This is a genomic window from Methylophaga thalassica (assembly GCF_030159795.1).
Classification (GTDB): domain Bacteria; phylum Pseudomonadota; class Gammaproteobacteria; order Nitrosococcales; family Methylophagaceae; genus Methylophaga; species Methylophaga thalassica.
On record NZ_BSND01000006.1, the window covers coordinates 57,672 to 173,014 of the forward strand.

Consider the following 115,343-nt stretch of genomic DNA (forward strand, 5'->3'; position numbering starts at 1 on the left):
CATTTAAAAAAACATCATATAACAACACCAAAGACCTTCACAGCAAATGACTGGTTAAGTGAAGATCACTCCACCAAGGCTCAATGGATCATAAAACCAATTGATGGTGCAGGCTGTGAAAACACCTATTGCAGCGATAGTGTTGACACAAGACAACGACTGTCGACATTGCCTAAAGATAAATTTATTGTTCAGACTTATATTTCTGGTGAGAACCTCAGCCTAAGTTTATTTATCAATGAAGGGGAAACTCAACTGCTTTCAGTCAATATTCAGCATATAAAACAAGATCAGCAACAGTTACACTTAGGTTACTGTGAAGCACAGCGTTTTGATATGTTATCTCGTGAGCAGGCATTGAGTTTAGCCAATCAGATTAGTCATTGTATCGATGGGTTAAGTGGGTTTGTTGGTATCGACATTGTAAAAACGACCAATGCCATATATGTCATAGAGGTAAATCCACGACTAACCAGTACCTATGCTGAGCCTGCCATGCGAGAAAAAACAAATCCCTCTGAAACACTTAATAAACAAATACAAGCATTACTAGCAAAATGATAACAAAAACAAATATGGTTTATTGTGGCTGGGATATCGGCGGGGCTCACCTTAAAGTCGCTTATGCAGACAGCAAAGGTAAACTGCTTAATGTTTTTCAGCTCCCCTGTGCGTTGTGGAAAGGCATTGATGCATTAACTGATACGCTACAAAAAGCACTCAAACAATTGCCTGACACGCCCATATCACACTACATCACGATGACAGGGGAACTGGTTGATGCTTTTAATAATCGAGAAGAAGGTGTCAAAGCCATTGTTAATTGTGTTGATACTCACCTAAAAGCTGATGACTTGCATTTTTTTGCGGGCCAATCTGGTTGGCTCAATAAAAAACAAGCCATCCTGCAATGGCAAGATGTTGCCTCAATGAACTGGCAAGCCAGCGCAATTCTGGCTGCTAAGCATATCGAACAGGGCTTATTCATTGATATTGGAAGTACGACTTGCGACATCATCGCCATTGATAACTATCAAATACAACCAGCCGCTACCACCGATTATGGCCGGCAGCGTTCAGGAGAACTGGTGTATACCGGTGCCATAAGAACACCACTTATGGCCATTACTGATGAAGCGCCATTGCATGGCGACCGTATTTCACTCGCTGCAGAATGGTTTGCCAGTAGTGGTGATATCTGGCTGTTATTAGATCAACTTATCTCCACCGATATTCAGGATGAAAGTGCTGATGGCAAGCCATGGAATGCGGTTTATAGCCAACAGCGATTAGCCAGAATGCTAGGCTGTGATGCACACGATGCTTCCATAGCACAATGGCAAAATGTCGCAGCCTGGTTTGCTGAAAAGCAGTTACAACAAGTCATTAAAGGCTGTCATCAAGTATTAAGCCGATTTCCAGACTGGAAACTATCCAGTCCCATTGTGGGTGCAGGTGTGGGGAAATTTATCGTCGAAAAATGTGCAACCCGGCTGAACCGTCCCTATATCGATTATGCTCAGTTTTGCCAACATCATCCCGAAGCCTCTTGTTTCGCACCTGCAGCGGCTTTAGCTCTTCTTGCCGCACATCAGTTGTCGTAGAATACCTTAATGAATGCTGATTACCCTTCTTTAACAACTGAGCTGCCCTATGTCGAAGATAGTGCCGCTCTTTTTAGTCAAATACGTGATTATCCCTGGCCTGTCATACTGGATAGTGCCAATACCTCACCAGAAGTAGGCCGCTATGACATTCTCGCGGCAGCGCCATTTATTACCTTAGAAACAGCGGCCGGCAGCACACAAATAAGCCATCATCACAATAAGCGAACTGTGACGTTGGATCCTTTTCTGCTGCTTAATGACATATTAAAAGACTATAAACAGCGGACAACCGATTTGCCTTTTGCCGGTGGTGCAATAGGTTATTTTGCCTATGATTTAGGTAGGTATTTGGAAGTATTACCTGAACTTGCTGAAGATGCTGAACATATTCCAGATATGGCGATTGGTATCTATGATTGGGCAGTCATCGTTGATCACAAGTTGAAACGCTGCTGGTTAACCAGTCATGGTCTGGATCCACAAACCCATAAAATATGGCCAGAACTGCTTCAGAAATTAAATGTGTCCACGGCGGAGGAAACATCGGAAACATTTACCATTACCAGTCCACTCACCAGTAATTTTGATGAATCTAGCTATAAAGCGGCATTCGCAAAAATCAAAACATATATTACCGAAGGTGACTGTTATCAGGTAAATCTGGCAAAACGCTTTGAGGTAACAGCTGAAGGGAATCCCTGGATAGCTTATCAGGCATTACGTAAACAAAATTCAGCGCCGTTTTCAGTCTATTTTGACACGGGCAATGTAACCATTTTGAGCTCTTCACCAGAGCGCTTATTACAAGTTGATGGGGCCAAAGTTGAAACAAAACCGATTAAAGGTACAAGGCCGCGGGATCTGAACAATCCGGAAAAAGACCGCCAGCTTGCTGAATCATTACAGGCTAGCCTGAAAGACCGTGCCGAAAATTTAATGATCGTTGATTTACTCAGAAATGATATCGGCAAAGTGTGTGAACCTGGAAGTATTCGGGTTCCACAGCCTTTTGCACTGGAAAGCTTCGCTACAGTACATCATTTAGTGAGCACCATTACAGGTACACTTGCCAACACAGAGTCTGCCGTTACCTTGCTCAGGGCCTGCTTTCCTGGTGGTTCTATTACTGGCGCCCCCAAACTACGGGCAATGGAAATTATTGAAGAACTCGAACCACACCGTCGTGGTATTTATTGCGGAAGCATTGGTTATATTGGCTTTGATGGTAATATGGATACCAATATTACTATTCGCACTATGGTCTTCAGCGATAATCGCTTAAGATTCTGGGCTGGTGGTGGCATTGTGGCAGACTCAGATGCAGATGAGGAATACCAGGAAGTGCATGATAAAGCAGCAGCCATGATCAATTTAATCAAGTTTTTACAATAATATGCGGATTATCAAGCTGGGCGGCAGCCTTTTTCATACCCCAGAGCTGAAACAATGGCTGACATTGTTAAGCAGAGCCAGTGAATACGAAACAGTCATTATTGTACCGGGCGGTGGTCCTTTCGCCGATGAAGTCCGACATGCCCAACGTTTACATCGATTTAGTGACTCAACTGCTCATCATATGGCGATATTGGCCATGTCACAGTTTGGCCTACTGATACAAGATCTCGCGCCAAATTGTCGGCCTTTTTATTATCCAACTGAGCAACCAACCACGCCACTGAAAAACGGTCTTTATATCTGGTTACCTGATAAAAAAGTATTATCTGTCCCGGAGTTGAGACACAGCTGGAATATTACATCAGACAGTATGGCTCTTTGGCTAAGTCAATCCCTAAAGGCTGACGAGTTAAGCATTATCAAACGCAGCACAGTCATCTCCAGTCAAATAAAATCATTGATCAGTCATAATGTACTAGATAGTGGTTTTCTGCCTTTATTCCATCAACAACCAGTGATGACCCGTTTATTTCATTTTCAACAACAAGCCTTGTTCCCTGACAAAGGTCTTGTCCTGCAATGACAGCTGATGAAAAATCCTGAATCCCCTGTCGTTCATCGTTCAGAAGACAAACAATATATCATTGATACGCAACGGTTAATGTCGTCAGACATCTCTTACCAAGACTTAGTTAACGAAGCCAGCTATCATCAACGTGCCGACTGGGCTGCTCATATGACACCGTCATTAGCACCTTATAGTCAATTAGGCATGCAGTTAGCACTACACCACCATGGCAATCTCTTATCTCCGGAGCTTTACCCTAAACTTAAACACGCTGAAAGCGAGATAAAGACAACGTTAGCTCACGAGTTTGGCTTTTCTCATGCACGCTTCACGCATGGCGGATCCTACTCAAATTTAGACGCATTATGGCGGGCAAGAAGTCAGTCTGTTAATAAAAAGGTGGTATACGGCAGTGAAGCTTCACATTACTCGATAAGAAAAGCCTGTGACATTCTCGGTATCACCTTTGAAGCGATTCCCTGCAATACGGCTCAGCAAATCGACCTCGTTGCATTAGAGAAAAAATGTGCACAAGATGCCCCCATCGCGATTATTGCTAATATGGGCACCTCCGCGACAGGGGCAATTGATCCCATAGAAGAAATCACCGCTATTTCAACAAAACATAACTGTTGGTTACATATCGATGCGGCATGGGGCGGCAGTAATTTACTCATCGATGAAAACAATCTGTTTAAGCAATTTATGCCCAAAGTGGATAGTCTCAGCTTTGATCCCAATAAGTCACTGTTTCAGCCACGCCCTTGCAGTGTTTTATTCAGCCATTCAAAACCTGAACATACCCATGACATCAACTACCTCTCCGAATCACCTGAGAAGGCCATTAGCGGCTCTTACGGGGCAGAATTATTTATACCTTTATGGCTAAATTGGAAAATATTAGGAAAAGATTGGTTTATCGATAAGATCAACTACCGACTTGAGCAAGCAGAATATTTTGCAAGCCAACTTCAGAAACAAACAAAATGGCCGATTATTAATCATGGCACTGGGATTGTCTGTTTCAAAGCGGATCATGACGCTCTGTTAGCCCCTTTAGTCGAAAAGGGTACCGTTTCTACCATTAACTTGAATCAAACGTGCTATCACCGTGTGATTTTTGCCGGGCTCGATACTAGTGCAGAAAAACTGCTCAAGGCTTTACACCCTTTTCTTTAATTTGTTTCTGTACGCTATCAAAACGGCGTAACCAGGTAGGCAAATTATTCATTGCACCTGACCACTGATTACTCGCTTTTAAAGCTGCCTGCTTAGATGGATAAACACCAAAAATTAAAACATGCCAAGGTTTGTTATCACGCAAGCTGGTAAAGCGGGCCACATCACCGGTCAGCCCATGTTCTTCAATAAAGGCATCGACTTCTTTGTCATCCCATGACCCCATTAACTGGAATGTGTAATGTTTGGCTGGGCGAGAAAGAATCCACTTAGTGTCGTGAACCTTATCAAGGATACTTAGTTCAAGTTTTTTCACTTGTTTTGGAGCAATTGTTTTATTTTCATTGTTAACTATTTGCTCTTCAGGCCCAGGAACGGTAGGGGTTTCTTTTTCTATTTTTTCCTCAGGTTCTGCTTCGACAACTACCTGCTCAGCTTCAGCCGACGGCATCAATTTTTCCTGTTCTTGAGCACTTGAAGTTTCTGACGCTGGCGTTGGGATTTCTGCAAGCAAGGCCTCTAGTTTTTCTCGCTCAGATAGCATTTTGGCTTCTTTTTCTTGCTCATCGCCCACCACTACTGTAGCCAGCTTATTATCCTCTGCGGAAATATCTTCAGGTAATTCCAGTGTGTTCTGTGATGCTGTAGATGCAGATATCCAGTCATTGATTCGATTCTGGAAAATCAGAATAAGCACAATAACAGCAGCAAGTGAAATACCACCGCTCCATCGAAGCCAGTTAATCTGACCCAAGGAAATTTTAGGCGTACGTTTCCAGGTTTTTGCTTTGATACCCAGCAATTGTTGATGAGCCAGAGCATTTAACCGCGCAAGATTACCAGCAGAGGCCTTACTTAAATACTGAATTTCTTTTGCCGGAAAAGGGCTGTCGCCCTGATATCCGGCGCTTTTCAAACGATGTAGTAAATACGCTTCTGTCTCAATAAACTCCAGCGGTGGTAAATCCAACCACTGTGTAGAAACAAGATTAAATTTCGTCTCTGCCGTCATCGAAAGAACAGCTTGCAGAATGGGTTGCTGTTCATCATCCTGCCAGCTCAGGCAACTGTGTAATAGTTGCTGCTCAGGCTCAGATAAAAGTTGTACGTCATCTACTAGCAATACCGGTGTGATATTGAGTTTTTTTAGATGACTCAACCGCTCTTTTAATAGATTCGCCAATGATTTTTCATCATTTGTCGACGCAAGTTCAGTAGCTAATGCCTTTAGCATGCCCTGATATTGTTCAAGTGTGGAAATATTATTACGCCAGCGATAAAAGCGCATATCCGAAGTCGTTTGACGCTGTAATTGTTGCAGTAACGTCGTTTTTCCTAAGCCAGTGTCAGCTTGTAACAATATTGGTGTGGAAGTGGATCTTAATAAATGCAGAATAAGCAAACGGCGTTGCTTAATATATCGGCCATCAAAAAAATCTTCCGCAGATTTGACTTCAGAAAAAGGTAAACGCTGTAAGGCCAGCTTAGTGATATATGCTGGCTCAGGCGATGTTGCCGCAATATCACTCATCTATCACCTACTGTTTTTCCTGAAATGCCACCAGCGTTTCTTGCAGCTTTTCTAAATCATAATCATCACTGATGATGGCCTTACCAATACCTTTTAAGAGTACAAGACGGATAACGCCATCCTGCACTTTTTTATCCACAGACATCAGGGATAAAAATTTCTCAGCAGACATTTCCTGTGGGCTTTGAACAGGAAGTCCAGCAGCGAGAAACAAATCGGCAATTCGGCTCACTTCATCGGCAGACATCCAACCTTGCCGTGCAGAGAGATCTGCCGCCATCAACATACCAGTTGCAATCGCTTCGCCATGTAGCCAATTACCATAGCCCATGCCAGTTTCAATGGCATGGCCAAAGGTATGACCTAAATTCAATAAGGCACGAACATCCTGCTCTGTCTCATCCTTGGCAACAATATCCGCTTTATCCTGACATGAGCGTTCAATGGCGTAAGCCAGGGCTTGGGAATCACGTTGTTTTAATGCTGAGATATTTTTTTCTAACCACTCAAAAAAGTCCAGGTCATTGATCAAACCATATTTAATGACTTCGGCAAGACCCGATGCTAATTGTCGGTCATCCAGCGTATTGAGTGTATTGGTATCAGCGACCACACACTGAGGCTGATAAAAAGCGCCGATCATGTTCTTACCCAAAGCATGATTAACCGCTGTTTTCCCACCCACAGAAGAATCCACTTGTGACAATAATGTGGTGGGTATTTGAATAAATGGTACACCACGCTGATAGCAAGCGGCTGCAAACCCTGTCATATCGCCAATCACACCACCACCTAATGCAATCAAAGTCACTTGTCTGGAAAACTGCTCAGACAGTAACTTGTCAAAGATATGATTCATGACCTCCAGAGTTTTGTATGATTCGCCATCAGGAAGCACCACCGAGTCACATTTAAATTCTGTCAACAGAGCACTTACTTTATCGAGATATAAAGGTGCGATTGTTTCATTGGTCACAATCAATACTTCCTGACGTTTAATATGCTTTGTAAGGAGTTCTTTCTGTGACAATAAGTCAGTACCGATGTATATCGGGTAGCTTCGCTCTGCTAATTCAACCTGTAACGTTTTCATGAGTTCTTCTTTTCTTGTCTAATTCTTTCAGCCTACGGATAACTTCATTTACAGTGTGCTGGACGGATTGTTCACCGGTTTTTATTATGATGTCAGCCACGTCACGATAGAGTGGTTCACGAATAGTGAGCAAATTTTCGATTTGTTTACGTCTATCCGTATTTTGTAACAATGGCCGTTTTTTATCTCTGGCCGTGCGCCGATATAACTGTTCGGCTGAGGCTGATAAATAAATCACCTGGCCACGAGACTTCAGGCATTGTCGATTCTGCTCGGATAAAACGGCACCACCACCTGTAGCCACGACCACATTTTTTAGCTCTGTCAGCTCGTCAATCGCTTTGGATTCACGTTCTCTAAAACCCGACTCGCCTTCCATCTCAAAAATCCAGGAAATCGAGACGCCTGTACGCTTTTCGATGACTTTATCGCTATCATAAAATTTTCTATGCAGAACTTTAGCCAGTTGTCTACCAATCGTAGACTTCCCTGATCCCATCGGCCCAACAAGAAATATATTACCTAAACTCAATGTGGTTTATCCAAATGCTGATGACAAAAAAGCCGGCTCATACAAGACCCGGCTTTTTGATTTTAACTGAAAATGACTGATTTCAGTATTGAAAACCTTCTTTTACAATTTTTGGTGTAATGAAAACAAGTAGTTCGCGCTTTGTATCTGTTTTATTCGTATTTCTGAACATAAAGCCGACATAGGGTAAATCACCAAAAAATGGCACACGTTCTACCGTATCAGATTTTGTTTGTTCATAAATACCACCAAGCACGACGGTTTCACCATTGTCGACCAACACTTGAGTCTGAACTTTTCGAGTATCTATACTCGGAATACCATTAAAAAGGCTACCTACTGCATCTTTACTGACTTCCAAATCCATGACAATACGATCATCAGGGGTAATTTGAGGTGTCACATCAAGCTTAAGAACAGCTTCTTTGAAAGATACATTCGTCGCACCACTTGAAGTTGCTTCCTGATATGGAATTTCTGTGCCCTGCTCAATCGTAGCTTGCTTTTGGTTAGAGGTGATCACTCGTGGAGATGAGATAACCTCACCTTTACCTTCTGTTTCCATGGCTGATAATTCAAGCTCAAGAATCATGCCTAGCGGTAATTTTGTTAATGCAAGACCAATAGTGCCTGCGGCATCACTAACAGGTAGATTAACATTTAAATCCTGTCCAAGTGCTCTGGCTCCTGTTGCTGGAGTAACACTACCGGTGTCGGTGACTGACAAATCACTGAGTGATGACGAAGTAGCAGCACCCAAGGTATTACTTTTTGCAGAGGCTCCAAACCGCACACCTAATTCATTTTCGAAATCATTATTGGCAATAACGATTCGTGATTCAATCAGTACTTGTCTGACAGGTTTATCCAACTGTTCAATCACTTGCCCAATTTCAGTCAGACTCTTCGCTGTGTCACGAATTAACAGGGAGTTTGTTCTGGCATCGATTGTAATATTACCTCTTGGCGATAAGAAACCCGACTCTTTGCCGTCACCTTGCAGCAAGGTTGCCAATTCATCTGCTTTGGCAAATTTAATTTCTTTGATTTCTGTGTAGAGTGGCTCTAATTCAACTAATTGCTTTTGGGCTTCCAGCTCTTGCTTTTCTCTTGCCGCAATTTCTGCTGCCGGTGCCACTAACATCACATTGCCATTTTGTCTCATGGCAAGGCCTTTTGTTTTTAGAATGATATCTAAGGCCTGATCCCAAGGGACATTTTTCAAACGTAGAGTAAGATTGCCCGTTACTGTATCACTGGTGACCAGATTCATTCCTGTGAAATCAGCCAAGAGTTGAAGTACCGCTCTCACTTCAATATTCTGGAAATTCAATGAGAGTTTTTCGCCGGTGTAGCCAAACTCATTTCGGCCACCTTTTTTCGACTCATCTTCTGCTACAGGTTTAACTTCCACCACCAGTGTATTTTCAGATTGATAGGCAAGGTGTTCATATTTACCTTTTGTTGTCAGCGTTAGCTGCGTCCCACCATTTTTACTTTCAGTATCCACAAACTGTACTGGTGTAGCAAAATCCATCACATCCAGACGACGATGAAGTTTTTCCGGCAAAGAAACATTGCTCAAATCAACAACAATATTTCCCCGCTCCTGTTTAACATCCATAGAGGCATTATCATTGGCGAGTTTTAATATCAAACGGGCCTGGCCGTCATCACCTCGACGAAAATCAATATCTGTCACACTATTTGCTGCCGATGTCGTACTTGTTTTATTTTTGGCCACATTGACACTATCGATGGTAACAGTCATCTGATTGTTGTCACGGCTTATTGTATAAGGCACTTTTTGCAGTAGATTAATAACCATTCTGGTGCGATCCCCTGCTTCCACAGCAGCGATACTTTTAGTCACACCAATATTTACCTGTTTGACTCTCTGTGGCAGTGCATTCTTGACACCAGCAAAATCAATCACAATCCTGGCTGGATCATCTGTCGAAAAACTATGTGGTTCAGGAAAATCTCCAGAGAACTGCACCTGTATTTTTGCTTTATCACCAGGCAGTGCAGTGAAATCGACAGCCGTCATTTCTGCTGCATTGACGCTATTTGATGCCATTAGAAAAGCTGTTAACCAGAATAAATGCTGTTTCAATCTAACGCTCCAACTCGGCTTGGTTTGTAATGATTGCTGTGTATCCATGACTTTTCCATCTCTAATCATTTTCATTGACTAATTTACCTCTACCGCCGGAACGGAAGTCTCACGTTCGATATAACCACCACCGCCCTGAGGAACGATTTCCTTGAGAACCAATTTAGAATCACTGATTTCCATGATTTTGCCGTTATTCTGGCCCATATAGTTACCTGTCTGCACTCGGTGTATGACACCATCCGGTGCTCTTACCAAAGCCCAAACCTGCTCTTGCTCCAATGTACCTACATATTGCAACTGTGATAAATCGAAAAATTCTAATACTTCTTTTCGTCTGTTTTCATCGGGACGAATACCATTATCAACAACAGGCTCTGGTGCGGGCTGCGGGACATCAATCACAGTTGGAACAAACGGGTCTCTCAAGTTTGAAGCCGCATACGCAAACTTCTCATAGGGTTTCATAACGGGTATCGGCTCTATATCCGATTTCTGTTGACTTTTCACCTGAGCTATATAGGCATTCAAATCGGCTTTATCCTGATTACAAGCTGCCAGTGAGCATACAAGAAGCAGTGATAAGGCCCATTTAAATATAAGGTTTGATGATGGGTAAATTGTGTTCATGTCATTGTTACTCTATTTATCATCATCAAAATAACGATAGGTTTTTGCTGTAATGTTCATGGTCATTTTGCCTGTCGCCTGACTCATTGGCCCCATGCTGATGTCATGCAAAGTCACAATCCGTGGTAAAGCCGCTACCCCACTCACAAATTCTCCGAACTGGTGGTATGTTCCAGTCACCGTCATCTGTATCGGCAATTCAGCATAAAAATCCACAGGCCTCTCACCTTCGGGTTTGAAAAGCTCAAACTCCAGACCATTTATCAAACCTGTTCGGGTGATATCGACGAGTAAATCGGGTACTTCACTTTTTTTAGGTAGTTGCTCAAGCATAGAGGAAAACATCACTCGCATTTCGGCTAACTGTTCTTTGTAAGCCTCGAGATTTACCGCTTTGGCTTGTTTAATCTCAAAAATTTGCTTGAGTTCGACTTCTTTTTGCTCAAGTTTGGTCAGCTCGGCTTGCTTATCTTTCAGAATAAAATAATAACCACCAGCCCAGACCAACAGACAAATCAACACAGCAGCAACGATTTTTATAGGCGTGGGCCACTCACCACTTTCATTAAAATCAAGTTCCGTAATAGAGGAAAGGTCCATTATTTATCCCCCTTTGTCGCAGCTGCTGATTCATTGACCTCTACAGTAAACTGTCTGATCGCATTATTGCTTGTAGATGTCCGTTTGATAACTTCCAGGCGAGACTCGCCGTATTCAGGATTTTCATCAAGTTGACGCATAAAGACAGATACCCTGGCATTCGATTCTGCCGTTCCGCTGAAGGTAATGGTATTACCTGTACGTACCACTTTTTCTAAATGAATACCCTCAGGAACCACCCGCGCGATAGAGTCGAATACTTTTACCACTTTAGGACGACTTTCCTGTAAATCCTGAATAACTTGCATTCTGGCCAAAAGCCGTTTCTTTTGTGCTTCGAGGTCTTGAATTTCTTTAATTTTGACATCTAACTTAGTGATTTCTGTCTGTAATTGCGTATTGCGCTGGTTTTGATCACTAATCAGGCTATTGGCGTAACCCATCACAAGATAAAAAATAAGGGCTGCAAACAAAAAAGTTGCGCCCATCGCTAAATAAAACTGTTTCTGCCGCTCTTCTCTTCGCTTTTCACGCCATGGCAGTAGATTGATATGTGCCATCAGTCAAAACTCCTCATTGCCAAGCCGCAAGCAATCATCATCGAAGGAGCATCATTACTTAATGCCTGTATTTTCACCCGAGATCCCAGAATCATCTCTGCAAAAGGATTAGCAATAGATGTTGATGTACCGGTTTCTTCTTCTATCATCGTATCGATACCTTCGATAGAAGCACACCCTCCAGCCAGAATAATATGATCGATGGACTGATATTGTGTCGATGCTGAAAAGAAGAATTGCAATGCTCGTGTTACGGTCATTGCCATTGAACGCTTGAAAGGTTCAAGCACTTTCGGACCATAATCATCTGGCAAACTGCCATCTTTCTTCGCTCGCCCCGCCTCCTGATAAGACATCCCGTAATGGCGTTCAATATCTTCAGTTAACATTCTTCCGCCAAATGTTTGCTCACGGGTAAAAACAATTTTGCCGTCAACCAGTACGTGTAAGGTTGTCAGTGTTGCACCGACATCAGCAACAGCGACCGTCAAGCCCTGGCCATGGTGTGGCAATTGTCGAGCGATTAATTCAAACGCATTTTCCATTGTATAGGCTTCGACATCGACCAGTCGGGGTTTTAATCCAGCTTTCTCGACCACCTCAGTACGGACATCCACATTTTCACGGCGTGAAGCAGCAAGCAGAACATCAACAGCTTCAACATCAGCTGCTGAAGGCCCTAATATTTCAAAATCCAGTCGTACTTCATCAAGTGGGTAAGGAATATAGTTTTCTGCTTCCATAAGGACATTTTCTTCAAGCTCACGCTCTGATAATGAAGCAGGAAAAGATACGATTTTACTGATGGCTGAATTAGCAGAAACGGCAACAGCGGCTTCTTTGGCTTTTGTACCTGAACGTTTGACTGCGCGTCTTATTGCACCAGCCACTTCATCTCTATTTTCAATGCGGCTTTCAACCACAGCATTGACAGGTAAAGGCTCAACGGAATATGACTCGACAGTATATTTCTCACCTTTTTTACTCAGTTCTAATACCTTTACTACCGAAGAACTGATATCTATGCCTAGCAAAGGGGATTTTTTTCGTCCGAACATTTATCGCCTCAATTCCCGTTGATTCATTGAATAAGCCCACTTAGCACTATTACTTAAAGTAGTTTATTAAGAATCTTGAGCTTGTCAACCTAAATATATCAATAAAACTAGTGATTTGAACCCTCTCACTGTTATTATTTGTGACTCAATATATACTTTCACATCATTTCTTACATAGCAGCCAAGTCTACATGTATCGATTTATTCGTTTGACCACAAAGCTTATTTTAATTTTAGCGTTGTTGACCCTTATCGCCGCCGGCGTGATTTATTTCTTTTTGGCTCCCAAACTGCCTGACACTAACACCCTTAAAGAAACTCAGTTGCAAATCCCTTTGCGAATTTTTAGCTCTGAAGGTCTATTAATGGCTGAATTTGGCGAGAAAAGACGTATTCCAGTGGAATATAATGATATCCCCAAACCGCTGGTTGAGGCCTTTTTAGCTGCAGAGGATGATCGCTTCTACCAGCATCCTGGGGTTGATTATCAGGGCATTATTCGTGCTGCTTACTCCCTGCTGCTCACAGGTGAAAAATCACAGGGTGGTAGCACAATCACCATGCAAGTTGCGCGCAATTTTTTCTTATCTAATGAAAAAACTTATTTAAGAAAATTAAATGAAATTATTCTCGCACTGGAGATTGAAAAGGTTTTATCGAAAGAAGAAATCTTAGCGCTTTACTTGAATAAAATATATCTAGGCAGTCGTGCCTACGGTGTCGGTGCCGCTGCTAATGTCTATTACGGCAAACCACTGGATCAGTTATCTCTCGCTGAGATGGCGATGATTGCAGGCTTACCCAAAGCCCCTTCCGCTTATAATCCCATAGCTAATCCAGAACGCGCGACAGTAAGACGAAACTATGTTTTACGACGTATGTGGGAAGTCGGCTTTATCCAGAAAGCCGATTACGAGGAAGCTATAAAAGCACCCGTTACTGCCAGCTACCATGGCCCGGAAATCAAAGTTTACGCGCCCTATGTGTCTGAAATGGTTCGTACAGAATTGATTAATAAGTTTGGTGAAGTGGCATACACCAATGGCTTTAACGTCTATACAACGATCCGTGCAAAGCATCAGCAAGCAGCCAATAAGGCATTACAATCGGCTTTGTTAGATTACGATCGCAGACACGGCTATCGTGGTCCCGTTGCAAATGTGGCTTTACCAGAAGATGTTTCTGACCGCGCAGCCCTTGATAAAGTGGTTAAGGACTATGACAACATAGGCCCGTTAAAAACGGCTGTTGTTATTGAGACCACAGATGAAAAAGCAGAGCTCTATATTCGGAACTGGGGTTATGCTCAATTACCACTTAATGCCGTTAAGTGGGCTCAGAAAAAACTCAGTACCAACAGTCGTGGCCCTGTCCCTAAAAAGATCACAGATGCCATCAAAGTAGGTGACATCATCCGTGTCGAACAATTGACCAGCCCTAACTGGGAATTGGCTGAATTACCTGAGGCCCAAGGCGCATTAGTTGCTGTTGCCCCATATGATGGTGCAGTCACAGCATTGAATGGTGGTTTTGACTTCTTTAATAACAAGTTTAACCGTGTGACTCAATCTCGTCGCCAACCCGGCTCTGGCTTCAAACCCTTTATCTACTCTGCTGCCTTGGAAAAAGGGTACACCGCAGCGACGATTATTAATGATGCACCAGTGGTGTTTGATGATCCTGGTCTAGAGAACGTCTGGCGACCACAAAACTACAGCGGTAAATTCTTTGGGCCCACACGTTTACGCGAAGCCCTTATTCATTCCCGTAACCTGGTATCCATCCGTTTGCTGCGCGATATTGGCGCTGACTATGCTGTTCAATATGCAGAACGTTTTGGTTTCAAACCCGGCATGATGCATAAAAATCTGTCGTTAGCGCTGGGCAGTGGCAGTGCCGCCCCATGGGATATGGCACGAGCCTATTCCTCACTGGCTAATGGCGGTTATAAAATTGAGCCTTACATCATCCAGCGTGTAGAAGATGCCTCTGGAAAAATTGTGATGCAGGCAACACCTGATACCGTTTGTGAAACCTGTCTGATGGATGAATCTACTCTTGATGATAGTGATTTCCATGTCGCTAAGCATATCATGACGCCACAAAATAACTACATCATGAATAGTTTATTACGGGATGTGGTTAAACATGGCACCGGTCGGAAAGCAATGAGTCTTGGTCGTGATGATTTAGCCGGAAAAACCGGTACAACCAATGATCAGGTGGATGCCTGGTTTAATGGTTTTCATCCGGAATTAGTGGCTGTGGCCTGGGTAGGATTCGATAATCCACACTCATTAGGCCGCTATGAAACAGGGGGTCGCGCCGCTTTACCAATGTGGATAGATTTCATGAAAGTTGCTCTGGAAGGCATGCCTGAAGCACCATTGCAACCACCTGTTGGAATGGTAACCGTCAGAATCGATCCCGCGACAGGCCTACTGGCGAGACCTGAAGCCACAGATGCGATATATGAGACCTTCAGAGAAGAATATGTACCAAAACAGATGGCACCGCTATCTGGGCAAGGTGATAGCGGTACATCACCGGTCATCGACTTATTCTGATTTATCGAACCTGTTTGGCCAACTGCCCGGACTGTAATTCACCGTTCGGGTAGTCGCCATTCAGTAATCGTAATTGCTGAATTGGGCTGTTGCTGATTCTGCTTTGTTTTGCCCATGAAGCATAATTATCGTTTTTACCCACCCTGAGAATTTGAATTTTTAACTCTTGGGCCAGCTTAATTTCATCTTCCCGTAAGCTATGCAGACTTTGTATTGTTTTAAGGAAGGCTGGATCGTAACTTGTAAACAAGGTACTAGTTTCTGCACCACCAAAGAAAATATAGGCTTTATCTTTTAAGTAAACGACAGCGACCCTGACGGTTTTATCCTGAGCAAGCGCAATCCCGGTATATCCGTCGAGCCCATGACTATTAAAGCTTTGGCCAGAACGAATTGTGGTAATTTTCAAACGTTGCTTAATAAACTGCTCCGGCGTTAACTTACGATTCAGATCCGCAGCGCCCATTTCAACGACAGCCTTGCCATCAGGGGCTACAGCCTGCAGGCTATCCGGGTTATTGTTAATGTGCCATTTTTCAGGAAAATCAACAGCAAACCCCATAGCAAGATGATAAAAATGATTTTCGGAGCGAATGCCCTGCTCCTCACTATCACCAAAGGTCATGCCGGCGATATGGTCTAAATAAGCCGTTCTGTCGATTTTACCGTCAGTCACTTTATATTTATCCGCAGCGGCAACAACGCCTTGCAACCGTGTATCATTATCAGGGTGACTAGCAAATAAACCATGGTAGCCCTGATACTCACGACCTTGTTTCTTCGCCTCAGCAGCAGCAAAAATCTCCTGATTTTTCAATACAGTAATGACATCAATCATGGCATGTGGATCATAGCCTGCTCTGGCCAGATACTCGGCACCTAAGCGATCCGACTCAAGCTCATGTTCACGGCCATAACCGCTTAATAAAGCACCACCTAACATATTGAAGATATTCTGAGAACCTGCGTTACGTAGCTCCGGGATTAATATCGAGCCCAGGGTATATCCAATATTGGCCGCTTGTGCTGCACTTTGTTGTCTGACACCATGCCGGGCAGTGACATGACCAATTTCATGGCCAAGCACCGCAGCAAGTTCAGCTTCAGAATTCAGATAAGCCATTAGGCCACGGGTGATATAAACATAACCACCTGGCAAGGCAAAGGCATTGATGACCGGAGAATCCAGTACAGTAAATCGATAGACTAAGTCTTTACGATGACTAACCGATGCCAGTTTTTCGCCCACAGACTGCACATAAGTTTGCAGTTGCTCATCATCATAACGACCATATTCAGCAATAATTTTGGGATGATTGGTCCTTCCCATCTCCAGCTCAGTATCTTCACCAAACATGACGAAGTTTTGATCACCGGTTACCGGATTCGTTGCACATCCACCAAGCCCCAGAAACAACAAAGCCCCTGCGATTACGCAGAGGCTTCGTATTCCGTCGTGACTTGTACTACCTTGTACGAACACGTCAATCATAGTTCAAACCATTTTTGTTCGACAGATTATTTACCGTATTTTTGACGGAATTTATCAACACGACCCGCTGTGTCTAACATTTTTTGTTTGCCAGTGTAGAACGGGTGGCATTCTGAACACACATCCAGAGTCAAGTCTGAAGTGCGTGTAGAGCGAGTTTTAAAGGTGTTACCGCAGCTACAGGTAACATTGATCTCGGTGTAATCTGGATGGATATCCGCTTTCATATCTGTACTCGTTATGTGTGTTTGCAAAAAATCTTGCTGTAACCATAAGGTTACGAGCTTTAGAACCGCGTTATTTTATAGATCAACCTTGCTTCAGGCAAGTTTATTTACAATAAAATCTGCTTAAGCTTTCTCAGCGACCAGCATGGCTTGATCTCGCCAACCTGACTCAAGCTGCCCCAACACAGATTCTTCACGATAAACCCGAACGTTAAGACCGCTGAACATATGCAGTAGCTCATTATCATCTAACAGAAAGTCAGGGTTATTTGGACCAATCTCATTAACTTTATTCCGACAAAACGTCTGATAAAACAACAGACCACCCGACTTGAGAGTATCAACAATCACTGGCGCCATATCCCGTACTAAAAAATGCGATACGACAATCACATCATAGACTGCTGTTGCAGGAGGATCCGCAATGACATCGCGTTGTTGTGCATGAATATCCAAAGAGACTTTTCCGGCATTTACCTTTAATTGTTCAATCGCGACCGATGAAATATCCCAACTCTCAACTTTTAAGCCTTTCTCTGCTAAAAAAAGACTATTGCCACCCAACCCACAAGCCAGATCTAATGCCAGGCCAGTTTTAGGTAATAAATGCTGGTTTTGCTCTAACACTGTCGAAACACCAGGCTTCTCACTCTGGCGCTTGCTGTAAATCGCATCCCATTTTTGTTGTACATCCATCATTAGCGACGCCAAAAGGCCGGGGTCAGCACCACAAGCAAAGTAAATATTTCTAATCGTCCCAATAGCATAGCCATGGCTAATACCCATTTGGAGGGTGCATTAATTTCACCAAAGTTAGCCCCGACTTCGCCAAGCCCTGGACCGAGATTATTCAGGCAGGCTGTTACTGCAGAGAATGAGGTCACTACATCAAGGCCGGTCGACATTAAAAATAAATGCATGATACTGAAACAGAACACATACATGGCAAAAAAGCCCCAGACCGCGCCAACCACTTTCGCAGGCAGGGCTTTGCCATTCACCTTGATGGCAAAGACCGCATTAGGGTGAATCAGACGTAATACTTCACGATACCCCTGTTTAAACAGCAGCATGATCCGGATGACTTTAATACCGCCACCCGTGGAAAAAGCACAGCCACCGATATAACTTGCCATCAATAATAGGATAGGTAAGAAGCCAGGCCACAGGTAATAATCGGTTGTGGTGTAACCAGCCGTTGTACCGATAGACACTGTCTGGAAAACGCCTTGATGCACTGCGGTCCAAAGGTTATCGAAGGTACCACTGAAATACAGATAACTCGACGTCACTACTGATATCACGCCAAGTATGGCCAGATAAGTCCGTAACTCAGAGTCTTTCCAATAATGTTTGATGCTGCGGTGGCGCCAAGCCAGAAAGTGAAGCGAGAAGTTCATACCGGAGATCAACATAAAGACTACGGTAATCATTTCAATCGTTGCACTGTCAAAAAAACCAATACTGGCATCATGAGTGGAGAAACCACCTATAGCCACTGTTGAGAAACTATGACAAATAGCGTCAAACCAGGTCATCCCACCTAAACGAAAAGCAATCGCACAGGCAATGGTCAACGATAAGTAGATATACCAGAGTGCTTTAGCTGTTTCGGTGATCCGTGGTGTGAGTTTGGCATCTTTCATCGGCCCCGGTGTCTCAGCACGATAGAGCTGCATACCACCAACACCTAATAAGGGCAGGATAGCGACCGCCAATACGACAATACCCATGCCACCTAACCACTGCAGAAATTGACGATAAAACAGAACAGCTTTAGGCAGTGTATCTAAGCCAGTAAGAACGGTTGCACCAGTAGTTGTCAAACCCGACATCGACTCAAACACAGCATCAGTGAATGACATTTTAGGGACTTCAGTCAAAAAGAAAGGTAATGACCCAGACAAACCAAGAGCGATCCAAAACATCACCACCACAATAAAACCATCGCGAATTTTTAACTCTTTACGATGATGCCTGACGGGCAACCAAAACAATAAGCCGATAATCAACAACAAAACAAAGGCGGTGAGGAAGGCGCTACTGGCACCATCTTGGTAGTACCAAGACACCAATACAGGCGGCAGCATCGTGATACTGAACAGCGATAACAAAATACCTAGAATGCGTTGAATCGTCAGTAACTGCATGATGGTTAGATTGAATCCGTTTTACGGTGATAATAAAACCAGCTTAGCAGCATCAAAAGCATCAACATAAACACTGGCCAGCGTTTGGCGATAACATAGGGTGTTGCCCCCTGCCTGGGCTGAATATCAGCCGTCAGCGTTGCCTGCTCGAATTGAGCGGTTTGCGACTGAATACGGCCTTTATAATCGACAAATGCCGATATGCCATTTGTTGTTGCCCGCACCAAAGGCCTTTCTGTTTCTAAAGCACGACTTCGTGAAATTTGTAAATGTTGATGCGGCGCGAATGAATCCCCATACCAGGCATTATTGGTGGCATTAACAAGGATAGAAGCTTGAGGTAATGCATCTAACACTTCCAGTGAAAAAACATCTTCATAACAAATAGAGATGCCAACTTGCTGCCCAGAGGCTTTTAACAGGCTTTGCTGCTCTGGCCCCGGCACAAAGCCTGACATCGGCAAATCAAAAAAAGCAATCAAGCCTCTGAGCCAGGCAAAAGGCACATAATCGCCGAAAGGCACCAGATGGCGTTTATGATAGAAGCCCTCATCCTGCCCGGCGACCATCATACTGTTGTAGTAGTCCTGACCATTTTTATCTTCAACCGGCAGGCCAAGTAAAATATCGGTATTGTGTTGTTGCGCTTCGTTAATCAGCGGGTCGATATAAAAGTCTTTTAACTGATGATAAAAAGCAGGAACGGCATTTTCAGGCCACACCACCAGCTGACTGTCCCAATGTTGTTCCGTTAATTGCTGATACAGGGTAAGCGTGCTGACAAGTTGTTCAGGACTCCACTTCACATCTTGGGGCACATTGCCCTGCACAATCGTAGTTTTCATAGGTTCGCCAGCCGTCCGAGTCCAATCGACAGATTGCAGCCCTTGCCCCCCAGCCCAAATAACCACAACAGGCAGTATGAACAACGGTTGTTTGTATTTAAACAAAAGAAACAAACAACTTGCTGTCAGCGCAACCAGGAAAGACACAGCATTCACACCAATAACAGGTACCCAGCCAGCTAAAGGACCTTCAATTTGACTCACACCCAACTCAAGCCAGGGGAAGCCACTCAAGAACCATGCTTTAAATAACTCAAAACCAAACCAGGCAATGGGTAACAGTAAAGCAATATCAAATAAAGAAAATGTGTAAGAAGAGAGTTTTTTTACCAGCCAGCCAAACAATGCCAGATAGGAAGCCAGGATAGCGACAAACAAAAATGTCAGCATTCCCGCCAAAAACCAGCTGGTATGACCGAAGACATGGATAGCCACATACACCCAGGACACGCCGACACCGAACATGCCAAGCCCAAACAGCCAGCCTCGCCATGCGGCTTGTTTTGCCGTGGTGTTATCCCAACTGGCGAAAAGCAGAATCAGACTTAAAACAGCAATCGGATACGCATTAAAGGGAGAAAATGCCAGCGGTAAAATAGCACCGCCAAATAATGCAACGATATGTCCTTTCCAACCCTGCATAGTCAGCCCATTATTCTTTTGCATTATTCGGTATCTGCTTCTGGCTCTTCTTCCGGTAACACCACCATCTTCATCAGATATAAACGACGGTTATCTGCGCGTAAAATCGTGAACTGGAAACGGTCAATCGTGATTTCTTCACCACGTTCTGGCAAATGCCCGAACTGATTAACAACGTAACCACCCACCGTATCAAAATCTTCATCACTCCAATCGGTTTCGAAAAACTCGTTGAAGTCTTCGACCATCGTTAAAGCTTTGATGGTGTAGGTGTTTTCATTTCTTTGCAGAATAGGTGCATCATCATCAATATCATGCTCGTCTTCAATTTCACCGACGATTTGTTCTAATACATTTTCAATGGTGACAATACCAGCCACACCACCATATTCGTCCACGACGATGGCCATATGATTACGGCGCGCCCGAAACTCGCGTAACAACACATTCAAGCGCTTGCTTTCGGGAATAAATACAGCGGGACGTAATATCTCACGCAGATCAAAATTGAAATCACCGCTGTTCACCACGGCCGTTAATAAGTCCTTGGCGAGCAGGATGCCAATCACATCATCACGGTCATCATCCATCACAGGAAAGCGAGAGTGCGCCGTTTCAGTGACCAGTTTCAATGTTTCTTCAGGAGCAGCATCACGTGACACCATGACCACTTGTGAGCGTGGAATCATAATATCGCGGGCCTGCATTTGCGAAACGCTTAATGCGCCTTCAACGATAGATAGCGCTTCTGAATCCAGAATATGCCGTTCAGAAGCTGAACGAATTAATTCAATCAGTTGTTCCTGATCTTGCGGTTCCAGAAACAAGTTACTGAGCTTTCGCACCCAGGATTGATTTGCTAAGCGACTCGGTCGTCCTTCACTCATGATTCCACTCCCTGCCATTCATAGGGATTAGCTATATTTAACTGATGCAGAATAGCTATTTCTAATGTTTCCATCTGTTCCGCTTCATCCGATTCAATATGATCATAACCTAATAAATGTAAACATCCATGGATCACCATATGTGCCCAGTGATGTAACTCGGCCTTACCTTGCTCTTGTGCTTCTTTTCTTACCACAGGCACACATATCACTAAGTCGCCTAATAATCGGGGTTCTAATTTAATGGGTGCATCAAAAGGAAAAGACAAGACATTGGTTGGCCCACTTTTGCCACGATACTGACCGTTGAGTTCAGCACTTTCTGTTTCGTCAACTAAACGAATACTCAGTTCACAGTCTTCATTGACTTCGTCTAACGCTGCTTCAGCCCACTGAGTAAACAGTGACTCATCCGGTATATCACCATCATAAGCACACTGAAAATCCACTACCACGCTCATGCTTTTCGGTCAGCCTTATCGTATGCCAAGATGACTTTTTGTACCAGCGAATGTCGAACAACATCTTTTGCCTGGAAGAAAGTAAAACCGATACCGTCCACATCCTTCAACACTTCAATGGCATGACGCAAGCCAGAACGGGTTGATCCGGGCAAATCCACCTGAGTGATATCACCGGTAATGACCGCAGTGGAGTTGTAACCCATCCGGGTCAGGAACATCTTCATTTGTTCGACCGTGGTATTTTGCGCTTCATCAAGAATAATGAAAGACTCATTGAGTGTGCGACCACGCATATAGGCTAATGGCGCGACTTCAATCACATTGCGTTCCATTAACTTAGCCACGCGTTCAAACCCTAACATTTCATACAAGGCATCAAACAGCGGTCTAAGATAAGGGTCAACTTTCTGAGCTAGATCCCCGGGCAAGAAACCGAGACGTTCACCGGCTTCTACTGCAGGTCTGACCAATACAATACGGCGACAAAAATCACGTTCGAGGGCTTCCACCGCACAGGCCACGGCAAGATAGGTTTTACCGGTACCAGCAGGCCCCACACCAAAGTTAATATCGTGGGTCATCACCCGACGTAAGTAGGCTTGCTGATTTTCACCACGGGCTTTAATCAAACCACGCTTGGTTTTAATCACCACTTCTTTATCAGGTTCACTGGCCGTGGCGACATCATCACCACCACTTTTGCGAATCGCCATATGAATCTGCTCAGGTGCTAAAACGGTCTGTGCCGTTTCAGCATACAAGTCATGAATCACTGCCTGAATGAGTGTTAATGTATCTGCCGGGCCGATAATCTGAAAGTTCACACCCCGATTATTGATTTCCACACCAAAGCCACGTTCCATCATACGAATATGTTCATCCATATGACCACACAGATTGGCAAGACGAGGGTTATCTGCCGGACTAAGCTCGAAGCTGATGCTATCGAGCGCTTGAGAAGTTTGAGTCACTATAGAATTCCGATGAGCTTAAAGTGCAACGCTATCAGCGAGTAATTCGCCGCGCAAGGAGTTCGAGAAGGCTTCTTCAATACGCACATCCACAAACTGACCGATAAGACTGCGGTCACCGGGGAAGTTCACTACCCGGTTATTTTCTGTGCGACCGGCCATGTCACCACCACCGCGATGTGCTTCGCGCTCAACTAAAATACGTTGTGTAGTACCAATCATGGCTTTGGCATGCTCGTCTTCCAACTCACGCAAACGATCCTGCATGATTTGCAGACGACGTTTCTTTTCTTCTTCCGAAACGGAATCCACAAATGCCGCGGCCGGTGTCCCAGGGCGAGCGCTATAAACGAAGCTGAATGAATGGTCGAATTTAATCTCGTTGATTAAATCCATGGTCGCCTGAAAGTCTTCTTCCGTTTCATTAGGGAAACCGACAATAAAGTCACTCGACATGCTTAAATTCGGTCTGACTTCCAGTAATCGGCGAATCTTACTTTTATATTCCAACGCGGTATGACCACGCTTCATCATCGTCAAAATACGATCAGAACCCGACTGAACCGGTAAGTGCAGATGATTCACCAACTCTGGCACTTCGGCAAAGGCCTCAATCAGGCTGTCAGAAAACTCAACTGGATGAGAGGTAGTAAAGCGAATACGTTCAATGCCATCTATTGCAGCGACGTAATGAATTAACAGCGCCAGATCAGCGGTTTCATCACCTTCAATGACCCCCTGATAAGCATTCACATTTTGGCCTAACAGGTTCACTTCACGCACACCCTGCGCCGCTAACTGACGAATTTCACGCAGAATCGGACCAACCGGGCGGCTGACTTCTTCACCACGGGTATAAGGCACGACGCAGAATGTGCAGTATTTACTGCAACCTTCCATCACCGAAACAAAGGCAGTTGGGCCATCAGCTTTCGGTGCTGGTAAATTGTCAAACTTCTCAATCTCAGGGAATGAGATATCAATGCTGGGTTTGCGGCTGATTTTGACCTCTTCCAACATGGCCGGAAGACGGTGCAAGGTTTGTGGTCCAAAAATCAGATCGACATAGGGCGCACGCTGACGAATCGCTTCACCTTCCTGGCTTGCCACACAGCCACCCACACCAATAACCAAGTCAGGACGTGTATCTTTCCAACGTTTCCAGCGACCAAGCTGGTGAAACACTTTTTCCTGTGCTTTTTCGCGAATCGAGCAGGTATTAAGAAGTAAGACATCTGCTTCTTCTGGAATATCTGTGGGTTCTAATTGATGAGATGCCGCCAGGACTTCTGCCATTTTTGATGAATCGTACTCATTCATCTGACAGCCGAATGTTCTGATATATAGTTTGCCAGCCATAGTTTCTGCTAAAGTCAAAGGGCGCACAGGATACTATTTTTTGCTTGATTAGTACATACAAGTGATTGTTTTTACTAATAACTGCAAATATAGTGTGGGAAGGAACAACAACAAGGAAGTGAATCATGGCAATCAAGGATTGGCCTGCCGATGATCGCCCTCGGGAAAAGCTTTTATTATCAGGTGCTAAGGCACTTTCTGATGCAGAGCTTCTGGCGATTTTTCTGCGCACGGGTGTGAAAGGATTTTCAGCTGTCGACTTAGCACGCAAACTCATTCATGAGTTTGGCTCTTTACGACAATTATTAGAAGCGGACCAGCAGCAGTTTTGTGAAGGTCATGGATTAGGTCAGGCGAAATACGTTCAGCTTCAGGCTGTTCTGGAAATGGGCCGCCGTCACCTGGAATCGAGTTTAAAGCATGGCGATGCCTTTACCGATGCTGACAACACCATGCGCTACATCAAACAACGTTTACGCGCCTATCCCCATGAAGTATTTGCCTGCCTGTATCTGGATAACCAACATCGTTTTTTGTACTTCGATGAATTATTTCGCGGCACCATTGATGGTGCCAGCGTTTATCCACGTGAAGTCGTTAAAGCCGCACTGAAACATAACGCTGCCGCCATTATCCTGGCCCATAATCATCCCTCTGGTGTCGCTGAACCCAGTCAGGCCGATATTCATATTACAAAACGAATTAAGTCTGCCCTCGATCTCGTCGATATAAGAGTACTGGACCACATTATCGTCGGGGATGCAGATGTCACTTCTTTGGCACAACGCGGTTGTATTTAATTGCGGCAATTGCCATAACGATAAGTGAAATGACCTATTTATCAGGTGTTTGATATCTCTACTATTGTCCGGTTTTTGAATTTAAATGGGTGAGAGAATCATGAGAAAGTCACTGGAATTATTCAGTCTGGGCTTTTTATTAACGCAGAGTATGTGTCTGTACGCTGCCGATAATGGGCTAATCGATGATGCCAGCCTGAGCTTGGGCAGCCTGGTGGTGTCATCAGACAGCACAGGACCACTAACCTCACGTAATCTGTCGACATCAGTTGATGTGTTGAACGAAGACCGGATTGAAGATCAGAATGTGAGTTACACATGGCAGCTTTTTGACCAGATGCCGGGCGTGATGCTGACCCAGTTCGGTATGGGTAATGAGTCTGGCAAAATTTCTTTTCGCGGCTTTAATGGCGAAGGTGAAGTCAATGCTGTGAAACTGCTGATTGATGGCATTCCCAGTAACCAGAATTCCGGCAATATGCCTTATCTGGAATTACTGACACCTTTAGAAATCGAGAGTATCGAAGTCGTTCGTGGCACCAATGACCCGCGTTATGGTTTACATAATATTGCCGGTAATGCTGGTATTTTTACTCGCCAAGGCGGTAACTATAATAAAGCCCGTGTCACTTATGGTAGTTATGCGACACGCAATGTGCAGTTTATCAGCGGCATGGAAAGTAATGGTTTTTCCCAGAACTATGCAATTAGCTATTTAAATTCAAATCGCTATCGCCACCACAGTGATATCGAAAAAAGTACCTTCTCTGGTAAGTGGTTTTATACACCGAATGATGGCCGTGCCCAAATCGGCTTTATTGCCAGACATGGCAAAGCTGAAGCTGATGAAGCCGGTTATCTGACCCGGGCTGAGGCACATGATGATCCAGAACAATCACGTCCGCATAACGCCGCAGATGGTGGTGATCGTATGATGAATCAGTTCAGTGCTCACTTGGATATTGATATCACGGATAATCTGTTCTGGAGCAGCAAAGCTTATTTAAATGAGCTAGACGAAGATCGTTATGTCACCTTTGCAGCGGGCGGCAACCATAACGAACGATTAACCGAAGAAGAACATAAAGGCGCTTTAAGCACCTTAACCTGGCGACCGGATGTAAGCTGGGCACATGAGTTCAGCCTGATGGGTGGATTGAGTGCTGAATGGCAAAATAATGAAAGTCGTCGTTATCTGGTGGATCTGGACCGAAATAGAACAGCACAAAAACGTAATCAAAAATTCGATTTTGATATTTATGGTGGATTTATTCAGGCTATTTATAAACCGACTGAGAAACTGAAAATTGTTCCCGCGTTTCGAGTTGATACCGTACGAGGCAGCTTAAATGATAATGGCACGCATCGTGAAATTAACGATTATGGCAATATCAACCAGCCAAAACTCAGTGCGGTCTATTCTTTTAATGAGCAATACGCTGTATATACCAACTGGGGTAAAACCTTCCAGGTAGCCGATGGCGCATCAAGTTATAAAAAAGTAGGTGTGCCTGAACTAAGCCCATCTATTAACGAAGGCTGGGAAGTCGGACTGAAATTTACACCCGCAGATTGGTTAAATGGGCGAATTGCGGTCTGGCAACAAGTGGCATCAGATGAATACAAAAAACGACTGGGTGATCCTGATGGCAACAGTGAGAATATTGGTAAAACCCAGCGTCGAGGCATAGATTTCCAGTTCAATGCACAAGCCTCTAACAAACTTGGTCTTTGGTTCGCGGCTTCATTTCAGGATTCAGAAATTATCAAAGCTGGTGCCACTACACCTTTAAACAAAGGTAATGAAATTGATCACGTACCACACTACTTAGTAGATGCTGGTGTGGATTATCAGGCTACACCAAAACTTAAATTATCTTCCTGGCTCAGCGCCCAAGATGATTATTATCTGAACCAGGAAAACGATACCAATAAATATGGTCAATATGTATTAGTCAATGCCTCAGCCAGTTATGCACTGACTCAAAAAGTAAGATTAGATCTTGAACTAAAGAATATTTTCGACCGCTATTATGAATATGTATGGTGGAGCGCTGACTTCAATGAAACTTTACATTCACCGGCTGATGGTCGCTCGATATATGGCTCAATTCAATATGACTTTTAAGCATTAATGACAAAAGCGCGACAGCTTTGGCTGAAAATTCATACCTACCTCGGACTCAGCATTAGCATCATGCTGGTTTTATTAGGTCTGACGGGCAGCATTTTAGTGTTCTATTTACAATTCGATATCTGGTTAAATCCAGATATCGAAGCGGTTTCAACAGCCCCCATCAGTCAGCAACAAGCTGTTTTTGATCAATTACAGCAACAATTTCCAACCCGTACCGATTCCTGGCGTATTGAACAGCCGCTTCATCCAGGCTGGCCAATTATGGCGCGTTATTACACGCCTGTTGAAACACGTGATCTGCAATTTGCGCCATTGATGGTAACAATCGATCCCGCCACATTAGAGATCACCAGTAAACGCTTCTGGGGCGAATTTGCGATGACCTGGATCTACAATCTGCATTACAGCGTATTACTGGATAAAACCGGCAAAACCCTCGTAGGTATTATAGGTCTCATCAGCCTTATCTCTCTGCTATCCGGTGTCATTTTATGGTGGCCCGGCTGGCATAAATTGCGACAAGTGATGGCTTGGCGATTACGTACCAGTTATGCCAAAAAAGTGTTTGATCTGCATATTCTGTCTGGCAGTTATGGTTTCATTGTGTTGTTTATGCTCAGTTTAACGGGTGCAGCACTGGCTTTACCTACACAGACTCAGCAGATTATCCGTATTTTTTCTCCATTGGCTTCCAGCCCTATACTTGCTCGCTCACTGCATCAGCAAGGAAAACAACCTGTCATCTCAGCAGATACGGCGGTAGCGTCAGCTTTTAAATTATTCCCCAATGCTGAGTTACGCTGGGTGGAGTCACCGGGGATCAAAAAAAATAGCTGGCGAGTCGTTTTCTATCAACAAGGCGAACCGAGCCGCCGTTTTCCACGAACACAAGTCTGGGTGAATGCGTTTACTGGTGATATTGTCGCTAGCCGCGATGGCTTAGCCGATAGTGCCGGAGATAAAGTCTTAAACTGGCTACACCCCTTACATAATGGCGAAGCTTTTGGTCTAACCGGCAGGATTATTGTGTTTATCTGTGGTTTTCTGCCATTAATTTTGTTCATTACCGGCTTATTGCGCTGGCAACAAAAGCGGCACGCCAGAAAGCGCACCGCTTATCGCCATAGTTAATCTTCGTCCCAGTCTACCGGGCTATCTTTGAATACTTTTTTACCGGTAAACATGGCCGATACCAGACCATTACGCTCCCGAAGCTCGCTATAAACGACTCCCAGAATATGTAAGATGATGGCCAGACTCAGCACCCAGAATACGATCTCATGTATTTCTTTGAAGGGTGAACGAAAGTCACGCATTTGCTGATAAGCCGCTTCATTCACGCCGTCTTTTGAGTATGGCTGAACTAAGGCTTCTGTTTGTGGACTCTCTGCCACCCAGGCTTTAAAACTATCGCCAAATGGTGGCATATACACATCGGTACCACCAAGCACTAACCCTGTTACCGCCTGAGTCGTTAACAAGATAAACAACAAAGTCACCATTAAACGTGCCAGAGGATTATGTCCGGCAAAACCAACCGGCTTACCCTCATTGATGCTATCCAGGTAAAGTTGTCGTTGCTGTTTATACTTTTGTCCAAGCGGCAAAATAGCTGCCCAGCGACTAAATCGGTTACCAATAAAACTCCAAAACAACCGCACGGCAAGATTAATCACAAACACATACCCCACATATACATGCCATGTTTTTAACAGGATTTTGCCTTCTGTCGTTACGCCCAAGGCTTTACTGTTCATAATTGCCACACCAATAGCAATCAACCCAATAACCGACAATACGTTTATCCAGTGAAACCAGCGAACCATACGATCCCATACTGGATACTCTGTTAATGTTCTCGCCATTTGTCTTTTCATTTTTCTCTCTCTCCTTGTTTATCTACACGGCAATATTCGCCACTCCAGTCATGTAGATAAGGTGTGATGGTTTTATGCTCTGCTAGATGGGCCTGCCACCAATCTTTCAAAAAAATAAGCACTTGCTCAGGCCGCTTTTGATGCTTGGCATGCTCACAAACAACTTTGAATTCCGTGATTAGATTATCCATTAGCTGTTGATAGTTTTTCAGTTCTGGATACTCCGTTGAATTCAATATGCCTTCTTCTGTTTTGTAATGAAACACGATGTAACTTATCAGAAGCTTAACCGTGGGTAATAAGGACTCAAATTCCAGCCCTTGCTGGAGGAAATAATGCAGTGAATTTATGGTGGCGAGGATGGCTCTGTGCTGTTCATCAATAATGGGGACTTGCTGACTAAACTCATCTTGCCATACCAGTAATAACGGTCTATCCATATCGTTCACTCCCGCAACAAGCTATCGCATCAGACTGAGAACGGATATTTGATGGCTTCGTGATATTGGTAACCTTTAACCTCAAAATCATCCAGCGTGACCCAGGTTTCCAGGTCCTTTAATGACTTAATTTCCGGGTTAATGTGTAAGCTCGGTGAAGGATAAGGTTCACGCTTCAACTGTACATCGCGCATTAATTGCAATTGGTCTTCGTAAATATGCGCATTCACAATCTTATGGTAAGCCTTACCCGGTTTCAGCCCAGAAATTTGCGCCATGATTTTGAGTAAGAAAAACACCTGTACCTGATTGAAGTTAAGGCCCAGAGGCACATCACAAGAACGCTGGTAAGAGGTTAAATAAAGCGTATCGCCCAATACAGAGAAAGTGTGGGTATGCATACAGGGTCTGAGACAGCCCATATCAAACTCACCCGGATTATAAAATGTCAGAATCTCGCCACGGTCATCAATGCCACGCTTCAGGTCATCGGCGATTTTTTGTAACTGATCTAATGTTGAGCCATCCGGTTTTTGCCAGCGACGCCCCTGAACACCATAAACCCGTCCCATATCATCCTCACCTTTGCGGTGAGGATTATTCAGCCAGTCTTTATTATCATTGGCATTAGCATCCCAGGTGCGACAACCAATCGCCCGGAAATCTGCTGCATTGTCATAGCCACGCAGATATCCCAACATTTCGGCAATGGCCGCTTTCCAGTAACTCTTACGTGTGGTGATTAAGGGAAACTGATTGTTGGCCACGTCATATTCCAAATCAGCATTAATCACGGTCAGGCAACGTTTACCCGTCCGTTCATTTTCAACCCACTCACCTTCGTCGATAATACGTTGGCATAAATCCAGATACTGTCTCACTCAGAAGACTCCAATTCTCGCTGCAAAATTGCTGATGATTTTGGCATTGCTAGGTCAGACAGACAACCTCATTAAGGGGACAGATTATATTTCTGCATTCGATATAACAGAGTATCGCGGCTAATACCTAATAAGCGGGCGGCTTTAGAGCGATTACCCGCCGCCATATCCAGTGCCTGTTCAATTAAGTCCAGCTCCACTTTTGCGAGATCGATACCACTGGCCGGCAGCACAAACTGATGTTGCTCTATGGCCACTTCGGGGCGCATCTCTCTCGGTAAATCAGCCGGTTGCAATAACTCACCGACATGCAAAAGCGCCAGACGTTGACACAGATTCTGTAACTCACGGATATTGCCAGGCCAGCGGTAATGGACAAGGCTCTGTTCCGCTTCTCTTGAGAGCCTGACCACTGCATTATTACCAGCAAACTCTTTCAGGTAATGTTTCATCAGTAGCGGAATGTCTTCGGCACGATTACGTAAGGCCGGTAACTCAATTGGCACCACCTGTAAGCGATAAAACAAATCAGCCCTGAATCGCCCGGCTTTCACTTCCGCAGGCAAGTCAGCACTGGTGGCGGCCAGAATACGCACATCGGCCACGTGTAATCGATGACTTCCCTGTAACTGACACTCACCTGCTTCCAGAAAACGTAAGACTTTTGCCTGCACCGATAATGGTAAGGCATCCACTTCATCCAAAAAGACCGTACCACCTTCTGCCGCCAAGAGCCGTCCCCGAAAGGTGACCTCGCCATGCTCATTACTTCGGCCAAACAAATCCAGTTCCACATCTTCTGTGGGTAATGCAGCACAGTTAATCGTTATCAGGGCATTATCACGTCGGCGGCTCTGCTCATGCAGACTTAAGGCAATTAACTCTTTGCCAGTCCCCGTTTCGCCACTGATAAGCACACTGGCATCACTCAAAGCAATCATGGGCAATGTACGCAGGATATGGGTTAAATCAGGCGATTGACCTAAAATTTTACTCATAACGCTTACCCCTGCATCTGATGTTGATGATCAGGCATGGCATGATGCTCATGCAGACTTTCCATCGGCCAGAACAAGGTCGCTAATGCCATCAGAATAATCAGTATCCCTGCCGCTTTACGTAAGTTAGGTGAGCGTCCCAGCGCCGCTAACATACCGGTAAACAAACCTGCGCCCATCACCGCCGGTAAAGTGCCCGCGCCAAATGACAGCATCACCAGACCACCTTTGATCGGGTCACCTGCAGTGGCTGCTACAGCCAGTGCGGCATACACCAGACCACAGGGCAACCAGCCCCAAACCATACCCAAAAAAAACGCCTGGCTGCCTTTTCTGACTGGTAACAGTTTTTGTCCAATAGGCTGCAATAACCGCCATAAAGGTGCGCCCATACGCTCGGCACGAGCAAATTTAGGGAACCAGCCAGCCAGATATAAGCCCATTGAAATCATAATGATGACCGACAATACCCTGAGTACCCAATGTGCGTTCAGTTGGGTCAGTGGCGTACTTAACAGACCGACGATAATGCCAGCAAAGCTATAACTCAGAATACGGCCGACATTGTAGTTAAACACAAACGGTAACATCCGCCGCTGGCTCTCTCTTACTTCTTTCGGCAAGCTCAGCGTCAATGCGCCAATCACCGAGCCACACATCGCAATACAATGCACCGTACTGAATAAACCGAGTAAAAAAGCCGTGATATAGGAACTGGTAATAGCAGCCATGCTTACAGTCTTCTCTTATTTTTTTGATTAATTATCAGGTTAGCACGCCTTTTCAGCATGAATTTGTGTCATTTCACCTACTACTTATTGAAAAAACACACTTCTTAATAACGATAACTTCCTATTATTTTTGGTTGGGTTATCTGAGAGAGAAGATAAATGAAACGCACCAGTCTGTCACTCAGCATCATGCTGAGTTTATTCCTACCATCAATTGCTTATGCTGAACACAAGCACGATGTTGAAGAACTAGAGAAAGTCACCGTGTCTGGCCAAGCCATTCAACCGTTACCTCAAGACAGTGCCGGACTTGATCTGGAAGCACTCAAATCAAAGCGTGCCCAATCAAGTGATACGGCCTCTTTATTAAAAGGTATTCCAGGTGTCTCCTTATATGGGGCTGGTGGCGTATCCAGTCTGCCAGTGATTCATGGTTTAGCTGACGATCGTCTTCGGATTAAAGTTGATGGGATGGATCTGATTTCAGCCTGTGCTAATCATATGAATCCGCCACTGTCATACATTGCGCCGAATAATATTGCTGAATTAAAAGTGTATTCAGGCATTACACCAGTTAGTGCTGGTGGCGACAGTATTGGCGGGACTATCATCGTCAAAAGTAAACAACCTGAGTTTGCCAAAGATGCTGACAGCGTATTATCAAAAGGTGAAATCGGTGCCTTCTACCGCAGTAATGGCCACGCTCGTGGCGCCAATTTATCCACCACACTGGCAACGGAGAGCTTTAGCCTTAATTACACCGGTTCCACCAGTAAAGCGAATAATTATGATGCGGCAGATAGTTTTAAAACTGCAGGCCCCGCCGCCTCTGATCGTGGCTGGTTAGATGGTGATGAAGTCGGCTCCACCGCCTATGAAACACGTAACCATGCTTTAAACCTTGGCTTTAAACTTGATAATCACTTATTGCAATTAAAACTGGCCCATCAGGATATCCCTTATCAAGGTTTTCCAAACCAACGTATGGATATGACCGAAAACCGGAGTAATCAAGTCAATTTAATCTACAACGGCCTGTTTGATTGGGGCTCATTGGAAGCCTCGGTTTATCGTGAAAAAACCCACCATAAAATGCAGTTTGGTGATGACAAACAGTTTTTATACGGTACTGATGCGCTTGGTATGCCGATGGAAACGGAAGGTCGCAATACGGGTGTCTCGTTAAAAACAGAGGTCATGCTCAACGACCGTGATTTATTGAGAGTGGGGACTGAGATACAAAAATACCGTCTGGATGACTTCTGGGAAGCATCAGGCTCAACAGGCATGATGCAGCCAAATACCTTTGAAAATATCAATAATGGCCAACGCGACCGTTATGCCATTTATACAGAATGGGAAGCCAACTGGACCTCAAAATGGACAACTCTGGCAGGTATTCGTCATGAAACCGTGAAAATGGATGCAGATAATGTTCAGGGGTATAACACAACAAATTACAACCCTACTGACTTCAATAATGCAGATAAAAGCAAAACCGATAACAATCTTGATCTGACTTTAATGGGACGTTTCACCCCATCTGATAATGCCAGTTATGAATTCGGTTACGCTCAGAAAACACGTTCACCTAATCTCTATGAACGTTATGCCTGGTCAACTAACGGCATGGCTATGCGTATGGTGAACCTGGTCGGTGATGGTAATGGTTATGTTGGGAATGTGGATTTGGATCCAGAAATTGCTCACACCATCAGCTTCACAGCAGACTGGCATGATGCCGACAAACAGGACTGGAATGTGACTTTCACTCCCTATGTCAGCTATGTAGATGACTTTATCGATGCCAAACGTTGTAGTGGTGGCACTGGCATGTCGGCATGCACAACAGCTAACCTGAGTGCAACAGATAACTTTGTCTACCTGCAATACGACAATGTCTCAGCGAAGTTATATGGCGCGGATTTGTCATTGGCTAAACACCTTTATCACGATGACCAGATTGGTCATATCAGTGGCCAAGCGGTGTTCAGTTATGTCAGAGGTAAAAACCGCGATACTGGTGACAATCTGTACAACATCATGCCATTGAATGCGACATTCACTTTACAGCATGCCAAAGGTGCCTGGCATAACACCGCTGAGTGGCAAGTAGTGGCTGCTAAAGATCAAGTAAACGATGAACGGAATGAACAGGAAACAGCGGGCTATGGCTTATTAAACATACGCACCAGCTATGAGTGGAAACAAGCACGTGTTGATTTTGGTATCGACAATGTTCTGGATAAAGCTTATAGCGAACCATTGTCAGGTGCTTATACGGGCCAGGGAATGACAATGTCAGGTTCCGGTGTGCCTTGGGGCGTTACCGTTCCCGGCATGGGACGGTCATTTTATACGGCTGTCAGTTACTCTTTTTAGTTAAAACAAGGCATCTCTGCCGAGATTATCCAGAGATGCCTTTTTATTGCTTAGCTAGGCTACAACACTCAATTTCAAATCCACTTTTTTCAGTTGTTCCACTTCATGGGCCAGGTCGGCTTCAGTTAATGGATGCTCTTTTAACCAACCATCAGGCAAAACCAGCATCATCTTTTTACCGTCTAATTTTAACTTGATATAGGTATCGGCATGCTCAGACCGGCCGCGATTAAACACCATGGAAAGTCGCAGCAGCACCGTTAAGCGTTGTGTGCTTAACTGCATTTCATCCGATAATTTATTGATATGTTTTTTCGGGAATGAACGCCGTTGTCCTCTGACCATTACTGATAAGGCATGCTGTTCCTCACGGGAAAAGCCGGGTAAATCCGAATGTTCCACCAGATAGGCCGAGTGTTTATGAAACTGGTTATGAGAGATAGACAATCCTACTTCATGAAGTTTGCAGGCCCATTGCAGACGATGCAGTAACTCATCGTGATCCAGCTCCCACTCATGCGCCACTTGCTCATACAGTTGGGTTGCCATCACCGCAACACGTTCGGCATGCGCCTCATCAACGTGATAGCGACGCATCAAGGCTAAGACGGTGCGATCACGCTCATCATCGTGCTGAATACGGCCAAGCAGGTCATACAATAACCCTTCTCTTAAAGCGCCATCGGATACAATCATTTTTTCAATGCCGAGTCGCTCGAACGCAGCAGCCAATACACACAAGCCACCAGCTAATACATTATTTCGCTCTTCAGACAGCCCTTCAAACTTTGCCTCTTCGACGCTGCCGGCTTCGATAAGATGGTTTACCATCTTCTCCAGCGCTTTGGCGGTAATCACGCCATCATCAGCCCAGCCGTGTTCTTTGCAAATATTGGCGACCGTTCGAATCGTGCCCGATGCGCCAACAGCCTCCTGCCAGCCAGCCTGACGATAAGGTCGCTGGATATAACGAATACGTCTTGCCGCAGCCAACATCGCATGTTGCATCTGTGTCGCCGTGGTTTTGCCATCAGCAAAAAACTTTTGTGAAAAACTGACACAGCCCATTTCCAGGCTCTCACGCATCAGGCCTTTAAATCCATCTCCAATGATAAATTCGGTACTGCCACCGCCGATGTCCATCACTAATCGACGGCTGTCATCAAATGCCAATGAATGAGCCACGCCCAGATAAATCAGTCGGGCTTCTTCTTCACCGGTGATAATTTCAATCGGATGACCCAAGGCAAGGCGAGCCTGGCGCAGAAAACGTCGTGAATTATGTGCGATACGTAAGGTATTGGTGCCTACCACCCTGACGCTGCCGTATGGCAAATCCTTTATGCGTTCGCCAAACCGTTCCAGACAGGCTATCGCCCGTTCCTGAGCTTCCAATGAAAGGTAGTGATGTTTATCCAGTCCAGCCCGGAGCTGCACCATTTCCCGAAGTCTGTCGACCACTTGAAAATGGCCATCACGCATTCGGGCGATGATCATGTGAAAGCTGTTAGAGCCGAGGTCCACCGCCGCCAGCACATCATGATTTGTTTCTTCCATAGCACCTGTCAGTTCGTTTTTCGGTTTATTCTGCACTAGCTGGTTGCTGGTGAACAATGTTAAATCATCTTTTCCATAAAAAAAGCCTGGTCTCAAACGCAACCAGGCCCTTTTTAGTCGTGACGAAAATCCTCTTTTTTTATTCAATAAGTTGACCTTTAATCACTTGTTCGGCTTTTTCGATACTCAAATGGCGCACATCTTTACCTTCCACCAGATAAATAATGTGTTCACAGATATTATTAGCATGATCGCCAATACGTTCCAATGAGCGCGCAGACCACATCATATCAATCACGCGAGTGACGGCTCGGGTATCTTCCATCATATAGGTCATTAGCTGACGTAAAATCGCTTCATATTCAGCATCGACTTCACGGTCTTCTTTTGCCACGCGTAGAGCCATATCCACATCAAATCGCGCAAAAGCATCCAATGCATCACGTAACATGCCACGCACATGATTTCCCATCGCTTGCAGCTCACGGTAATTATGCTTGGGACGATCTTTCTCAGATAGATTCAGTGCCATTCTGGCAATACGCACAGACTCATCACCAATGCGTTCCAAATCGGTAATGGTTTTTAATATGCCCGAGACAAGGCGTAAATCCCCTGCCGTTGGCTGGCGAAGCGCAATAATCTGAATACATTCCTCATCGATACTGACTTCTAATGAATTTACCTCATCGTCGTAAGCAATCACTTCACGAGCAATATCGGCATCACCTTTAATCAGGGCTTCCATCGCGTTATGAACTTGCTGCTCGACTAGACCACCCATCGCTAAAACACGAGAACGGATATCCTGTAATTCATTCTCAAATTGTTGCGAAATATGTTGGGAAGTAGTTGTAACCATATGCGTCTCTCCTCAGCCCGGATTAACCGTAACGGCCGGTAATATAATCTTCTGTTTGTTTTTTACTTGGGTTGGTAAAGAGTTCATCAGTGGCACCAAACTCTATTAATTCGCCCATATACATAAATGCAGTGTAATCAGATACCCGCGCCGCTTGCTGCATATTATGAGTCACGATAACAATCGTATACTTTTCTTTCAGTTCGTAAATCAACTCTTCAATTTTTAATGTAGAGAGTGGATCCAGAGCCGAGGCCGGTTCATCAAGCAGCAAGACTTCGGGTTCGATAGCAATAGCACGGGCTATCACTAGACGTTGCTGCTGACCACCTGACATACCCATCGCTGAGTCGTGAAGACGATCTTTCACTTCATCCCATAAGGCGGCGCCTTTTAATGATTTTTCGACCACTTTATCTAAAGTAGAACGATCATTGACACCTTGCAGACGCAGACCATACGCCACGTTTTCATAGATAGACTTAGGAAATGGATTGGGTTTCTGAAATACCATTCCGACCTGACGGCGTAAATCCGCCACATTCACTGAGGGTGAATTAATTTCCATCTTATCAAGCAATAATTGACCTTCCATCCTGACAGAGTCAATCAGATCGTTCATACGGTTAAAACAGCGTAATAACGTTGATTTACCACAACCACTGGGGCCGATAAACGCGGTCACTCGATTTTTTGGAATCTGCATATTGATATTGTGCAGAGCCTGTTTATCACCATAAAACAGGTTAAAGTCTTTGACTTGCAGGCACAGCGTTTCATTATCCAGGTTCACACGAGGCCCTCTTTGCATCGACTCAATATCAATGCCTCGCGATACATTTTTCTGTTCTTTGACTGCTTCCATCGTTTAACTCTCACTTGCTTTATAAGTTTCTCGCAGACGATTACGAATACCAATCGCTGCCAGGTTCAGCACAACAATAATCAATACCAATAAAAATGCCGTGGCATAGACCAACGGTCTGGCGGCTTCAACGTTCGGGCTTTGGAAACCCACATCGTAGATATGGAAACCCAGGTGCATAAATTGACGATCTAAATGCAGGTATGGCGCAATATTATCAATCGCCAGTGACGGTGCCAGTTTCACCACCCCAACCATCATCAACGGCGCCACCTCACCTGCCGCCCTGGCGACAGCCAGAATCAATCCCGTCATCATTGCTGGTGCAGCCATTGGCAATACTGTTCGCCACAAGGTTTCTGCTTTTGTCGCCCCAAGCGCCAGACTACCTTCACGAATCGCTCTCGGAATACGCGACAAGCCCTCTTCCGTTGCGACAATGACCACCGGCACAGTCAAAATCGCTAAGGTTAACGAGGCCCATAATAAACCTGGTGAACCAAAGGTAGGGGCTGGTAGTTTGGCCTGGAAGAAAATCTCATCCACGCTACCACCGATGAAATAAACAAAAAAACCAAGACCAAATACACCATAGACGATTGATGGCACACCAGCCAGATTATTGACCGCGATACGAATCAATCGAACCACAGCACCTTGTTTGGCATATTCCTTTAGATAAACAGCTGCAATTACCCCAAACGGCGTGACCAGTACAGACATGATCATCACCATCATGACTGTACCGAAAATCGCCGGGAAAATACCACCTTCCGTGTTTGCTTCACGCGGCTCGCCTGACACAAACTCCCAGGCATTGTGGAAATACTGGCCCAGCTTCTGTAGCGTAGTCATCGCATTCGGTTTATATGCCTGAACGATTTTTGCCATTGGTATTTCGGCTTCACGGCCATCAGAAATCTTGACGGTGATTTGATCGCGATTCAGCTCTGAATATAATTCATCTAACTGTTCACGAATTTTTGCATAACGTGTATTGAGTTGTTTACGTTCCTCTTCAATTTCCAGATACGGCGCCGTGCCTTTTTCAACCTTATCGAGCTCTAAGCGACGCTGTTCAATTCGCAGCTCTTCAAGACCATGATTGATCTTGCCAATATCTGACTTTTCGATATCTTTTATCTTGTTATATAAAGCATTACTTCGTGCCAATCGTTGCTGAAATGCATCCCAGGCCTGTTCACCCTCAGCGACAACTTCACCCTGTTGTTTAACATTGACCAGATAACCATAAAAGTTGCCCCATTCACGTCGCTCTATCGACATCAGGCCGTCAGGTTTTTGTGTGTCTTCAATCCAGGGATCGTTAATCCAACGAAAATCGAGACCAAAAAAGTCACGATTGCCTATCTTTAATAAGGTTCGATTGGCTGTTTCCTGGCCTTCGGGTAAATGCACACCTGATAAAGCCAAACGAGCGGCAGGCACCGTTTCATGATCCACGCGTTCGCCCACCAGCATGATTTTTTCTTCGCCGGGTTCGGCATAGGTCAGCTCAACGATATCAGCAGGCCAGAAATGGCTCAGGCCTCTCACGGCGATCAAACCAATCAAGCCGACGACCATCACCAGACTGATACTGACCGCGCCGGCATTTAACCAAACCCAAGGTTTACCGCTATCAAACCAGATTTTCATTGAAGAACGTTGTTTCATTCTATATTCCTAACTACAGCGAGCTGTATTTATTACGTAAGCGCTGGCGCACAATTTCAGCAACGGTATTCAACACAAATGTCGCTAAGAACAATACCAATGCCGCCAGGAACAATACGCGATAATGCGAACTAGCCACTTCAGCCTCTGGCATCTCTACAGCGATATTGGCGGATAACGCTCTGAAGCCTTCAAAGATATTGAAGTCCATAATCGGCGTATTACCTGTCGCCATCAATACAATCATCGTCTCACCGACAGCACGGCCTAAACCAATCATCACCGCCGAGAAGATACCTGGGCTCGCCGTCAGCAGCACCACTCGCGTCATGGTTTGCCATGGGGTTGCACCTAAAGCTAATGAGCCAATCGTCAGATGTTTCGGCACACCAAAAATCGCATCTTCGGTAATGGAGAAAATCGTCGGAATCACCGCAAAGCCCATAACCAATCCGACTACCAGCGAATTGCGCTGGTCATAATTAATACCGATATCATTTAAAAATTGCGGCATATTGCCATCAAATAACCACAACTCAATCGCACCACTGGTCGCCATCGAGACATAACCGACTAACAACACAATTGGAATCAACACCGCCGGCTCCCAGCCATCAGGAATGCGTTCACGCCAGGCTTTAGGTAATTTTGTCCAACCCCAGGCAGTCAAAATAATCATCACCGGCAACATAAACAGTAATGTGAACACACCAGGCAAATGGTCTTCGACTAATGGTGCTAACCATAAACCCGCGAGGAAACCTAAAATAACCGTTGGCAAAGCCTCCATAATTTCGATGGTCGGTTTCACAAAGCTACGCATTCTGGGCGACATAAAATAGGCGGTAAAAATTGCGCCCATAATCGCCAGAGGAACAGCTACCAACATCGCGTAGAAGGCCGCTTTGATGGTGCCGAATGTCAGTGGCGTTAAACTAAATTTAGGTTCAAAGTCATTACTGGCTGACGATGACTGCCAGATATATTCAGGCTGATCACGACTTTCATACCAAACCTTTTCCCATAAGGAATGCCAGGAGATGTCCGGGTGTTCATTACGAATATCCAGTAACTTCACGTCACCATTATCAGTCATGCTGATAAGACCATTTGCCCTTGGTGAGAGGCCAATAACCGCTTCGCTGTCCACATACGGTTCAACCAATAACGTCCGGTGAGCCGTGGTGTGATAAATCCCCAAATGTCCGGTTTTATCCAGGGTTAAAAAGCCTTTACGGGCTTGCTCTGGTGCAATGGCAATAATCGGGCTGCTCTGAGCATTAAAACTACGCACATTATGTAAGGTGTAGTTATTGTCTTTGTCTCTGACCGGAAACCATTGATCAATCTGACCATCACTACGTCCCACCAGAATAGAAATACCACCTGTCAGAAATTCAAAGCTCGTAATATCCACGCCTGTGGGTACCGCTTTGATTTTCTGAATTAAACGTGGTTTATCCAACTGCTGAACATCGTAGTAGTAGATAAAGCCCGTATCATCGGCCAGATAAAGTTCACGTTGATCAATATCCAGTTTGACCTGAGTCAGCTCACTGACATCCGATAAGGGGATCTCGTGCTTTTCTTCTTTAATGGTAAATTGCGTGTCATCAAGAAAATCAGCTTCTTTCTCAAAGCGTTTCAGTATTAAACGCTTGTCCTCGGTATAAGCAATAAACGTCGTTTTGTCTTCATAACTCTGAACAGAAAGCAGATTGATTGACTTGCCTTGATCGTCAATCACAACATGTTTTTCACCCAATGGATAAGTGACTTCTGGCACGATAACGCGTTGCGTTCCCGTTGGATAAGTCACTTTGTATTTTTCTTTAATGACTAAAGCACTGCCATCATTAAAACCATAACTAAACACACCTGTCGTTGCGGCACCGGCACTGACAGTACTGATGGTTTTTCCCGCCAACGGCAGTGAGGTTTCGGTCATTGTTTTGCCGGTTTTGGCATCAAAAAAACGCACCATGCCGTTAGCTTCGACAGCCATGGCCACCGTGTTGTATTCATTCAGGGATAAAAAGGTAGGTTGTTTAAAATCGCTGTGATATGTCGCTTCTGTTTTAAGGCTGGCTCCCTGAAACAACGGCATAACCACATAGAGCAGATAGAAGAAAATCAGTACGATGGCCAGGATGACTGAAATACCACCCACTGCCACACCATATTTGGCAACACGATCTTTCACCTCACGCCATGCACGCCTGCGATTTGCCACTTTGGAACCGGGCGCAGGTAATACACTATCTTCGACTGTTTGTTCTTGCATCTAGCAATACCACTTCATTTATTTTTCAGCTTTATTTATTGCTAAACATACTGACTTAGAGTGTTTTTAGCGATAAATTTAGAAAAAACGCCCCGTAAAAACGAGGCGTCTTCCTGATCATGACAAATGCTGTTTTATTGCAGCTTTTGCAGTTCTTTTTCTACAACTGAGTCTGGAAGTGGAATATAGCCATCTTTAACGACTACTTTCTGACCCACTTTAGACAGAATCATTTTAATGAATTCACGATCAATCGGCGCTAATGGTTTGTTAGGCGCTTTGTTGATGTAAACGTATAAGTAACGTGAAAGCGGGTAAGAACCATTCGCTGCATTATCTAATGTTGCAGGAATCATTTTACCGCCTTCTTCTTTAGCTAAAGCAAGTGCTTTAACACCAGACGTTTTATAACCGATACCTGAGTAACCAATACCGTTAAGCGATTTTGTTACACCTTGAACAACAGATGCTGAACCTGGTTGCTCATTTACGCTGTTTTTGTAGTCACCTTTACATAAAGCGTGATCTTTAAAGTAACCATAAGTACCGGAAACAGAGTTACGACCGTACAGTTGGATGTTACCTAAATCCTGACCTAGCTGTTTCCAGTTAGTAATGTCTTCTGGGTAACCACAGGTGCGGGTTGCAGAGAAAATCGCATCCACTTGAGGAATGGTCAGACCATCAATTGGGTTGTCTTTGTGCACATAGACAGCCAAGGCATCGATAGCAACACGAATTGGGGTGGCTTTGTAACCATATTTCGCTTCAAATGCCGCGTCTTCTTTATCTTTCATTTTGCGGCTCATTGGACCAAAGTTAGAAGTACCTTCAGTCAATGCAGGTGGCGCAGTTGAAGAACCTGCAGCCTGAATTTGAATACTCACATTTGGGTATTCACGTTTGAACTCTTCAGCCCACATTGTCATCAAGTTAGCTAATGTGTCTGAACCAACACTCGATAAGCTGCCTGAAATACCGCTCACTTTTTCGTAGTCAGGTAAAGCAGGATCAATATCACCAGCGAATGTCAGCGGCGAGAAAGCCATCGTCATTGCAGCACCTAGCAGAGCAAGGTTTTTCTTGAACATAGTGTTCAACTCCCAAAAATTAAAAGAAAAAAGCAACGTTATTAACGTAAGCGCTAGGTAGTATGAGTTTAGCGTGTGACAAGGATATGAAAAATATATGACAAAGAGATGACAGAGACATTTTTTCTTTGTTTAACGGGCATTTATACCGGGATTTTCTCCACTGCTGCTGTCTCAGGAAAGCAACATTTAAAACTGCTACCTTTGCCTAACTCGCTAGTGATAATCAGTCTTGCGCCATGTCTTTGCAGCACGTGTTTAACGATCGCTAAGCCCAGCCCTGTGCCGCCAGCATCACTACTACGACCTTTATCAACACGGTAGAAACGTTCCGTCAGCCGATCTAAGTGATGAGCCGCTATACCTTCCCCTTCATCCGTTACTTCAATGCAGACGCCATCATCTGTTTCGCGCCAGCTGAGTGTGACCTTGCAACCCGCAGGAGTATATTTCACCGCATTGAATACCAGATTAGATATTGCACTTCGTACTTCACCCAAATCACAAATCAACCATTTATCTGTTTCCAGATTGAGACTGAACTGATGCTCATGGTAGTGCTCCAATGCCTTGGCATCCTCAATGATCGAATGCAGCAACTTGTCCACATCCGTTGGAATGCGACGTAATGATTTTTCTCCAGTCTCCAACTGAGATAAGACCAATAAATCCTTAATCATCAAATGCATACGTTCACTTTGCTGACGCATTGCTGGCAGAGCCATTTTCCACTGTTCCGGATCGGTATCTTCGGTAAACGCTTCCAGATAACCTCGTAAAACGGTTAGAGGTGTTTTTAGTTCATGCGAAACATTAGCAACAAAGTCACGACGCATACGCTGAAGTTTGATGGTCTGGGTAATATCACGGGCAATCAATAAGCGGCCCGAGCCCATGTAGTTCACCAGCTTGACTTCCAGCTGCACATCTTCATTCAGCGGTGATTTGACCGTCGTCGTGCCGCCGAGGTGGATATGATTTTCCAGTAAGTGCTGAAAAGCAGGTTCACGAATGAGATTATTGATCCTGACATTGTTATCCCGGGGCCAGCGTACGCCTAATAACTCTCGAGCGGCCTGATTTGCCCAATCCACTTCACCAAACTCACCCAAGACAACGATGCCATCCGGTAAGGCGGCTGTTGCTGATTGAAAGCGTTTAAGGTATCCGGTTAGTTTTCTTTTCCGATTACTATTTTGTTGACGCATCTGCTCAATCTGACGACAGACATCATCAATGACCCCTTCCGCACTGGGCGAGCGACGTTTTTTGGGTTTTTGTAACCAATACCAGAGTTTGTACCAGTTATGCTGAAGCCACAAAGCATAGGCCAAAGTGGCAACAAACATAAACGCCATCATTTGACCAAATAACAGCCCGACAAAACCTGCCAGACTGACTAGTGTCAGTAGCCGCCAATTATCCCATTGCATATTTCAGTTCGCTTAATCGACTGAAAAACGGTATCCAACACCTCGAACGGTCTGGATAAATTGATCATGGCCTGTTGGCTCAAGTGCTTTGCGCAAACGACGTATATGGACATCCACGGTACGTTCTTCAATGTACACGGTATCGCCCCAGACATAATCCAGTAACTGTGAGCGACCATATGCGCGTTCAGGATTTTTCATGAAAAAGTGTAATAAGCGAAACTCGGTAGGCCCTAATTCAACACGCACATCATCAACAGTGACACGATGACTTTTTGTATCCAGCACTAAATTGCCAAACTGGAGTTTCTGAGCATCTTCATTTTCTGGCGGCTGGCAGCGACGTAATACTGCTTTAATACGAGCGATAAGCTCAGGTGGTGAAAAAGGTTTATTGACGTAATCATCAGCCCCAACAGCAAGACCTTTGACCATGTCTTCGCTTTCACCTTTGGCAGTGAGCATGATGACGGGAATATTGGCCAGAAACTCGTTAGCACGCAGACGACGAATAAACTCAATGCCATCAATGCCAGGTAACATCCAGTCGAGTAAAATCATATCGGGTTGGTTATTTTTTAATAAGTCCAAACCAGATTCTGCATCACCAACCGACTCGCAGGTCAGACCGGCCTGTTTCAGGGTGAACGTCAACATATCCCTGATGGCGACATCATCTTCAACCACTAATACGCTTGTAGCCATAAATTCATCCCAGTATTTCTTCAATCATAGTCCAAGTATCTTACCTCTGAATTATGACAATTTCGTAACAACCGTGTTTTTATTACCATTGCAGGCTACTTTATAGACTATCTGAAAAATATAAAGCCACAATTTCCGCTGGAAAATGTGGCTTTATGACAGTTTTATGTCAAAACATATGCCGTTGTTTTAACTCATAATTCCCTTAATCATATAAAACAACGATGCAGCTAATACTGCGGCGGCAGGGACAGTGATTAACCAGGCTGTAACAATTTTTTTAACAATATCGCGTTTGACGTAAAGACTTTTCTTTTCTTTCTTCAATACTTTTTTGGCTTTTTTGAGCGTGTCTTTTTCACGGTCAATTGAGCTATATAACTGAGTGATGCGCTGGTAATCAGCCGCTGACTTTTGTTTTTTATCGAGCAACATATTCAGCTCACTGCGTAATGCGCTTAATAAACGTTTTTCTTCCTGAATTTCTTGTTTATCTCGCTCAATTTCTTGCTTGAGGCTACTCGACTTATCCATCCATTCTCGCAAGAAACCAACACCAAAAACACCGCCAATGGCAATATGCGTTGAGCTGACCGGCAACCCTAACTGGCTGGCGATAATGACCGTGATAGCGGCTGCCATCGCAATCGAAAATGCACGCATTTGATCCAGTTCAGTAATTTCACCCCCCACGGTGCGAATCAAACGGGGACCATAGAGGCCAAGTCCAAGCGCTATACCAAAGGCACCGACAGCCATTACCCAGAAGGGTATGCCCGCTTTGGCATTAATACCGCCAGTCATCACAGCATCATGGATCGCTGCCAGCGGCCCGATTGCATTAGCCACATCATTCGCCCCATGAGCAAAACTCAATAAAGCCGCAGCAAAAATTAATGGGATGGTAAACAGAATATTGATGCTTTCACGATCGTTTTTCAGCTTGGGCAAACGACGGCGCAATGAGGCTTTGACTAAAAAGAAGGAAATAAAAGCGACGATCAAACCAATAGTTGATGCTTGCAACATGCTTGGTTTATCGACGATGTCGACGGTGAACAACCAGTCATTGACCAAGGTTAAGAACTTCGGCCAGATGTGTTTCAGGCCTTTTAAGACCAGATAAGTTACAAAAGCCCATGCCATGATCGATACATACACCGGTACCCATTTCAGCGAGGCGGCTATTTTGTTTTCCTGAAAGATAATGGTTTTTTTGATGGCAAACAAGAAAGCGGCGGCCACCACACCACCAATCACTGGAGAAATTACCCATGAGCCCACTATGGCGCCCATCGTTCCCCAGTTCACAATCTTAAACCCTGCTGCGGCAATACCTGCTCCCATCACACCACCGACAATAGAATGCGTGGTTGAAACAGGTGCGCGAGCAAATGTCGCCATATTTAACCAGAGTGCAGCCGCTAGTAACGCGGCCATCATTGCCCAGATGAAAGTATCACTCTCCTGACCAAAGGCATTGATATCGATGATGCCATTTTTAATCGTGGAAACCACATCGCCACCAGCAATAATGGCGCCGCTGGCCTCAAAAATCATCGCGATGACAATGGCACCAGTCATTGTCAAAGCCTTGGAGCCCACCGCAGGCCCGACATTGTTGGCAACATCATTGGCACCGATATTCATTGCCATATAAGCGCCAAAGACAGTGGCTATTGCCAGAAAGAGATTATTGGGAACGCCGCCACTGGTAACAAAGCTGTAGCCGAGCACGGCCACCATAAAAAAAAGGGCCATGCCGATTCTGGTTAGTTCAGCATGACTCTTCTTATAGGCTTGTTTTTCAATTTTATGGATGTCTTTTATTTCCACGATGATTCCGTTAATAACTACCCAAAACGGCGCAATTATTACAGCAATGTGACATGAGGCATACCCCAGACAAGACCGATGTAACTATTGCCTGCTATGATTGTCTTGTTATACAACCTTCTGACAAGCATTTGAGACTGATGAAAAAATTTTTATTTTTTATATTACTGCTAACCGTTTTTAATGCACATGCGCGCAGCAGCCTGTTTGATGGTTTAGGTCTGGGCAGTGATGAAGAGGTCCCACCACTTGTCGAAGACGCTTTTCAATTCAGCGCAGAAGTCAATGATGCCAACAGCATTCTGGCACATTGGAAAGTACTCGATGGTAACTACCTGTACCAGAATAAAATTCAGTTTGAAGTGGTTGGTAATGACAACGTTAAGTTAGGCCAGATATCGCTACCCGCAGGCGAAAACAAGCAAGATGAAACCTTTGGTTTAGTGCAGGTTTATCATCATGATTTATCACTGATCATGCCCATTGAGCGCCCTGAAGGTCCAAGCACATTTACTCTCAAAGCACGCTTTCAGGGATGTTCAGAAAAATTTGGTATTTGTTATCCGCCTTCTGAGCAACAAGTTGATCTGGCTTTACCAGCCCTCAGCCAAGCCCCGCAACAAAAAGCGGATGATGCCAAACCCATTGCTAATCAACTCACCGAACAAGACCGTATCGCTCAGAAACTGGAACAGGAAAACCTAGGCCAAATCATTCTCGGCTTTATTGGATTGGGCCTGTTACTGGCATTTACCCCCTGTATCTTCCCGATGATTCCTATTTTATCCAGCATCATTGTCGGCGAAGGAGAACACATCACTACCCGCCGTGCTTTCACCTTGTCGCTTGTCTATGTTTTGGCGATGTCAGTGACATATACCATTGCCGGAGTGATCACGGGATTACTCGGTGAAAACTTACAAGCGATGTTTCAAAATCCATGGATAATCAGTGCATTCAGTGCCTTATTCGTTATTCTCGCTTTATCCATGTTCGGCTTATACGAGTTGCAACTGCCCCACACCGTTCAACACCGCCTACATCAACTCAGTCACAAGCAGCAAGGTGGCAAACTGATGGGAGTAGCGATGATGGGTTTACTGTCAGGCTTGATTGTTGGCCCTTGTCTGGCGCCACCGCTGGCGGGTACCTTAATTTTTATCGGCCAACATGCCGATCCCGTATTAGGCGGACTCGCTTTATTTGCGCTGAGTATAGGGATGGGTATACCTCTGCTTATCATTGGTACATCGGCTGGCAAACTGCTTCCTAAAGCCGGCAACTGGATGATGTTTATTAAATCGGTGTTTGGCGTCCTGCTATTAGGTCTGGCCATCTGGATGTTGGAACGCATCATCCCCGGTTGGCTGACGTTGATTCTTTGGGGCGGCTTATTAATTGTGACCGCCGTCTACCTTGGCGCATTTAATCATCTTGATATTGATGCCACGGATCTCAATAAACTTAGTAAAGGTGTCGGTTTAATACTCTTTATATACGGCGCAATGTTGATGATTGGTGGTGCGAGTGGCAGCCAAAATGTCTGGCAACCGCTTAAGGCGATGGCACTAAGCTCTGACAAGTCACTGGTGTCACAACACCTTACTTTTTCACGTATAAGCGATCTGAACGAACTGAATCGTCGACTGGCCAGCACAACACAACCGGTGATGCTGGATTTTTATGCCGACTGGTGTACCGAATGTAAAACGATGGAAAACACAACGTTTCAGGATCCTGAAGTCATTGCCGCAATGAAAAATTACACCTTGCTGCAACTGGATATGACGGAAAATACGCAAGTCCATCAGGATATGCTGAAATCACTGCGGGTATTTGGCCCTCCGACCATGTTGTTTTTCGATAAAACAGGCAAAGAACTAAAGCAACACCGGCTGGTTGGCTTTGTAAAAACCGATACCTTCTTGGATCACATTAAGCAGATTCAGCGCCAATAACAGAAAACTCCAGAAACCAGACTTTTCGGCGAAAATAGCAACAAAAAGCCGCTTTTTATTTCGATAAACTGGACATCATCAGTTTGCTGGTGCACAATTCCGCCTATTATCTTTGACCCGTAATTGAAGGATCGCAATGGCGAATATTGTTGTGCTTAACGGCCCCAATCTCAATCTGCTTGGGACACGCGAGCCTGAACATTATGGTGCTGACACGCTGGACAATGTTCAACAACGCCTGGATGCAATCGCAACAGATGCCTCACACCAACTCGATTTTTTTCAAACCAATGCAGAGCATCAATTAATTGAAAAAATTCATGCTGTCAGAGGTAAGGCTGATTTCATCATTATTAATCCGGCTGCATTCACACACACCAGTGTGGCATTACGAGATGCTTTATCCGCGGTCAAAATTCCTTTCATCGAAGTACATATTTCTAATATTCACGCACGCGAAACATTCCGCCATCACTCCTACCTGTCAGATATTGCAGTAGGCGTGATTTGTGGACTTGGCACCCAAGGCTACGAATTAGCTTTGGCATCTGCCATCAGACAACTCAACCCATAACGACTAAATATAAGGTTTTAGCATGGACATTCGTAAAATAAAAAAACTGATTGATTTGATCCAAGAATCTGACGTATCTGAAATTGAAATTTCAGAAGGTGAAGAATCAGTACGTATCAGTCGTAATCACCATTCTGCGGCTGTTTCTTACAGCGCTCCAGCACCTGCTCATTATGCTGCTCCAGCGGCAGCCCCTGCTCCAGCACCCGCAGTAGAAACAGCCAAAACGGTCAATGAAGCCAATGCTGTCCGCTCACCAATGGTGGGGACTTTCTATCGTTCATCATCACCTGAAGCCGCGCCATTTGTTGAAGTTGGCCAATCCGTATCTGCTGGTGATGTCATCTGCATCATCGAAGCGATGAAAATGTTCAACCAAATCGAAGCTGACCGTAGCGGAACAGTTAAAGCTATTCTGGTTGAAAACGGTGATCCTGTTGAATTTGACGAGCCGCTAGTCATTATCGAATAACAGTCACGCTGGCTATCTCAGCATAGCCATTGCTCACCCTGAATTGTGGATTAAAACCAAATTATGATCGATAAAATTGTTATTGCTAACCGAGGCGAGATTGCCTTGCGTATCTTGCGGGCATGTTGGGAGCTAGGCATCAAAACGGTTGCTGTTCACTCAACCGTAGACCGTGACTTAAAACACGTTTTGCTAGCTGATGAGACTGTTTGTATTGGCCCTGCCCCCTCTAGTGAAAGTTATCTCAACATCCCTGCACTTATCAGTGCTGCTGAAATTACAGATGCCACAGCAATTCACCCCGGTTATGGCTTTTTATCTGAAAATGCTGACTTTGCAGAACGTGTAGAAGAAAGTGGCTTTATTTTCATCGGTCCACGTGCTGATACCATCCGTCTGATGGGTGATAAGGTATCGGCAATTAAAGCGATGAAAGAAGCTGGTGTACCTTGTGTACCAGGCTCTGACGGCCCATTAGGTAATGATGATGAAACCAATTTACGTCTGGCACGTGAAATCGGCTATCCGATCATTATTAAAGCCGCCGGTGGTGGTGGTGGTCGTGGTATGCGCGAAGTTCACAGTGAAGCACACTTGCTGAACGCTATTGCCTTAACACGTAGTGAAGCAAAAGCAGCATTTGGTAATGGCATGGTTTATATGGAGAAATTCCTGGAAAATCCTCGCCATATTGAATTCCAGGTACTCGCCGATCAGCATGGCAATGCTATTCACTTAGGTGAACGCGACTGCTCTATGCAGCGTCGCCATCAAAAAGTTGTTGAGGAAGCTCCTGCTCCAGGCATCACCCCAGAAATGCGTGATCGTATGGGTAAAATCTGTGCGGAAGCTTGTGTGCGCATTGGTTACCGTGGTGCTGGTACCTTTGAGTTTCTCTATCAGGATGGTGAATTCTATTTCATCGAGATGAATACCCGTATTCAGGTAGAGCATCCGGTTACTGAACGTGTAACTGATGTTGATCTGCTGGTGCAACAAATACGCATTGCGGCTGGTGAACCACTATCTATTAAACAAGAAGATATTGTCATGCGTGGACATGCCATTGAATGCCGTATCAATGCTGAAGACCCTCGCACGTTTATGCCAAGCCCAGGACAAATTACGTCTTATCATGCACCAGGCGGTGCCGGTATCCGTATGGATTCTCACATTTATAGTGGCTACCGTGTACCACCAAATTACGATTCTCTGATCGGCAAACTGATTGCTTACGGTAAAACACGTGATATCGCGATTGCCCGTATGCAAACAGCCTTAAAAGAAATTGGTATTGAAGGCATTAAAACCAACGTTGAGCTGCAACGTGACATCATGGACGACACTCACTTCCAAACGGGTGGCACCAATATTCATTACCTTGAAAAGAAACTGGGCATGTAATCAACCATGGCCTGGATTCAATTTATTTGTAACACCACATCAGACAAGGCAGATGCCTTGTCTGATGCGTTTTCTGAGTGCGGTGCAGCGGCTGTCACATTTGAAGATGATGCCGATCAGCCTATTTACGAACCCGATTTGGGTACCACACCTTTGTGGACGGCAACACGCGTTGTTGCCTTATTTGATGCGGAAACCAATCCTGATGATGTCGACAAGATGTTATCAACGCTGGTAAACGATATGCCGCCATATCGTGTTGAAGCCGTTGAAGATAAAGACTGGGAAAGGGAATGGATGGATAACTTTCATCCTATCCAGTTTGGCGAGCGTTTATGGATATGTCCTAGCTGGCATACACCACCAGCACCTGATGCGGTCAATATTTTGCTCGATCCCGGTCTGGCATTCGGTACCGGTACCCACCCCACCACAGCCTTATGTCTGAACTGGTTAGACCAGGCAGATCTCAAAGGTAAATACGTGATTGATTATGGCTGCGGTAGTGGTATTTTGGCGATTGCTGCCGCCTTGCTGGGGGCTGAACGTGTTATTGGTGTCGATACCGATCCGCAGGCACTTGAAGCGACACGTGCCAATGCTGCACGTAATGGCGTCGAGATCGAAGCCTATTTGCCCGGTGACTGTCCGGATGAACCATGTGACCTATTATTGGCGAATATTCTGGCCGGCCCACTTCAAACCCTTGCGCCACGTTTTGCCAATCTGGCCAAACCCAGTGCGGAGCTGGTATTGTCAGGCATATTAGAGGTACAGGCTCAGGAAGTATCGGATAGCTATGCTGCATGGTTTGATATGCAAGCGCCTACCATCAAGGAAGATTGGACTCGATTAAACGGCACTCGTCATGCAAGGTAACACCCTCAGTATCGGGCCATACCGTTTGCCGAATAATTTATTTCTGGCGCCGATGGCAGGAGTGACGGATCGCCCATTCCGCCAGCTTTGTCGTCGACTTGGTGCGGGAATGGCGGTATCAGAAATGATTACCGCAAACAAAGCCTTATGGGCCAGCAAAAAATCTTTATTACGTGCCAACCATGCAGGTGAGCCAGAACCGCGTAGTGTACAGATTGCTGGTGCCGATCCCAAAATGATGGCTGAAGCAGCAAAACATAATGTCGATCAAGGTGCCCACATCATTGATATCAATATGGGCTGTCCTGCAAAAAAAGTCTGTAATGTGATGGCGGGTTCTGCTCTATTGCAGGATGAATCATTAGTGGCCAGCATCCTTGAATCAGTGGTAAATGCTGTCGATGTGCCTGTCACCCTGAAAATACGTACCGGTTGGGATAGAGATAATCGTAATGGTTTAATAATCGCCCGTATTGCCGAACAATCTGGCATACAAGCCTTAGCGATTCATGGCAGAACACGAGCGGATGCCTATAAAGGCGAAGCCGAATATGACACCATTGCAGAAATAAAAGCGGCTATTTCATCCATGCCAATTATTGCTAATGGCGATATAGATTCGCCATTAAAAGCAGCTGAAGTACTCAATAAAACTGGCGTTGATGGCTTAATGATTGGGCGTGCTGCCCAGGGTAACCCATGGATTTTTAGACAAATTATCCATTACCTTGAGCATGACAAACTGTTATCATCTCCTTCTGTTGCTGAAATTCGTCAAATCTTGATTGAACACCTGGAAAACCTGTACGATTTTTATGGTGATTTTTCTGGTGTCAGAATGGCGCGAAAACACATTGCCTGGTATAGCAAAGGCCTACGAAATGGTAATGCCTTCCGTCAGGAAATGAATTTGCTCGAATCACCGCAACAGCAGGTAGACTTTACACGTCAGTTTTTTGATCAACTACAAGAACAACAGGATATTCAAGCCGCATGACTCAACCGCTAGCCAAAGATTCAACTACATGCGCAGAGCTAGCTGTCGCCGCTGAGCAAACAGCGGCACCATTGAATGTGTGTGTGACGCGTGCACTGGCTGATTACTTCGAACAACTGGAAGGTCATCCTGCAGCCAACTTGTATGAAATGTTAATGACGGAAGTCGAAGTTCCCCTGCTCAAAGCCACCCTGGAACATACCAACGGCAACCAAAGTCGTGCAGCTGAAATTCTCGGTATTAACCGTGGAACATTACGTAAAAAGCTTAAGCAATACGGCTTATAAATCGAATTTTTTATCTCCTGGAAGTGATTTTCAATGAATCAAATCAAACGTGCTCTATTGAGCGTATCAGACAAAACTGGTGTGCTTGAATTAGCCCAGCAATTAAACAAGCTCGGTGTAGAACTGTTATCCACTGGCGGTACAGCCAAATTATTAGCCGAAGCAGGCTTACCAGTAAAAGAAGTCTCCTCACATACTGGCTTCCCAGAAATGATGGATGGCCGTATCAAAACATTACACCCCAAAATTCATGGTGGTTTATTAGGTCGTCGTGGTACCGATGACGCCATTATGGCTGAGCATGATATTGCTCCGATTGATCTGGTAGTCGTTAACCTTTATCCCTTTGAAGCCACGATTGCACGTGATGACTGCACCTTGCCGATGGCTATTGAGAATATTGATATTGGTGGCCCCACCATGCTGCGTGCTGCGGCCAAAAATCATGCGGATGTCACTGTGTTGATTGATCCTGCTGACTACGCCAACGTTGTAGCACAAATCGAAGCCAATGGCGGTGTCGATGATGCCACCCGTTTTGATTTAGCAGTAAAAACATTTGAACATACAGCACATTATGACGGTGCTATCGCCAACTATCTGGGCAAATTAACCGGTGAAGAAAAAGCCTCTTTCTCACGTACATTTAATAGCCAGTTCGTGAAAAAACAAGACATGCGTTACGGTGAAAATCCTCACCAAAATGCCGCTTTCTATACCGAAGCGAATCCTGCCTCTGGCACCATCAGTGCTGCCAAGCAATTGCAGGGTAAAGAACTGTCATATAACAATATTGCCGATACAGATGCCGCGCTGGAATGTGTGAAAGCGTTCCCTGAAGCGCCTGCCTGTGTGATTGTTAAACATGCCAACCCGTGTGGTGTGGCTGTCGCAGATAGCTTGCTCAAGGCATATGACTTAGCTTACGAAACCGATCCAACCTCGGCCTTTGGCGGTATTATCGCCTTTAATCGTCCATTAGATGCTGAGACAGCAAAAGCCATTATTGATCGCCAGTTTGTCGAAGTCATTATCGCACCATCAATCAGTGAAGAAGCCCAGGCAATCGTCGCTCAAAAAGCCAATGTGCGTTTATTGGCCTGTGGCGAGTTTGAAAACAATGCTGCAACTGGACTGGATTACAAACGTGTTAACGGTGGTTTATTAGTTCAGGACCGTGATGAAGCACTGGTGCAAAAAGCCGATCTGAAAGTGGTCACTGAAATAGCCCCATCTGAAGAACAAATGGCTGACTTATTATTTGCCTGGCGTGTCGCTAAGTTTGTGAAATCAAACGCCATTGTGTATGTCAAAAATCAACAGACTGTTGGTATTGGTGCCGGACAGATGAGCCGTGTTGTGAGTAGTCGAATTGCGGGTATTAAAGCTGAAGATGCGGGTTTAACGGTACCAGGTGCCGTGATGGCTTCTGATGCCTTTTTCCCATTCCGAGATGGCCTGGATGCGGCAGCAGCGGCAGGTATTAAAGCTGTTATTCAACCAGGCGGCTCTATGCGTGATGATGAAGTTATCGCGGCAGCAAATGAGCATGGTATTGCCATGGTCTTTACTGGCATGCGTCACTTCAGACATTAAATAACCGCGGATTGTTTGTGGATCGCGTTGAGGCTTATCGTTTATTCCAATCGCTAAATTGTCAGCGCTTTCAACACTTAATTGAAATGGCGCCTACTCGTCAGGCGTTAATTTTTCAATTATTACCCCTTTTCTTACATATCAATGCCAAGCTGCTGCCGGGTTATATCAGTGATGATGTGCCGGCTGGCTTGCTTGATTATCGCCCGTCACAGGACACGATAAACAAAGCACAACAACTGAATCGCAGCTTCAGTCATCGTGTACGCGCTTTACGTCGTTATCCCTTGCGCGGTCTTTATCTTATCAACCCTCACCATCATTACAGCTACTCCGATAAAACGGAATTTGAGTTATGGGTACTCTGTTCTGATCTTGTCGATATTGAACAGCGCCAGCAACTGCAATTAAAGTTAGATGCCATCACCGCTTGGTGCGAAGAAAATGGGCTATGGCTGAAAACACAGTTACTCACCGAAAAGGCATTAGCAGATAACACTGCCTTATCTGAAGGGCAAAAAGAACAGTTTTATACACAAGGTATTGTTCTGGCAGGTGCTGACCCTTATTGGTGGCTGATAAGCCATGAAGAAGCGACAGATCATCAAGCCATTGTTGATGAGTTCAAATCACAGGCTAAATTTAAACAATACAATCTGGTGGATTTTGGTCCGGTCAAGGTTGTTGATCAAAGTGCCCTGTTTGAAACGACTTATGCCGTAGGCAAAGACGTTCTGTTAGACGGACATGTCTCACTTGATCTGCTCTATCTGCCTCTTCTATTACAAAAGGTGACGTCTTTTCCATTACTGTCGTCTGTTTTAAAACAAGCTATTTATCGCGGTGAGTCTCGCTTTTCCGCTCTGGAGAACCAGGCATTAAAACTCTCCATTATTGAATCACACACTGAAGAATCATTAATCAATATCGCCAGAGAAGTATTCTATAAGGAAAGTCAGGAAGCACTTTCTGTTCAGCTAAACCAAGCTCAGCATCCATGGCGCAGAGAATTTGTAAAACAGCTGACAACGTTGTGGGGATGGTCTGAAATCCAATTACAAACATTGGATAATCGCCACTCCAATATCAAACAAAACCAACTTTGGTTTACTAGATTAGCCCCAGTTATTCAGTCTTTATTAGAAAAGCTCGAGTTTTATTGTAAAAAACATCAACTGGATACCCGCCATGAGATAACTTATCTCAAGCAGTTATACCGTTTGCGTTTTCAACCGCAGGGAAATCAGATTCCCTCACTGCCACTATCATTTCGCCCTGAACTTAATGAAAGCCGTTTGTATTTATACAGATTCAAGGATCAACAAGACTGGCTGGTCAGTCAGGTGCCGCTTGCAGATAATGCAAAATCGGGCTTATACCAACATTCGCAACTCATCGATGTTTTAAGCTGGGCGATCAATCATCATCTGTTAGCAAAAACCAACTGGCTGAGTGTGACAGACCAACACCAGAAGTACACAACATCATCTGTCATAGAGCTCAGTCATTACATTATCAACCAGGGTCTGGGCCTGCTTGATATCCCGAAGCAACAAGCAGACATCACAACAACGGAAACCATTGTTCAGGTTTTGGTATTCCCTAATCTGGAGCAGCAGCCCAGCAATAAACTTTCTCAACAGGGTTTACAACTCGCCAGCAAGCAAAATGATCCGCTCAATTACAGCTCCTTTAAAGAAAGTCTGGTATTAACGATCGATTGCTTGTTTATCTCCAGCCATGGTCAGATTTACAGTACGTTTTATCAGGGTCAGACGGCTGTGCTGGAGATGCTCACCAGTCTGCTACTTTGGCAGCCAGCAGCTCCTCCCAGAGTGAATAGCTGGTGTACAACGCCAGGATTTGAAAAATCAATAAACCATCGCTTTGAAACGTTAATACCGCAAGTTTGCCAGCTTTATCAAACTCATTCACAACGTGGAAAATTTTTGATTAATCTGGCCGATCGTCCTTATCAACTTCAATGGCATGATGGGCAAGTTGAATATGTAAGACGGCCGATGTCACAAACCATCTGGCAACACCTTGCTGACAATACAAACACTTTCACAGCGCAGGCGCTGGATAGCTATCTTGATAAAGACCAACTACTGAATACCCTATTGAGCTATCAGACAGCTGAGCAAGTAAGTATTTTTCTTTATCTCGAGAAAAATACCGTGGTGTATTATCTTATTGATGAATATGCCAATCTTGTCCGCCAGCAAGTTCAGCATCTCAGTGAGTCGACCCTGATGGGGCACCTTCAAATGTTTCTGTCACACATTAAGGCATGCAATAAACTTAAACATATCCGCTTTTATTTGCTCAGCCATCACCAGCAGGGCTGGAAAATCAATGCGATTGCCCGACAGAACTCAACACAAACTTTTCTACCTGTTCAGGTGACCATGGAGAGTCCGGCACTGGATGCAGCCTGCACCATTATGTGTGGTAAAAAATGGTTTGAAGGCCGTGCTGATGATACAAGCTTATTTGCTCAAGTCCATCAGCTTATTCATTCCTTACGACAAAATAACCAGACATATCCGCTTTATATCAATCAACTACAATTTACTGATAATCACGCTTACCCAACGGCTATATATATTCAGCAAAAGAACCGTTTGGAACAACTTTTCAACCAACAATAATCGATACGGGCTTTCTCTTTGGCCTGTGCTCTTTTATTATGTTGGTCTTTCATTATCGGACGACAGAGTAAGTTATGATCAAAGTCGGCATTGTTGGTGGCACCGGATATACAGGTGTCGAACTATTAAGATTACTTGCTAATCACCCTGAGGTCTCACTGGAAGTTATCACCTCCCGAAGTGAATCAGGCATGCCCGTCAGCGATCTTTTTCCAAACTTGCGTGGTCATGTAAATATCGCCTTTTCAGAGCCAGATCCCGACATTCTTGCTCAATGTGATGTGGTTTTCTTCGCCACCCCTCATACCGTGGCGATGGCATTAGTACCTGAATTGATTAAACGTAATACACGGGTTATCGATCTTTCTGCTGACTTCAGGCTCAAAGACCTTGCTGTCTGGGAGCAGTGGTACAACACCCAGCATACTTGTCCTGAGTTATTTGAACATGCCGTTTATGGTTTACCGGAACTGAATCGCGACAAGATCAAAGACGCACAGTTAGTTGCTGTACCGGGCTGTTATCCAACAGCCACAGAACTGGGCTTTTTGCCATTATTGGAAGCAGGATTAATTGATCCCCTGCACTTAATTGCGGATGCAAAAACTGGCGTCAGTGGTGCTGGCAGAAAAGCGGCCATCCCCATGCTGATGGCAGAAACCAGTGGCAGCTTTAAAGCCTATGGCGTGAGTGGTCATCGCCACTTGCCTGAAATCCGTGAAGTCTTATCCCAGCATTGCCAGCAAGAAGTGGATTTAACCTTTATTCCGCACTTGGCTCCTATGGTCAGAGGCATTCATGCGACCTTATATGGTCGACTCACCACGCACGATGTGAACTTACAAAAAGTGTTTGAAGAGCGTTATGCTAACGAGCCTTTTGTGGATGTGATGCCGATCGGCTCCATGCCAGAAACACGTAGCGTTCAGGGTAGTAATATCTGCCGAATCGCAGTACACCAACCTCAAAACAGTGATACGGTGGTTGTTCTTTCTGTTATTGATAATTTGGTCAAAGGCGCTTCAGGCCAGGCTATCCATAATATGAATATCATGTTTGGCCTCGATGAAAAAACAGGGATTAATGTAATTGCGATGATGCCCTGATGATTGATAAACCGTATGTAATCCAAACCAGACGACCGTTTAGAACCTTTTTGCTACTGCTGATAACACTCACAGTATCAACTTCGATTGTCTGGTATTGGACCACCCAATGGCAAAGTGAACAAAACAAACACCTTGCTGAACTAACAAAACAGAACAAAATTCTTCAGGAAGAAAACAAGAAGTTACTTGAGCAAAATAAACTTCTGTCCTCGCAGGTAAATGATATTTCGCGAATGCAGGCGATGCAGGATGCCACCGACTCTCAGTTACAATCGAATCTAGAAAGATTGCAGGATCAAGTCATTGAGCTGAACAAAGAACTATTGTTCTATCAGAATATTACCCAGGGTAATGCCAGTAGTGAACTTCAGATACGAGAGCTTCATCTCAGAGCCAATCCAGATAATCTATCGCAGTATTTCTATCGGATTGTTATTACTCAAGGTAAAAAAATCTCAAAAGCAATCAAAGGTGATGTATTGGTGACATTGAATTTTGCCGATGATAAAACCAAACCTCGGCTGGCCAATAAACACAGTTTGAAACTAAAACATGTGCAAGTGCTTGAAGGTGTATTCAGCATCGAAGAGAATGAACAACCGAAAAGCATTGATATCGAATTAAAACAAAATAAAAAAGTCTTAACTAAACGTACTTTTCAGTGGGAAGTGTCCACTACCCTGCCATAAATGAGGTTCATCATGTTCAAAAAAGATAAACCAAAAAAGAAAAAAACAACGACCCGCATAGATACATTAATTGGTCGTGATACACACCTAAAAGGCGATATCAACTTCAGTGGTGGTTTACGTATCGATGGCAGCATTCAAGGAACTATTGTTGCCAATGATGATGGTTCCTTATTAACCCTGAGTGAACAAGGAAAAATTGATGGGGAAGTCCGTGTGCCTAATCTCATCATTAATGGTGAAATAAATGGTAATGTCTTCGCATCAGAACATGTGGAGCTTGCGCCAAAAGCACGTATCAATGGCAACCTTTATTACCGCATGATCGAGATGGCCATGGGAAGTGAAGTGAACGGTCACTTAATTCGCTCTCAGGACGAAGAGGAAGATATACTCCATGTCGAGCATGAAGTCTTTGATGAAAAAGCGTCTTTCCACCTTGAGCAAAAAAGCTAAATCTTGACTATTTTAGTCAGAATTGGATAATGGCTATTAATTAACCATTTATTCGGAGTGATGACATGACAAGCGAAATGCCCAGCCCAATCATTTTTACCGAGGCGGCGGCAGCAAAAGTCAGCAATCTTATCGCTGAAGAAGGTAATGATCAGCTCAAGCTGCGAGTATTCATTACTGGAGGCGGTTGCTCAGGTTTCCAATATGGCTTTACCTTCGAAGAAGAAGTCAGTGATGGTGATACACAAGTAGAAAAAGGTGGTGTCACTTTATTGATTGATCCAGCAAGTTATCAATACTTGGTTGGTGCAGAGATTGATTACACGGATGGCATTGAAGGTTCTCAATTCGTCATTCGTAATCCAAATGCTACAACAACCTGTGGTTGCGGCTCCTCTTTCTCACCATAAGTAAAAACATATGACCTCAAAAAACCGGTGTTTCAACATCGGTTTTTTTTTGCCGTCATTTATTGTCTTTATTGCCTGTTAACGACGGGTTCATTATTCTGAAACGATACGGATAGAGGGTAGAAGATGATATCAAAATGGCAATGGTTATTAACTCAACTCACGCGCACATTGTGGTTGAGAGCCTCATTATTTGCAGTACTGGCTATTGTGACAGCATTAATTGCCATTCCCGCACAATCATTGATACACAGCCCTCTTCCATTTGAGATTGGTGCTGAGGCTGTTCGAGGCATCCTAAATATCCTCGCTTCGAGCATGCTTGCCGTCACGACGTTTTCTCTCAGTGTTATGGTCTCTGCTTATGCAGCAGCAAGCTCAAGTGCGACCCCAAGAGCAACCCAACTGGTCAGGCAAGACACCACGACCCAGAATGTACTTGCAACGTTCATCGGCTCTTTTTTGTTCAGTCTGGTCGGTATTATTGCCTTGAGCACCGATATCTATGGAGAAAATGGTCGTTTAATCCTGTTTACCGTGACTATCGGCGTTATCATCCTGATCGTTGTCACCATCTTGCGTTGGATAGAGCACCTATCTTTATTAGGTCGATTGAGTGAAACCACGAACCGTGTGGAAGAAGCTCTTACAGAAGCCATGAAACAACGTATTGACTATCCATGCCTTGGTGCAAAACGCTTAGACAAAGACAACCCACCCAAGAAAGGCAAAAACGCTGTTTATGTTAAGCACATTGGTTATATCGAGCATATTGATTTGGGTGGACTCAACCGCTGTGCCGAATCAAATGAAACTGAAATCTGTTTGTATATAGAGCCAGGTCACTTCGTTCATCCAGGTGAAGCTGTTGCTTATTATGACGGTGCTCAATCTGATACGATTGATGAAACTATCAATAAAGCACTTACCATCAATGACTTGAGATCATTTGATCAGGATCCTCGCTTTGGTTTCACTGTACTCGCTGAAATCGCCTCCCGCGCACTCTCTCCTGCCGTGAATGATCCGGGTACTGCCATTGATATTTTGAGTCGGGCAGTCAGAGTCCTATCACTATGGCAAGAGCATAAAAATCTTGATGATGCTGACGAGAGTATTGCCTACCCACATGTTCGTATGCCAGAAGTGAAGCTAGATAATCTTTTTGATGATATTTTTCTACCCATCAGCCGGGATGGGGCTAGCATGCTTGAGATTCATATACGACTGCAAAAATCATTACTAGCCTTAAAACAAATCTGTCCCGAATGCTTTGAGAGCTGTGTAGACAAACACTCTGAACTTGCTTATCAACGTGCTTTATTAAGCTTAAAGTTAGATGCAGATAAACAACGCTTGCAAGTATTACGAGACACGATCAAATCTTCATAATTTAAACATCTGTCACAAAAATACACTTTACTAAAATTTGTTTTACCCATAAAATGAATGAACGTTCATTCATTTTATGGGTAGAATTTCATGTGTGCATCCTCATGCAAGGATAAACATCAAGCTATCTTATCTGCGACCTTAAAGTTGTTAGCTGAGAAAGGTTTTCACGGTTTCTCAATTAAACAACTTTCAAATGAAGCTGGCGTTGCTGCAGGAACTATCTATCTTTATTTCAAAGATAAAGATGCACTTATTGCTGATTTACACAGTACGATTATTAGTGCCGTAGCTAAAGCCATATTTAAAAACAAGAATGGCGCATTACCAATAAAAGATCAGCATCGACAAATGTGTCTGAATTTATGGCAATTCTGTCTCGAAAATGAGTCTATTACGTTATGTAAGCCGCAGTTTGATCATTTACCAATGGATGTACTTCACCACTTATATGATGATACATGGTCACAATTGAAACCGATTGCAGAATTGTATGAACAAGGACGTCAGCAAGGCGTATTAAAGAACTTACCTGATGACGTATTAAGCGCTTTTAGTTTTGAACCTATTGTAAATCTGGCCGGTCAGCAGCTTCGACGTACTATCGATATTACAAATGATGACCTAAATACTATGTTGGAAGCATCATGGAGTGCTATATCAACATCAACAATTGAGACTCAATAATGGAGTTATTCATGAAAATCTCACCTTCAATCTCACGTGTTATAGCACTATCGGCTTTATTGATATTAACCGCATGTCAATCGGATGAGCAGCAACAAGGTGCTCAACAACAGGAGAGTCATGTTGATGTTGTCACTCTCGCCCCACAAAAGGTCACATTACGTAGTTCATTACCAGCTCGCACTACCGCCTTTAGGCAAGCAGAAGTTCGCCCACAGGTGAATGGTATTATCGAGAAACGCCTATTTGAAGAAGGCGCTCAGGTGAAAGAAGGCCAACAATTATATCAAATTGATGCCGCTTTATATGAAGCTGAAGTAGCCAATGCCAAAGCACAATTAATGCGTGCCAAAGCGGCTCTCCAGACAGCTAAATCGAAAGAAGCCAGATATAAAAATCTGCTCGCTGATAATGCCATCAGTCAACAAGATTATGATGATGCCTTAGCAACTTATCAGCAAACAGAAGCTGATATCAAAGTTCAAGAAGCCACATTAAAAACGGCCGAAACCAACTTAAACTACACGCATGTCTATGCACCTATTTCTGGGCAAATTGGTAAATCAAACTTCACAGAAGGTGCATTAGTGACAGCCCAGCAAGCAGCGGTGCTAACTACAATCTATCAACTTGACCCTATATACATTGATGTATCACAACCATCGAAACAACTACTGGATTTACGTAAACGTATTATTGCCCGTCAAATCAACAAGGAAAAGGCTCCGAAGGTCACTATAACACTGGAAGATGGAACGGCTTACTCTGAAACAGGCACCTTGCAGTTCGCTGAGGCTAATGTGGATCCAACAACGGGTGATGTGGTGTTGAGAGCCATTATGCCAAACCCAGATAATCTGCTGTTACCCGGCATGTTCGTCAAAGCGACAATTGAGGAAGGACAACTAGACAACGTCATTTTAGCCCCACAAAAAGGGATCACTTTTGATCGTGAAGGCAATGCCACAGCTTTAGTTGTTAACAAAGAAAATAAAGTGGAGTTACGTCAACTAGAACTTGATCAGGCTGTTAATGACAACTGGATTGTTAAATCAGGGCTTAATGCTGGTGATCAAATCATTGTTGAGGGTCTGCAAAAAGTCGCACCAGAAGCATCAGTTAAGATTGATAACAATACATTACAAACAGCGGATAGTGGAGCGTAACCATGGCTAGATTTTTTATTGATCGCCCTGTTTTTGCCTGGGTTATCTCCATTATCATCATGTTGGCGGGGATAATTTCCATTTTTCAATTACCGATATCCCAGTATCCGACGGTAGCTCCACCCTCAGTAGAAATCAGTACAACCTATCCTGGCGCTTCTGCAAAAACGGTTGAGGATACGGTTATTCAGGTTATCGAACAAAACCTAACGGGGATTGATAATGTACTTTATATGTCTGGTACCAGTGATTCCTCTGGTGCTGGCTCGTTAACGGTCACCTTTAATGCAGGTACTGATGCCGATATTGCCCAGGTACAAGTACAGAACAAACTACAATCTGCCATGCCTTTGCTACCTCAAGCAGTTCAGAATCAGGGCATAGAAGTTACCAAGTCCAGTGCGGCGTTTTTAATGGTGCTTGGCTTTTACTCTGATAATGGTAGTCTGGACAAATATGACATTGCTGACTATGTCTCGGCCAATATCAAAGATCCCTTAAGCCGTATAAATGGTGTAGGTCAAATCCAAGTATTTGGCTCGCAATACGCCATGCGTATCTGGCTCAATCCAGATAAATTAGCACATTACAAATTGACCACAGCTGATGTAACCAGTGCCATTAGTGCACAGAACGTGCAAATTGCTGCCGGTGAACTCGGAGGAGCACCCGCTGTTAAAGGTCAAGAATTTAATGCCAGTATTATCGTACAGACCCAGCTGGAAACACCGGAAGAGTTCGGCCAAATCATCTTACGTGTGAATGAAGATGGTTCACGCATCAAACTGTCTGATGTGGCTCGTATTGAATTAGGTGGTGAGAATTACCAATTTGAAACGGAATACAATAGACAACCGGCTGCTGGTATCGGTATTAATTTAGCTTCAGGCGCCAATGCACTGGAAACAGCCAAAAAAATTCGTGAGCGTATCGACGAGTTATCACCTTATTTTCCAGAAAGCCTGAAAGTCGTTTATCCATACGATACGACACCTTCGGTCAGAATCTCGATAGAAAACGTTATTCACACCTTAATTGAGGCGATCGTTTTAGTGTTCCTGGTCATGTATTTATTCTTACAGAATATCCGGGCCACATTGATTCCAACCATCGCCGTGCCGATTGTATTATTAGGGACGTTCGGTGTGCTGTTCGCTTTCGGCTTTAGTATCAATACACTGACGATGTTTGCCATGGTGCTGGCGATAGGTTTGCTGGTTGATGATGCGATCGTGGTGGTTGAAAACGTGGAGCGGGTCATGCATGAAGATGGGCTCTCCCCTAGGGAGGCCACCCGCAAATCAATGGATCAGATTACTAGTGCGCTCGTGGGCATCGTTCTGGTACTTTCAGCCGTATTTATTCCTATGGCCTTTTTTGGTGGCTCAACGGGCGTAATTTACCGACAATTCTCGGTAGCCATCGTCTCTGCTATGGCCTTATCGGTTCTGGTTGCCCTGACATTGACCCCCGCCCTATGTGCAACATTGCTCAGAGCAGGCGATGATGAACACAATGATAAAAAAGGCTTCTTCGGCTGGTTTAACCGTAATTTCAACAGAGCAACGAATAAATACCAAAGCTCTGTCGGCCATATGATTCACCGTACTGGCAGATATATGCTTATTTATTTATTGATTGTGGGCGTATTGGCGGTTTTATTCACTAAACTTCCCACCTCTTTCTTGCCAGAAGAAGATCAGGGCACCATGTTTACTTTGATGACATTGCCTGCCAATGCCTCAAAACAACGTTCTGCTGAGGTGATGAATAAAATAGAAGATTATTATCTTGATCAAGAGAAAGAGAGTGTCAACTCAGTCTTCTCTATCATCGGCTTCAGCTTTGCTGGTCGTGGTCAAAATAATGGTATGGCCTTTACCGATATGAAACCTTGGGATGAAAGACCTGGTCAGGAGTTAAGCGTACAAGGTGTTGCCGGACGTGCATTCCAATATTTTTCATCCATCAAGAATGCCATGATATTCCCTATCATCCCTCCTCCCATTACTGAACTCGGTAATGCCAGCGGCTTTGATTTACAGCTCAAAGATGTGGGTGGACAAGGTCATGCTGCATTGATGAATGCTAGAAATCAATTACTGGGTATGGCTGCTCAAGATCCAAGGTTAACGGGTGTGAGACCCAATGGTCAGGAAGATACGCCTCAATTTAAAATCGATGTGGATCATACAAAAGCAGCGGCTTTTGGGGTGGACTTAAACCAAATTAATCAGACCTTTAACACAGCTTGGGCATCCACCTATGTCAATGATTTTATTGATAATGGTCGGGTCAAGAAAGTCTACGTGCAAGGCGATGCGCCATATCGTATGATGCCGGAAGATGTATCAAAATGGTATGTCCGTAATAATGATAATGAGATGGTGTCACTGGGTTCTCTGTCAGAAGGACGCTGGATTTATGGTTCACCACGACTTGAACGCTATAACGGTGTCTCATCAGTGAACATTCAGGGTGAAGGTGCGCCTGGTGTCAGTTCTGGTGACGCGATGAAAGCCATGGAAGAGTTAGTAGCTAAACTACCTCCAGGTTTTTCTTATGAATGGACAGGTCAATCTTATCAAGAACGTGAGTCTGGCGATCAGGCACCACTACTCTATGCTATCTCTATCATGGTAGTGTTCCTGTGTCTGGCAGCACTATATGAAAGCTGGTCAGTGCCTTTCTCCGTTTTAATGGTTATACCTTTGGGTATTATCGGGGCTGTCTTGTTTACCATGGCCCGTGGATTATCGAATGACGTGTATTTCCAGGTAGGCCTATTAACGACTATTGGTCTGGCATCAAAAAATGCCATCTTAATTGTTGAGTTTGCTAAATCACTTTATGAAGATGGTATGTCGCTAATTGATGCCACCATGGAAGCGGTCAGAATGCGTCTTCGCCCTATCATCATGACATCACTTGCCTTTATGCTTGGCGTATTACCTCTGATGGTAGCTACGGGGGCTGGCTCTGGCAGTCAAAATGCCATTGGTACAGGTGTTTTTGGTGGTGTTTTCACTGCTACCGCATTAGCCATATTCTTTATACCCGTCTTCTTTGTTGTGGTATTTAGTTTGCGTGAAAAAGTGACTAAAAAATCATCACATAATGAAGTTAAAAAGGCCTGATTATGATAAAACCTCTTAAACTATCTGTTGCTATAACGGCGATATTAACGATATCAGCATGTTCTTTGATGCCAGATTATCAAAGACCTGAGCCGAATATTGCCATTGCTAATCAATCAGTCGAGAGTTCAACCGATGTGGCTGAACTCGGCTGGAAAGATTTTTATCTTGATCCGAAATTGGATCAATTGATCAGCATTGCGTTAGCCAATAACCAGGATCTTAGAGTTTCATCGCTGACGGTCGAACAATTACGTGAACAATTTCGTATTCAAAAAGCCGCCAAATTACCCACTGTTAATGCAGAAGGCTCGGTGACACGTCAACGCACCCCAGAGTCATTAACTGGTACAGGCCGAAGTGGCATTACTGATACTTATAGTGTTGGGCTAGGTGTATCTGCTTGGGAACTCGATTTCTTTGGACGAATAGATAGCCTGTCAGAGTCTGCATTACAACAGTTCCTGGCTTCTAAATCATCACGCGACAGCATGCAACTGACCCTGATTGCCCAAGTAGCTGATGCCTGGTTTAGTTGGTTAGCGAGTGATGCACAACATCAATTATCATCAGAAACACGGGAAGCACGTGCTGAAAGTTATCAACTGATTGAAAAACGCTTCAAAAGTGGCTTAGCTTCTGAACTGGATGTCAGACAAGCCGAAACAGCTCTGCACGAAGCACGTGTTCTGGAAGCGCAATACCAGCAACAAGCAAATCAGAACTTCACCAACTTACAGCTCTTAGTGGGCCAAAGCTTGGATAAGGATGAATGGAAAAAAGACTGGTATCAAATAAAAACATTGCGTGATATTCCTGCTAATCTGACTTCTGATGTGTTGTTAAAACGTCCTGATGTGATGCAGGCTGAGTACAATATTAAGTCTGCCAATGCTGATATTGGTGCAGCCAGAGCCGCATTCTTCCCGCGTATCAGTCTGACCACCTCACTCGGTTTTGGCGGTACAAGCTTTGGTCAATTAGGGGAGGCATCAAGCCGTCAATGGTCTATCGCACCGCAATTTACCCTGCCATTACTTGATTGGGGTGTCAATCAAGCCAACCTGAATGTGGCAGAGTTACAAAAAGACATTAATATCGCTCAGTATCAACAAGTGATTCAGGAAGCATTTAAGGAAGTGCGTGATGAGATGGAAGCGCGTTATACCTTAGATGCACAATTGCAAGCACAGAATGATCTAACGGCATCCACCAAACGCAGTCTGGAATTAGCTCAATATCGTTTCAACGCTGGTATAGATAGTTACCTGGATGTATTGGATGCCCAGCGTAGTTCTATCAACAGTGAATTAAATCAGATTGATACCCGACTGCTCAGACTTCGTAATCAATTAACGCTATACAAAGCATTGGGTGGTGGCCTGTATGAAGAAACACCATCGCCTTCGCCACAACAGAAATAATTTTGTATCCGTCATCAGCTTAATTTAAGCTGACTTATATTTGTTGAAATTAAGGAGAGAAAAATGGATTTACAAGTGGGCGGCATATTAGGTCTGATTTGGTTAATCATTGTTATCTGGGCCATTATTAATGGTTGCCAATAGCCCTGCTGGTGGTGGCGCTAAGATATTATGGATACTTATCCTTCTGCTATTTCCTGTATTAGGTCTGCTGATTTGGTTCCTGCTTGGACCTAAAAGCTAGTCTAACCAGCCACGCAAAAAAAGGGGCTTAACGCCCCTTTTTTAATGCTTTCATTTAACCTAAGTGATCTTTTAGTAATTCTGGCTGACGTTCAGGCGTGAAAATTTCAATCCAGTAACCATCTGGATCCTGAATAAAGGCAATGCCTTTCATTTTGCCATCATTCGGTTTCTTCACAAACGGCACGCCAAATGATTCAAACCGCTCACATGCCGCATCAATATCCGGTACCGCAAAGCCGATATGACCAAAGCCACGAGGATCACTATTGCCATTGTGATAACTGACCTCATCATTATCTTCATCACCCCAGTTATGGGTCAGTTCCAACATCGCAGGCATAGCAAACGTTTGTTTTATACGTTCATCATTATCCGTTGAAATCATTTTCACTTGTTCGGGCGATAAAGCGGCCATAAAGTAAAGCGTGAACTTCATCTCTGGAAAATCAAACCGTTTAACTAAAGTCATACCCATCACTTCAGTGTAAAAAGCCAGAGTTCGTTTGGGATCTTTAATCCGGAACATGGTTTGATTAAATACAAAATCATGGGTGGCAGGATCATGCGTCTCGCTCAAGCCTTCAGCATTGTCAAAATGACGACTCATTGTTCTCTCCTTTATATAAAACAGATAGTGTTATGACCATTCTTATGATGATGGTTCACTTAGTATTAAAATAACGCTGACTTTCCTCTTTCACTACTTTCGAAAGCAGTAAAATACCAATAAGGTTAGGAATGGCCATCAAACCATTCATCAAATCAGAAAAGTCCCAGACAAATTTCAGCTCGCGGGTTGCGCCAACAATGACTGCAGCGACAAACACAATACGAAATACGATGATGGCTTTCTCACCCAATAAATATTCCAGTGCTTTTTCACCGTAATAGCTCCAACCTATTAAGGTGGAAAAGGCAAATAAAGCTGTGGCTATCGCAACAATATAAGTGCCGGTTGGTCCTAATGTTTCGGCAAAACTGATACTGGTTAAGATATTAGCTTTCACCCCGTCCTGCCAGGCCGTGGCCGTTAAGATCACCAACGCTGTTGCTGTACACACCACCAGGGTATCAATAAATGTCTGAGTCATAGACACCAGTGCTTGTTTCACCGGATCATTGGTCCGGGCCGCAGCGGCAGCAATTGGCGCAGAACCTAAGCCTGATTCATTAGAAAACACACCACGAGCGACACCATAGCGAATCGCCGCCGCCACTGCGGCACCAGCAAAGCCACCACCCGCCGCAATCGGGTTGAAGGCGTGCCAGAAAATTAAATGAAAGGCTGCCGGCACTTCGTCAATATTAATACCAATCACAATCAGCGCCGCCCCTAAATAGGCCGCAATCATAAAAGGCACTAACATCGAAGTGAATCGTCCGATTGAACGAATTCCGCCAATTAATACCAGCCCAGTTAAAACCATCAGTACAAAACCCGTTGTACTGGTTTCGATGCCAAATACCTGCTGTACGGCTGCAGCCGCAGAATTGGCCTGGGTCATATTACCAATACCAAACGCAGCACCGACCGTGAAAACAGCAAATAAACTGCCTAGCCACGGTAAACCAACACCTTTTGATATGTAATACATCGGGCCACCACGCATACCGTTTTCACCTTCTTCACGGTATTTCACCGCCAACATGGCTTCTGCATATTTGGTCGCCATGCCGACCAGCCCTGTCACCCACATCCAAAACACGGCGCCTGGGCCACCTAATGAAATCGCGGTCGCCACCCCAACAATATTGCCAATTCCGACCGTTGCAGCCAGCGCAGTGGTTAAAGCGGCAAAATGACTGATATCACCATCCGCTTTATCTTCTTTATGAAATACTAACTTGAGTGCATGGCCTAACGCCCGAAACTGAAGTCCCTTTAACATCAAGGTCAGATAAAGCCCGGTACCGACCAGTAAGATGAGCATTGGTGGTCCCCAGACCCAGCCGGATAAAACCGACACCCAGTGTGAAAGAAATTCCATGTATGCCTGACCTGTTAAAAGTTATTAATGCATTTGAAGTTAAGTGAGATACATGCTGCTGTCAAACTTTACGAACAACCACGCTTTCAGCACCATTAACCAGATCAAGACACTGTTTTAGCTTTGAGAATAGAAGCACCCGCATCTCTTGATAAACTCAATGTATCGGCAATTGAAATTAACGCCAAGACAGCAATGATCCAAAAGGCTAACTGGAAGTCCTCAGTCTGAGTTTCCACTAGTGTGGTTCCATGTAAAAACCACATGGAAAAAGCCAATACCAGAGCGGCAAAGGCGATGCCAATACCCCGACTCATCTGCTGCAGGACTGAAAATAGTGTGCTGGCATCACGCATTTGCTGTTCACCCACATCAGCAAAGCCAATAGTATTAAGTGCAGTGAAATGCATGGAGCGATTCATGCCACTAATAAATAACACCAGAACCATTAACCAATGTGGTGTATTGACTGTAAACATGGCCATAGCAACAAACCCAGCCGATACCATCAGTCCATTCGCTATCAGCACCCGGCGGAAACCAAAGGTATTCATAATCCAGGTGGTGGCAGGTTTCATGCACAAATTACCAACAAATAACCACAGTAATAAAATGCCAGCATCCACCGCTGACATGCCGAACCCGAGTTGGAACATCAACGGCAATAAGAAAGGCACAGATGCCACAGCTATTCGGAAAAACGAACCACCCACAGCGGTAATTCTGAAAGTTTTAATCGCTAAAGGCTTCAAACTAAATAATGGATATTGACTGCCAAGTAAGTGTTTAATTGATAACGCCAACAAAGCTAAACCAACCATGATTAAACTGAGACTGTATGCCACCTGCAGTCTGCCTGCACTCAAACATTCCACACCGGCCATAAAAATACCAAAGCCGGTTCCGGTCATTAAAAAACCACGGATATCAAAAGGTTCTCGTTGCATTACACGATGTGCCTGAGGCTGAATTAAGCAGTGCGTAACGATTAATATCAGTAAACCAATGGGTACATTAATCAGAAAAATCCAATGCCAGCTCCAGTGGGTTGCGATCCAGCCCCCCAAAAAAGGGCCTAATACCGGTCCGAATAAGGCTGGCCAGGTTAGAATAGCCACCGCTTTCACAATCTGATTTTTGGGTGTATCTCGCAATACCACTAGGCGGCCAACAGGCACCATCATCGCGCCACCAAAACCTTGTAAGACTCTGGCAGCTGTAAAGCTCATCAGCCCTGTACTCAAAGCACATAACACCGAGGAAATAATAAATATCAGTACCGCCAGCGAAAAGACCCGTCGCGCACCAAACCGATCAGCCGCCCAGCCGCTTAATGGCATAAACACCGTTAAGGCGACAAGATAAGCTGAGACCCCGACCGACAAATGTGCTGCCGCAATATCAAAATCCTTGGCAATAACAGGCAAAGCCGTTGCAATAATCGTGGCATCAAGCGTTTCCATAAAAAACGCCGCCGCCACTAATAAAGCAATCGCAATCCGTCTGTTTATCTCGATGGGTCCTAAATGCATTTTATGCCTGGTAGTTAAACAATATCATCTACTACGCCACCATCCACTCTCAGAGCAGCACCGCTGGTCGCTGATGCTTGCTCAGAACAGACATACACCACCATATTGGCGACTTCTTCCACTGATGCTGGCCGTTGTATGATTGAACTTGGTCTGGCCTCCATCACAAAATTTTTGCCGACTTCTTCATAAGACTTGCCTGTTTTTTCCACTTCATCGGCAATCATGGCTTTAAAACCATCAGAAAGGGTTGGCCCAGGCAAAACACTATTCACCGTCACGCCACTGCCAGCGACACGCTTTGCTAAACCTCGTGAAAGTGATAACTGAGCTGTTTTGGTGACACCATAATGAATCATATCGTCGGGAATATTACGTCCTGACTCTGACGAAATAAACACCACACGTCCCCATTGCTTCGCTTGCATGGCAGGCAGGTAGGCACGAGACAAACGCATACCTGACATCACATTGGTAGCCCAATAGGTATCCCAGGTTTGATCGTCAGTTTCAAAAAAATCGGCTGGGCCAAAGATGCCAGCGTTGTTTACTAAAATATCCACATCAGGCACTTTACTGACTAATTGTTGGCAACCCTCTGCGGTGGATAAATCTGCAGCGGCAGCGATGAGTTTTGCCTCAGGTAGTTGTGTTTTGATGCGTGCTATCGCCTTGTCAACGGTTTCCTGACTACGACCATTAATCACCACCTCGGCTCCCGACTCAGCTAAACCTGACGCAATGGCAAAACCAATGCCAGCCGTTGATGCTGTTACTAATGCTTTTTTTCCGGTGAAATCGATCTTCATCGTGTTCTCCTTAGTTATTTATCTGTTTATATTGTAGGCGACCACTAATATTGATTAAATAGAGAGAATGTAAATTCACTATTTCGAAATAGTTAACAATGAAACGTATTGATGATCTGCTGGGTTTAAGAGTCTTTGAAAGAGTTGTAACATTGGGTAGCCTGACAGCCGCCGCCCAAGAATTAGGCATCTCCCTCGCAGCAGCCAGTAAACGACTGACTAAGCTGGAGCAGTATCTGGATGTACAACTGATTCATCGTAGTACACGGCGATTATCTGTCAGTGATGAAGGACAAACCCTTTATGACTACGCACAACGCATTGTGGCTGAATTAGCACAAGCGGAAGAGGCGATCTTGCAAAAGTCAGAGCAACTCTCCGGCTCTTTAACCATTACCTCTCCCAACAGTTTTGGTCGACGCCACTTGGTCAAACTGATTGCCGAGTTTAAACGTCGACACCCTGACATTAGCATCCAGCTGCTGCTCAGTGACAGCATTCAAGATATGATTGCAGAAGGTATCGATGTCGCCATTCGTTATGGTGAACTGCCAGACTCAAGACTGGTTGCCCGTCGTTTACTGAATAATGAGCGTATCTTATGCGCCTCACCCGACTATCTTGCCCGATATGGCACGCCTAAGGCCTTAGAGGAACTGCACCAGCATCAATGTATTATTATCAGTCGTCATACTGAAATTAACTGGGCTTTCCCAAGCCACACCTTACATATCCAGCAAGCGATAAGTAGTAATGACGGTGAGGCTGCACATGTCATGGCATTACAAGGCATGGGTATCGTGCTGAAATCATACTGGGATGTGGCAGAAGACCTGATGGCAGGCAAATTAATTCAGGTCTTACCAGAGCAAGCCGTTATCAGTGCCCCCATCAATATCATTACCCTAAAAAATCAGCATCAACCCGCAAGAATCCGACTATTTATCGACTTTTTACTCAGTAGTTTGCAACCAATGCATATGCATAAAGAAAAAACCTGACCGCCCTCGTTGCCAACACCAAAACGGTTATCCTACGCTCATAGAACGGCGACGCCAGGCGCTCAAACGTTCTTGTAATCCGATAACAAACACATAGAAGGCCGGTACAAAAAACACAGCCAATATCGTACCGCTGAGCATGCCACCAAACACGCCTGTGCCAATGGCATGCTGGGTTTCAGCACTGGCGCCACTGGCAAGCATCAATGGAACGACACCAAGCGTGAAGGCCAGCGAAGTCATTAGAATGGGTCGCAGGCGCAGACATGCTGCTGTCACAGCGGCATCTATCAATGTGCGCCCTTCAGCATGTAACTGACGAGCAAACTCTACAATAAGGATAGCGTTCTTTGCTGACAAACCTATGATCGTTATCATGCCGACTTTGAAGAACACATCATTGGGCATGTCACGCAGTAGCACAGCCGCCACTGCCCCCAACAAACCTAACGGTACTACCAGCATCACCGATAGCGGAATCGACCAGCTCTCATACAATGCCGCCAATACCAGAAATACAACCAGGCCTGATAACAACATCAGCATCGGTGCTTGCGAGGCAGATTGCCGTTCCTGCAGTGACAGTCCTGACCAGGCTATCGCAAAACCTTTGGGTAACTGTGCGACTAAACGCTCCATCTCCACCATCGCTGCACCACTAGAAAAGCCGGGCGAAGCTTCCCCGGAAATACGTACAGCAGGAAAGCCCTGAAAACGAATCATCTGCTGCGGCGACTCGCCCCATACAGGCGTTACAACTTCTCGCAGTGGTACCATGCCACCATTCACATTACGCACTCGCAGGCCGAGTACATCATCCAATTGCATACGAGCATGGGCGTCAGCCTGTATGATAACTTGCTGCATACGTCCCGCATTGGGAAAGTCATTCACATACAGTGACCCCATCGCTGCCGATAAAGTACTGCTCACAGCAGTGAAGGACAGCCCCATTGCCTCAGCTTTTTGCCGATTGATATCCAAGCGAATGCTCTCGCCAGGTGCCAAGCCATCGGGATAGACATTGCTGACCACTTCGCTCTGTGCTGCCAATGCCAGAAGTTGTGCCTGTGCCTCCAACAAGGCCGCTTCACCTTGATGTGCCCGATCCTGTAAAAACAGGCTGAAACCAGAGGAAGTACCCAACTCGTCGATGGCCGGAGGCATCAGACTCATTACCGTTCCCTCGATATTATCAGCCATGGCCTGCTGTGCCAGATCCGCTTCCTCAGCTGCGGTAGCACCATTACGCTGGTCCCAGTCTTTAAGCATAGTGAAGGCCATAGCTGCGTTTGGACCTGAACCGGCAAAACTAAAGCCCAATACCACCAGATTGGCATCCAGAGCTGGACGTGAAGCAACGTGTGCCTCATAAGCCTTGACCACTTCCAGAGTGCGTTCACTGGTGGCACCTGTGGGTAACTGGATAGAGGTCATGAAATACCCCTGATCTTCCTCAGGCAGGAAAGATGAGGGTAACTGCTTGGCAGCGACGATAAGCACGACACAAAGCACAGCAAATAACGCCATCATCCGGCCAGTATGGCCAATCATGCTCGCCACCCGTGCACCATAGCCTGCTGTCAGACGCTCAAAGCTTCGGTTGAAAGCGCCAAAAAAACCAGGCTTGTGATGGTGCTCAACACTGACCGGGAGTAATAAAGTAGCGCAAAGAGCAGGCGTCAGAGTCAGAGCAAGAAACGCTGAGAACAAAATAGACACGGCCATCGACAGAGTGAATTGCTGGTAGATAATCCCCACTGAACCGCTGCCAAAAGCCATAGGGATAAACACAGCGGTTAACACCAGAGTGATACCAATCACTGCACCAGTGATCTCTTTCATCGCTCTTGAGGTTGCTTCCCTTGGCGACAGCCCTTTGGTCGCCATCAATCGCTCGACATTTTCAACCACCACGATGGCGTCATCAACGATAATACCAATGGCCAGCACCATGCCGAACATAGTGAGTGAATTGATCGAAAATCCGGCAAGCAGCATCACTGCGAAGGTGCCAAGTAACGCGATAGGCGCGACAATGGCAGGAATCAATGTGTAACGCAGGTTTTGCAGGAATAAGAGCATCACCAGGAACACCAGTGCCATAGCTTCAAACAAGGTGTAGATCACCTTCTCAATAGAAACTTTGACGAAAGGCGCCGTATCGAACGGCACTGAGTAGGCCATGCCAACAGGCAGACTCGGTGCAAGTTCGGCCAGACGCTCGCGTATCGCAGAAGCCGTCTGCACAGCGTTTGCGCCGGGTGATAATTGGATAGCCGCGCTGGTTGCCGCCACACCATTCTCACGATTAGAGAAACCGTACGACTGCGCGCCTAGCTCAACTCGCGCCACGTCACACAGTACCAGCTTCGCCCCATCAGCACTGGCACGCAGAACAATAGCAGCAAACTCCTTGGGGGTCGTCAGTTGTCCCTGTACAGTCAGTGGCACGGTCAGGCGTTGTCCCGGCAGTGCTGGCTCATCACCAATTCGTCCTGGCGCAATCTGTACATTCTGCTGCTCAATGGTCTGAGCCAGTTCATTCATTGTCAGACCATAAGCGTTAAGTTTATTCGGATCGACCCAAACGCGCATCGCCTGCTCGGCACCAAATAACTGCACACGCCCCACCCCTGCAATTCGACGTAATTCCTCGACAATATTCCGCGCCAGATAGTCGTTCAATGCGACTTCATCGAACTGACCGTCGGGTGAGGTCATACCGACCATCATCAAAAAACTGGAGGAGGCCGATTCAACCTGCAGGCCGCTCTGTCTTACAGTTTGGGGCAGTCGCGGTTCCACAGCTTTAATACGGTTTTGCACATCGACCTGGGCCAACTCCGCATTAGTACCGGGTTTAAATGTAGCGGTTATCTGTGCAGTACCAGAGGTATCTACCGATGACTCGAAGTACAGCAAATTTTTCACTCCTGACAATTCGCGCTCGATCAAGCTCACTACCGAATCATTAAGTGTCTGAAGTGTCGCGCCTGGATAAGTCGCATAAATGCTGACCGAGACCGGCGCTACAGAAGGATAGCGAGAGATAGGCAATTGCGGGATGGCAATAACGCCGATCAATACAATAAACAAGGCGATCACCCATGCAAATACTGGGCGGTTTATGAAAAACTGGGGCATGTTGACTTCTCCTGGCTCAGTGTAGCTGATGACTCTCAGCAGCAGATTGCCAAGGGTGTGTGACAACCTGTATAGCCGGACTCAGGCGCTCAATGCCCTCAATGACTACCGACTGACCAGCGCTTAGGCCGGAGATGACACGATAATCGCGTCCCACCAGCTCACCAAGCTCAACGGCGACCAGCTCTGCCTTATCATTTGCATCGACTATCCACACACTGGCTTGACCCGCCGTACGTGTCACTGCCTGCTGGGGGACACTCAGAGCATCCGCATAGTAAGCTTTGGCGATACGTGCTTGTACGTAAAGGCCGGGCAACAGATGATAGTCAGGGTTATCCACCAACACACGTAACAAGACATCGCCGGTACCAACATTTACCTCTGTGCCAGAAAACAAAATGTGCCCTTGTATACCGAGAGGTTTACCATCACTACTCAAAATCTCGGCCGCCAAGTTAGACCCTGCCGTGCCAGCCAGTTGACGCATCGTTTCCAACTCTGATGCTGGTAGACGGATGTCTACATATACTTGATTGATTTGTTGGATTCTGGCCAAAGGCGTGGCATCTGTTGGCGAAACTAATGCCCCCTCACTAACCAGTGCTTGGTCAATACAGCCATCAATAGGAGCCTCAACACTGGCGAATTGCAAATCCAGTTTACGTCGAGCCAGGGTAGCTTTAGCTTGAGCTACATTCGCTCTAGCCTGATTTCGCAATGAAACAGCATCATCATAAACTTGACGACTGACCCCGCCAGCCTCCGTCAGAGAGACGAGACGGTCTACCTCCAAACGTGCTCGTTCCAACACGGCTTCAGCATGCTGCAAAGCTGCCACTGCAATATCGACATCGACTTTAAATGGCGCTGGATTAATTTGAAACAGCACTGAGCCGGCTTTAATTTCAGCCCCCTCTTCAAACAGACGGTGTTGCAAGATACCACCAACTTGAGCGCGGATCTCAGCACTACGAATAGCAGTGACTCGGCCTGGCAAGTCTTCAGTAACTAATAACGTTCTGGCTTGTGGCGTCAACACTGATACCTTTACCGAATTGGGCGTTTCTGCAAGCTGCTGTGTTGAATCACAACCTGACAATACCAACACGGCAAGCCCTACTAAAACAATGCTTAGGTGCCACGGTTTGATGAACATAAACGACTCCTTGCTAAACGTATCTTTTGATAACGCCGCTCTATTAAACGCTAGATAAACAAGGCTGAATTATGACGAGCTGCTATTGCGAATTATTCGAGGCTTTATGGAGAAAGTATGGAGGGAGTGATACAGTTCAACAATTTAGTGTTGGAGCAATCCGTGTCCAGTCTTAATTCCCCTGTAAGCCCAACAAATTCGGCACTCGTATTGATTGCAGAGGATGAAACAGAGATTGCTGATATTCTTATTGCTTATCTACAGCGCAGTGGTCTACGTACTCAACATGCCGCTGATGGTCAACAAGCATTGGCCATGCATCAAACTCACAAGCCTGATCTATTGCTACTCGACGTACAGATGCCACATATGGACGGTTGGAATGTACTAAATGAAATTCGCTCTCATAGTGATACACCGGTCATCATGCTCACAGCACTTGATCAGGATATCGATAAGTTAATGGGCTTACGCCTGGGTGCAGATGACTATGTGGTGAAACCATTCAATCCAGCTGAAGTAGTCGCTCGTGTACAGGCAGTATTGCGACGCGTACAAAGCAGTACCCCGACCACGACTAAGATGCTGCGTGTTGGCAAGTTCCAAATCGACTTAGATAACCACGAGGCCAGCATCTACTGTAACGAGCAACAATTGACATTGGATCTCACCCTGACCGAATTCAAGCTTCTCGCCTGTCTGATGCGTTCACCAAAACGGGCTTTCAGCCGTGAAGAACTGTTGGTCAACTGTCTTCCTGAGGGTGATTCTCAGGAACGTACCGTAGATAGTCATATCAGCAAATTACGTAAAAAACTGGAGGCGCTTGATATTCACGGTGTGCCTGCCAGTGTCTGGGGAGTAGGTTATCGCTTTGGTGGTGAAACATGAAATCAGCATCGGGGTTACGTCGGCAAATCATCAAGTCGCTGGCCGTAATGACAATGGGCATCATTTTTCTGTCAGTGTTTGGCTCCTATGTGTTTTATGGTGTTGCCACGGCCTATATGCCTGGCAGCATATCCGAAACCTGGATGCCCTCCCAGGTGGAGATGATCTGGATCGTTTGTACAATCATCACTGCGCTGGGGATCGCTCTGTTCGTCGCCATTCGTTTGTCACGGCGTATTCTCACACCACTTAACTCTGTGGCATTCAGCTTACGTGAAGTCGCCCAGGGTAAACTTAACGCCCGTGCCAAAACCGACCAACATGCGATGGGAGAGACGGCACAACTGGTGCAAGACTTCAATGCTATGGCTGAACGCTTACAGTATATGACCCGGGAACGAGAATTCTGGAATGCTGCCATTGCTCATGAACTTCGTACACCGGTTACCATTCTTCGCGGTCGTTTACAGGGTTTGGCCGAAGGTGTCTTCACACCTAATAACGATATTTTCGAAGGATTACTTCGACAGGTCGAAGGACTCAACCGTCTGATAGAAGATTTACGAGTATTAAGTCTCAATGACAGTGGTCACTTAGAGTTACAGCTGGACGAGGTGATGCTGGCCGAAGAACTCAGCGTAGTAATAGAGAGTTTTACTTCAACACTGAACGCAAGAGGATTTACGCTAAAGCAGCGACTTGATCCCACACTAAAAGTTCGCTGTGATGTTATACGAATACGGCAGGCTTTGATGGCGCTGCTGGATAATGCCTGTCAACATGCCGATCCTGGTGCGCTGACAGTCCGCCTTAACAGTTCAGAGGACAGCTGTTATTTGAGCGTGGAAGATGAAGGCCCAGGTATTCCTGCAGAGGCCGCAACTGATGTGTTCGAGGCATTTCACCGTGTTGAACCTTCTCGCTCACGAAAAAGTGGCGGTAGTGGACTTGGTCTTGCCGTTGTTAAAGCGATAGTTGAGGCACATCGAGGGCATGCAATTTGCCAATCCACTAGCGCTGGAGGCACGATTTTCATTCTGTCATGGCCCATTCAGCTAGAGACAAAATGAAAAGTACTGATTAAAGATTTTTTCTATTTACTTACCAATACAAAAACTGGAGAAGATATGATCCAATAAGTCTTCAGTAGTAAATGTGCCGGTAATTTCACCTAGGACCTGCTGTGCAAGACGCAGCTCTTCAGCTAACAACTCACCAGCCCCCATGCCTGAGAGACAGTCATAACCATTGACGATAGACTGTCTGGCACGTGCTAAAGCATCCAGATGTCGACGGCGGGCAATAAACACGCCCTCTTCTTCCGGATGAAACCCTACCGCCTGATAAAGATGTTGTTGGAGTAACTCAAGCCCATCACCAGACTTCGCCGATAGATACAAAGTGGGATAGCCATTTTCTTCCGTCAAGCCTGTCTGATGACCACTTTTATCAATCTTATTACGGATAATAGTCAGTGGTTTATTCGCTGGTAGCTCTGCCAGAATCTTTTTATCCTGCTCGGTAAGCCCTTTACTATCATCAATCAACAATAAAATATGATCCGCCTGAGCGAGTTCATTTTGGGTACGGCGAATGCCTTCCAGCTCAACGATATCGTCTGTGGCATCATGCAAACCGGCGGTATCAGAAATACGTAAAGGTAGACCACCGAGGTGAATTTGTTCACGCAATACATCGCGTGTCGTGCCTGCCACATCAGTCACTATCGCTGCATCATGACCCGCTAGCTGATTGTGTAAACTTGATTTACCTGCATTGGGCTGTCCGGCCAACACCACGCTAATACCTTCGCGTAATAAGCGGCCTTGTTTGGCAGAACCGGTAATACCATCAAGAGTTTTTAATAAATCCTGTAATTGCACATCCACTTGCGCTTCAGCGAGAAAATCAATTTCTTCATCGCTGAAATCAATAGAGGCTTCGACATACATTCTCAGATGCGTCAGTTCTTGCAGAAAATCATTAATGCGATTGGAAAAATCGCCTTGCAGTGATCGCATCGCACTTCTTGCCGCCTGCTCTGTTGAGCTTTCAATTAAATCGGCAACAGCCTCAGCCTGGGCTAAGTCCATTTTATTATTGAGGAAGGCACGCTCAGAGAACTCACCAGGCCGAGCCATTCTGGCACCCAACTCAACAGCACGCTGACAAAGTCTGTCCATAACAAGCGGGCTGCCATGTCCCTGAAGTTCAACAACATCCTCGCCAGTAAATGAAGCCGGACCAGGAAAGTAAAGGGCAATGCCTTCATCTATAACGCCATTATCGGCATCACGAAAGTGAGTAAATTTGGCGTAACGCGGTGTCGGTAACTTTCCGCAAATCGATGTCACGATCTCAGCGCTTTTTTTACCAGAAATTCTGACGACACCCACACCACCGCGTCCGGGCGCGGTGGCTACTGCAACGATCGTATCCATCAGCGCAGCTTAGAGTGCATCCATCTTACGAGTGATATACCACTGCTGCGCAATCGACAACACGTTATTCACCACCCAGTACAACACCAGACCCGATGGGAAGAAGGCGAAGAAGACGGTAAACACCAGCGGGAAGAACTTCATCATCATTGCTTGTGCAGGATCTTGTGGTGCAGGGTTCAATGTTTGTTGGAACCACATTGAAATACCAAACAACACAGGCAAGATGAAGTAGGGGTCCATGGCTGTTAAGTCATTAATCCAAAGAATAAAATCAGCCTGACGCAGTTCAATACTTTCTACCAGAACCCAGTAGAAAGACAGGAATACTGGCATTTGCACCAGAATAGGTAAACAACCGCCTAATGGGTTAATTTTCTCAGTGCGATAAAGATCCATCATCGCCTGATTGAACTTCTGCTTGTCATCGCCATAACGTTCTTTCAGACTCGCCAGCTTTGGCGTTAACTTACGCATAGCCGCCATTGAGCGGTAGCTCGCGGCAGATAGTTTGAAGAAAACTAACTTGATCAATACCGTCAGTAGCACAATAGACCAACCCCAGTTGCCGGTCATTTTGTGTAACCATTCCATCACCCAAAATAAGGGTTCAGAAATAATAGTAAAGATGCCGTAATCAACCGTCAGTTGTAAGTTCTTAGCTACTTTTTCCAGACGTTCGGCTTTTTTCGGCCCCAGATACATTTCATAATCCGCATGACCTTCACTTCCAGCCGCAACAGAAATAGCTGGCATTCTGACACCGGCAGTGTAATTAGTGCCATTAAGAGAGCGTGCGTAGTAACCTTTTTCTTCATCATTTTGTTCAGGCACTATCGCCGCTACAAAATAATGCTCAATCATCGCTGCCCAGCCATCCTTCGCTTTCTGATCGAATGGTTTTTCATCCAAATCATCAAACTTCACTTTTTCATATTCATTACCTGTGTTTGAGAATACAGGTCCGCTATAGGTATAAATGAAGCGTGAACCACTGGATTGTTTTTGACGATTGAATTGTGCATACGGGTAAGCAGAAAATGCATCAGCGGTATTATTGATAATCTTGTAGTCAACATTCACCACATAGCTATCACGTTTGAATGTATAGGTTTTCACTACTGTCAGGCCGTTATCAGCTTGCCAGTAGAGCGGCACTTTAATTTCGTCCTGGCCATCTCTTAATTGATAGTTTTGCTGATCAGCTTTATAGATAGCGTAGTGTGTTGGCACATCCATATTCGAACGCAAGCCAGATTGTGAAACGAAATAAGCATCACTTTTATCACTCAAAAACTGCACCGGTGTATTGGGTTCTTCAGAGCTAACGGCATATTTCAATAAGGCCAGATTTTGAATATCACCACCTTGTGTGCTGATTTCAATATCCATCACATCCGTTGTTACATGGATTTTTTGTTTCGTCGCTGCAGACGATTGCGCCGATTCAGGCACATCAGGTAAGGCTTCAGCAGAAACCGAAGGCATATCTGGCAACGCTGCATCGTTTGCGGCCAACGAGCCATCATCGATCTGGGTCGAGGTCGTATTTTGTTCGGTTTGTTGAGGATGTACGTAATCTTTTTGCCATGCCTGCCATAACAATAATGACACGATGAGCAGACCAAAAATAAATAGGGTTCTGAGATTATCCATTACGATTCTTTGTTTTTAGTTCAGGTACAGGATCAAGTCCACCCTCATGCCAAGGGTGACAGCGGGATATTCGACGCAAACCAAGCCAAGTTCCTTTTACAGAACCATGACGTTCGATTGCTTCTATCATGTATTGTGAGCAGGTTGGCTGAAAACGACAATGCATGCCGATGAAAGGGCTCAGTAAAAGTCTATAACCTCGGACGAGGCTGATTAGGATTTTTGCCATTGCGCCACCACTGTTAACCAATGTCGCTCCAATGCTGCCCATATTTGAGTGCTATCTCGTTCTGTCACACCGGGGCGTGACAATACAACAATATCGATGTTTGATAAGGCGGATTGATTCTGTCGAAATGATTCGCGAATAATCCGCTTTAAGCGGTTGCGTTGATTGGCTAATTTCACGTGTTTTTTAGCTATCGCTAGTCCCAGTCGGGGATGTCCCACTGAGTTCTCAACCGTTAAAACCGTCAGGCCCCCACCACCAGTGCGTTTTCCTTGACGGAACACCCGAGAAAAGTCTCCCGGGCGATTCATTTTCATGGCTCGGCCGAATGTTGCCAAGTCATGCCCTCCCTGAAGGATGTCAGAGAAGATTATACTGACAGTCTTGCGCGACCTTTTGCACGACGTGCGTTAATAACGCGACGACCACCAACTGTTTTCATACGTGCGCGGAAACCGTGTGTGCGTTTGCGCTTCAGATTGCTAGGCTGAAAAGTTCTTTTCATTTCACCAACTCCAGAAATATTGATTGTTTTGCTGCCTGCGGTGCTAACAGCAGCAAAAACCGCCGAGGCAAAAGACACGGGATTATAAAGTTTTAAGGCATAACAAGTCAAACCAGAGTGACTTTCATTTTTTCTGTGGTTATTTTACTTGCCAAAAAGCTGGCTTAAGGATAATACTTGCCAAAAAGCTGGCTTAAGGATAACTTTAGACCTCCTGCGTTACCAGCTATACTATCAAAAAGCTTAGCTATCCAACGCACCTCATTTTTGTTTAAACCGGTATAAATCAAGGAGTTAATGTGTCATCACCCCTTTGGGAAAAATGTCTGTCCCATCTCGAAGGTGATTTGTCGGCACAGCAGCTGAATACTTGGCTTAGGCCGCTGCAAGCGATCGAAACCGAAGAGAGCTTACGCTTACTAGCGCCCAATCCTTATGTAAAAGCATGGGTTCAGGAGCAGCTAGAAGCACAGATAAATCAGCTGGTTCATCAATTAACTCAAGGCCTTATCGAATATGTTTCGATTGAAGTAGGTACCATTGATCATGTGCCTCAACGGCCAAAACGTGTGGCAACCACTTCCGCGCCAGCCAAAACCAATAAAGAAGAAAAGTCAGAAACGATAAAGTCAGAACCCGCACTTGGTAGTCCTATCAATCCACTCTTCACCTTTGATAGTTATGTCGAAGGTAAATCTAACCAGATTGCACGAGCGGCATCGCTGCATGTAGCGGAAGCACCGGGAACAAGCGGTTATAACCCACTCTTTTTATATGGCGGTACCGGACTCGGCAAAACCCATTTGATGTTGGCCGTGGGTAATAAAATCAAGCAAAACAATCCTAAGGCTCGTGTGATTTACTTGTCATCTGAACGTTTTGTTCAGGACATGATTACCGCATTACGCAACAACGCTATTGATCAATTTAAAACTCACTATCGTAGTGCAGACGCATTATTGATTGATGATATTCAGTTCTTTGCCAAAAAAGAGCGCTCGCAAGAAGAGTTTTTCTATACCTTTAATAGTTTGTTGGAGGGTCAGCGCCAAATCATTCTGACCTGTGACCGTTTCCCCAAAGAAGTCGACAACTTGGATGAGCGTTTGCAATCACGCCTGGGTTGGGGCTTAACCGTGGCTATCGAACCACCAGAGCTTGAAACACGTGTGGCGATTCTGATCAAAAAAGCGCAACAAAACCTGATTACACTACCGGAAGACGTGGCTTTTTTTATCGCCAAGCGTATAAAATCGAATGTACGTGATCTGGAAGGCGCATTGCAGCGCGTTCTGGCTTTTTCTCGCTTTACCAATCAGCCCATGTCAATTGATATGGCACAGGAAGCATTGAAAGATCTGCTGGCACTTCACCAAAAGCTAGTGACACTGGAAAGCATCCAGAAAACAGTGGCTGAATATTTCAAAGTGCGTGTGTCTGAATTACTGGCGAAAAAACGTACACGCTCCATCGCGCGACCACGGCAAATCGCCATGGCGCTTGCCAAAGAGCTAACCAGTCACAGCCTGCCAGAGATTGGTGAATCTTTTGGTGGCCGTGACCATACAACTGTCCTGCATGCGTGCCGGAAAGTTGCTGAATTAAAAGAGTCGGATCCCCGCGTGGCTGAAGACTACCGTAACCTTTTACGAACACTGTCGAGTTAACCCGAGAGAATCATCATGCAATTTACTGTCAGCCAAGATACTTTAGTGCGACCGCTGCAACTGGTGTGCAGTATTGTTGAACGCCGCGCTACGCTACCGATCCTGTCTAACGTTTTATTACGTGTTCAAGGTGACCAACTATCTATGACCAGTACCGATATGGAACTGGAAATGATCGCTACCTTACCCGTAGCCGTTGAAGAAGAAGGTAAAACCACCGTTTCAGCACGTAAGTTGCTGGATATCGTCAGAGCGCTGCCAGGTAATGCGACCATCAGCGTGAATGCGGCAGATGGTAAAGCGGTAGTCAAAGCCGGTAAAAGTCGCTTTTCATTGGCGACATTGTCCAGTGATGACTTCCCGGACAGCGAAGGTGCTAATTACATTGATGAAATTTCATTGCCACAATCGGCACTGAAATCTTTACTCGACGAAACCAGTTTTGCCATGGCAAGCCAGGACGTGCGTTATTACCTGAATGGTTTATTGCTCGAACGTGACGATACAACCTTACGAGCTGTTGCTACCGATGGACATCGTCTCGCATTGGGCAGCCTGACCACAGCCACCCCTGTCAGCGAAAAAAACAGTGTTATCGTGCCGCGTAAAGCGATTATTGAACTCGGTCGCCTGCTCAATGACAGTGATGACATCGTTAAAATGGCCTTCAGTAATCAACAAATCAAAGTTGAATTACCTGATATTCACTTCACCTCCAAGCTGATTGATGGCCAGTTCCCTAACTATGAACGCGTTTTGCCACTCGGGGGTGATAAGGAAGTTCTGGCGGATCGTGATGAATTAAAACAAGCTTTATCACGAGCGGCTATCTTGTCGAATGATAAACACCGTAGCGTACGTATCAACTTAGATACCGATCAATTAAAAGCTACGGTTACTAACCAGGAACAAGAATCCGCTGAAGAAGAAATCAGCGTGGACTACAAAGGCGCGCCATTAGAAATTGCCTTTAATAATGCCTATCTGCTGGACTTACTGAATGCCATTCCGGATAACAAAGTGAAACTGCTTTTCACTGATGAAACCAGTAGCGCACTTGTGACCCCGGCTGATGAAAAATTCGAACGCCAATACGTCGTTATGCCAATGCGTCTCTGATATGTTTTAGAGAAACATCCTTAAACTCACATCAGCACCACATTAACAATACAAGTTTATTTGTATTCAGTATGAAGGACTTGGAGAGAGTAACAGTATGAAACTAACGCCCTTTTACAAAAGGACTTTAGTCGGTCTACTGAGTTTATTTTTTATTGCTTTAGCAAGTTGTGGTCAATCACGTGATGTTGAACTGCCTGAAGACATCAAACAAATAACCAATGGCGATCTCGACGCGTGGCTAAAAAAAACGCCTTTTGAAGGCTTATGGGATCCCGGCGAAGACAAAAAAGCAGAGACCATTGTCATCACCAATGTGCATCAAGTATTTCCTTTTATTGGCAAATTAAAAAATGCCTCGGATGATAATAAAAACTTTACCGGGCAAGATGGTGATATCCACGAAGATGCCTGGCAGGTATTCAAAGATCCCAAATGGGGTGAAGTTGTCACCTACGCACAACTGGCTTACGACCCAGAAGAGCTGTTTTTATCTCCTTCTTACTCCGAAATGGGAAATCCGGCATTTTCAGGTAGCCAGGACATCAAGTTAAGTTATTCAGGCAATCTGACTGCTACGCAGGTCATAGACCGTAAGGGTGATAGTAAAGCCGCTATCCACTGGGTAAACAGTAATATGCAAACGTATCTGATGGGGTTTTATCAGAATCAGAACCTGGTATTTGAGGTGGCATTTCCCTGCAAAATAGAAGAGAAAGCCATGTGTCTTGGAAAATTAAAAGACATTAATAAAAAGCTGCAACTCAATATCTCAAGCTGGGAGAATGCCAGCGTCGATATGCTTCAGCCCAGTGATAATAAGGATAGTTTCTGGCAAGACCCTTATACCGGCATCTTTCCGGATGACTATGAAATCCCTTCGGTAAAGGTCAAAACTCGTTTCACTGATTTCAAACTGCAAAACCTGAATGTCCCACAGCAAAATGCTGCCTATCTATTCAGCTATGAAAATAACTATGGGCTGCATTACATCGGTTTCAATAAAGAGCCATCGCTGCTGAGCCGTGCTGAGTTTGATAAAGCACATGAAACTCAGAAACATATTGAGGCAGGTAGTCTCGATGTAAAAATTTATCTGTCAGAAAGCGAGAAAGATAATCTTCATCAGATTAAAGCAACCGCTTATATGAAGAATAAACAACAGCTGACCATTAACGCCAGTTATCCTGTTAAGGACCCAGATGCCCGTGATGAAGTCATGGATATTCTTGAGCATCTGAAAATTGCTCAATTCTGATAAATAACAAGGCGTAGATAAGAACCGTTCATATAGAAGCCAAAACCCTATTTATTATGCGTTTGATTACGATAAGCTTAGTCAGGACTAGTTGGTATTTATAAGGCTAATAAGGACAGAAGGAATAGATAGACCATGATGCACAAGATTCAATGTGAATGTGGCAGCCTGCTTGGACATATTGACGGTAAAGGTATCACCAGCAGGGTGATTTGTTATTGTACAGACTGTCAGGCATTTGCAAAGTATCTTGGTAAGTCGGATAACATTCTCGACGCGCATGGTGGCACCGATATCGTCCAGTTAGCTCAGCCTCGTTTGCATATTACCCAAGGGTTAGAGCATCTGGCCCTATTACGACTTTCTCCTAAAGGATTATTACGCTGGTACGCCTCCTGCTGTAATACTCCCATCGGTAATACTCTGAGCAACCCAAAAGTGTCGTTTATTGGTTTGGTGCACTCTTGTCTGGATAAGACGTGGTTAGAAACCGATTTTGGTCGTGACGTGGCCAAAGTGAATACGGAATCCGCAACAGGTGAGCCTAACCCCAAAACCAGTGGTTTATTCGGTAATGTCATGCGTTTTTTTGGCATTGTCCTGTCAACGTTGATTAGTGGTAAATATAAACACTCCGAATTATTTACCAAAGATGGCGCACCCATCGTAACGCCAACCATTCTCACCGATGAGCAACTCGGCCAGTTAAAAAAGCAGAAGTAATATCAACATGATTTTTCGGCTTCATACCCCGATTATGATAAACCGTTATAAACCTTAAAAAGGCACAGAATATGGATATCATCAAATGGGCTGAAAAACTGATGTCGATGGATGAAAAAAGCTGGCAACGGCATGCTAATCCATGGAGTGTGTATTCACGTTTTACCACCCTACCCTTGCTCTCTCTGGCCTTTTATTCACGCGAATGGATTGGGATTTGTTCGTTAATACCTATTGTTTTGGCTTTTGTCTGGATTTGGCTTAACCCACGATTATTTAACGTCCCATCATCCAGCGATAACTGGGCGTCGATGGGCACCTTTGGCGAACGACTGTATTTAAATCGCAAAAATATCCCCATACCCGTTCATCATCAACAGGTTTGTATGCTGCTGCAAACATTGTCAGCTTTAGGCATACCGTTTTTTATTTATAGCTTATACAGCCTGAATGTTGGGTTGCTGATTGCCAGTAATATCTGGATTATGGTGTTCAAAGCCTGGTTTGTGGATCGTATGGTGTGGCTATACTGGGAGATGAAAAACAGCGATAGCAAGTACGCTTCCGAGGAAAACCATAAACAATAAAAGGTAATCCCATCAATTATCTACATCCTATATAATCACTGACTGATTTATACAAGCCAGACAAAAAATACGATGATAAATAGCACGCCAACACATAAGCCACGCCCGTTTGTAGACCTGATGGTCAGTATCGTTTTACCGTCAGTTATTTTGATGAAATTGAGCGGACCGGAAGACTTGGGAGCCAGTGGTGCATTAATGGCGGCACTGGCTTTTCCTCTTGGCTGGGGAATATTCGAACTTATCAAATACCGTAAATTCAACTTTATCGCTCTGCTGGGTTTAATCAGTGTATTACTCACCGGCGGCATTGGTTTATTTGAGCTCGATACTAAATGGCTAGCCATCAAAGAAGCGGCTATTCCTGCCATTATCGGAATTGCTGTTCTCGGCTCAACATTTACCCGATACCCACTGATCAGAGCCCTTTTATATAACCGTGAAATCATGGATGTCGATAAGATCAAAGACCGCCTTGAAGAAAAAAACAGCACGGCATTATTTGAAAAGCGTCTTCTCAACGCGACCTATTTATTAGCAGGTACCTTTTTATTTTCAGCCATTATGAATTTTTTACTGGTGAAATGGTTGGTCACCAGTCCAACTGGCAGTGAGGAGTTTAATGAGCAACTAGGCTTGCTTACACTTTATAGCTACCCGGTTATTGCGATTCCTTCCATGCTGATGATGATCGGTATCTTTTATTATTTATGGCGGACTATTCATGATTTAACCGGCCTTAAACTTGAAGAAGTTGTATCACCGAAGGTCGCCAATAAATAATCACGTGTCCTCTGTCAGACTGATTCATCATCCAGACTATCTCGTGCTGTTGCCAGCAGAGCGATGCAGAGTTTTAAGCTCGGCTGTGTTAAACGGCGGACTGCAAAAAGCCAGCGCTTTACTCAATATGCGGGTGGATAAACATTCTCCGCTACCCTGTCTGGCACCAGAGCAAACCTTACTAGATAAAGCAGAAGCACTGGCATTACCACCAGTCATTATCGGCATGATGACCGCTGCCTCCATGCAGTCATTAGGTCACCATATTGAACACAGAGAGGCTTTAACGGTTGAGTGCTGGGTAACGAGCGGGCTGAGTAATGTTAGACGAGTAGGTGATAAAGCCGATGACCACGCTGTGCCTGGCACCATCAATATTTGCTTATATATTAATCAAGCATTATCCGATGCTGCACTTGCCGAAGCCTTGATATTACTCACCGAGAGTAAAGTGACAGCTATTCGTGATGCCGAGATTATCAGTCCGGTTTCTGGCCTGCCCGCCAGCGGCACAGGCACTGATAGCCATGCCGTTTTTTGTCCCGACGCTGAACCCCAACATGCTTATTGCGGCAAACACACAACGCTCGGTGAGTTAATAGGTCGGGTGGTACTGCAGGCCTGTTCCATCAGTCTGACTCATTCTTTACGCAGTCTGACCGAAAGCTGATAACACGATTTCCCCCTTTTCGATTCGGCTCAGCTATCATGCTACGAATTTTGTCTGCTGAGTGATGACTGTATGGATATTCTTCAAAGTATTATTTTGGGGTTTATTGAAGGCCTGACGGAGTTCTTACCCATTTCTTCCACCGGACATCTGATTGTCGTCAGTGACTGGCTCGGACTGGCACAAACAGACAGCAACAAAGCTTTTGAAGTCATTATCCAGTTAGCCGCAATTCTAGCGGTGATTGCTAGTTATAAAGAGCGTTTTTCATCTAAGTATGTCGGTTTGTGGACAAAGGTTGCTTTATCTTTTGTCCCGGTCGGGCTTGTCGGTTTGTTATTTCACGATCAAATTAAAGCCCTGTTTTCTGTTCAGATTGTCGCTGTGATGTTTATCGTGGGCGGCATTATTTTTTTACTGACAGAAAAATTTATCAGCGAGAAACCACCTCAAGTTGATGATATCAATGAGGTTAGCTACACGCAGTCTTTGATTATCGGCATCGCTCAGGTGTTTGCATTAATTCCCGGCACCAGTCGAGCAGGTTCCACCATTATCGGTGCACTGCTTGTAGGCTTGAGTCGCAAAGCCAGTGCTGAATTCTCATTTTTACTTGCCCTGCCAGTCATGGCGGCTGCATCAGGCCTCGATTTACTATCGCATTATCAGGATTTTGCCAGTACATCCTTCTTACCGCTGATCATTGGTTTTATTGTCGCTTTTATCACCGCTTATCTGGTAATTAAATTATTTATCCGTTTTCTGGCGAACTTTACCTTTGTTGCTTTCGGCTGGTATCGCATTGTGTTTGGCGTCTTGCTACTCGTGCTGTATTAAACAACATCGCCCTGAACAGACTCATTTCAGCTTGAATTCATCGTATTTTGTATACTAGCTTGCATGGCCTCTAATCACGTCACTAAAGCTATTGAGCAATTTTTCTTCAAAGGTGGAGCTACACGAGCATTATTTCGTTGGCTGGATTTTCGTTTATTTGTTTCACAAAAAAATAATAAGTTAATACCGTCATCTGAAAACCGTTCACACTCTGCCACAGAGTACTTACAGGCATGGCAACAGCAGATGTCACTGACCACACCAGCCACGGGTATTTTACGGCTCCTTGCTGTCATCGCCGTACTGATTGGTTTTACTGCCATGGCTGGGGTGTTAAATGTCAGTCAGCCCTCATTTATCAATATCTGGGTGCCACTCGCTTTATTTGCGTTTTTACCGCTATTACTCACATTAAGCAGCTTTTACTTTTCTTTTTTATCGCCCGCCAAACATAATCTGCATCATCATCCATTGCTGCATTGGTTGATAAATAAACTGAACCTGCAACAATTCATTCCCTACAAAAATTTACTGCTACCCTGGTTATTGTGGCAACTACAGTCAGCGGCTATTTTATTTTCAACCTCGGCTTTACTGGCTTTTTTTATTCTGGCGACATTTCAGGACTATCTGTTTGGCTGGTCATCCACCCTGATTACTGATAGTGCCACTATGACGCAATTAATGACGGCTATAAGCTGGCCCTGGCATTGGCTGCTAGAAGCGCCCACCGCCGAGTTAATCCAGCAAACTCGATTTAGTGCTCAGGCCAGTGATCTGACTGTTTCGGCCACCAATGTATGGTGGATGACATTGGTGATGGCTATCGTGGTTTACGGTATTCTGCCCCGCCTGCTGTTAGCATTATTATTGCGCCAACAGTTTATCCGGCAATTGCGTAGTAATATTCAAAACAGTAGTGATGTGGAACAGTTTATTGTGGCGCAACAGCATCAGGTCAGTCGTAATCCTATTCAATCTGATGATCATCATGTGGAAAGCGGCACGGTCAGTTTACCCTCGACAGAAACCGCCCTGATAAGCTGGCAGCAACCTGACATTCACTTTAATGTGGAAAAAAACTTAGGCTCGGATGACTGGTTACAAGATGAACAATGGCTAAACTCAGCAGCCAGCCAGTTTGATAAACCAGTATGGATTATTATTGATCCTATGCAGACACCCACAGGTGAACTGGCAGATTGTATTGAATTACTTCAACAGAATAATGAGCTAATCAGTCTGGTGTTGTACCCGATTAATGCTGATGATTCACGTTACCAGCAGCAACAAAAATCATGGCAGTTTTTTGCTCAACGGCACGCGGTTACATTAAAAGAAGGTCATGCACATGTCTGAGTCTGTCACGCATCCTGTCTTCGCCGTCGTGGGCCATCCGAATAAAGGTAAATCCAGTATTGTCGCTACCCTGACTCGTCAGGATGCCGTCAAAATATCTGAAATTTCCGGCACCACCACATCGGCACAGACCTTTGATCTGAATATTGATGGTGAGACACAGTACACACTGGTTGATACCCCCGGCTTTCAACGTCCAAGACAAGTGATGTCCTGGTGTCAGCAACATGCGCCTAACGCCGCTGAACGCAAAAATACCATTCAGGCATTTGTAAGTGAGCAGCGCGCCTCAGGTAATCATAAATTTCATGATGAAGTTGAGTTATTAGAGCCGATTTTAAATGGTGCCGGCATTATTTATGTGGTGGATGGTTCTATTCCCTATAGCCCTGAATTTGAGGCCGAAATGACCATTTTGCAATGGACAGGTCAACCACGTATGGCGTTGATCAACCCGATTGGTGGCGAAGCCTATGTGCAGGAATGGCAGGATGCATTAAGCCAGTATTTCAGTGTGGTGCGGGTGTTTAACCCCATGACGGCAGACCATCAGAAACAATTCACTATTTTGTCGGCCTTTGCTGAGTTATACGAACCCTGGCGTCACACTATCGAGTCCACGGTTGAACTACTCAAGCAATATTTCGAATCCCTCGAACGACAAGGTGCATTCGTGGTGGCAGAGCATATTCAACGAATACTCAGTCATGTCAGTGAAATCAAAGTGCCTGCCGACTTTGTGAAATCGCGTTTGCAAGACAAATTAAAACATGATTATCAAAGCACGCTGCGTCATATTGAAGCAAGCATGCAAAAACAGTTACAAGCCTTATTCGCACATCCTGAAATGCAGATGCAAACGCAGCAGTTAAGTGCCGACTATCCTGACTTATTTGATATCAGTCATTGGTATCTTTATGGTTTAGACAGACAAAAAATTGTCGCTTTATCTGCCTCTGCCGGAGCGGCGGCTGGTGCTGTCATTGATGTTGGTATGGGTGGCACATCGCTGATGACCGGCGCATTTTTTGGCGGCTTAGTGTCTGGCGCCGCATCATTATTCGCCACAGCCAAACCAGAAAACCTCAAAATTAATGGTATCCCCTTAGCGGGTGAGACATTAAAAGCCGGGCCAATGAAAGAACTAACCTTTATTTTTGTGGTGCTGGGTCGTGCTGTCGATTTTCTGGAAATCATTCTACGCCGCACCCATGCCGATCGTTCTGTCGCAGAGCTACCTGAGACTAACCTGACCGCACGTATGAATCATTTACCCAAAGTTGAACAGGTGCAACTCACCCGCTTGCTACAAAAAGCGCACAAAGGTTTAAGTGACTCAGAGTTAGTCAAACTGCGTGACTTGATATTAAAACTCTGCCTATCCCCTTCAGCATAAACCGGACAGTATTTACATTTTCTTAACAACGGCTTTTATACCTTGGTTTTATCATTTTGATAAATAAAGGGGGCAGCTATGTCTCGTATTTTGCTGATTTTATTTATGCTATTAAGTCCTATTGCCTGGGCAGAGGTAATACAAAGCCTGCATTCACTGTCAGAGCTAAAATGGAAAAACCGGCTTATCCTGATTAATGCCGGTGATGATATTAATACCTATCAGGATGAACTCTCGCAGAGGGATGCAGAGATAAATGACCGTGATATTGTCTGGTTTCTGATCAACCAAAGTTCTCTAAGTACTAACTACACAGGTACAGTTACAGATAATCTCACCAAAGAAGTTCGTCAAAAACTACAACACCATAACAGCTTGGTTTTATTAATGGGTAAAGATGGTGGTGTCAAAGCTACTGACACACAGTTAAGACTTCATAAGCTCTTCAGCGAAATTGATAGCATGCCGATGCGTCAGCGTGAATTACAACATCCCTAGTTATATTAGTCACTTGTAAGCTGAACCAGCTAGGACTTGTGTCTAACTATACGCAGTCAAGACACTGTGCTATTAATGACCATAAACTGGTGCGAAGAGTCATCAGTGTGATGCTGCTTTCGTCAACGCTGTTTTAGTCATGGAGGGTGTGTCTGTGGATATCATCAGTGCATTATTTGATGGCAGTTTTATGCCCCATGGCCATTGTTTAAAATGGCAAGCAGACTTACTTTTCCTGCATGTTGTTGGCGATACGCTGACAGTCATTGCCTATTTCCTAATTCCTATCGCCCTCATTCAGCTGGTCAGAAAAAGAGACGATCTCGCCTTTAACTGGATATTTGTGATGTTCGCTGCCTTTATTTTTCTCTGCGGCGTGACACATCTAATGGCTCTGATTAATATCTGGCATGGTTATTATTTCCTTAGCGGACTCAGTAAACTCGCTACCGGCATCGTATCCATTATGACCACCGTGATGATTGTCTATTTATTACCCAAAGTGATTGCGATTCCCAGTAATAAAGACTTTAAAGTAAAAAATGAACAATTACTGTTGGTACAAAAAGAGTTACTTGCAGCAAATCAATTATTAGAACAACGGGTGGAAGCACGTACCAAAGAATTAGAAAAGTTAGCTCGTACTGATGCACTGACCGGTGTACTTAATCGAGGTGGTTTGATAAACAATTTAACGGATGAAATTGATCGGTCAGTTCGCTATAAACATCCGCTAAGCTTGTTAATGATTGATCTTGATCATTTCAAACATGTGAATGACCAATTTGGTCACCAACGTGGCGATACCGTATTAATTGAGGCTGTTAACATCGTCTCGAAAGCATCTCGACACAGTGACACACTAGGCCGCTACGGTGGGGAGGAGTTCCTTTTACTGCTTCCTGAGACAAATGTTACCGAGGCAAAAATACTCGCTGAACGCATCAGACAGGATATTGAGCAACATCCATTTTGTCAGGATGAGGGCCTCAATATTTCATTGACCTGTAGTATCGGGGTGACTGAATATGAAGCTGGGCAGACACAATCCAAGCTACTACAAACTGTCGACCGATTGTTATACAGTGCCAAAAATTCTGGCAGAAACAGAGTCACCGTTAATGATGATATAGCCGCAAAAGATCCATAAAAAAGCCATACGGCATCAGGCTTTTACCCAATTCCGCATGGCTAATCAGCTTTCGAATATGAACTTAACTTATTCCGGATTAGAACTCATAACCATAACTCACCATATATTCTGCCGGTGCGCCATAACCAATTTGGTTTCGACCTGACGAGCCACCTGTTGCACCCAGGAAATATTTTTCATCAAAGATGTTGTAGGCATTGAACTGAATTTTATGCTTACCCACCCGATAAGCCGCCATTAGATCCACCAAGGTATAGCTATCTAATTTAACTGCTTCATTGTCACCAGCATAGCGTTCTCCGACATACTTGATGTTGCCACCCACTCGCCAGTGACTATCAATTTGATAGGTTGAACCTAATGAGAACAACTGATCGGACACATCATTCGGTTTTTTACCTGTATCTTCATCTTCTGCATCTAAATAAGTATAGCTGGCAGTGGTACTCCATTGCTCTGTCAACTGACCACGAAGCTCTAATTCAAAACCATTATGTTTTGAGGTATTTCTATCCGTTACATCGCCTGTTGTGGCATCCGTTACAGGCCGCTCTTGTTCAATTTGGAATATGGCAGCATTGAACATTAAAGCATCACCTAATGTATAAGCTTTGAAACCAATTTCTTTTAGATCAGCCGAGTAAAACTCCGCCGCACCATTACTTACAAAGGTGCCGGCATTGGGCAGTTGCCATGACCGTGAAAACGTCGCATAGGTCGATAAATCTTCAGTCAGACGATAACTGGCACCTACACGATAACTCCATTTGTCATCATCCAGGTTTTCTTTCGGGTTACCCACACGCTGTTGTTCCAGGTCCATCTTGTCGTGACGCACATTACCGGTCAACGTCAGATCACCAATGGTGTACATATCCTGCACATACAAACCATAGGTTTTGGTGTCATTCTTTCTGAAGGGTTCAAAACCGCCATTAACCACGTGCTCGGTGACAGGAGCATAGATGGATTGGTCTGCTTTTGAGACAGTACTTAAGTCTAAGTCAATTTTGGTTTGTGTATATTCTGCACCGAACAAGAATTCATGTGAGCCGACAGACCATTTTAATTCCGATTGCAGGGCGTTAAAACGGCGGGGATCATAGCCAAAATCATTTACAGATTGTCCGACAGTAGCTGTAGCAGCTGTTACATTCCTTTGACGCGTACCTTGTTGTTCCAGCTCAACACGGCTAATCACCACACGATTATTCCAGACTAAATTCGGGGTGAATTTGAATTCATCGTTCAGTGAGAAACGCACACTTTTTGATTCTTGATAATCATTGCTACTACCAAAGTAGGTGCTGCGAGACACATTCACTGGTTTGCCATTGATGGATGGCACACCACGGTAAGGTACCAAATCCTGTTTTGATATTTCCAAATCCACATCTAAGGTGTGATGATCGCTAGGGGTAAAACGAAGTGTCGGTGCAATGAAATAATCTTTTGAATCCACATAATCGACAAATGAGTCGGCTTTACGAACTTCCAGATTGATACGGCCATTAACCGTATCTGAAAATGAGGTCGAACTATCTACCCGCCCTATCATTTTTCCATGACTACCTAAACTGGCATTCAACCGGGTGAATTCATCACCGTTTGCACGTTTTGTCACCAGGTTAATCAAACCGCCTGTTGAGCCACGACCATACAAAGCACCCGCGGGGCCTTTGACTACCTCGATTTGCTCAATATTCGCTAGGCTACGATAAGACTGCAAGCCAGTATCATCGCGCATGCCGTCACGATATACATCGTTCAAGGCATCAAAGCCACGAATGACAAACTGATCACGGCTGCCTTCCCCAAGTGTGTTATTAACACCAGCTACACCATTTAATGCATCAACCAAGCGCACTGCACCACGATCGGTAATCTCAGTATCTGTTACTACAGAAACCGATTGCGGCACATCAAGCCATTCTGCATCTGTCTTACTTCCAGATGTGGGTGAGAACTGCGCATAACCTTTGTATGCCTGACCGGTAACGACTAAGGGATTCATCGTCGCTGCTGAATTGCTCGTCTCATCTGCTAATAAGGGAAATGAATAAATTGAACAGAGTGTGACGAGAGAAGAAATGAGTCTTTTTTTTGTATTCACAATGTATGTGCACCAAGCCTATTAAAGAAATTGAGCACAAATCTTATTGATAATTATTAACATTTGCAAACATAAAAAAGCATTTATTAACATCAAACATTCCTAATTATCTTAGGAATGCGTTTATTGAACGGTAAAGAGATGATAATAAAACGTGATACTGAACAACAGAAAAAGCAGGCCAAGGCTCAATAGCCTAATGTTTTAATTCACCCAGCACGACTTTATTTTCAGTGACTTTTTTCACCACATTCGAATAGTAGTCATCCCTGAATTCATTGATTACTCGTGTGGCTACCGTATCTTCAACACCACTGCCTAACAAGACTTCTTCTGTCAGCCTCAGGCTGGTTTCCAGTGTTTCTGAAACCGTGGTCGTGGCCCCCTGAGTGATTAATTCTGCACAGTGTTTTCTATCACGGGCACGCGCATGAATCGGCATATCCGGATAATACTGACGTACCTGAGCCACCAATCTATCTACCTGCGTCGGATTATCCAGTGTGACGACAATCATCTTGGCCCGATCAGCACCCGCCGCCTGTAATACTTTGACCTTACTGGCATCACCAAAAAACACCGGGAACCCCTGTGCTCTGGCATCTTTTACCCGATGTTGGCGCATATCCAAAGCAATATAAGGAACGCCGGCAGCACCCAGCAAGGTACCGACACGGGCGCCAACACGACCGAACCCCGCTAGGATAACGTGCTCCTGATCATGCTCAACAAACTCGGTGGTGTAATCTTCCTCATCGTTTTCTGCATCAGGTGTATAGAATTTCAGTAATAAGTAATTGGTCGCCCTTACAACAAAGGGGGTTAATACCATGGTTAAGGCAATCACCAGCGTCAAAATGTCACTGACTTGTGCTTCTAATAAACCCAACGATGCCGCAAAGCTAAACAGAACAAAACCAAACTCACCGCTCTGAGATAACAAAGCCCCTGTTTGTAAGGAAATATCATGACGGGCACCGGTAATACGGGCCAGGATATAGACAACAACCGTCTTAATGGTCATCAGGCCCCAGGTCAGCAATAGGATATCGCCCAGACGATCCCATAACAGACTGAAATCAATACCCATGCCGACAGTCATAAAGAACAGTCCAAGCAAGATACCGCGGAAAGGCAGAATATCGGCTTCTATCTGATGTCGGTATTGTGATTCAGCCAACATCACACCTGCCAGGAAGGCCCCCAGCGCCATCGAGAAACCAACACTTTGCATAATCCAGGCAACGCCCAGTACTAACAGTACCGCGACAGCAATAAACACTTCCGGATCTTGGCTGGCAACAATTCTGGCTAATACCGGATTCAACAGGTAACGCCCGGCAAACAGCAGCGCAATAATCACCAGAATACCGATTAGCGGATTTACATCTGGACCAACTACTTCGGCACCGTTACCCACAGCGAGATAGGAAACCAAAGCCAATAATGGCACGACGGCAATATCCTGCAGTAGCAGCACGGAGAAGGACATGCGTCCCATCACGGTGGAAATACCGCCACGTTCAGCCAATAATTTCAAACAAAAAGCGGTCGATGACAGGGCTAAACCAAAACCAATGATAATGGCACTGTGATTGTCCAGACCCAACCAGATGGCAGTGCCATAAATGGCGCCCGCGGTAATCAGCACCTGAGCAAGCCCCAGCCCCAGCACCATTTTACGCATTTGCCAGAGTTTATCCGGCTTGAGTTCAATCCCTAAAACAAACAGCAGAAAAATAACGCCAAACTCAGCTAAATGCCGAATATCTTCAACTTCGGTGATTACACCCAAGCCCCAGGGACCGAGAATCATACCTGCGGTTAAATAACCCAGAATCGCACCAAGCCGAATAGCATGGAATGTAGGAATAATAATGACCGTGGCCAATAATAAGGCCAGAATTTCTACCAGATAATCGCCACCCGCTTCTTGCACAAATTATCCCTTTGTTAATTAAATGGTTGCATCAGAACTAAGCATCAATGTCAGTCCTTGCTTATAGGTATCTGCAGCAGCTTCATTTTTGTCCAGCGCCAATTGCACTTCAGCTAAGACCTGATAAGTCTCGCCTTTGGCATCTAAGCGAATGCTTTGTTGTAAATATTCTTCTGCCTTTGTCCATAACTGGTTGGCTTTCGCCAGACGCCCAACGGTTAGTAATAAACAGGCATTATCCGGATTGGCTTTAAGCCACTTTTCTGCCGTCGCTAAACGCGCCAGCAAGTCACCCTGCGTCAGCACACCGTAGATATACACCAGCTTATCGCTCCAGTTATTACGCATAAACTGTTCAATCTGGGCAATGGCCTGCTCTTCCTGGTCTTGCTGAATTAGCCCATTCACATATGGCACAAGCATGGCTTCTGTCTGCCGTGCTTTGCTGGATGATTTTTCCCAGACCTCAGCCATTTTTTGCCAGTCCTGTTTGGCTAATGCCATCTGTAACTGACCTACAGCTGCTTCCTGATCCAAAGCTGCGACTTCATTACGCTCCAACACATGGCGTTTACGTAAATCGGGTAATACCGATTGCATTTCCTGCCATTGATCCATGTCCTGATAGAGAGACTGCAATAACTGCAAAACATAAGGATGTTTCGGTGCCACTTCACGCAAATGTTGAAGTGTCGCGAGCGCCTGCTCTTTTTGCCCGGCCGATAATTGTAGCTCTGCCTGAACCACCCCAACGGCAATATCAGCGCCTTCGGTTGTTTCATGGGCCAGACGAAGATAATTATCACGACGCTCTGGTGCTTGTTGTTTTTGCGCCGCTCTCGCCGCCGCCAGATAATGAAGTAGTGGTGTTTCACTGTGTGTGGCATGACGAACCAAAATACGTTCCGCCTCTGTCCAGCGACCTTCTTCCAGTGTGATCAGACCACGGGTTAAAGCTCGATTAGCCCGCTTTTGTCTTTGTGTTGTCTTCCAGGCATTAATTCTTTTTGGCGTCTGTTTTAACAACACCAGACTGCGTAATGCTAAATAGCCTGCCACTACCAGTAGGATATAAATAGCCGTAAATACAACCAATGATGTTTCCAGACTCCACTGTCCGTATTGCAGTAAAACAAACCCTGGTTCAAAATCGGCCGCCCAGATTGCGGCAACACCCAATGCTAATGCTAAAGCGATAATGATCAGCATTTTCATTGCTGATACTCCTCTAGCCAGTTCAGTGAGCCTGAAATATCCGGAATAGACACGTCAATTTTCTGTTCAGCCAGTGAATTAAGGCTGGCCAGCATGGCATCACGTTCTTCACCGGTGAAATATTTATCCAGCCAGCTAATGGCTGTTTTTAAGCTATGCTGAAAGCTATTATTGTCAGCATTCAGTAAGGCAAGACGTGCACTTTCCAGTTGTAAACGCAGATTTTGATAGAGGAAGTAGCGCTGTTCTGGTACTAGTACAGCCGCTTCACCAGATTGCTCATGGCGAATCACGACTAAAGAGCGCAATTGTTGCCAAATGTCTGAGATGGCTTGTTTCCATGCCGGCGTTTCTGTGCTGGCAATATCGGCCGTGTCTGGAGACTCAGAGAAATCAACTTCTGGCCCTTTTTTAACTCGCAGTTTGTCGACATGGGCAGCCAATGTCTGTAGCTGAATCGCCATGCCCGGGATATCCAGAGTTGTCAGTGATTGTAATGACATTAATTCTTCTGCAATCTCAGCCCGCAGAGGATGAAGCCGATAATCAGAAAGTGCTTCTAGTTGTTTATCTGCCATGATCAAAGCCTGGATGGCTCCTACTACATCATGTGCTAACAAAGCGCGCTGGTTGGCGACATTGAGCAGATATTTGACTTCCTGCAAAGCCCATCTCTTTTGCAGTTCAGCATTGGATAACTGTTGTTTGTCCGTCAGTTGCTGTAGTTTTTCCGCTAATTGTTTTTGGTCACTATCGAGCCGCCCTAACTGCTGCCTGTGCTGTTCTAATTTTGATTGCCAGTCACCATTTTGGCTCGATAACTCGGTCAGCGAAGATTGAATATCGGCTTCCTGCTGCTGGAGTTGCTGATAAAACCAGCCAATACTGACAACGGAAAGCAGTACGACAACAACAAGCGCAATCCATATCAAGCGATAGACTTTGGCATCATCCTGTTTATTCTTTTCAAGCAGCTCAGCATCCTGCACATTGTTATCTATCGTTTGCTTTGCGTCGTTATCTGCCATGTTAATCGTCCATATTTATCAGAGTATCAACAACTGCATTATCACTGGCATCGGCTGATACATGAATGGTTTTGAAGCCTCGTGAGGAGGCGTGCTGTTTTATCCTATCACTGACCACCGTCAATGGTTTATCTAACAAACCTGGCCATGTATTCATAAAGATACTACAAAGATTATCAACACCCGCCACACTGGTACAGATGACTTTATCCGCCAACATGGCTTGCTTTTGCATTGTGGCTGTCGGTTTCGCTAAAACACGTTGATAAACTTCAACATAAGTAATCTTAGCACCTCTGGCGGTTAAGGTATCGGCCATATGTTCTCTGCCGCCGTTACCCCGCACAATGAGAATATGTTTACCACTGACCTTATCAGCCTGCATTAGGGGCATTTGCAACAGACCTTCACTGCCGTTAGATATTTCTGGCTGACAATCAACAGGAATAGCATGCTCGCGCATGGCTTGCGCTGTACCTTCACCCACTGCGGCAAACTGACACGGCTGAGGCAATTCATCCCCCCAACCAGCCATAAAACTTTCTACGGCATTGCGACTGACAAATATCAGCCAGTCAAAACGTTCGATATTCTCTGTCTGCCAATTTTTTCGTGCGATATGTTCAATATCAATCACTGGCAGAATCAACGCTTTGCCACCCGCGTTTTCAATCAAATCGGCAAGCGCCTGGCACTGATGCTGCGGGCGGGTCACCAGAATCTGTTGCCCCGCTAACGGTGCTTTATTCACCGTAAACATCTGCCAGAATTTTATCCGCGCCTTTCGCCAGCAGCATTTCAGCTACTTGAATACCCAGTTTTTCGGCATCTGCCGCTTTACCACGAACTTCCGCAGTGACCGTATTGGTGCCGTCCGGCTGACCGACCAGACCACGCAACCAGACGTTGTCATCATCTAACATCGCATAACCGGCAATCGGTACCTGACAACCGCCGGACAGACGTTTGTTCAAGGCTCTTTCTGCGCGCAGCACAACAGCGGTTTTATCACAATGTAATGGCGCAATAAGCGCGTTCATTTCTGCGTCATCAACTCGGGTTTCAATGCCCAATGCGCCTTGTCCAATGGCTGGCAAACTTTGTTCCGGCGTTAAAGCACTACGGATACGGTCATCAAAGCCTAAGCGCTTCAAACCGGCCATTGCCAGGATAATCGCATCAAACTCGCCATCATCGAGTTTACGTAAACGGGTGTTTACATTACCGCGTAAAGGCAGTACTTCCAGATCGGGACGGTGAGTACGTACCTGACATTCACGACGCAGACTGGAAGTGCCTAAGCGGGCACCATGCGGTAATTCATCAATACTCTGATAATGGTTGGAAACAAACGCATCATGCGGATCTTCGCGTTCGCAGATAACAGGCAGATGCAAACCTTCCGGAAACTCAACAGGCACATCTTTCATCGAGTGCACGGCGATATCAGCGCGTCCATCCAACATGCCTTGTTCCAGTTCTTTAACAAAAAGCCCTTTGCCGCCTACTTTTGCCAGTGGCGTATCAAGAATGATGTCGCCTTGGGTTTTCATACCAATCAGTTCTACTTCGATATTTTGATGTAATTCTAAGAGGCGTGATTTCACAAATTCAGCCTGCCACATGGCAAGAGGACTGTTGCGAGTGGCAATACGAACGATTCTTTTAGTCATGGAATAAGGTCACTTCAGCGTTGTCGTTAATAAATAAAGTCGATTCTAGCATTTCACGCATTGACTCTCGACTATCCGCGTTATAATGACGCCCTGTTTTCAACGAGCCTGATCTGATTGATATGACTACAGCCAATAAAAAACTCTCATCTGCCAGACTAACGCAGCCTACCGACAAATTTGTCGAAGAATTTACCGCCTCTGTGCAATTTGACCAACGCATGTTCCGACAAGATATTCGCGGCTCAATTGCGCACGCCACCATGCTGGCCGAAGTGAAGGTGCTGACTATCGAAGAACGCGATCAGATTATCGCTGGCCTGCAACAAATCGAACAAGAAATTGAAAGTGGTGACTTTGAATGGTCTATCGCTCAGGAAGATGTGCATATGAATATCGAAGCACGTCTTATCGCCCTGATTGGTGAAGTGGGTAAAAAACTGCACACCGGCCGTTCACGTAATGACCAGGTGGCCACTGATGTCCGCCTCTATCTGCGCGATATGATTGATCCTATCGGTCAGCAGCTTAATCGCCTGCAAGAAGCCTTATTGAATGTCGCTGAACGTGAAGCGGACACCATCATGCCTGGCTTTACCCATTTACAGACAGCACAACCGGTCACATTTGGTCACCATATGATGGCATGGTATGAAATGTTAGTCAGAGATGCCGAGCGTCTTGAAGACTGTGCCAAACGGGTCAACAGCCTGCCGTTAGGTGCTGCAGCACTGGCTGGTACCACATTCCCGATTGATCGTGAGATGACGGCCAGCTTATTAGGCTTTGATCGTATCTGTCTAAACTCGCTGGATGCGGTCAGTGATCGTGACTTTGCGATTGAGTTCAATAGCTTCGCCTCGATTCTGATGATGCATTTATCACGCTTCTCAGAAGAGTTAATTATCTGGTCATCGGCGCAGTTTGATTTTGTGGATTTAGGTGATGCCTTCTGCACCGGCTCATCGATCATGCCGCAAAAGAAAAATCCGGATGTGCCTGAATTAATCCGCGGTAAAACCAGTCGTGTTTACGGCAATATGTTTAACCTGCTGACCTTGATGAAAAACCAGCCATTAGCCTACAACAAAGACAATCAGGAAGATAAAGAGCCACTGTTTGATACCATCGATACCTTATTAGGTTCTCTGCGTGTTTATGCAGATATGATGTCTGTTATTACGGTCAAAGCTGACAATATGCGTCAGGCCGCATTACGTGGTTATGCCACGGCCACCGATCTGGCAGATTATCTGGTGCGTAAAGGCACCCCATTCCGTGATGCTCATGAAGTGGTTGGTTTATCAGTGGCCTATGGTATTAAACATAAAAAAGATCTGTCAGAACTGACGCTGGAAGAACTGCAGCAGTTTTCAGCTAACATCGAACAAGACGTGTTTGAAGTATTAACATTGGAAGGTTCAGTCGCTGCCCGTAATCACTTGGGTGGTACCGCCCCTGAACAAGTCAAAGCAGCTATTCAAAAAGCACGCCGTCAACGCTAAATTATCTAGTTTGATGCAGTAACGCCCCGTTACTGCATCAACCATAAGAAACTGGCCGACAACATCATCAAAAATGCGACTCTGACTGCCCACTTAGGCCAGTAGGACAAAAGTAAGACTAATACGATTGAGGTCACGGATAATACTGAGATCCAAACGACAAAACCTGTTCCCGCCCCCCAAACCTGCCACATCGGTAAATAAGCTAATATCAGCACAAGACTTGCTGTCCAGCGTAAAACCCGTATCTGTGTAGCCGTTAAACGTCTATCAGTCACATCCATCAAATGTCTTGGCATCGCCAGACTCAAACCACTCATGGCGGCATAACACAGAGCGACACTCATCATCATCGCCACACTCATGATATGGCCTCCGAAGGTTTTGCTGGTTGAGAATAGCGTTCAGTTGCAGTTAATTTACGGCGTAAAAATAACACCAGTCCCAGACTCATCAAACCAAACACCAGCACCGTTAGCTCAAAGCCAACACTAACCCAATCACCGGTCTGCCAATACGACACTAGCCAATGTCCCGTGGTGATAAGATTCATCACTGGCAGCAATAAGGCAAGTAACGTAAATAAGCTCCATTGCTCAAACCAGGCTTTCGTTGCGGGACGGCAGGCTGAATGGAATAACATCAATAACCACAGATAGAAAAAGCCTTTTATTTCCCAGGCTGCACGATCAGCAATATCGACAGGAATCAATCGATTCAGCCAGAAATACCCAATACAAGCCACCGCTAAACCACTAATGGCAGCAATATTCAGCACCTCAATCACTCGATAAACCCGTGCGGTTTGTGCGCCAAACTCATTCAATGATTTTTGTCGACGTTTGACCAAAAACAAAATGGCACCAGTTGCCATCATCAAAGCTCCGGCCATGCCCATAATGAAATACAACCAACGCACGCTATAACCACCAAAGTTGGCAAAATGCATGATTCGCATCACACGTTGTACTGCCATCGGTGTGCCTTTATCGTATTCACCGGGCGGGTTGAGATTCATCACATCGCCATTGGTTGCATCAAACTGCACATTACCGATTTCATCTCTCAATAATTGACCGTAATAGTCCTTCTCATCAAACCAGCCAAATACTTTAGTCACGGCACTACTGTCACCAGGATGCTCAACGCTCATAAACCGCCCAGGTTTACCCATCATGACTTCTGCTCGCTGGAATAAAACGGATAAGTCAACGACATTGGCATGCACACCTGTTTCCGGTCTGTGCATGGGTTCGTCGAGCAACTCAGCAAAAAACTGTTGTGGATTGCTATAGTTGGCTAATACCCCAGCAGGCATATAGATCGATAAAAAGATCACCAATCCGGTATAGGCAATCATTAGCTGAAATGGCAGCGTTAAGACGGCCGAAGCATTATGTCCATCTAACCAGCTACGCTGCCCTTTCTTTTGTCTGAATGTAAAAAAATCTTTAAAAATACGCTTATGAATAATAATGCCGCTGATAAGGGCCACCAGCATGATCATTGTGAAAAAGCCTACAAACCAGATACCGGCCATGCCTGCATGAAACTCATAATGCATATGTACAAAATGATGGCCGCCTTCTGTTTCACGGTTTTCGACGACGGGCATAGGTTCACCAGTCTTCAGGCTAAGTAAAGTGTCTTGAGCTGCATTTTGCTGATCACGCCATGAAACGCGGATTCCTGGGTTGGTTTCTGTTGGCAGGCCAATCCTCCAGAAATGACTGTCAGGAGCATGCGCTTGTAGATAGGCCTGAGCTTTTTTTATGGCATCAACACGTTGCTGTTCCGTCATGGCCGCTGGATCAAAATCTGACACAGCCGTCACCTCAGGTTTCATCCAATGCGTGATATCTTCGTCAAACACCCCAATGGTGCCGGTCAGAAAAATGGTGAAAAGTGCCCAACTTGCGACCAGTCCCCCCCAGGTATGCAGCCAGCCCATCGCTTGTCGGAAAGACTCTTGTTCCTTTGCCGGTTGATTTAACTCACTCATGACGCCATCCTCGAAATGAGTAAACCTGCACCGCCGAACATCAAAGTTGGTATTAGCATCCCCAACCAGGCACGCTTACTATCTCTGACAACAAAGATCCAAATCACCGCTGCCGTGTAAATGGCATAACTAAATAAACTGCTGGCCACGATGGCATCAGGTTTATCCATAGGCACAATAGCCGATAAAAAAATAATAACGGCAGACGTTAAAAAATATCCGCCGATTGTGGCGGCCAGAACCAAAGAAATAATTCTAATTGGATATGGTAATTGCATAGTAGAGGTAACTCTCAAGTTACTGATTCAAATTCATTTATCAGGGTAAACAGTCATTACTCAAGGGCAGCTGAGCAAGGACTTTGGATGAGAGAACACAAACTCCCCTCATCACCTATGTCGTATGAGCGTCAAAAAAAGTGCAATATTTTTCCACTTTTATTTAACAGGCTTAAATTTATCATCTAAATACTATCATCAAATAATAATCATATGCATTTAGATTAACTGAAAAACATTCTTTTTTAGCAAACTCAGTTCATGCTTGTCCTTGTAAAGCCGTGTTTGTTTATCTCTAAAATGTCATTTCCAATGCTTCAGCACTATTCGGTTATCAATTAGTCATGAAGATAAAGCCTGGCGAGTCCGAATTTATCTGTAATTTTTATGTTTAATTTCAGAGACCTGAATACAGACTTCACAGATGGATGAATAAAGCATCTAAACATGCTGTCAACATGCCATAATTTGCATCACAAAAAATAAGCGTAGGTTGATTATGTTTAAATCTTTTTTTCCCAACTCTCCCTGGTTTTGGCCATCAGTTATTTTATGGTTAGCTTTTTCCGCCTTTATTTGGGTGGCTTTTGGAGCAGATATATCTGCTGCTATTGGGTTACCAGTTAAACCGGATGCTGAACAAGTCATCGGCTTACGACATTTTGTTACCAATGAGTTTTTAACCTTTTACCTATTCTATTTTGTCTCTGTAGCTATCTTTGCTGCATTTTGGTTTATCAAGGCACCAAGTCGCTGGCAATGGTGGTCGGTCATCGGTTCAGCGGTCATTTTCTTTTCGACTTATTATTCTGTTCAGGTATCGGTGGCGATAAATAATTGGCGTCGACCGTTTTTTGATGCGGTACAAAATGCCTTATCACCCACGGGGGGTGTTTCAGTCGATCAGTTATATGACTTGATTGCCATTTTCGCGGAAATCGCCTTTTTAGCGGTATTCATTTTTGTGATGACCCGTTTTTTAGTCAGCCATTATATTTTCCGCTGGCGCACCGCCATGAATGACTACTACACAGAACAATGGGGGAAGGTGCGTCATATTGAAGGTGCTTCGCAACGGGTTCAGGAAGACACCATGCGTTTCGCGACGATTATGGAAAATCTGGGCGTCGCATTGATTGATGCCCTGATGACATTATTCGCGTTTTTACCCGTGCTTTGGTCATTATCACAATATGTAAAAGAGTTACCTTTAGTTGGTGAAATCGCCTATCCCTTATTTGTCGCCGCTCTTGTCTGGTCGATCTTCGGCACAGGCTTATTAGCACTGGTTGGTATCAAATTACCCGGCTTAGAATTCAAAAATCAGCGTGTAGAAGCCGCCTATCGTAAAGAACTGGTTTATGGTGAAGATGATCACCAACGTGCTCAACCGGTGAGCTTGAGAGAACTGTTTGCCGATGTGCGTAAAAACTATTTCACGTTGTACATTCACTATATGTATTTCAATGTGGCCCGCAGCATGTACTTGCAGGCAGATAATATTTTTGCCTATGTAATATTAGTGCCTACGATCGCGGCGGGAGCTATTACTTTTGGTATCTTGCAGCAGATTTTAACGGCATTCAGTCAGGTCAGTTCATCATTCCAGTATTTAGTGAACTCATGGACGACTATCGTTGAACTATTGTCGGTTTATAAACGTTTAAAATCGTTTGAAGCGTCGATAAACAATGAACCGTTACCAGAAATTGATCAGCAGGTGACATCGTAAATCGCGTCGAAGTGGAATGGCGTCGTGTGAAAGGCCCTATCAACGTCACCGCTTGAAACAAAAAAATAACCCCGATAAAGATCGGGGTTATTTATTCATCACATGACTAGGTCATGTTTCAGTCTGACTTACTTTTCGATTTTCTCAAATGCTTCATTTTCATGTTTAGCGATTGAGGCAATCAGCGCAACAACAATGGCTGCAGCGCAGATAGTGAATAAACCTAAAGCAATTGGATTATCAGCAAAAGTAAAGTAAGCCCCTACATTTTCCCATGAACTAATTGATGTTCCCATAATTACACTCCTGGTTCTGGATTAGCCAATTTGTTTGGCACGTCACTTGATGTTATTGCTGGTACGCCATTCGCTTCTGGATATGGTTTAGCAATGATTTCAACTTCATCTAAGCCCAGCTCTTCAGCTGCTTTAGGTACACGTAATGCATTAGCTTTTTTCAGTACCCAAGAGATCGCATAACCTGGGATGAAGCCAACTGCAGCCATTACGATGGCACCAATGGTTTGACCGACAAAACTGATAGGTGGCAAATCACCCACATTCGGCATGCCATAAGCAAATACGCCCACTAAGAACACAGCCCACACACCGGTGAAACCATGTACTGCTACTGCACCTACTGCATCATCAATACCAAAGTTTTCAACGATTTTCGCGACTTTAACTGCCATGATACCGGTCACTACAGCAATGATGAACGCTAATTCAGGATCATAAAGATCTAAACCAGCGGCTACTGAGATGATACCGACCAGACCACCAGACATTGTCCAGAATGGGTCACGGCTAGCCATGTAACAACCAAGTACACCACCCGCAAAGCCCATCAGCGTATTGAATGCAAACGCAGATAAGTTAGTTGGGTTGTTATAAATAGTTGTCCAGCCTGTTTCGCCACCGTTGAAGATGATACAGCCACCCAGGAATCCGAAGAAACCAAAGATAATCATCATCAGACCGATTAATGTCATCGGTAAGCTATGTGGTGCGATAGTTTGAGCCACACCGTTGATGAATTTACCCACACGTGGACCTAAGTTAATCAGTACACCCAATGTGAAGAAACCAGCGACAGCGTGAACCACACCTGATGCGCCAACATCATGATAGCCCAACTTCGTCAGTAACCAACCATCTGGATGCCAACCCCAGGCACCGGCCAGAATCCAGACCACGCTACCCAGGAATACCGTCAGAATCAAAAACGCACTGACACGAATCCGTTCGATAACGGCACCGGACAAGATCGAACCGGTTGTGGCACCGAACATGGCAAACGCTGCCCAGAAAATACCTGTGCCCATATCGGTAACATCAGGTCCCATGCTTTTCGCCCAAGGTAATGCACCTGCAGCATCAATTGGAATAAAGCCGTTCGGGAAAGCGTTATAAATCCACCAGCCAAACAAATAAAACGTGGGAATAATGACCGCTAAAGCGAGAATATTTTTAATACCTGCCGCTAAAGCATTTTTACTACGTGAAGCCCCCATTTCGTAGGCCAAGAAACCAGCATGAATCATGATCATAATGGCGGTACACCACCAATAGAACACTTCGACATTCATAGACTGATGCATTTGAAAAACCGCTTGCTGAGCATCGAGTGCCGCTTGCAAGGATTCTAGCGTTGGCGCATTGTCCATCTTACTATCCTCTTATTAGTTAACATTAATACACATCCACCTTTATTGGTTGGCGCTACTTATCCAGCAAAAAGCTGGTTTGAACGGCGTTGCTATCAATAATCTTATCGGTAGAGCGATCCTTGATAGCAACGCCAGAACACTGGAGTCTGCGGGCCTCAGTCAGCAAATAAAGGCTTTTCTGAGCCGCAGCAAAATAAGAAAGTCCCGCCTTTCTTACATTGGAAATACAGTTACGTTTGTCATCGGTCAGGCCACGTTTCGCCGCCCAGGTCAGATACAGACCCAAACTATCGGGTGAACTTAATCCCGGACGTTCGCCAATCAGTACTAACACCGCTTTGGCATTTAAGGCTTCACAGACATCATCACCCACGGCAACACGACCTTGTTCGACCAATACGATGGGGGCTAGTGAGTAAGCGTTTTCACTGCCTTGCATGGCTTGCACTAAGGTTTCAATAAACACCACAGCGTTTTCTTTAATAGCGGTGGCGGATAAACCATCGGCAATCACAATGGCTAAATCGTAGGGTTCTATGGCTTTGTGTGGTTTAAGTGCCGCAAGACTGGCTTCATCAAGCTGTCTGCCCCAGTCCGGACGTTGCAAATAAGTCATTCGATCCGTTGCCAGACTGTGCAGTACCAGAGGTGTTTCGGTGTTTAATACGGGGTATTTTTCAGCCAAGGCGACTAAGTCTTGCTGTAAGCTGGCAAAATCCAGTTCGGTATGCACGGCATCACGTGCCTGGGCATGAGCTAATTGAAATTCGAGAGATTCACGGGTCGGTGTACTGACACCAGCACGACCCAAGCCAATACGGGCATCCGTAAACTCACGCAGACGACGCCAAGGGTTTTCCGTGACAACAGCGTCATCCGTTTTTTTCCTGATAGGCGTGAGTCGTTCGGTCTTAACCATCATTGGTTCCTGTGGCTAAGCCCCTGAGGGTGCCAGCAAAGGCCGGCGGTAACTGGTTTGATAACTTGGCATGACTGGCATCGGTCATGATCTGCATTTTTTCCAGCCACTTTTCGAACTCAGGTGAAGCACCTAAACCTAATACCCGGCGCGCATATAGCGCATCATGGAATGAGGTGGTTTGGTAATTAAGCATGATGTCATCAGAGCCCGGAATGCCCATCACAAACGAACACCCTGCTGTCGCTAATAAAGTCAGCAGATTATCCATATCATTTTGATCGGCTTCGGCATGGTTGGTGTAGCAAACATCACACCCCATTGGCAGCCCAAGTAACTTGGCACAGAAATGATCTTCCAGACCTGCACGGGTAATTTCTTTGCCATCAAACAGATATTCGGGGCCGATAAAGCCAACTACTGTATTCACCAGTAAGGGATTAAATTTTCTGGCAACCGCATAGGCTCTGGCTTCACAGGTTTGTTGATCCAAACCGTGATGCGCATTGGCTGATAAAGCACTGCCCTGCCCAGTTTCAAAATACATGACATTTTGACCGACCGTGCCTCGTTTCAAAGATAAGGCAGCTTGGTGTGCTTCAGCCAACGTCGCTAAATTAAAACCAAAGCTGCTATTGGTTTTTTCTGTGCCACCAATAGATTGGAATACCAAATCCACTGGTGCGCCGTTTTCAATACATTCAATCGTGTTAGTGACATGCGTTAACACACAGGATTGAGTAGGAATTTCATAGAGTGAAATCACTTCATCCATCAACTGCATCAGGCGAGTTGCCTGAGCCACATTGTCTGTCGCGGGATTAATACCGATAACCGCATCACCGGCACCATACAACAGACCATCGAGAATACTGGCCGCAATTCCATTGACGTCATCGGTAGGATGATTAGGTTGTAAGCGTGTTGATAAGCGTTTGGGTAAACCAATCGTGTTTCTGAAGGCGCTCACGACCCGGCACTTCTGTGCCACCAGAATCAAATCCTGGTTACGCATGATTTTAGAAACGGCGGCGGCCATCTCAGGCGTCACACCGGCGCGTATCTGACTCAGCATTTCACTGCTGGCTTTATCTGATAATAACCAGTTACGGAAATCACCTACCGTCATATGTGAAATGGGTTCAAACGCATTCACATCATGTTCATCAATAATCAGTCGTGTGACTTCATCTTCTTCATAAGGCACGAGGACTTCATTCAGAAATGTTTTAAGAGGCACTTCAGACAACAATAATTGCGCGACAGCACGTTGTTCTGCACTTTCAGCAATGACACCCGCCAGTCGATCGCCCGAACGTGCAGGCGTGGCTTTTGCCATCAGATCGGCTAAGTCAGCGAACTGATAGGTCTTTGTGCCTAATTGGTAACGATATGTCTGTGTCATAAACTGCTTTATTTCCGATTACTTGGAATAAATTTTGCCTTTAAGTAAACAAAGTTTCCTAAAATGAACTTGCGAGATTTATACCGGGTGACTATCGAAAATTGGCAAAAGTTTTTTGGGTTGTTATTCAGCAACTTATTGAAACAAATTGCATAATGAAAATGAAACAAGGGGAGCAAATGAAAGAAGAAAATATAAAATTTGCACCAAAACAGAGCAAAACCGCTACGCGTTGGTGCGTTCTGGAAGCAGAAGATGTGGATGAACAAGCACACAATTTAAAAGCCTGGCAGCAACAATTTGATCAAATCAGCCTGGGGCAATTTTATGGGCGTATTGAAGAGGTCATGTTTGAACATGTGCACGCTTTTCGAGAGCACACCAGTCGTGCCGTTCGTCAGCAGTGCAATGTCTGGCCAAACGCGATCTGGATGGGCTTTGCTGTGGATGAAAAGTCATGTCGCATCAACGGGCATCAGGTAGAAAAGAACCAGCTGATGATTCGTCCTGGCAATACCCAGTTTGAACTCATTACGCCGGAAGACTTTGATATTTTTGGTGTGGTGGTGAATCAGGACAGTCTGCAACAGATCGCCGAAAAACAAGGCATTCTGATTGATACCAACGTATTCGATTCGCCACTAAGAGTGTGGGAGTCTCATAAGCTCAATCAGCTGCGGCGAGTATTAAACGAGGTGATATCCCCCGTTCAAAGTGATATCGCCAGACAGATACATGAGGAAAACCTGATGATGGCAATGCTTGAAGTCTTACAACAAGATGGGCCGATAACAGAAAAGCCCAGTTTTAGTAAACGTCGTGCAGTCGTTGAAAAAGTGACGGCTTACCTCGATGCCAACCCAAGCAAACACGTGACGATTACCGAGCTCTGTGATCTGGCTCATGTCAGCCGACGAACACTGCAATACAGTTTTGAAGATGTGCTGGATATCAGCCCAGTGAAATTTATTCGAATGGCTCGCTTAAATGCTGTCAGACGCCGCTTGCTTCAAGGTTTGCAGGAAGATGAAACCATTGCAATGGTGGCTCAGCACTGGGGCTTTACCCATGCCGGGCAATTTACTCACGATTACACCGAACTGTTTGGTGAGAATCCTTCCATCACCATTTCACGTCGTCATAATTAATTTGCCAGCCACGGATGGCTTTCTTACCAACCCAGTCTCATCTTTTACTCTTCAAAAATCCGACTTAACTCCTGCTGTACCGGCATTCCTTCCACGATCTGAATTTCACCGTCATTATCTTTATACACACTGGTTGGTGTCGCATGCATGTGTAACGCTTCCATCAAATGATTATTAGCCAAAACGCTATCGTTACCTTTAGATGCTTTTGCGTTGTCTACAGTTATACCGCCTTTGTTAGTCAACTGGCGATGCTGCTGGAAAGCCTCCTCAGGTGAGTCAGATCCCATAATCGTAGCTGCAACAGCCAGGCTGTTTTCCTGAAGAATACCCACAAGAATATGACGAAATTGCACCTTGCCTTCAGCAATGAAAGGATCCGCCATATCACGGAATTTATGACAGTAAGGACAAAAAGGATCAGTGAAAGTATAAACAATGCGTGGGGCATTTTTATCACCATCCTGCACCCAGTCAGTCTGTTCTAACTGTTGCCAGAGTTTTTCATTCTGTGGTTTGGTGACCAGTTGGTAGATGGCGTCAGCACCCAGATTTTTACCCTCCGCATCAATCAAGTCGCCCACTACGGCGTAGCGTTTATCCGCCGTCACATAAATACTCATCGGTTCATCTTTATAGGTACCGATATAGCCGGTTAGCTCTGAAGGCGTCTCAAAGCTATCAATAATCGTCACGCCCTGCTTTTTGATAAATGACAGCACATCACCCTGTTTATCCACAGC

At 44.9% G+C, this 115,343-nt stretch carries 103 protein-coding genes (2 of these 103 cut by a window edge); 47 read left to right on the forward strand and 56 right to left on the reverse strand.

The window, feature by feature from the left end; all coding sequences use genetic code 11:
- The 5 genes in view from QQL60_RS11285 to QQL60_RS11305 are tightly spaced (at most 9 nt apart) and all read left to right on the forward strand, a layout consistent with a single transcriptional unit that may run on beyond the window.
- Nucleotides 1-561 carry the 3' portion of an ATP-grasp domain-containing protein gene (locus QQL60_RS11285; protein ID WP_284723354.1) on the forward strand. It extends 396 nt beyond the left edge of the window, so the window shows 561 of its 957 coding nt (coding positions 397-957); its start codon lies beyond the left edge, outside the window; it ends in the stop codon at nucleotides 559-561.
- Nucleotides 558-1,604 (forward strand): hydantoinase/oxoprolinase family protein, encoded by a 1,047-nt coding sequence (locus tag QQL60_RS11290; RefSeq protein ID WP_284723355.1) that lies wholly within the window; start codon nucleotides 558-560, stop codon nucleotides 1,602-1,604. The genes QQL60_RS11285 and QQL60_RS11290 overlap by 4 nt, the downstream gene beginning before the upstream one ends.
- A 9-nt stretch (nucleotides 1,605-1,613) precedes the next feature.
- Nucleotides 1,614-2,999, forward strand: a complete 1,386-nt coding sequence (gene pabB / locus QQL60_RS11295) for an aminodeoxychorismate synthase component I (RefSeq protein ID WP_284723356.1) — start codon at nucleotides 1,614-1,616, stop codon at nucleotides 2,997-2,999.
- A gap of 1 nt (nucleotide 3,000) precedes the next feature.
- On the forward strand, nucleotides 3,001-3,585 hold the full coding sequence (locus tag QQL60_RS11300; protein WP_007143957.1) for an amino acid kinase family protein: 585 nt from the start codon (nucleotides 3,001-3,003) through the stop codon (nucleotides 3,583-3,585).
- A gap of 6 nt (nucleotides 3,586-3,591) precedes the next feature.
- Nucleotides 3,592-4,749: a pyridoxal phosphate-dependent decarboxylase family protein gene (locus QQL60_RS11305; protein ID WP_284723357.1), complete on the forward strand. Its 1,158-nt coding sequence runs from the start codon at nucleotides 3,592-3,594 to the stop codon at nucleotides 4,747-4,749.
- Here the strand turns inward: QQL60_RS11305 and QQL60_RS11310 are convergent.
- The 8 genes from QQL60_RS11310 to QQL60_RS11345 all read right to left on the reverse strand — a co-directional run bounded on the left by QQL60_RS11310 (nucleotide 4,724) and on the right by QQL60_RS11345 (nucleotide 12,869).
- Entirely contained in the window at nucleotides 4,724-6,280 is a 1,557-nt protein-coding gene (locus QQL60_RS11310) for an SPOR domain-containing protein (protein WP_284723358.1), read from the reverse strand. The genes QQL60_RS11305 and QQL60_RS11310 overlap by 26 nt on opposite strands.
- A 7-nt stretch (nucleotides 6,281-6,287) precedes the next feature.
- On the reverse strand, nucleotides 6,288-7,373 hold the full coding sequence (gene aroB / locus QQL60_RS11315; protein ID WP_284723359.1) for a 3-dehydroquinate synthase: 1,086 nt from the start codon (nucleotides 7,371-7,373) through the stop codon (nucleotides 6,288-6,290).
- Complete coding sequence (gene aroK, locus QQL60_RS11320; protein ID WP_139031814.1) at nucleotides 7,354-7,905, reverse strand: shikimate kinase AroK; 552 nt, start codon at nucleotides 7,903-7,905, stop codon at nucleotides 7,354-7,356. The genes aroB and aroK overlap by 20 nt, the downstream gene beginning before the upstream one ends.
- Nucleotides 7,906-7,987: 82 nt before the next feature.
- Complete coding sequence (locus QQL60_RS11325; RefSeq protein WP_284723360.1) at nucleotides 7,988-10,096, reverse strand: type IV pilus secretin PilQ; 2,109 nt, start codon at nucleotides 10,094-10,096, stop codon at nucleotides 7,988-7,990.
- 3 nt (nucleotides 10,097-10,099) lie between these two features.
- Nucleotides 10,100-10,651 (reverse strand): pilus assembly protein PilP, encoded by a 552-nt coding sequence (locus QQL60_RS11330; protein WP_007143963.1) that lies wholly within the window; start codon nucleotides 10,649-10,651, stop codon nucleotides 10,100-10,102.
- A 12-nt stretch (nucleotides 10,652-10,663) separates the two neighbouring features.
- Nucleotides 10,664-11,251 (reverse strand): type IV pilus inner membrane component PilO, encoded by a 588-nt coding sequence (locus QQL60_RS11335; RefSeq protein WP_273178427.1) that lies wholly within the window; start codon nucleotides 11,249-11,251, stop codon nucleotides 10,664-10,666.
- Nucleotides 11,251-11,811, reverse strand: a complete 561-nt coding sequence (locus tag QQL60_RS11340) for a PilN domain-containing protein (RefSeq protein WP_284723361.1) — start codon at nucleotides 11,809-11,811, stop codon at nucleotides 11,251-11,253. Before QQL60_RS11340 ends, QQL60_RS11335 begins: the two co-directional genes overlap by 1 nt.
- Nucleotides 11,811-12,869 (reverse strand): pilus assembly protein PilM, encoded by a 1,059-nt coding sequence (locus tag QQL60_RS11345; protein ID WP_273178429.1) that lies wholly within the window; start codon nucleotides 12,867-12,869, stop codon nucleotides 11,811-11,813. The genes QQL60_RS11340 and QQL60_RS11345 overlap by 1 nt, the downstream gene beginning before the upstream one ends.
- Nucleotides 12,870-13,060: 191 nt before the next feature.
- Between QQL60_RS11345 and QQL60_RS11350 the strand changes: the two genes are divergently transcribed.
- Nucleotides 13,061-15,436, forward strand: a complete 2,376-nt coding sequence (locus QQL60_RS11350; protein WP_284723362.1) for a penicillin-binding protein 1A — start codon at nucleotides 13,061-13,063, stop codon at nucleotides 15,434-15,436.
- 1 nt (nucleotide 15,437) lies between these two features.
- Here QQL60_RS11350 and QQL60_RS11355 read toward each other — a convergent pair whose 3' ends face one another.
- The 9 genes from QQL60_RS11355 to miaB all read right to left on the reverse strand — a co-directional run bounded on the left by QQL60_RS11355 (nucleotide 15,438) and on the right by miaB (nucleotide 24,473).
- Nucleotides 15,438-16,928 carry a M48 family metalloprotease gene (locus tag QQL60_RS11355; RefSeq protein WP_284723363.1) on the reverse strand — a complete coding sequence of 497 codons (1,491 nt, stop codon included), beginning with the start codon at nucleotides 16,926-16,928 and terminating at the stop codon, nucleotides 15,438-15,440.
- Nucleotides 16,929-16,954: 26 nt separating this feature from the next.
- On the reverse strand, nucleotides 16,955-17,155 hold the full coding sequence (gene rpmE / locus QQL60_RS11360) for a 50S ribosomal protein L31 (RefSeq protein ID WP_007143969.1): 201 nt from the start codon (nucleotides 17,153-17,155) through the stop codon (nucleotides 16,955-16,957).
- A gap of 123 nt (nucleotides 17,156-17,278) precedes the next feature.
- Nucleotides 17,279-17,854 (reverse strand): class I SAM-dependent methyltransferase, encoded by a 576-nt coding sequence (locus QQL60_RS11365; protein ID WP_284723364.1) that lies wholly within the window; start codon nucleotides 17,852-17,854, stop codon nucleotides 17,279-17,281.
- Nucleotides 17,854-19,305: a TrkH family potassium uptake protein gene (locus QQL60_RS11370; RefSeq protein ID WP_273178433.1), complete on the reverse strand. Its 1,452-nt coding sequence runs from the start codon at nucleotides 19,303-19,305 to the stop codon at nucleotides 17,854-17,856. The genes QQL60_RS11365 and QQL60_RS11370 overlap by 1 nt, the downstream gene beginning before the upstream one ends.
- A 5-nt stretch (nucleotides 19,306-19,310) precedes the next feature.
- On the reverse strand, nucleotides 19,311-20,816 hold the full coding sequence (gene lnt, locus QQL60_RS11375; protein WP_284723365.1) for an apolipoprotein N-acyltransferase: 1,506 nt from the start codon (nucleotides 20,814-20,816) through the stop codon (nucleotides 19,311-19,313).
- Nucleotides 20,816-21,679, reverse strand: a complete 864-nt coding sequence (locus QQL60_RS11380; protein ID WP_007143973.1) for a CorC family transporter — start codon at nucleotides 21,677-21,679, stop codon at nucleotides 20,816-20,818. The genes lnt and QQL60_RS11380 overlap by 1 nt, the downstream gene beginning before the upstream one ends.
- Complete coding sequence (gene ybeY, locus QQL60_RS11385) at nucleotides 21,676-22,140, reverse strand: rRNA maturation RNase YbeY (protein WP_284723366.1); 465 nt, start codon at nucleotides 22,138-22,140, stop codon at nucleotides 21,676-21,678. The genes QQL60_RS11380 and ybeY overlap by 4 nt, the downstream gene beginning before the upstream one ends.
- Nucleotides 22,137-23,114, reverse strand: a complete 978-nt coding sequence (locus QQL60_RS11390; RefSeq protein ID WP_284451556.1) for a PhoH family protein — start codon at nucleotides 23,112-23,114, stop codon at nucleotides 22,137-22,139. Before QQL60_RS11390 ends, ybeY begins: the two co-directional genes overlap by 4 nt.
- Nucleotides 23,115-23,132: 18 nt before the next feature.
- The gene (gene miaB / locus QQL60_RS11395) at nucleotides 23,133-24,473 is read right to left on the reverse strand and encodes a tRNA (N6-isopentenyl adenosine(37)-C2)-methylthiotransferase MiaB (protein WP_273178436.1); all 1,341 of its coding nucleotides are present in this window, start codon (nucleotides 24,471-24,473) and stop codon (nucleotides 23,133-23,135) included.
- Nucleotides 24,474-24,598: 125 nt separating this feature from the next.
- On the opposite strand from miaB, the gene radC reads away from it, so the two are divergent.
- From radC to QQL60_RS11410, 3 genes are all read left to right on the forward strand, one after another.
- Nucleotides 24,599-25,273, forward strand: a complete 675-nt coding sequence (radC, locus tag QQL60_RS11400) for a RadC family protein (protein WP_007143977.1) — start codon at nucleotides 24,599-24,601, stop codon at nucleotides 25,271-25,273.
- 100 nt (nucleotides 25,274-25,373) lie between these two features.
- On the forward strand, nucleotides 25,374-27,401 hold the full coding sequence (locus QQL60_RS11405; RefSeq protein ID WP_284723367.1) for a TonB-dependent receptor: 2,028 nt from the start codon (nucleotides 25,374-25,376) through the stop codon (nucleotides 27,399-27,401).
- A 6-nt stretch (nucleotides 27,402-27,407) separates the two neighbouring features.
- The gene (locus QQL60_RS11410; RefSeq protein ID WP_284723368.1) at nucleotides 27,408-28,541 is read left to right on the forward strand and encodes a PepSY-associated TM helix domain-containing protein; all 1,134 of its coding nucleotides are present in this window, start codon (nucleotides 27,408-27,410) and stop codon (nucleotides 28,539-28,541) included.
- Here QQL60_RS11410 and QQL60_RS11415 read toward each other — a convergent pair.
- The 5 genes from QQL60_RS11415 to QQL60_RS11435 form a co-directional block, all read right to left on the reverse strand.
- On the reverse strand, nucleotides 28,538-29,287 hold the full coding sequence (locus QQL60_RS11415; RefSeq protein ID WP_284723369.1) for a cytochrome b/b6 domain-containing protein: 750 nt from the start codon (nucleotides 29,285-29,287) through the stop codon (nucleotides 28,538-28,540). The genes QQL60_RS11410 and QQL60_RS11415 overlap by 4 nt on opposite strands.
- The gene (locus QQL60_RS11420; RefSeq protein WP_284723370.1) at nucleotides 29,284-29,727 is read right to left on the reverse strand and encodes a bacteriohemerythrin; all 444 of its coding nucleotides are present in this window, start codon (nucleotides 29,725-29,727) and stop codon (nucleotides 29,284-29,286) included. Before QQL60_RS11420 ends, QQL60_RS11415 begins: the two co-directional genes overlap by 4 nt.
- A gap of 29 nt (nucleotides 29,728-29,756) precedes the next feature.
- Nucleotides 29,757-30,608, reverse strand: coding sequence for a thymidylate synthase (locus QQL60_RS11425; protein ID WP_284723371.1), 852 nt, complete (start codon nucleotides 30,606-30,608; stop codon nucleotides 29,757-29,759).
- Nucleotides 30,609-30,679: 71 nt separating this feature from the next.
- Nucleotides 30,680-31,606 carry a sigma 54-interacting transcriptional regulator gene (locus QQL60_RS11430; RefSeq protein ID WP_273178443.1) on the reverse strand — a complete coding sequence of 309 codons (927 nt, stop codon included), beginning with the start codon at nucleotides 31,604-31,606 and terminating at the stop codon, nucleotides 30,680-30,682.
- A gap of 5 nt (nucleotides 31,607-31,611) precedes the next feature.
- A complete protein-coding gene (locus tag QQL60_RS11435) occupies nucleotides 31,612-32,337 on the reverse strand; it encodes a sulfite exporter TauE/SafE family protein (protein WP_284451549.1) in 726 nt (241 codons plus the stop codon).
- Nucleotides 32,338-32,496: 159 nt separating this feature from the next.
- Between QQL60_RS11435 and QQL60_RS11440 the strand changes: the two genes are divergently transcribed.
- Complete coding sequence (locus QQL60_RS11440) at nucleotides 32,497-34,719, forward strand: TonB-dependent receptor (RefSeq protein WP_284723372.1); 2,223 nt, start codon at nucleotides 32,497-32,499, stop codon at nucleotides 34,717-34,719.
- 54 nt (nucleotides 34,720-34,773) lie between these two features.
- Here QQL60_RS11440 and ppx read toward each other — a convergent pair whose 3' ends face one another.
- The 9 genes from ppx to QQL60_RS11485 form a co-directional block, all read right to left on the reverse strand.
- Nucleotides 34,774-36,423, reverse strand: a complete 1,650-nt coding sequence (ppx, locus tag QQL60_RS11445) for an exopolyphosphatase (protein WP_284723373.1) — start codon at nucleotides 36,421-36,423, stop codon at nucleotides 34,774-34,776.
- Nucleotides 36,416-37,138: a phosphate signaling complex protein PhoU gene (gene phoU / locus QQL60_RS11450; RefSeq protein ID WP_007143987.1), complete on the reverse strand. Its 723-nt coding sequence runs from the start codon at nucleotides 37,136-37,138 to the stop codon at nucleotides 36,416-36,418. The genes ppx and phoU overlap by 8 nt, the downstream gene beginning before the upstream one ends.
- A 22-nt stretch (nucleotides 37,139-37,160) precedes the next feature.
- Nucleotides 37,161-38,003 (reverse strand): phosphate ABC transporter ATP-binding protein PstB, encoded by an 843-nt coding sequence (gene pstB / locus QQL60_RS11455; RefSeq protein WP_284723374.1) that lies wholly within the window; start codon nucleotides 38,001-38,003, stop codon nucleotides 37,161-37,163.
- A gap of 3 nt (nucleotides 38,004-38,006) precedes the next feature.
- On the reverse strand, nucleotides 38,007-39,680 hold the full coding sequence (pstA, locus tag QQL60_RS11460) for a phosphate ABC transporter permease PstA (protein ID WP_284723375.1): 1,674 nt from the start codon (nucleotides 39,678-39,680) through the stop codon (nucleotides 38,007-38,009).
- Between the two features lie 13 nt (nucleotides 39,681-39,693).
- A complete protein-coding gene (locus tag QQL60_RS11465; RefSeq protein ID WP_284723376.1) occupies nucleotides 39,694-41,964 on the reverse strand; it encodes an ABC transporter permease subunit in 2,271 nt (756 codons plus the stop codon).
- Nucleotides 41,965-42,098: 134 nt separating this feature from the next.
- Nucleotides 42,099-43,055 (reverse strand): PstS family phosphate ABC transporter substrate-binding protein, encoded by a 957-nt coding sequence (locus QQL60_RS11470; RefSeq protein WP_007143991.1) that lies wholly within the window; start codon nucleotides 43,053-43,055, stop codon nucleotides 42,099-42,101.
- A 143-nt stretch (nucleotides 43,056-43,198) separates the two neighbouring features.
- On the reverse strand, nucleotides 43,199-44,488 hold the full coding sequence (gene phoR / locus QQL60_RS11475) for a phosphate regulon sensor histidine kinase PhoR (protein ID WP_284723377.1): 1,290 nt from the start codon (nucleotides 44,486-44,488) through the stop codon (nucleotides 43,199-43,201).
- A gap of 12 nt (nucleotides 44,489-44,500) precedes the next feature.
- Nucleotides 44,501-45,193 (reverse strand): phosphate regulon transcriptional regulator PhoB, encoded by a 693-nt coding sequence (gene phoB / locus QQL60_RS11480; protein WP_273178450.1) that lies wholly within the window; start codon nucleotides 45,191-45,193, stop codon nucleotides 44,501-44,503.
- 189 nt (nucleotides 45,194-45,382) lie between these two features.
- Complete coding sequence (locus QQL60_RS11485; RefSeq protein WP_284451544.1) at nucleotides 45,383-47,029, reverse strand: inorganic phosphate transporter; 1,647 nt, start codon at nucleotides 47,027-47,029, stop codon at nucleotides 45,383-45,385.
- A 140-nt stretch (nucleotides 47,030-47,169) separates the two neighbouring features.
- Between QQL60_RS11485 and dsbD the strand changes: the two genes are divergently transcribed.
- The 19 genes from dsbD (at nucleotide 47,170) to QQL60_RS15290 (ending at nucleotide 68,564) form a co-directional block, all read left to right on the forward strand.
- Nucleotides 47,170-48,987 (forward strand): protein-disulfide reductase DsbD, encoded by a 1,818-nt coding sequence (dsbD, locus tag QQL60_RS11490; protein WP_284723378.1) that lies wholly within the window; start codon nucleotides 47,170-47,172, stop codon nucleotides 48,985-48,987.
- 136 nt (nucleotides 48,988-49,123) lie between these two features.
- A complete protein-coding gene (gene aroQ / locus QQL60_RS11495; RefSeq protein WP_284723379.1) occupies nucleotides 49,124-49,561 on the forward strand; it encodes a type II 3-dehydroquinate dehydratase in 438 nt (145 codons plus the stop codon).
- Between the two features lie 22 nt (nucleotides 49,562-49,583).
- Complete coding sequence (accB, locus tag QQL60_RS11500) at nucleotides 49,584-50,033, forward strand: acetyl-CoA carboxylase biotin carboxyl carrier protein (protein ID WP_284723380.1); 450 nt, start codon at nucleotides 49,584-49,586, stop codon at nucleotides 50,031-50,033.
- 63 nt (nucleotides 50,034-50,096) lie between these two features.
- Nucleotides 50,097-51,437 (forward strand): acetyl-CoA carboxylase biotin carboxylase subunit, encoded by a 1,341-nt coding sequence (gene accC, locus QQL60_RS11505; RefSeq protein WP_273178455.1) that lies wholly within the window; start codon nucleotides 50,097-50,099, stop codon nucleotides 51,435-51,437.
- Nucleotides 51,438-51,443: 6 nt separating this feature from the next.
- Nucleotides 51,444-52,316, forward strand: coding sequence for a 50S ribosomal protein L11 methyltransferase (gene prmA / locus QQL60_RS11510; protein ID WP_284723381.1), 873 nt, complete (start codon nucleotides 51,444-51,446; stop codon nucleotides 52,314-52,316).
- The gene (gene dusB, locus QQL60_RS11515; RefSeq protein ID WP_284451540.1) at nucleotides 52,306-53,313 is read left to right on the forward strand and encodes a tRNA dihydrouridine synthase DusB; all 1,008 of its coding nucleotides are present in this window, start codon (nucleotides 52,306-52,308) and stop codon (nucleotides 53,311-53,313) included. Before prmA ends, dusB begins: the two co-directional genes overlap by 11 nt.
- Nucleotides 53,310-53,600, forward strand: a complete 291-nt coding sequence (fis, locus tag QQL60_RS11520; RefSeq protein WP_273178458.1) for a DNA-binding transcriptional regulator Fis — start codon at nucleotides 53,310-53,312, stop codon at nucleotides 53,598-53,600. Before dusB ends, fis begins: the two co-directional genes overlap by 4 nt.
- 33 nt (nucleotides 53,601-53,633) lie before the next feature.
- Nucleotides 53,634-55,196, forward strand: a complete 1,563-nt coding sequence (gene purH / locus QQL60_RS11525; RefSeq protein WP_284723382.1) for a bifunctional phosphoribosylaminoimidazolecarboxamide formyltransferase/IMP cyclohydrolase — start codon at nucleotides 53,634-53,636, stop codon at nucleotides 55,194-55,196.
- Nucleotides 55,197-55,213: 17 nt separating this feature from the next.
- Complete coding sequence (locus QQL60_RS11530) at nucleotides 55,214-57,850, forward strand: class I adenylate cyclase domain-containing protein (RefSeq protein WP_284723383.1); 2,637 nt, start codon at nucleotides 55,214-55,216, stop codon at nucleotides 57,848-57,850.
- Between the two features lie 74 nt (nucleotides 57,851-57,924).
- Nucleotides 57,925-58,956, forward strand: a complete 1,032-nt coding sequence (gene argC / locus QQL60_RS11535; RefSeq protein ID WP_284723384.1) for an N-acetyl-gamma-glutamyl-phosphate reductase — start codon at nucleotides 57,925-57,927, stop codon at nucleotides 58,954-58,956.
- A complete protein-coding gene (locus QQL60_RS11540) occupies nucleotides 58,956-59,648 on the forward strand; it encodes a DUF6776 family protein (RefSeq protein ID WP_007144005.1) in 693 nt (230 codons plus the stop codon). The genes argC and QQL60_RS11540 overlap by 1 nt, the downstream gene beginning before the upstream one ends.
- A gap of 12 nt (nucleotides 59,649-59,660) precedes the next feature.
- Nucleotides 59,661-60,104, forward strand: coding sequence for a bactofilin family protein (locus QQL60_RS11545; RefSeq protein ID WP_007144006.1), 444 nt, complete (start codon nucleotides 59,661-59,663; stop codon nucleotides 60,102-60,104).
- A gap of 65 nt (nucleotides 60,105-60,169) precedes the next feature.
- The gene (gene erpA / locus QQL60_RS11550) at nucleotides 60,170-60,514 is read left to right on the forward strand and encodes an iron-sulfur cluster insertion protein ErpA (RefSeq protein WP_007144007.1); all 345 of its coding nucleotides are present in this window, start codon (nucleotides 60,170-60,172) and stop codon (nucleotides 60,512-60,514) included.
- Between the two features lie 126 nt (nucleotides 60,515-60,640).
- Nucleotides 60,641-61,906 carry a DUF2254 domain-containing protein gene (locus tag QQL60_RS11555; protein ID WP_007144008.1) on the forward strand — a complete coding sequence of 422 codons (1,266 nt, stop codon included), beginning with the start codon at nucleotides 60,641-60,643 and terminating at the stop codon, nucleotides 61,904-61,906.
- A gap of 90 nt (nucleotides 61,907-61,996) precedes the next feature.
- Entirely contained in the window at nucleotides 61,997-62,593 is a 597-nt protein-coding gene (locus tag QQL60_RS11560; protein ID WP_284451534.1) for a TetR/AcrR family transcriptional regulator, read from the forward strand.
- A gap of 11 nt (nucleotides 62,594-62,604) precedes the next feature.
- Nucleotides 62,605-63,759, forward strand: coding sequence for an efflux RND transporter periplasmic adaptor subunit (locus tag QQL60_RS11565; protein WP_284723385.1), 1,155 nt, complete (start codon nucleotides 62,605-62,607; stop codon nucleotides 63,757-63,759).
- A 2-nt stretch (nucleotides 63,760-63,761) separates the two neighbouring features.
- Nucleotides 63,762-66,896: an efflux RND transporter permease subunit gene (locus QQL60_RS11570; protein ID WP_007144011.1), complete on the forward strand. Its 3,135-nt coding sequence runs from the start codon at nucleotides 63,762-63,764 to the stop codon at nucleotides 66,894-66,896.
- Between the two features lie 2 nt (nucleotides 66,897-66,898).
- Nucleotides 66,899-68,320, forward strand: coding sequence for an efflux transporter outer membrane subunit (locus QQL60_RS11575; RefSeq protein ID WP_284723386.1), 1,422 nt, complete (start codon nucleotides 66,899-66,901; stop codon nucleotides 68,318-68,320).
- 130 nt (nucleotides 68,321-68,450) lie between these two features.
- Nucleotides 68,451-68,564 carry a PLDc N-terminal domain-containing protein gene (locus tag QQL60_RS15290; protein ID WP_284723495.1) on the forward strand — a complete coding sequence of 38 codons (114 nt, stop codon included), beginning with the start codon at nucleotides 68,451-68,453 and terminating at the stop codon, nucleotides 68,562-68,564.
- A gap of 54 nt (nucleotides 68,565-68,618) precedes the next feature.
- On the opposite strand, the gene gloA is transcribed toward QQL60_RS15290, so the two are convergent.
- The 4 genes from gloA to QQL60_RS11600 all read right to left on the reverse strand — a co-directional run bounded on the left by gloA (nucleotide 68,619) and on the right by QQL60_RS11600 (nucleotide 72,895).
- Nucleotides 68,619-69,173, reverse strand: coding sequence for a lactoylglutathione lyase (gloA, locus tag QQL60_RS11585; RefSeq protein ID WP_007144014.1), 555 nt, complete (start codon nucleotides 69,171-69,173; stop codon nucleotides 68,619-68,621).
- A 55-nt stretch (nucleotides 69,174-69,228) separates the two neighbouring features.
- Nucleotides 69,229-70,554, reverse strand: coding sequence for an alanine/glycine:cation symporter family protein (locus QQL60_RS11590; protein ID WP_284723387.1), 1,326 nt, complete (start codon nucleotides 70,552-70,554; stop codon nucleotides 69,229-69,231).
- 104 nt (nucleotides 70,555-70,658) lie between these two features.
- Nucleotides 70,659-72,086, reverse strand: a complete 1,428-nt coding sequence (locus QQL60_RS11595; protein ID WP_284723388.1) for a DHA2 family efflux MFS transporter permease subunit — start codon at nucleotides 72,084-72,086, stop codon at nucleotides 70,659-70,661.
- A 14-nt stretch (nucleotides 72,087-72,100) separates the two neighbouring features.
- A complete protein-coding gene (locus tag QQL60_RS11600) occupies nucleotides 72,101-72,895 on the reverse strand; it encodes an SDR family NAD(P)-dependent oxidoreductase (RefSeq protein WP_284723389.1) in 795 nt (264 codons plus the stop codon).
- A 98-nt stretch (nucleotides 72,896-72,993) separates the two neighbouring features.
- Here QQL60_RS11600 and QQL60_RS11605 point away from each other — a divergent pair, with 98 nt between their 5' ends.
- The gene (locus QQL60_RS11605) at nucleotides 72,994-73,896 is read left to right on the forward strand and encodes a LysR family transcriptional regulator (RefSeq protein ID WP_284723390.1); all 903 of its coding nucleotides are present in this window, start codon (nucleotides 72,994-72,996) and stop codon (nucleotides 73,894-73,896) included.
- A 27-nt stretch (nucleotides 73,897-73,923) separates the two neighbouring features.
- Here QQL60_RS11605 and QQL60_RS11610 read toward each other — a convergent pair whose 3' ends face one another.
- On the reverse strand, nucleotides 73,924-77,043 hold the full coding sequence (locus QQL60_RS11610) for a multidrug efflux RND transporter permease subunit (RefSeq protein WP_284723391.1): 3,120 nt from the start codon (nucleotides 77,041-77,043) through the stop codon (nucleotides 73,924-73,926).
- A 16-nt stretch (nucleotides 77,044-77,059) separates the two neighbouring features.
- On the reverse strand, nucleotides 77,060-78,202 hold the full coding sequence (locus tag QQL60_RS11615; RefSeq protein WP_284723392.1) for an efflux RND transporter periplasmic adaptor subunit: 1,143 nt from the start codon (nucleotides 78,200-78,202) through the stop codon (nucleotides 77,060-77,062).
- A 117-nt stretch (nucleotides 78,203-78,319) separates the two neighbouring features.
- On the opposite strand from QQL60_RS11615, the gene QQL60_RS11620 reads away from it, so the two are divergent.
- Nucleotides 78,320-79,093 (forward strand): response regulator, encoded by a 774-nt coding sequence (locus tag QQL60_RS11620; RefSeq protein ID WP_284723393.1) that lies wholly within the window; start codon nucleotides 78,320-78,322, stop codon nucleotides 79,091-79,093.
- Entirely contained in the window at nucleotides 79,090-80,163 is a 1,074-nt protein-coding gene (locus QQL60_RS11625) for an ATP-binding protein (protein ID WP_284723394.1), read from the forward strand. Before QQL60_RS11620 ends, QQL60_RS11625 begins: the two co-directional genes overlap by 4 nt.
- 27 nt (nucleotides 80,164-80,190) lie before the next feature.
- On the opposite strand, the gene mnmE is transcribed toward QQL60_RS11625, so the two are convergent.
- From mnmE to rpmH, 5 genes are read right to left on the reverse strand one after another with little or no spacing between them, the layout of a single operon-like run.
- Nucleotides 80,191-81,534: a tRNA uridine-5-carboxymethylaminomethyl(34) synthesis GTPase MnmE gene (gene mnmE / locus QQL60_RS11630; protein WP_284723395.1), complete on the reverse strand. Its 1,344-nt coding sequence runs from the start codon at nucleotides 81,532-81,534 to the stop codon at nucleotides 80,191-80,193.
- 9 nt (nucleotides 81,535-81,543) lie between these two features.
- Nucleotides 81,544-83,190 (reverse strand): membrane protein insertase YidC, encoded by a 1,647-nt coding sequence (gene yidC, locus QQL60_RS11635; protein ID WP_284723396.1) that lies wholly within the window; start codon nucleotides 83,188-83,190, stop codon nucleotides 81,544-81,546.
- On the reverse strand, nucleotides 83,183-83,461 hold the full coding sequence (gene yidD, locus QQL60_RS11640; protein ID WP_379007012.1) for a membrane protein insertion efficiency factor YidD: 279 nt from the start codon (nucleotides 83,459-83,461) through the stop codon (nucleotides 83,183-83,185). Before yidD ends, yidC begins: the two co-directional genes overlap by 8 nt.
- On the reverse strand, nucleotides 83,404-83,757 hold the full coding sequence (rnpA, locus tag QQL60_RS11645; protein WP_237701183.1) for a ribonuclease P protein component: 354 nt from the start codon (nucleotides 83,755-83,757) through the stop codon (nucleotides 83,404-83,406). The genes yidD and rnpA overlap by 58 nt, the downstream gene beginning before the upstream one ends.
- A gap of 32 nt (nucleotides 83,758-83,789) precedes the next feature.
- Nucleotides 83,790-83,924, reverse strand: a complete 135-nt coding sequence (rpmH, locus tag QQL60_RS11650; RefSeq protein WP_040576298.1) for a 50S ribosomal protein L34 — start codon at nucleotides 83,922-83,924, stop codon at nucleotides 83,790-83,792.
- Nucleotides 83,925-84,223: 299 nt separating this feature from the next.
- Between rpmH and dnaA the strand changes: the two genes are divergently transcribed.
- The 12 genes from dnaA (at nucleotide 84,224) to QQL60_RS11710 (ending at nucleotide 95,971) form a co-directional block, all read left to right on the forward strand.
- Entirely contained in the window at nucleotides 84,224-85,591 is a 1,368-nt protein-coding gene (gene dnaA, locus QQL60_RS11655; RefSeq protein ID WP_007144027.1) for a chromosomal replication initiator protein DnaA, read from the forward strand.
- Between the two features lie 15 nt (nucleotides 85,592-85,606).
- On the forward strand, nucleotides 85,607-86,710 hold the full coding sequence (gene dnaN / locus QQL60_RS11660) for a DNA polymerase III subunit beta (RefSeq protein WP_273181006.1): 1,104 nt from the start codon (nucleotides 85,607-85,609) through the stop codon (nucleotides 86,708-86,710).
- A 97-nt stretch (nucleotides 86,711-86,807) separates the two neighbouring features.
- Nucleotides 86,808-87,968, forward strand: coding sequence for a hypothetical protein (locus tag QQL60_RS11665; protein ID WP_284723397.1), 1,161 nt, complete (start codon nucleotides 86,808-86,810; stop codon nucleotides 87,966-87,968).
- Nucleotides 87,969-88,103: 135 nt separating this feature from the next.
- A complete protein-coding gene (locus QQL60_RS11670; protein ID WP_284723398.1) occupies nucleotides 88,104-88,691 on the forward strand; it encodes a DUF6151 family protein in 588 nt (195 codons plus the stop codon).
- Nucleotides 88,692-88,762: 71 nt separating this feature from the next.
- Nucleotides 88,763-89,278, forward strand: a complete 516-nt coding sequence (locus QQL60_RS11675; protein WP_284723399.1) for a DUF6653 family protein — start codon at nucleotides 88,763-88,765, stop codon at nucleotides 89,276-89,278.
- Between the two features lie 72 nt (nucleotides 89,279-89,350).
- A complete protein-coding gene (locus tag QQL60_RS11680; RefSeq protein WP_202796099.1) occupies nucleotides 89,351-90,061 on the forward strand; it encodes a VC0807 family protein in 711 nt (236 codons plus the stop codon).
- Between the two features lie 4 nt (nucleotides 90,062-90,065).
- Complete coding sequence (locus tag QQL60_RS11685; protein ID WP_379007021.1) at nucleotides 90,066-90,731, forward strand: adenosylcobinamide amidohydrolase; 666 nt, start codon at nucleotides 90,066-90,068, stop codon at nucleotides 90,729-90,731.
- Nucleotides 90,732-90,803: 72 nt separating this feature from the next.
- Nucleotides 90,804-91,568, forward strand: a complete 765-nt coding sequence (locus QQL60_RS11690; RefSeq protein WP_284723400.1) for an undecaprenyl-diphosphate phosphatase — start codon at nucleotides 90,804-90,806, stop codon at nucleotides 91,566-91,568.
- A 63-nt stretch (nucleotides 91,569-91,631) separates the two neighbouring features.
- Complete coding sequence (locus QQL60_RS11695; RefSeq protein ID WP_284723401.1) at nucleotides 91,632-92,927, forward strand: DUF2868 domain-containing protein; 1,296 nt, start codon at nucleotides 91,632-91,634, stop codon at nucleotides 92,925-92,927.
- The gene (locus tag QQL60_RS11700) at nucleotides 92,920-94,323 is read left to right on the forward strand and encodes a DUF3482 domain-containing protein (protein ID WP_284723402.1); all 1,404 of its coding nucleotides are present in this window, start codon (nucleotides 92,920-92,922) and stop codon (nucleotides 94,321-94,323) included. The genes QQL60_RS11695 and QQL60_RS11700 overlap by 8 nt, the downstream gene beginning before the upstream one ends.
- 78 nt (nucleotides 94,324-94,401) lie before the next feature.
- A complete protein-coding gene (locus tag QQL60_RS11705; RefSeq protein ID WP_284723403.1) occupies nucleotides 94,402-94,821 on the forward strand; it encodes a DUF4174 domain-containing protein in 420 nt (139 codons plus the stop codon).
- Between the two features lie 154 nt (nucleotides 94,822-94,975).
- Nucleotides 94,976-95,971 (forward strand): GGDEF domain-containing protein, encoded by a 996-nt coding sequence (locus QQL60_RS11710; protein WP_284723404.1) that lies wholly within the window; start codon nucleotides 94,976-94,978, stop codon nucleotides 95,969-95,971.
- A 79-nt stretch (nucleotides 95,972-96,050) separates the two neighbouring features.
- Here QQL60_RS11710 and QQL60_RS11715 read toward each other — a convergent pair whose 3' ends face one another.
- From QQL60_RS11715 to hemC, 6 genes are all read right to left on the reverse strand, one after another.
- The gene (locus QQL60_RS11715) at nucleotides 96,051-97,988 is read right to left on the reverse strand and encodes a TonB-dependent receptor (protein ID WP_284723405.1); all 1,938 of its coding nucleotides are present in this window, start codon (nucleotides 97,986-97,988) and stop codon (nucleotides 96,051-96,053) included.
- A 295-nt stretch (nucleotides 97,989-98,283) separates the two neighbouring features.
- A complete protein-coding gene (locus QQL60_RS11720) occupies nucleotides 98,284-100,026 on the reverse strand; it encodes a monovalent cation:proton antiporter-2 (CPA2) family protein (protein WP_284723406.1) in 1,743 nt (580 codons plus the stop codon).
- 18 nt (nucleotides 100,027-100,044) lie between these two features.
- Nucleotides 100,045-101,241, reverse strand: a complete 1,197-nt coding sequence (locus QQL60_RS11725) for a heme biosynthesis HemY N-terminal domain-containing protein (RefSeq protein WP_284723407.1) — start codon at nucleotides 101,239-101,241, stop codon at nucleotides 100,045-100,047.
- Entirely contained in the window at nucleotides 101,238-102,269 is a 1,032-nt protein-coding gene (locus tag QQL60_RS11730; RefSeq protein ID WP_284723408.1) for a uroporphyrinogen-III C-methyltransferase, read from the reverse strand. The genes QQL60_RS11725 and QQL60_RS11730 overlap by 4 nt, the downstream gene beginning before the upstream one ends.
- A 1-nt stretch (nucleotide 102,270) precedes the next feature.
- Nucleotides 102,271-103,029 carry a uroporphyrinogen-III synthase gene (locus QQL60_RS11735; RefSeq protein ID WP_007144043.1) on the reverse strand — a complete coding sequence of 253 codons (759 nt, stop codon included), beginning with the start codon at nucleotides 103,027-103,029 and terminating at the stop codon, nucleotides 102,271-102,273.
- Nucleotides 103,013-103,942 carry a hydroxymethylbilane synthase gene (hemC, locus tag QQL60_RS11740; RefSeq protein ID WP_273180970.1) on the reverse strand — a complete coding sequence of 310 codons (930 nt, stop codon included), beginning with the start codon at nucleotides 103,940-103,942 and terminating at the stop codon, nucleotides 103,013-103,015. Before hemC ends, QQL60_RS11735 begins: the two co-directional genes overlap by 17 nt.
- Before the next feature lie 122 nt (nucleotides 103,943-104,064).
- Between hemC and argH the strand changes: the two genes are divergently transcribed.
- Nucleotides 104,065-105,447: an argininosuccinate lyase gene (gene argH, locus QQL60_RS11745; protein WP_007144045.1), complete on the forward strand. Its 1,383-nt coding sequence runs from the start codon at nucleotides 104,065-104,067 to the stop codon at nucleotides 105,445-105,447.
- 29 nt (nucleotides 105,448-105,476) lie between these two features.
- Here argH and QQL60_RS11750 read toward each other — a convergent pair whose 3' ends face one another.
- From QQL60_RS11750 to QQL60_RS11760, 3 genes are read right to left on the reverse strand one after another with little or no spacing between them, the layout of a single operon-like run.
- Nucleotides 105,477-105,812 carry a DUF3325 domain-containing protein gene (locus tag QQL60_RS11750; protein WP_284723409.1) on the reverse strand — a complete coding sequence of 112 codons (336 nt, stop codon included), beginning with the start codon at nucleotides 105,810-105,812 and terminating at the stop codon, nucleotides 105,477-105,479.
- On the reverse strand, nucleotides 105,809-107,449 hold the full coding sequence (locus QQL60_RS11755) for a PepSY-associated TM helix domain-containing protein (RefSeq protein ID WP_284723410.1): 1,641 nt from the start codon (nucleotides 107,447-107,449) through the stop codon (nucleotides 105,809-105,811). Before QQL60_RS11755 ends, QQL60_RS11750 begins: the two co-directional genes overlap by 4 nt.
- Nucleotides 107,446-107,727, reverse strand: coding sequence for a DUF3649 domain-containing protein (locus QQL60_RS11760; protein WP_273180962.1), 282 nt, complete (start codon nucleotides 107,725-107,727; stop codon nucleotides 107,446-107,448). Before QQL60_RS11760 ends, QQL60_RS11755 begins: the two co-directional genes overlap by 4 nt.
- Nucleotides 107,728-108,226: 499 nt before the next feature.
- Between QQL60_RS11760 and sbmA the strand changes: the two genes are divergently transcribed.
- Nucleotides 108,227-109,459, forward strand: a complete 1,233-nt coding sequence (sbmA, locus tag QQL60_RS11765) for a peptide antibiotic transporter SbmA (RefSeq protein WP_284723411.1) — start codon at nucleotides 108,227-108,229, stop codon at nucleotides 109,457-109,459.
- Nucleotides 109,460-109,587: 128 nt separating this feature from the next.
- On the opposite strand, the gene QQL60_RS11770 is transcribed toward sbmA, so the two are convergent.
- The 4 genes from QQL60_RS11770 to QQL60_RS11785 are packed head-to-tail and all read right to left on the reverse strand — an operon-like array spanning nucleotide 109,588 to nucleotide 113,452.
- The gene (locus QQL60_RS11770) at nucleotides 109,588-109,755 is read right to left on the reverse strand and encodes a hypothetical protein (RefSeq protein ID WP_007144051.1); all 168 of its coding nucleotides are present in this window, start codon (nucleotides 109,753-109,755) and stop codon (nucleotides 109,588-109,590) included.
- 2 nt (nucleotides 109,756-109,757) lie between these two features.
- Entirely contained in the window at nucleotides 109,758-111,125 is a 1,368-nt protein-coding gene (locus QQL60_RS11775) for an ammonium transporter (RefSeq protein ID WP_273180955.1), read from the reverse strand.
- A gap of 55 nt (nucleotides 111,126-111,180) precedes the next feature.
- The gene (gene eutC / locus QQL60_RS11780) at nucleotides 111,181-112,050 is read right to left on the reverse strand and encodes an ethanolamine ammonia-lyase subunit EutC (protein ID WP_284723412.1); all 870 of its coding nucleotides are present in this window, start codon (nucleotides 112,048-112,050) and stop codon (nucleotides 111,181-111,183) included.
- The gene (locus tag QQL60_RS11785) at nucleotides 112,040-113,452 is read right to left on the reverse strand and encodes an ethanolamine ammonia-lyase subunit EutB (RefSeq protein ID WP_007144054.1); all 1,413 of its coding nucleotides are present in this window, start codon (nucleotides 113,450-113,452) and stop codon (nucleotides 112,040-112,042) included. Before QQL60_RS11785 ends, eutC begins: the two co-directional genes overlap by 11 nt.
- 179 nt (nucleotides 113,453-113,631) lie before the next feature.
- On the opposite strand from QQL60_RS11785, the gene QQL60_RS11790 reads away from it, so the two are divergent.
- Nucleotides 113,632-114,600 (forward strand): helix-turn-helix domain-containing protein, encoded by a 969-nt coding sequence (locus QQL60_RS11790; RefSeq protein ID WP_284723413.1) that lies wholly within the window; start codon nucleotides 113,632-113,634, stop codon nucleotides 114,598-114,600.
- A gap of 44 nt (nucleotides 114,601-114,644) precedes the next feature.
- Here the strand turns inward: QQL60_RS11790 and dsbG are convergent, their stop codons facing one another.
- Nucleotides 114,645-115,343: the 3' portion of a thiol:disulfide interchange protein DsbG gene (gene dsbG / locus QQL60_RS11795; RefSeq protein ID WP_284723414.1), read on the reverse strand. It continues 78 nt past the right edge of the window; 699 of the gene's 777 nt are visible here — the last part of the coding sequence; the start codon falls outside the window, past its right edge; the stop codon is at nucleotides 114,645-114,647.

Coding starts and splice junctions, on each gene's coding strand:
- argH (WP_007144045.1), top strand. CDS start 104,065: ATGACTACAGCCAATAAAAAACTCTCATCTGCCAGACTAACGCAGCCT.
- QQL60_RS11735 (WP_007144043.1), bottom strand. CDS start 103,029: ATGTTTACGGTGAATAAAGCACCGTTAGCGGGGCAACAGATTCTGGTG.
- rpmE (WP_007143969.1), bottom strand. CDS start 17,155: ATGAAAGCGGATATCCATCCAGATTACACCGAGATCAATGTTACCTGT.
- QQL60_RS11770 (WP_007144051.1), bottom strand. CDS start 109,755: ATGGGAACATCAATTAGTTCATGGGAAAATGTAGGGGCTTACTTTACT.
- QQL60_RS11695 (WP_284723401.1), top strand. CDS start 91,632: ATGGCCTCTAATCACGTCACTAAAGCTATTGAGCAATTTTTCTTCAAA.
- QQL60_RS11680 (WP_202796099.1), top strand. CDS start 89,351: ATGATAAATAGCACGCCAACACATAAGCCACGCCCGTTTGTAGACCTG.
- QQL60_RS15290 (WP_284723495.1), top strand. CDS start 68,451: ATGGTTGCCAATAGCCCTGCTGGTGGTGGCGCTAAGATATTATGGATA.
- phoB (WP_273178450.1), bottom strand. CDS start 45,193: ATGGCTACAAGCGTATTAGTGGTTGAAGATGATGTCGCCATCAGGGAT.
- QQL60_RS11565 (WP_284723385.1), top strand. CDS start 62,605: ATGAAAATCTCACCTTCAATCTCACGTGTTATAGCACTATCGGCTTTA.
- QQL60_RS11690 (WP_284723400.1), top strand. CDS start 90,804: ATGGATATTCTTCAAAGTATTATTTTGGGGTTTATTGAAGGCCTGACG.
- QQL60_RS11715 (WP_284723405.1), bottom strand. CDS start 97,988: ATGAATCCCTTAGTCGTTACCGGTCAGGCATACAAAGGTTATGCGCAG.
- dnaN (WP_273181006.1), top strand. CDS start 85,607: ATGCAATTTACTGTCAGCCAAGATACTTTAGTGCGACCGCTGCAACTG.
- QQL60_RS11620 (WP_284723393.1), top strand. CDS start 78,320: ATGGAGGGAGTGATACAGTTCAACAATTTAGTGTTGGAGCAATCCGTG.
- yidD (WP_379007012.1), bottom strand. CDS start 83,461: ATGGGCAGCATTGGAGCGACATTGGTTAACAGTGGTGGCGCAATGGCA.
- QQL60_RS11310 (WP_284723358.1), bottom strand. CDS start 6,280: ATGAGTGATATTGCGGCAACATCGCCTGAGCCAGCATATATCACTAAG.
- fis (WP_273178458.1), top strand. CDS start 53,310: ATGACTCAACCGCTAGCCAAAGATTCAACTACATGCGCAGAGCTAGCT.
- pabB (WP_284723356.1), top strand. CDS start 1,614: ATGAATGCTGATTACCCTTCTTTAACAACTGAGCTGCCCTATGTCGAA.
- QQL60_RS11465 (WP_284723376.1), bottom strand. CDS start 41,964: ATGCAAGAACAAACAGTCGAAGATAGTGTATTACCTGCGCCCGGTTCC.
- QQL60_RS11595 (WP_284723388.1), bottom strand. CDS start 72,086: ATGCATTTAGGACCCATCGAGATAAACAGACGGATTGCGATTGCTTTA.
- QQL60_RS11545 (WP_007144006.1), top strand. CDS start 59,661: ATGTTCAAAAAAGATAAACCAAAAAAGAAAAAAACAACGACCCGCATA.
- QQL60_RS11555 (WP_007144008.1), top strand. CDS start 60,641: ATGATATCAAAATGGCAATGGTTATTAACTCAACTCACGCGCACATTG.
- accC (WP_273178455.1), top strand. CDS start 50,097: ATGATCGATAAAATTGTTATTGCTAACCGAGGCGAGATTGCCTTGCGT.
- QQL60_RS11470 (WP_007143991.1), bottom strand. CDS start 43,055: ATGTTCAAGAAAAACCTTGCTCTGCTAGGTGCTGCAATGACGATGGCT.
- QQL60_RS11775 (WP_273180955.1), bottom strand. CDS start 111,125: ATGGACAATGCGCCAACGCTAGAATCCTTGCAAGCGGCACTCGATGCT.
- accB (WP_284723380.1), top strand. CDS start 49,584: ATGGACATTCGTAAAATAAAAAAACTGATTGATTTGATCCAAGAATCT.
- eutC (WP_284723412.1), bottom strand. CDS start 112,050: ATGATGGTTAAGACCGAACGACTCACGCCTATCAGGAAAAAAACGGAT.
- aroB (WP_284723359.1), bottom strand. CDS start 7,373: ATGAAAACGTTACAGGTTGAATTAGCAGAGCGAAGCTACCCGATATAC.
- QQL60_RS11355 (WP_284723363.1), bottom strand. CDS start 16,928: ATGATTGACGTGTTCGTACAAGGTAGTACAAGTCACGACGGAATACGA.
- QQL60_RS11725 (WP_284723407.1), bottom strand. CDS start 101,241: ATGAAAATGCTGATCATTATCGCTTTAGCATTAGCATTGGGTGTTGCC.
- dsbD (WP_284723378.1), top strand. CDS start 47,170: ATGAAAAAATTTTTATTTTTTATATTACTGCTAACCGTTTTTAATGCA.
- QQL60_RS11430 (WP_273178443.1), bottom strand. CDS start 31,606: ATGAGTAAAATTTTAGGTCAATCGCCTGATTTAACCCATATCCTGCGT.
- QQL60_RS11670 (WP_284723398.1), top strand. CDS start 88,104: ATGATGCACAAGATTCAATGTGAATGTGGCAGCCTGCTTGGACATATT.
- QQL60_RS11675 (WP_284723399.1), top strand. CDS start 88,763: ATGGATATCATCAAATGGGCTGAAAAACTGATGTCGATGGATGAAAAA.
- QQL60_RS11345 (WP_273178429.1), bottom strand. CDS start 12,869: ATGTTCGGACGAAAAAAATCCCCTTTGCTAGGCATAGATATCAGTTCT.
- pstA (WP_284723375.1), bottom strand. CDS start 39,680: ATGAAACAACGTTCTTCAATGAAAATCTGGTTTGATAGCGGTAAACCT.
- QQL60_RS11700 (WP_284723402.1), top strand. CDS start 92,920: ATGTCTGAGTCTGTCACGCATCCTGTCTTCGCCGTCGTGGGCCATCCG.
- QQL60_RS11575 (WP_284723386.1), top strand. CDS start 66,899: ATGATAAAACCTCTTAAACTATCTGTTGCTATAACGGCGATATTAACG.
- QQL60_RS11410 (WP_284723368.1), top strand. CDS start 27,408: ATGACAAAAGCGCGACAGCTTTGGCTGAAAATTCATACCTACCTCGGA.
- QQL60_RS11440 (WP_284723372.1), top strand. CDS start 32,497: ATGAAACGCACCAGTCTGTCACTCAGCATCATGCTGAGTTTATTCCTA.
- gloA (WP_007144014.1), bottom strand. CDS start 69,173: ATGAGTCGTCATTTTGACAATGCTGAAGGCTTGAGCGAGACGCATGAT.
- QQL60_RS11615 (WP_284723392.1), bottom strand. CDS start 78,202: ATGTTCATCAAACCGTGGCACCTAAGCATTGTTTTAGTAGGGCTTGCC.
- yidC (WP_284723396.1), bottom strand. CDS start 83,190: ATGGATAATCTCAGAACCCTATTTATTTTTGGTCTGCTCATCGTGTCA.
- hemC (WP_273180970.1), bottom strand. CDS start 103,942: ATGACTAAAAGAATCGTTCGTATTGCCACTCGCAACAGTCCTCTTGCC.
- QQL60_RS11300 (WP_007143957.1), top strand. CDS start 3,001: ATGCGGATTATCAAGCTGGGCGGCAGCCTTTTTCATACCCCAGAGCTG.
- purH (WP_284723382.1), top strand. CDS start 53,634: ATGAATCAAATCAAACGTGCTCTATTGAGCGTATCAGACAAAACTGGT.
- phoR (WP_284723377.1), bottom strand. CDS start 44,488: ATGCAATGGGATAATTGGCGGCTACTGACACTAGTCAGTCTGGCAGGT.
- QQL60_RS11435 (WP_284451549.1), bottom strand. CDS start 32,337: ATGGCTGCTATTACCAGTTCCTATATCACGGCTTTTTTACTCGGTTTA.
- QQL60_RS11760 (WP_273180962.1), bottom strand. CDS start 107,727: ATGCAATTACCATATCCAATTAGAATTATTTCTTTGGTTCTGGCCGCC.
- QQL60_RS11625 (WP_284723394.1), top strand. CDS start 79,090: ATGAAATCAGCATCGGGGTTACGTCGGCAAATCATCAAGTCGCTGGCC.
- QQL60_RS11790 (WP_284723413.1), top strand. CDS start 113,632: ATGAAAGAAGAAAATATAAAATTTGCACCAAAACAGAGCAAAACCGCT.
- miaB (WP_273178436.1), bottom strand. CDS start 24,473: ATGGCTGGCAAACTATATATCAGAACATTCGGCTGTCAGATGAATGAG.
- QQL60_RS11540 (WP_007144005.1), top strand. CDS start 58,956: ATGATTGATAAACCGTATGTAATCCAAACCAGACGACCGTTTAGAACC.
- QQL60_RS11335 (WP_273178427.1), bottom strand. CDS start 11,251: ATGGACCTTTCCTCTATTACGGAACTTGATTTTAATGAAAGTGGTGAG.
- ybeY (WP_284723366.1), bottom strand. CDS start 22,140: ATGAGCGTGGTAGTGGATTTTCAGTGTGCTTATGATGGTGATATACCG.
- QQL60_RS11380 (WP_007143973.1), bottom strand. CDS start 21,679: ATGAGTGAAGGACGACCGAGTCGCTTAGCAAATCAATCCTGGGTGCGA.
- QQL60_RS11665 (WP_284723397.1), top strand. CDS start 86,808: ATGAAACTAACGCCCTTTTACAAAAGGACTTTAGTCGGTCTACTGAGT.
- argC (WP_284723384.1), top strand. CDS start 57,925: ATGATCAAAGTCGGCATTGTTGGTGGCACCGGATATACAGGTGTCGAA.
- QQL60_RS11605 (WP_284723390.1), top strand. CDS start 72,994: ATGAAACGTATTGATGATCTGCTGGGTTTAAGAGTCTTTGAAAGAGTT.
- radC (WP_007143977.1), top strand. CDS start 24,599: ATGGCAATCAAGGATTGGCCTGCCGATGATCGCCCTCGGGAAAAGCTT.
- QQL60_RS11570 (WP_007144011.1), top strand. CDS start 63,762: ATGGCTAGATTTTTTATTGATCGCCCTGTTTTTGCCTGGGTTATCTCC.
- erpA (WP_007144007.1), top strand. CDS start 60,170: ATGACAAGCGAAATGCCCAGCCCAATCATTTTTACCGAGGCGGCGGCA.
- QQL60_RS11600 (WP_284723389.1), bottom strand. CDS start 72,895: ATGAAGATCGATTTCACCGGAAAAAAAGCATTAGTAACAGCATCAACG.
- dusB (WP_284451540.1), top strand. CDS start 52,306: ATGCAAGGTAACACCCTCAGTATCGGGCCATACCGTTTGCCGAATAAT.
- QQL60_RS11755 (WP_284723410.1), bottom strand. CDS start 107,449: ATGAGTGAGTTAAATCAACCGGCAAAGGAACAAGAGTCTTTCCGACAA.
- QQL60_RS11730 (WP_284723408.1), bottom strand. CDS start 102,269: ATGGCAGATAACGACGCAAAGCAAACGATAGATAACAATGTGCAGGAT.
- lnt (WP_284723365.1), bottom strand. CDS start 20,816: ATGCAAAAGAATAATGGGCTGACTATGCAGGGTTGGAAAGGACATATC.
- sbmA (WP_284723411.1), top strand. CDS start 108,227: ATGTTTAAATCTTTTTTTCCCAACTCTCCCTGGTTTTGGCCATCAGTT.
- rpmH (WP_040576298.1), bottom strand. CDS start 83,924: ATGAAAAGAACTTTTCAGCCTAGCAATCTGAAGCGCAAACGCACACAC.
- QQL60_RS11370 (WP_273178433.1), bottom strand. CDS start 19,305: ATGCAGTTACTGACGATTCAACGCATTCTAGGTATTTTGTTATCGCTG.
- QQL60_RS11415 (WP_284723369.1), bottom strand. CDS start 29,287: ATGAAAAGACAAATGGCGAGAACATTAACAGAGTATCCAGTATGGGAT.
- QQL60_RS11610 (WP_284723391.1), bottom strand. CDS start 77,043: ATGCCCCAGTTTTTCATAAACCGCCCAGTATTTGCATGGGTGATCGCC.
- phoU (WP_007143987.1), bottom strand. CDS start 37,138: ATGGTTACAACTACTTCCCAACATATTTCGCAACAATTTGAGAATGAA.
- QQL60_RS11560 (WP_284451534.1), top strand. CDS start 61,997: ATGTGTGCATCCTCATGCAAGGATAAACATCAAGCTATCTTATCTGCG.
- QQL60_RS11365 (WP_284723364.1), bottom strand. CDS start 17,854: ATGATGGATGTACAACAAAAATGGGATGCGATTTACAGCAAGCGCCAG.
- prmA (WP_284723381.1), top strand. CDS start 51,444: ATGGCCTGGATTCAATTTATTTGTAACACCACATCAGACAAGGCAGAT.
- QQL60_RS11750 (WP_284723409.1), bottom strand. CDS start 105,812: ATGAGTGTGGCGATGATGATGAGTGTCGCTCTGTGTTATGCCGCCATG.
- QQL60_RS11330 (WP_007143963.1), bottom strand. CDS start 10,651: ATGAACACAATTTACCCATCATCAAACCTTATATTTAAATGGGCCTTA.
- QQL60_RS11325 (WP_284723360.1), bottom strand. CDS start 10,096: ATGAAAATGATTAGAGATGGAAAAGTCATGGATACACAGCAATCATTA.
- QQL60_RS11590 (WP_284723387.1), bottom strand. CDS start 70,554: ATGGAATTTCTTTCACACTGGGTGTCGGTTTTATCCGGCTGGGTCTGG.
- QQL60_RS11785 (WP_007144054.1), bottom strand. CDS start 113,452: ATGACACAGACATATCGTTACCAATTAGGCACAAAGACCTATCAGTTC.
- aroQ (WP_284723379.1), top strand. CDS start 49,124: ATGGCGAATATTGTTGTGCTTAACGGCCCCAATCTCAATCTGCTTGGG.
- QQL60_RS11705 (WP_284723403.1), top strand. CDS start 94,402: ATGTCTCGTATTTTGCTGATTTTATTTATGCTATTAAGTCCTATTGCC.
- QQL60_RS11290 (WP_284723355.1), top strand. CDS start 558: ATGATAACAAAAACAAATATGGTTTATTGTGGCTGGGATATCGGCGGG.
- pstB (WP_284723374.1), bottom strand. CDS start 38,003: ATGGAAGCAGTCAAAGAACAGAAAAATGTATCGCGAGGCATTGATATT.
- mnmE (WP_284723395.1), bottom strand. CDS start 81,534: ATGGATACGATCGTTGCAGTAGCCACCGCGCCCGGACGCGGTGGTGTG.
- QQL60_RS11420 (WP_284723370.1), bottom strand. CDS start 29,727: ATGGATAGACCGTTATTACTGGTATGGCAAGATGAGTTTAGTCAGCAA.
- QQL60_RS11340 (WP_284723361.1), bottom strand. CDS start 11,811: ATGGCACATATCAATCTACTGCCATGGCGTGAAAAGCGAAGAGAAGAG.
- QQL60_RS11350 (WP_284723362.1), top strand. CDS start 13,061: ATGTATCGATTTATTCGTTTGACCACAAAGCTTATTTTAATTTTAGCG.
- QQL60_RS11405 (WP_284723367.1), top strand. CDS start 25,374: ATGAGAAAGTCACTGGAATTATTCAGTCTGGGCTTTTTATTAACGCAG.
- QQL60_RS11305 (WP_284723357.1), top strand. CDS start 3,592: ATGAAAAATCCTGAATCCCCTGTCGTTCATCGTTCAGAAGACAAACAA.